The organism is Stenotrophomonas sp. YJH_SMC_79 (assembly GCF_059367995.1).
Genome location: NZ_JCAFRK010000003.1, coordinates 790701 through 904409 on the forward strand (window position 1 = coordinate 790701; position 113709 = coordinate 904409).

At 67.2% G+C, this 113709-nt stretch carries 98 protein-coding genes, 1 tRNA gene, 1 other RNA gene and 1 riboswitch (2 of these 101 running past the window's edge); of the genes, 45 read left to right on the forward strand and 55 right to left on the reverse strand.

Annotated elements, in window-relative coordinates:
- Nucleotides 1-637: the 3' portion of a ribosome small subunit-dependent GTPase A gene (rsgA, locus tag AC5P57_RS14690; protein WP_032965961.1), read on the forward strand. It extends 473 nt beyond the left edge of the window; only the last 637 of its 1110 coding nucleotides appear in the window; the start codon falls outside the window, past its left edge; its stop codon occupies nt 635-637.
- A gap of 185 nt (nt 638-822) precedes the next feature.
- Nucleotides 823-2076 (forward strand): flavohemoglobin expression-modulating QEGLA motif protein, encoded by a 1254-nt coding sequence (locus tag AC5P57_RS14695; RefSeq protein ID WP_262235338.1) that lies wholly within the window; start codon nt 823-825, stop codon nt 2074-2076.
- A 437-nt stretch (nt 2077-2513) separates the two neighbouring features.
- On the opposite strand, the gene AC5P57_RS14700 is transcribed toward AC5P57_RS14695, so the two are convergent.
- The 6 genes from AC5P57_RS14700 to AC5P57_RS14725 form a co-directional block, all read right to left on the reverse strand.
- Complete coding sequence (locus tag AC5P57_RS14700; RefSeq protein WP_262235337.1) at nt 2514-4817, reverse strand: TonB-dependent receptor; 2304 nt, start codon at nt 4815-4817, stop codon at nt 2514-2516.
- Between the two features lie 160 nt (nt 4818-4977).
- Nucleotides 4978-5520: a hypothetical protein gene (locus AC5P57_RS14705; protein WP_262235336.1), complete on the reverse strand. Its 543-nt coding sequence runs from the start codon at nt 5518-5520 to the stop codon at nt 4978-4980.
- The gene (locus AC5P57_RS14710; RefSeq protein WP_065426815.1) at nt 5495-6115 is read right to left on the reverse strand and encodes a hypothetical protein; all 621 of its coding nucleotides are present in this window, start codon (nt 6113-6115) and stop codon (nt 5495-5497) included. Before AC5P57_RS14710 ends, AC5P57_RS14705 begins: the two co-directional genes overlap by 26 nt.
- A gap of 207 nt (nt 6116-6322) precedes the next feature.
- On the reverse strand, nt 6323-7063 hold the full coding sequence (gene phbB / locus AC5P57_RS14715; protein WP_005414435.1) for an acetoacetyl-CoA reductase: 741 nt from the start codon (nt 7061-7063) through the stop codon (nt 6323-6325).
- Nucleotides 7064-7087: 24 nt separating this feature from the next.
- Nucleotides 7088-8416, reverse strand: coding sequence for a CitMHS family transporter (locus tag AC5P57_RS14720; protein WP_262235562.1), 1329 nt, complete (start codon nt 8414-8416; stop codon nt 7088-7090).
- A 75-nt stretch (nt 8417-8491) separates the two neighbouring features.
- Nucleotides 8492-9631 (reverse strand): OprO/OprP family phosphate-selective porin, encoded by a 1140-nt coding sequence (locus tag AC5P57_RS14725; protein WP_071228133.1) that lies wholly within the window; start codon nt 9629-9631, stop codon nt 8492-8494.
- A 243-nt stretch (nt 9632-9874) separates the two neighbouring features.
- Here AC5P57_RS14725 and AC5P57_RS14730 point away from each other — a divergent pair, with 243 nt between their 5' ends.
- The 4 genes from AC5P57_RS14730 to AC5P57_RS14745 are packed head-to-tail and all read left to right on the forward strand — an operon-like array spanning nt 9875 to nt 13679.
- On the forward strand, nt 9875-10564 hold the full coding sequence (locus AC5P57_RS14730; RefSeq protein WP_049426910.1) for a response regulator transcription factor: 690 nt from the start codon (nt 9875-9877) through the stop codon (nt 10562-10564).
- Nucleotides 10557-11948: a sensor histidine kinase gene (locus AC5P57_RS14735; protein ID WP_099552034.1), complete on the forward strand. Its 1392-nt coding sequence runs from the start codon at nt 10557-10559 to the stop codon at nt 11946-11948. The genes AC5P57_RS14730 and AC5P57_RS14735 overlap by 8 nt, the downstream gene beginning before the upstream one ends.
- Nucleotides 11945-13000 carry an ABC transporter substrate-binding protein gene (locus AC5P57_RS14740; RefSeq protein ID WP_142806714.1) on the forward strand — a complete coding sequence of 352 codons (1056 nt, stop codon included), beginning with the start codon at nt 11945-11947 and terminating at the stop codon, nt 12998-13000. Before AC5P57_RS14735 ends, AC5P57_RS14740 begins: the two co-directional genes overlap by 4 nt.
- A gap of 28 nt (nt 13001-13028) precedes the next feature.
- Nucleotides 13029-13679, forward strand: coding sequence for a response regulator (locus tag AC5P57_RS14745; protein WP_111204115.1), 651 nt, complete (start codon nt 13029-13031; stop codon nt 13677-13679).
- Between the two features lie 649 nt (nt 13680-14328).
- On the opposite strand, the gene AC5P57_RS14750 is transcribed toward AC5P57_RS14745, so the two are convergent.
- Together AC5P57_RS14750 and AC5P57_RS14755 are read right to left on the reverse strand one after the other, a co-directional pair.
- A complete protein-coding gene (locus tag AC5P57_RS14750) occupies nt 14329-16971 on the reverse strand; it encodes a hybrid sensor histidine kinase/response regulator (RefSeq protein ID WP_099551997.1) in 2643 nt (880 codons plus the stop codon).
- A gap of 66 nt (nt 16972-17037) precedes the next feature.
- Nucleotides 17038-18204 carry an OprO/OprP family phosphate-selective porin gene (locus AC5P57_RS14755; protein ID WP_099551996.1) on the reverse strand — a complete coding sequence of 389 codons (1167 nt, stop codon included), beginning with the start codon at nt 18202-18204 and terminating at the stop codon, nt 17038-17040.
- A 332-nt stretch (nt 18205-18536) separates the two neighbouring features.
- Here AC5P57_RS14755 and AC5P57_RS14760 point away from each other — a divergent pair, with 332 nt between their 5' ends.
- Nucleotides 18537-19880, forward strand: a complete 1344-nt coding sequence (locus tag AC5P57_RS14760) for a dicarboxylate/amino acid:cation symporter (RefSeq protein WP_099551995.1) — start codon at nt 18537-18539, stop codon at nt 19878-19880.
- Between the two features lie 230 nt (nt 19881-20110).
- Entirely contained in the window at nt 20111-22402 is a 2292-nt protein-coding gene (locus AC5P57_RS14765; RefSeq protein ID WP_005419150.1) for an NADP-dependent malic enzyme, read from the forward strand.
- A gap of 496 nt (nt 22403-22898) precedes the next feature.
- Here AC5P57_RS14765 and AC5P57_RS14770 read toward each other — a convergent pair whose 3' ends face one another.
- Nucleotides 22899-23639 carry a basic secretory protein-like protein gene (locus AC5P57_RS14770; protein WP_099551994.1) on the reverse strand — a complete coding sequence of 247 codons (741 nt, stop codon included), beginning with the start codon at nt 23637-23639 and terminating at the stop codon, nt 22899-22901.
- Entirely contained in the window at nt 23636-26980 is a 3345-nt protein-coding gene (locus AC5P57_RS14775; protein ID WP_262235334.1) for a GH92 family glycosyl hydrolase, read from the reverse strand. Before AC5P57_RS14775 ends, AC5P57_RS14770 begins: the two co-directional genes overlap by 4 nt.
- A gap of 421 nt (nt 26981-27401) precedes the next feature.
- Here AC5P57_RS14775 and AC5P57_RS14780 point away from each other — a divergent pair, with 421 nt between their 5' ends.
- From AC5P57_RS14780 to AC5P57_RS14795, 4 genes are all read left to right on the forward strand, one after another.
- Nucleotides 27402-27599, forward strand: a complete 198-nt coding sequence (locus tag AC5P57_RS14780; protein ID WP_005410967.1) for a zinc-finger domain-containing protein — start codon at nt 27402-27404, stop codon at nt 27597-27599.
- 15 nt (nt 27600-27614) lie between these two features.
- Nucleotides 27615-28730, forward strand: a complete 1116-nt coding sequence (locus AC5P57_RS14785; protein ID WP_099551991.1) for a glycosyltransferase — start codon at nt 27615-27617, stop codon at nt 28728-28730.
- Nucleotides 28711-30042 carry an O-antigen ligase family protein gene (locus AC5P57_RS14790; protein ID WP_262235332.1) on the forward strand — a complete coding sequence of 444 codons (1332 nt, stop codon included), beginning with the start codon at nt 28711-28713 and terminating at the stop codon, nt 30040-30042. Before AC5P57_RS14785 ends, AC5P57_RS14790 begins: the two co-directional genes overlap by 20 nt.
- Nucleotides 30043-30297: 255 nt before the next feature.
- Nucleotides 30298-30747 (forward strand): REP-associated tyrosine transposase, encoded by a 450-nt coding sequence (locus tag AC5P57_RS14795; protein WP_262235331.1) that lies wholly within the window; start codon nt 30298-30300, stop codon nt 30745-30747.
- 146 nt (nt 30748-30893) lie between these two features.
- On the opposite strand, the gene AC5P57_RS14800 is transcribed toward AC5P57_RS14795, so the two are convergent.
- Nucleotides 30894-31811, reverse strand: coding sequence for an LpxL/LpxP family Kdo(2)-lipid IV(A) lauroyl/palmitoleoyl acyltransferase (locus AC5P57_RS14800; RefSeq protein WP_099551988.1), 918 nt, complete (start codon nt 31809-31811; stop codon nt 30894-30896).
- A 60-nt stretch (nt 31812-31871) separates the two neighbouring features.
- On the opposite strand from AC5P57_RS14800, the gene waaA reads away from it, so the two are divergent.
- Nucleotides 31872-33170 (forward strand): lipid IV(A) 3-deoxy-D-manno-octulosonic acid transferase, encoded by a 1299-nt coding sequence (waaA, locus tag AC5P57_RS14805; protein WP_099551987.1) that lies wholly within the window; start codon nt 31872-31874, stop codon nt 33168-33170.
- 215 nt (nt 33171-33385) lie between these two features.
- Complete coding sequence (locus tag AC5P57_RS14810; protein WP_262235330.1) at nt 33386-34603, forward strand: amino acid transporter; 1218 nt, start codon at nt 33386-33388, stop codon at nt 34601-34603.
- Nucleotides 34604-34690: 87 nt separating this feature from the next.
- On the opposite strand, the gene AC5P57_RS14815 is transcribed toward AC5P57_RS14810, so the two are convergent.
- From AC5P57_RS14815 to AC5P57_RS14825, 3 genes are all read right to left on the reverse strand, one after another.
- Nucleotides 34691-36049: a TolC family outer membrane protein gene (locus AC5P57_RS14815; protein ID WP_099551985.1), complete on the reverse strand. Its 1359-nt coding sequence runs from the start codon at nt 36047-36049 to the stop codon at nt 34691-34693.
- Nucleotides 36050-36065: 16 nt separating this feature from the next.
- The gene (locus AC5P57_RS14820) at nt 36066-36713 is read right to left on the reverse strand and encodes a protein-L-isoaspartate O-methyltransferase family protein (protein WP_049398378.1); all 648 of its coding nucleotides are present in this window, start codon (nt 36711-36713) and stop codon (nt 36066-36068) included.
- 136 nt (nt 36714-36849) lie between these two features.
- Nucleotides 36850-37530 carry a TetR/AcrR family transcriptional regulator gene (locus AC5P57_RS14825; protein WP_099551984.1) on the reverse strand — a complete coding sequence of 227 codons (681 nt, stop codon included), beginning with the start codon at nt 37528-37530 and terminating at the stop codon, nt 36850-36852.
- 119 nt (nt 37531-37649) lie between these two features.
- On the opposite strand from AC5P57_RS14825, the gene AC5P57_RS14830 reads away from it, so the two are divergent.
- Both AC5P57_RS14830 and AC5P57_RS14835 read left to right on the forward strand, forming a co-directional pair.
- Nucleotides 37650-38780, forward strand: a complete 1131-nt coding sequence (locus tag AC5P57_RS14830) for an efflux RND transporter periplasmic adaptor subunit (RefSeq protein ID WP_262235329.1) — start codon at nt 37650-37652, stop codon at nt 38778-38780.
- 4 nt (nt 38781-38784) lie between these two features.
- Entirely contained in the window at nt 38785-41946 is a 3162-nt protein-coding gene (locus tag AC5P57_RS14835) for an efflux RND transporter permease subunit (protein ID WP_262235328.1), read from the forward strand.
- Between the two features lie 81 nt (nt 41947-42027).
- On the opposite strand, the gene AC5P57_RS14840 is transcribed toward AC5P57_RS14835, so the two are convergent.
- Nucleotides 42028-42933: a LysR family transcriptional regulator gene (locus AC5P57_RS14840; RefSeq protein ID WP_262235327.1), complete on the reverse strand. Its 906-nt coding sequence runs from the start codon at nt 42931-42933 to the stop codon at nt 42028-42030.
- A 117-nt stretch (nt 42934-43050) separates the two neighbouring features.
- Between AC5P57_RS14840 and AC5P57_RS14845 the strand changes: the two genes are divergently transcribed.
- Nucleotides 43051-43824: an SDR family oxidoreductase gene (locus AC5P57_RS14845; RefSeq protein WP_262235326.1), complete on the forward strand. Its 774-nt coding sequence runs from the start codon at nt 43051-43053 to the stop codon at nt 43822-43824.
- A 205-nt stretch (nt 43825-44029) separates the two neighbouring features.
- Here the strand turns inward: AC5P57_RS14845 and leuB are convergent, their stop codons facing one another.
- From leuB to ilvC, 9 genes are all read right to left on the reverse strand, one after another.
- Nucleotides 44030-45091, reverse strand: a complete 1062-nt coding sequence (gene leuB, locus AC5P57_RS14850; protein WP_099603911.1) for a 3-isopropylmalate dehydrogenase — start codon at nt 45089-45091, stop codon at nt 44030-44032.
- A complete protein-coding gene (leuD, locus tag AC5P57_RS14855) occupies nt 45081-45659 on the reverse strand; it encodes a 3-isopropylmalate dehydratase small subunit (protein WP_065200767.1) in 579 nt (192 codons plus the stop codon). The genes leuB and leuD overlap by 11 nt, the downstream gene beginning before the upstream one ends.
- Nucleotides 45659-47077, reverse strand: coding sequence for a 3-isopropylmalate dehydratase large subunit (leuC, locus tag AC5P57_RS14860; protein ID WP_099551978.1), 1419 nt, complete (start codon nt 47075-47077; stop codon nt 45659-45661). Before leuC ends, leuD begins: the two co-directional genes overlap by 1 nt.
- A gap of 60 nt (nt 47078-47137) precedes the next feature.
- Nucleotides 47138-47917, reverse strand: coding sequence for a class I SAM-dependent methyltransferase (locus tag AC5P57_RS14865; RefSeq protein WP_495219642.1), 780 nt, complete (start codon nt 47915-47917; stop codon nt 47138-47140).
- Between the two features lie 10 nt (nt 47918-47927).
- Entirely contained in the window at nt 47928-49514 is a 1587-nt protein-coding gene (locus AC5P57_RS14870) for a 2-isopropylmalate synthase (RefSeq protein WP_262235324.1), read from the reverse strand.
- A complete protein-coding gene (locus AC5P57_RS14875) occupies nt 49511-50602 on the reverse strand; it encodes a threonine dehydratase (protein ID WP_262235323.1) in 1092 nt (363 codons plus the stop codon). Before AC5P57_RS14875 ends, AC5P57_RS14870 begins: the two co-directional genes overlap by 4 nt.
- Before the next feature lie 99 nt (nt 50603-50701).
- Nucleotides 50702-50950, reverse strand: a complete 249-nt coding sequence (locus tag AC5P57_RS14880; RefSeq protein ID WP_262235322.1) for an ACT domain-containing protein — start codon at nt 50948-50950, stop codon at nt 50702-50704.
- On the reverse strand, nt 50934-52670 hold the full coding sequence (gene ilvG / locus AC5P57_RS14885; protein ID WP_099555196.1) for an acetolactate synthase 2 catalytic subunit: 1737 nt from the start codon (nt 52668-52670) through the stop codon (nt 50934-50936). Before ilvG ends, AC5P57_RS14880 begins: the two co-directional genes overlap by 17 nt.
- Before the next feature lie 37 nt (nt 52671-52707).
- Nucleotides 52708-53682 (reverse strand): ketol-acid reductoisomerase, encoded by a 975-nt coding sequence (ilvC, locus tag AC5P57_RS14890; RefSeq protein ID WP_099555194.1) that lies wholly within the window; start codon nt 53680-53682, stop codon nt 52708-52710.
- A 708-nt stretch (nt 53683-54390) separates the two neighbouring features.
- Here ilvC and ggt point away from each other — a divergent pair.
- Entirely contained in the window at nt 54391-56109 is a 1719-nt protein-coding gene (gene ggt / locus AC5P57_RS14895) for a gamma-glutamyltransferase (RefSeq protein WP_099555192.1), read from the forward strand.
- A gap of 628 nt (nt 56110-56737) precedes the next feature.
- Here ggt and AC5P57_RS14900 read toward each other — a convergent pair.
- Nucleotides 56738-58315 carry a BCCT family transporter gene (locus AC5P57_RS14900; RefSeq protein WP_099552929.1) on the reverse strand — a complete coding sequence of 526 codons (1578 nt, stop codon included), beginning with the start codon at nt 58313-58315 and terminating at the stop codon, nt 56738-56740.
- A 265-nt stretch (nt 58316-58580) separates the two neighbouring features.
- Nucleotides 58581-58682, forward strand: a riboswitch (TPP riboswitch).
- Nucleotides 58683-58764: 82 nt separating this feature from the next.
- Between AC5P57_RS14900 and thiC the strand changes: the two genes are divergently transcribed.
- From thiC to AC5P57_RS14930, 6 genes are all read left to right on the forward strand, one after another.
- Nucleotides 58765-60609, forward strand: a complete 1845-nt coding sequence (thiC, locus tag AC5P57_RS14905) for a phosphomethylpyrimidine synthase ThiC (RefSeq protein WP_099552930.1) — start codon at nt 58765-58767, stop codon at nt 60607-60609.
- 115 nt (nt 60610-60724) lie between these two features.
- Nucleotides 60725-61396 carry an ion channel gene (locus AC5P57_RS14910; protein WP_099552986.1) on the forward strand — a complete coding sequence of 224 codons (672 nt, stop codon included), beginning with the start codon at nt 60725-60727 and terminating at the stop codon, nt 61394-61396.
- A gap of 269 nt (nt 61397-61665) precedes the next feature.
- Nucleotides 61666-63996 (forward strand): winged helix-turn-helix domain-containing protein, encoded by a 2331-nt coding sequence (locus tag AC5P57_RS14915; protein WP_099552931.1) that lies wholly within the window; start codon nt 61666-61668, stop codon nt 63994-63996.
- A 114-nt stretch (nt 63997-64110) separates the two neighbouring features.
- Complete coding sequence (locus AC5P57_RS14920; protein ID WP_005410939.1) at nt 64111-65010, forward strand: helix-turn-helix transcriptional regulator; 900 nt, start codon at nt 64111-64113, stop codon at nt 65008-65010.
- A gap of 49 nt (nt 65011-65059) precedes the next feature.
- Nucleotides 65060-68023, forward strand: coding sequence for a TonB-dependent receptor plug domain-containing protein (locus AC5P57_RS14925; RefSeq protein ID WP_006390155.1), 2964 nt, complete (start codon nt 65060-65062; stop codon nt 68021-68023).
- Nucleotides 68024-68202: 179 nt separating this feature from the next.
- Nucleotides 68203-68409, forward strand: a complete 207-nt coding sequence (locus AC5P57_RS14930) for a hypothetical protein (RefSeq protein WP_012512032.1) — start codon at nt 68203-68205, stop codon at nt 68407-68409.
- Between the two features lie 56 nt (nt 68410-68465).
- On the opposite strand, the gene AC5P57_RS14935 is transcribed toward AC5P57_RS14930, so the two are convergent.
- Together AC5P57_RS14935 and ppa are read right to left on the reverse strand one after the other, a co-directional pair.
- Nucleotides 68466-69587 (reverse strand): HDOD domain-containing protein, encoded by a 1122-nt coding sequence (locus tag AC5P57_RS14935; RefSeq protein ID WP_099552932.1) that lies wholly within the window; start codon nt 69585-69587, stop codon nt 68466-68468.
- A 151-nt stretch (nt 69588-69738) separates the two neighbouring features.
- Complete coding sequence (gene ppa / locus AC5P57_RS14940; protein WP_005410935.1) at nt 69739-70275, reverse strand: inorganic diphosphatase; 537 nt, start codon at nt 70273-70275, stop codon at nt 69739-69741.
- Between the two features lie 181 nt (nt 70276-70456).
- Between ppa and AC5P57_RS14945 the strand changes: the two genes are divergently transcribed.
- The 3 genes from AC5P57_RS14945 to AC5P57_RS14955 all read left to right on the forward strand — a co-directional run bounded on the left by AC5P57_RS14945 (nt 70457) and on the right by AC5P57_RS14955 (nt 75157).
- A complete protein-coding gene (locus AC5P57_RS14945) occupies nt 70457-70957 on the forward strand; it encodes an RNA polymerase sigma factor (protein WP_014038389.1) in 501 nt (166 codons plus the stop codon).
- 104 nt (nt 70958-71061) lie between these two features.
- Complete coding sequence (locus tag AC5P57_RS14950) at nt 71062-71994, forward strand: FecR family protein (RefSeq protein WP_262235321.1); 933 nt, start codon at nt 71062-71064, stop codon at nt 71992-71994.
- 244 nt (nt 71995-72238) lie between these two features.
- A complete protein-coding gene (locus tag AC5P57_RS14955) occupies nt 72239-75157 on the forward strand; it encodes a TonB-dependent receptor domain-containing protein (protein ID WP_262235320.1) in 2919 nt (972 codons plus the stop codon).
- A 108-nt stretch (nt 75158-75265) separates the two neighbouring features.
- On the opposite strand, the gene AC5P57_RS14960 is transcribed toward AC5P57_RS14955, so the two are convergent.
- On the reverse strand, nt 75266-75523 hold the full coding sequence (locus tag AC5P57_RS14960; protein ID WP_262235319.1) for a DUF2789 domain-containing protein: 258 nt from the start codon (nt 75521-75523) through the stop codon (nt 75266-75268).
- Nucleotides 75524-75631: 108 nt separating this feature from the next.
- On the opposite strand from AC5P57_RS14960, the gene AC5P57_RS14965 reads away from it, so the two are divergent.
- From AC5P57_RS14965 to AC5P57_RS14985, 5 genes are read left to right on the forward strand one after another with little or no spacing between them, the layout of a single operon-like run.
- A complete protein-coding gene (locus AC5P57_RS14965) occupies nt 75632-76219 on the forward strand; it encodes a biliverdin-producing heme oxygenase (RefSeq protein WP_099552936.1) in 588 nt (195 codons plus the stop codon).
- 31 nt (nt 76220-76250) lie between these two features.
- On the forward strand, nt 76251-76718 hold the full coding sequence (locus AC5P57_RS14970) for a YbaN family protein (RefSeq protein ID WP_099552937.1): 468 nt from the start codon (nt 76251-76253) through the stop codon (nt 76716-76718).
- Nucleotides 76705-77433 (forward strand): tonB-system energizer ExbB, encoded by a 729-nt coding sequence (gene exbB, locus AC5P57_RS14975; RefSeq protein WP_099552938.1) that lies wholly within the window; start codon nt 76705-76707, stop codon nt 77431-77433. Before AC5P57_RS14970 ends, exbB begins: the two co-directional genes overlap by 14 nt.
- Nucleotides 77434-77442: 9 nt before the next feature.
- Nucleotides 77443-77868, forward strand: a complete 426-nt coding sequence (gene exbD, locus AC5P57_RS14980) for a TonB system transport protein ExbD (RefSeq protein WP_099552939.1) — start codon at nt 77443-77445, stop codon at nt 77866-77868.
- A complete protein-coding gene (locus AC5P57_RS14985; RefSeq protein ID WP_099552940.1) occupies nt 77865-78584 on the forward strand; it encodes an energy transducer TonB in 720 nt (239 codons plus the stop codon). Before exbD ends, AC5P57_RS14985 begins: the two co-directional genes overlap by 4 nt.
- A gap of 35 nt (nt 78585-78619) precedes the next feature.
- On the opposite strand, the gene AC5P57_RS14990 is transcribed toward AC5P57_RS14985, so the two are convergent.
- Nucleotides 78620-80647 carry a sodium-translocating pyrophosphatase gene (locus AC5P57_RS14990; protein ID WP_447385285.1) on the reverse strand — a complete coding sequence of 676 codons (2028 nt, stop codon included), beginning with the start codon at nt 80645-80647 and terminating at the stop codon, nt 78620-78622.
- A gap of 282 nt (nt 80648-80929) precedes the next feature.
- Between AC5P57_RS14990 and AC5P57_RS14995 the strand changes: the two genes are divergently transcribed.
- Nucleotides 80930-81433, forward strand: a complete 504-nt coding sequence (locus tag AC5P57_RS14995) for a hypothetical protein (RefSeq protein ID WP_099552942.1) — start codon at nt 80930-80932, stop codon at nt 81431-81433.
- 119 nt (nt 81434-81552) lie between these two features.
- Here AC5P57_RS14995 and AC5P57_RS15000 read toward each other — a convergent pair whose 3' ends face one another.
- Both AC5P57_RS15000 and AC5P57_RS15005 read right to left on the reverse strand, forming a co-directional pair.
- Entirely contained in the window at nt 81553-81942 is a 390-nt protein-coding gene (locus AC5P57_RS15000) for a DUF488 domain-containing protein (RefSeq protein ID WP_099552943.1), read from the reverse strand.
- 118 nt (nt 81943-82060) lie between these two features.
- On the reverse strand, nt 82061-83317 hold the full coding sequence (locus tag AC5P57_RS15005; protein WP_099552944.1) for a 6-phosphofructokinase: 1257 nt from the start codon (nt 83315-83317) through the stop codon (nt 82061-82063).
- Between the two features lie 136 nt (nt 83318-83453).
- On the opposite strand from AC5P57_RS15005, the gene AC5P57_RS15010 reads away from it, so the two are divergent.
- The 3 genes from AC5P57_RS15010 (at nt 83454) to AC5P57_RS15020 (ending at nt 86285) form a co-directional block, all read left to right on the forward strand.
- A complete protein-coding gene (locus tag AC5P57_RS15010) occupies nt 83454-84017 on the forward strand; it encodes an adenylate kinase (protein WP_014038375.1) in 564 nt (187 codons plus the stop codon).
- Between the two features lie 328 nt (nt 84018-84345).
- Nucleotides 84346-85710 carry a UDP-N-acetylmuramate:L-alanyl-gamma-D-glutamyl-meso-diaminopimelate ligase gene (mpl, locus tag AC5P57_RS15015; RefSeq protein WP_099552945.1) on the forward strand — a complete coding sequence of 455 codons (1365 nt, stop codon included), beginning with the start codon at nt 84346-84348 and terminating at the stop codon, nt 85708-85710.
- Nucleotides 85707-86285, forward strand: coding sequence for an LON peptidase substrate-binding domain-containing protein (locus AC5P57_RS15020; RefSeq protein WP_099552946.1), 579 nt, complete (start codon nt 85707-85709; stop codon nt 86283-86285). Before mpl ends, AC5P57_RS15020 begins: the two co-directional genes overlap by 4 nt.
- 96 nt (nt 86286-86381) lie before the next feature.
- Here the strand turns inward: AC5P57_RS15020 and AC5P57_RS15025 are convergent, their stop codons facing one another.
- Complete coding sequence (locus AC5P57_RS15025; protein WP_099603980.1) at nt 86382-88376, reverse strand: bifunctional DedA family/phosphatase PAP2 family protein; 1995 nt, start codon at nt 88374-88376, stop codon at nt 86382-86384.
- Between the two features lie 85 nt (nt 88377-88461).
- Here AC5P57_RS15025 and AC5P57_RS15030 point away from each other — a divergent pair, with 85 nt between their 5' ends.
- Together AC5P57_RS15030 and AC5P57_RS15035 are read left to right on the forward strand one after the other, a co-directional pair.
- On the forward strand, nt 88462-89124 hold the full coding sequence (locus AC5P57_RS15030) for a serine/threonine-protein kinase (protein ID WP_495219643.1): 663 nt from the start codon (nt 88462-88464) through the stop codon (nt 89122-89124).
- 14 nt (nt 89125-89138) lie between these two features.
- Nucleotides 89139-89627 (forward strand): DUF2867 domain-containing protein, encoded by a 489-nt coding sequence (locus AC5P57_RS15035; protein WP_278252902.1) that lies wholly within the window; start codon nt 89139-89141, stop codon nt 89625-89627.
- A 51-nt stretch (nt 89628-89678) separates the two neighbouring features.
- On the opposite strand, the gene AC5P57_RS15040 is transcribed toward AC5P57_RS15035, so the two are convergent.
- Complete coding sequence (locus AC5P57_RS15040; RefSeq protein WP_099552950.1) at nt 89679-90362, reverse strand: hypothetical protein; 684 nt, start codon at nt 90360-90362, stop codon at nt 89679-89681.
- A 108-nt stretch (nt 90363-90470) separates the two neighbouring features.
- Between AC5P57_RS15040 and AC5P57_RS15045 the strand changes: the two genes are divergently transcribed.
- A complete protein-coding gene (locus AC5P57_RS15045; protein ID WP_099552951.1) occupies nt 90471-91289 on the forward strand; it encodes an SDR family oxidoreductase in 819 nt (272 codons plus the stop codon).
- Nucleotides 91290-91349: 60 nt separating this feature from the next.
- On the opposite strand, the gene AC5P57_RS15050 is transcribed toward AC5P57_RS15045, so the two are convergent.
- Complete coding sequence (locus AC5P57_RS15050; RefSeq protein ID WP_099552952.1) at nt 91350-92222, reverse strand: ion transporter; 873 nt, start codon at nt 92220-92222, stop codon at nt 91350-91352.
- Nucleotides 92223-92285: 63 nt separating this feature from the next.
- Between AC5P57_RS15050 and AC5P57_RS15055 the strand changes: the two genes are divergently transcribed.
- A complete protein-coding gene (locus tag AC5P57_RS15055) occupies nt 92286-93512 on the forward strand; it encodes an acetylornithine transaminase (protein ID WP_010484016.1) in 1227 nt (408 codons plus the stop codon).
- Nucleotides 93513-93565: 53 nt separating this feature from the next.
- On the opposite strand, the gene AC5P57_RS15060 is transcribed toward AC5P57_RS15055, so the two are convergent.
- The gene (locus tag AC5P57_RS15060) at nt 93566-94168 is read right to left on the reverse strand and encodes an HAD-IA family hydrolase (RefSeq protein ID WP_099552953.1); all 603 of its coding nucleotides are present in this window, start codon (nt 94166-94168) and stop codon (nt 93566-93568) included.
- Nucleotides 94169-94290: 122 nt separating this feature from the next.
- Between AC5P57_RS15060 and azu the strand changes: the two genes are divergently transcribed.
- Nucleotides 94291-94740: an azurin gene (gene azu / locus AC5P57_RS15065; protein ID WP_075676335.1), complete on the forward strand. Its 450-nt coding sequence runs from the start codon at nt 94291-94293 to the stop codon at nt 94738-94740.
- A 70-nt stretch (nt 94741-94810) separates the two neighbouring features.
- On the opposite strand, the gene hemL is transcribed toward azu, so the two are convergent.
- Both hemL and thiE read right to left on the reverse strand, forming a co-directional pair.
- Nucleotides 94811-96100, reverse strand: a complete 1290-nt coding sequence (gene hemL / locus AC5P57_RS15070; protein ID WP_099552954.1) for a glutamate-1-semialdehyde 2,1-aminomutase — start codon at nt 96098-96100, stop codon at nt 94811-94813.
- A 16-nt stretch (nt 96101-96116) separates the two neighbouring features.
- Entirely contained in the window at nt 96117-96743 is a 627-nt protein-coding gene (thiE, locus tag AC5P57_RS15075) for a thiamine phosphate synthase (protein WP_099552955.1), read from the reverse strand.
- Nucleotides 96744-96777: 34 nt separating this feature from the next.
- Between thiE and AC5P57_RS15080 the strand changes: the two genes are divergently transcribed.
- Nucleotides 96778-97002, forward strand: a complete 225-nt coding sequence (locus tag AC5P57_RS15080) for a rubredoxin (RefSeq protein ID WP_080354805.1) — start codon at nt 96778-96780, stop codon at nt 97000-97002.
- A gap of 59 nt (nt 97003-97061) precedes the next feature.
- On the opposite strand, the gene AC5P57_RS15085 is transcribed toward AC5P57_RS15080, so the two are convergent.
- From AC5P57_RS15085 to AC5P57_RS15120, 8 genes are all read right to left on the reverse strand, one after another.
- Nucleotides 97062-97907, reverse strand: a complete 846-nt coding sequence (locus AC5P57_RS15085) for a SirB1 family protein (protein WP_005410904.1) — start codon at nt 97905-97907, stop codon at nt 97062-97064.
- Nucleotides 97908-98042: 135 nt separating this feature from the next.
- Nucleotides 98043-98489 carry a DUF192 domain-containing protein gene (locus tag AC5P57_RS15090; protein ID WP_099552956.1) on the reverse strand — a complete coding sequence of 149 codons (447 nt, stop codon included), beginning with the start codon at nt 98487-98489 and terminating at the stop codon, nt 98043-98045.
- Nucleotides 98490-98510: 21 nt separating this feature from the next.
- On the reverse strand, nt 98511-99158 hold the full coding sequence (gene rpiA / locus AC5P57_RS15095; RefSeq protein ID WP_006389802.1) for a ribose-5-phosphate isomerase RpiA: 648 nt from the start codon (nt 99156-99158) through the stop codon (nt 98511-98513).
- 22 nt (nt 99159-99180) lie between these two features.
- Complete coding sequence (locus tag AC5P57_RS15100; protein WP_495219646.1) at nt 99181-99660, reverse strand: EVE domain-containing protein; 480 nt, start codon at nt 99658-99660, stop codon at nt 99181-99183.
- Complete coding sequence (locus AC5P57_RS15105) at nt 99657-100250, reverse strand: 5-formyltetrahydrofolate cyclo-ligase (RefSeq protein WP_099552958.1); 594 nt, start codon at nt 100248-100250, stop codon at nt 99657-99659. Before AC5P57_RS15105 ends, AC5P57_RS15100 begins: the two co-directional genes overlap by 4 nt.
- 83 nt (nt 100251-100333) lie before the next feature.
- Nucleotides 100334-100519: non-coding RNA, 6S RNA (gene ssrS, locus AC5P57_RS15110), on the reverse strand.
- A 153-nt stretch (nt 100520-100672) separates the two neighbouring features.
- Complete coding sequence (locus AC5P57_RS15115; protein ID WP_005410899.1) at nt 100673-100969, reverse strand: cell division protein ZapA; 297 nt, start codon at nt 100967-100969, stop codon at nt 100673-100675.
- Complete coding sequence (locus tag AC5P57_RS15120; RefSeq protein WP_005410898.1) at nt 100966-101187, reverse strand: TIGR02449 family protein; 222 nt, start codon at nt 101185-101187, stop codon at nt 100966-100968. Before AC5P57_RS15120 ends, AC5P57_RS15115 begins: the two co-directional genes overlap by 4 nt.
- 154 nt (nt 101188-101341) lie before the next feature.
- On the opposite strand from AC5P57_RS15120, the gene AC5P57_RS15125 reads away from it, so the two are divergent.
- A complete protein-coding gene (locus tag AC5P57_RS15125) occupies nt 101342-101890 on the forward strand; it encodes a UPF0149 family protein (RefSeq protein WP_099552959.1) in 549 nt (182 codons plus the stop codon).
- Nucleotides 101891-101895: 5 nt separating this feature from the next.
- Nucleotides 101896-103218: an aminopeptidase P N-terminal domain-containing protein gene (locus AC5P57_RS15130; protein ID WP_099552987.1), complete on the forward strand. Its 1323-nt coding sequence runs from the start codon at nt 101896-101898 to the stop codon at nt 103216-103218.
- A gap of 609 nt (nt 103219-103827) precedes the next feature.
- On the opposite strand, the gene pepQ is transcribed toward AC5P57_RS15130, so the two are convergent.
- The 7 genes from pepQ to rph all read right to left on the reverse strand — a co-directional run bounded on the left by pepQ (nt 103828) and on the right by rph (nt 111075).
- Complete coding sequence (pepQ, locus tag AC5P57_RS15135; RefSeq protein ID WP_099552960.1) at nt 103828-105159, reverse strand: Xaa-Pro dipeptidase; 1332 nt, start codon at nt 105157-105159, stop codon at nt 103828-103830.
- A 75-nt stretch (nt 105160-105234) separates the two neighbouring features.
- Entirely contained in the window at nt 105235-105609 is a 375-nt protein-coding gene (locus AC5P57_RS15140) for a PilZ domain-containing protein (RefSeq protein WP_049426705.1), read from the reverse strand.
- Nucleotides 105606-107882, reverse strand: coding sequence for a DUF1631 family protein (locus tag AC5P57_RS15145; RefSeq protein WP_099552961.1), 2277 nt, complete (start codon nt 107880-107882; stop codon nt 105606-105608). The genes AC5P57_RS15140 and AC5P57_RS15145 overlap by 4 nt, the downstream gene beginning before the upstream one ends.
- A 199-nt stretch (nt 107883-108081) precedes the next feature.
- Complete coding sequence (hemW, locus tag AC5P57_RS15150; protein WP_099552962.1) at nt 108082-109314, reverse strand: radical SAM family heme chaperone HemW; 1233 nt, start codon at nt 109312-109314, stop codon at nt 108082-108084.
- Nucleotides 109315-109370: 56 nt separating this feature from the next.
- Nucleotides 109371-109967: an RdgB/HAM1 family non-canonical purine NTP pyrophosphatase gene (gene rdgB, locus AC5P57_RS15155; protein WP_005410891.1), complete on the reverse strand. Its 597-nt coding sequence runs from the start codon at nt 109965-109967 to the stop codon at nt 109371-109373.
- Nucleotides 109964-110353, reverse strand: coding sequence for a VOC family protein (locus AC5P57_RS15160; RefSeq protein WP_099552963.1), 390 nt, complete (start codon nt 110351-110353; stop codon nt 109964-109966). The genes rdgB and AC5P57_RS15160 overlap by 4 nt, the downstream gene beginning before the upstream one ends.
- Nucleotides 110350-111075, reverse strand: a complete 726-nt coding sequence (gene rph / locus AC5P57_RS15165) for a ribonuclease PH (protein ID WP_099552964.1) — start codon at nt 111073-111075, stop codon at nt 110350-110352. The genes AC5P57_RS15160 and rph overlap by 4 nt, the downstream gene beginning before the upstream one ends.
- A 124-nt stretch (nt 111076-111199) precedes the next feature.
- Here rph and AC5P57_RS15170 point away from each other — a divergent pair, with 124 nt between their 5' ends.
- Nucleotides 111200-112060 (forward strand): YicC/YloC family endoribonuclease, encoded by an 861-nt coding sequence (locus AC5P57_RS15170; RefSeq protein WP_099552965.1) that lies wholly within the window; start codon nt 111200-111202, stop codon nt 112058-112060.
- Between the two features lie 35 nt (nt 112061-112095).
- Here the strand turns inward: AC5P57_RS15170 and selD are convergent, their stop codons facing one another.
- The 3 genes from selD to selB form a co-directional block, all read right to left on the reverse strand.
- The gene (gene selD / locus AC5P57_RS15175) at nt 112096-113175 is read right to left on the reverse strand and encodes a selenide, water dikinase SelD (RefSeq protein ID WP_262235316.1); all 1080 of its coding nucleotides are present in this window, start codon (nt 113173-113175) and stop codon (nt 112096-112098) included.
- A 26-nt stretch (nt 113176-113201) separates the two neighbouring features.
- Nucleotides 113202-113297: transfer RNA gene (locus tag AC5P57_RS15180), tRNA-Sec, on the reverse strand.
- Between the two features lie 24 nt (nt 113298-113321).
- Nucleotides 113322-113709, reverse strand: partial view of a selenocysteine-specific translation elongation factor gene (selB, locus tag AC5P57_RS15185; protein ID WP_262235315.1) — the final stretch only. It continues 1544 nt past the right edge of the window; 388 of the gene's 1932 nt are visible here — the last part of the coding sequence; its start codon lies off the right edge, out of view; its stop codon occupies nt 113322-113324.

The window sequence follows — 113709 nt, forward strand, 5'->3', positions numbered from 1 at the left end:
GACCAAGGCGGACCAGACCGAGTACAGCGAAGACGCGCTGGCGGTGCTGGAAGAGCTGGAGATGCAGGGCATTGCCCTGCATGCGATCAACGGCCTGGATGCCGACAGCGTGGCGGTGCTGCAACCGTGGCTGGGCCCGGGCCGCACGGTGGTGCTGGTCGGTTCCTCCGGTGCCGGCAAGTCCACGCTGACCAACACCCTGCTGGGCGAGCAGCGGATGAAGACCAACGCGGTGCGCGCCAACGATTCGCGCGGACGCCACACCACCACGCACCGCGCGCTGATGCCGCTGCCGACCGGCGCCTGCCTGATCGACACCCCCGGCATGCGCGAGCTGAAGCCGACCGGTGAAGAGACGCTGTCCGAAGGCGGCTTCGCCGATATCGAGGCTTTGGCCGCACAGTGCCGTTTCAACGACTGCAAGCACCAGCAGGAACCGGGCTGTGCCGTACGTGCGGCGATCGACGCAGGTGAGATCGAAGAGAGCCGGCTGCTGAACTACTTCAAGCTGAAGGAAGAAGTGGCCGCCGCCGCCGCCAAGCTGGCGGTCCGCCAGGCCGAGACCGCGCAGGAGCGTGGCGGCAAGAAGGGCAAGGGCCAGCAGTTCCGCCCGGCCGGAAAGCCGCGCCGGCGCTGATCGGTATCGCGGGGTCGGATCCCATTGCACCGCAATGGGCTCTGACCCCTGCAATGAACCCGCGTCTGCCTGCTTCGGGTGGGTGCCAACCTTGGTTGGCACGAATCTGTCCAAAGCCCGCCTTCTGCGGATGCCAACCCAGATTGGCACCTACCAAAGCAAGGGCAGGGCGCTATAGTCCGCCCATGGAACCGACCGCGACGCTGGACCGTGACGTGGCCCACCATGCAGCGCTCGATGCGCGCCTGGTCGAGGCCGTGGGAGGCATCCGCCTGCTGGGCCTGACCAGCTGGCCGGCAACGCTGCAGGCGCCGTTCCTGGAAAGCGTGGCACGTGGGCAACCGGTGCTGCCGAAGGTGGATTATCCACGGCTGGACTTCGGCGAAGAACGTCGCGCGCTGGCCACGATCGCCGCCGCCTGTGATGACAGCCACCCGCTGGGCCACTACGTGCGGCAGTCGGCGCAGAGCTGGGACCTGGCCGCACAGCTGCTGGAAGGGTTGGGAACGGCTGCGGTCGATAGCTGTTCGGTGCAGCTGTTCGGCGCTCCCGAGCAGCCGCTGCCGGGCAATGGCCCAAGCACGCGCGAAGCCGCGCGCCACTTCATCCAGATTGCCGCCGAACTGGACCACGAACTGCTGGCGCCGGAAGAGCAGGTGCCGGTCTCGGCCATTGCCCTGCAGCTGCAGTTGCAGAACGACCTGGACGCCTTCTTCGAATCGCGCATCATCCAGGTGCAGCTCGACCCGGACCTGGTTTCCAAAGCGGCTGCCGGCCCGACCCGCATCCGCCTGCGCACCAGTGCGCGCTTCAGTGCCTACGACCGTGCGCAGCTGTTCCACCATGAAGCGCTGGTGCATTCGCTGACCGCATTGAACGGCCGCGAACAGCCGGTGCTGCCCAGCCTGGCATTGTCCTCGCCGCGGGTGACCGCCACCCAGGAAGGATTGGCAACGTTTGCCGAGCAGATCACCGGCAGCATCGACATCGAGCGCCTCAAACGCATCAGCCTGCGTACCGAAGCGATTGCGATGGCACGCGAAGGCGCCGATTTCATCGAGGTGTTCCGCTACTTCTGCGACGCAGGGCAGAACGCCGAAGAGAGCTTCGCTTCGGCACAGCGCGTGTTCCGTGGGGTACCGCCGAGTGGTGGCCTCGCCTTCACCAAGGACACGGTGTACCTGCGCGGGCTGGTGTCGGTGCACACCTTCTTCCGCCACATGCTGGCCGAGGATCGGCTGCAGGTCTGCCGCTGGTTGTTTGCCGGCAAGATGAGCCTGACCGATGCGATCGCGTTCGCGCCACTGTTCGAAGCGGGTGTGCTGAAGCCGCCGCGCTGGCTGCCGCACTGGGTGAGCAGGGCGAACGGCCTGGCCGGGATGCTGGCGTTCTCGCTGTTCGCCAACCGGATACGGATGGACCAGCTGGCGCCGGAATGAAATGCGCTGGCGGATTGTGGCGTATTGATTGATATCGGGGAGAGCGGGAGGCTTGCGCTGGCCAGGACACGCCGCAAGTACGTCCCTGTAGGCTCGGCCACGGCATCCATGCCGTGGACGGTCCTGTCCAGCGCAAGCCCCCCGCTCCAGACAATTTCCCGCGAGACGGCCAGCAGTCCACCAGAGGGATTGCGCTTGAAGAGCTTGAAAAGCAAAGAGCCGGGCAATGCCCGGCTCTTTGCTTTTGCTCTTGCTTTCCATTGCCTCCGCGCCGGCGCAGGGAATTGTCGAGCGAGGTGGGACGGGCCGAGGCAGGACCGTGAGGCGCATGGATGCGCCGACCGAGCCTACATGGACGTACTTGCGGCGTGTCCTGCCTCGGCCCGTCCCACCTCGCCCCGCTGCGGTACTGATGCGCCGCAGCGCCCGCTTCTGACTTAGAACTCCGCCGCCACCGTCATGAACAGCTGCCGCGGCGCGCTCGCATGGATCGCATACCGCGTGCCCTTCGGATCGGTCGGCGCAAACGAGCTCAACTGGCCGGCGTAGCGCTTGTTGGTCAGGTTGGTCGCGTTCAACGACACCCGCACGTTGCGCAGGCCCAGGCCCGGGCCGAAGTCGTAGCCCGCACCGGCGTCGAAGGTGGTCACGCCCGGTACCGACTGGTCGTTGGTGTAGGTGTAGTAGCGCTTGCCGGTGTACTTGGCACGCAGGCTGGCGAAGAAGCCATCGCGGTTCCAGCTGATCTCACTGGAGGCCATGCGCTGCGGCGTATCCACCGTGATCTTGCCGGCCACCGGAACGATGGCGCCGCCCGAGGTGTAGTCATCCTCGTAGGTGGTCTTGTTCCAGGACAGCGCGTTGTACCACTGCAGGCCGTCGATCGGCTTGAGGATGAAGGTCAGCTCCGCACCGTGGCTCTTCACCGAACCGACGTTGATGAAGCGCGTCACGCACTCCGGGCGCGTACCGACTTCGATGCTGGAACAGGGGTTCAGCGACAGCAGGCGGTTGTCGAACTTCACGTTGTAGGCCGCGATCGACGCCTGGTACTTCTCGCCGAAGGTGCGGAAGCCGGCTTCCAGGCTCTTGGACTTCTCCGGCTCAAGACCGGCGCTGGCCGCGAACGATTCCGGCGACACCTGCAACGGGCCACCGCTGCCGCCACCGACGAAGGCAGCGATGTTCTCGGCGTAGGAGGCGAACAGCTCGTTGTTGGCGTTGAGCTTGAAGCCCAGGCCCACCTGCGGCAGCACCGACTTCTTGGCGGTCAGCGTGCCCGAGGCAATGCTGGTTTCCACGCCCGGCTGGGCGGTGGCGCGCATGCGGGTGTTGGGGCTCTTGATGCCCACATCCACGGTCAGGCGCTGGTCCAGGAAGCGCATGCGGTCCTGCACGTAGAACTGGCGCGTGCGGATGTCGAAGTCCTGGTTGAACAGCAGGCGGTCCGGGTTCTTCAGGTACAGGTCGTCCAGGAACGGGCCGCTGATGTAGTAGAAGTTGCGCGACACGTTGTGGTCGTTCTGCTCGTACCACAGGCCGGCTTCCAGTTCGTGGATGCCCACCGTCCACGACAATGCGGCGGTCAGGCCATCGCGGTTGATCGTGTAGTTGGTGCTGCGGATCGAGATCGGCAGCATCTTGTCGGTGCCCGGGTAGGACGGCTGGCCCGGTGCCCACCAGTGGCCCTGGCCACGGTTGTCATGATGGTAGGCCAGCAACTTCAGGCGGCCCTGCTCACCGAGGCGCAGGTCGGCATCGACCGAGTACAGGTTGTCGTCACGCAGTGCGCGGCTCTGGTAGTAGGCATCGTCGATGCTGCGGACATTGCCGCTGTACTTGCACTTCGAAGCATTGAAGGTGCCGGGCGCGCAGTACGCGGCGGCCACGGCGCGGTCCCAGTCCGGTGCGTAGATGTTCCAGTCATAGCCCATGCCACGTGCCAGCATGTCCTTGGACAGGTAGGCGTAGTTGGCCTGGCTGGCGCGCGAGGTGGCCACGAACGCACCGAAGCGGTGGTCGCCGATATTCCACACCGCCTTGGCGTTGAACTGGCGGGTGGTCTGGTTCTGGTACGGCGCGGCCCACATGTCCTGGTCCTGGTGCACGCCGGACACATAGGCCGAGAAGCCGTTGATGTCGCCGGTGTCCACGCGCAGGTAGCCACGGCGCTGGCTGTTGTCGCCGACGGTGACGCTGGCGCGGCCACCGAATTCGGTGGACGGGTCCATCGAGAAGTACTGGATGGTGCCGCCCAGGTTGCTGGTCGAGGCCACGCCCAGCGAACCGATGCCCTGTGACAGCTCTGCACCGGCCAGGTTCTCGGCGATGATCGCGCGGGAGACGCTCAGGCCGTTGTAGTTGCCGTAGCTGTTGTCGCCCAGCGGGATGCCGTCCAGCGTGTAGCCCAGGCGGCTCTTGTCGAAGCCGCGCAGGCTGATGGTCTGCGATTCCTCGTTGGCGCCGAAGGCGTCGTTGGACTGCACCGACACGCCCGGCAGGCGGTCGAGGATCTTCTGGCCGCTGGTGCCCGGCGGCAGCACCTGCTTGTCGACGGCGGTGATGCGCTGCACCTGGCGGGTCTCGCCCTGGCCGATCACGGAGACGGTATCCAGCGTCTGCGCGCTCAGCGCGGCATCGGTGCTGGCGGTGGCACCGGCATCGGCGGCGGTGGCGGCGTGGGCGCTGGCGGCGGCGGAGAGCGCGATCGCCACGGCGATCGTCAGGTGTCGGGTCTGCATGGTGGTCCGTTGCATTGGGGGTGGTCACCGGCACGCGTGCGCGGTGCATGGCCACTATGCGAACGGAACATGAAACCTTCTTTACGAAAAGCCAACGAACGGTGCAGGGCCGTGGTGCGTGTCCTGCAACATGTTCGTCATGGCGGTATGCGGGTGGGAATCAGAAGCGCTCACCGGGCCAGCTGAATTTGAGCTGGTCCATGCAGTCACGATCATGTTCGGAGAATGAGAACCCGATCTGGATGCCGTTCACTACCGTGCCGAACACCGTCGACTCGTCCAGACTATGCCCAGACGGGACGGAAAGGACGTTGAAGTCGGGGTAGCGACGACCCATCTGCTTTCGCGAGATGCAGGCGCCGCCCAGCGACAGCGTGATGCCCTTGATGATTCGCCCCGACGCATCGGTGTAGATCTGGCCAGAAGGCCCCTTGATCCTCCCACCGACCACGAAGGGCGCCAGATCGATGGTGGCGCTGTCGCCCCGGCCCATTCTTGCTTCCGAACGCGAGCCGGCCGGAGCCAGGGGTGATAGCTGCGCGACAAGGTCAGAGCGTGACAGCTGCAAGGACCAGCGCTCCACGAGCCGCCAGGTTGCATCCGCCTCTTCCGCAGTGGCAGCGGACGTGGCTGCTGTTGCAGAACCGGCAACCAACAGGCTCAGGATCAGAAGAAGTTCAGGGACGGGCTGCGATCGCTTCATCGTAGATTCTTCCGTAGAAGTCGTTGTAGTTCTCGCCGGTGGTTGAAGTTACGTTGTTGTCGCAGAACAGCTTACCTACCTGCCGGTCCAGGTCTTCACCGCCGGCATCGGCCTGTGCGATGAGGCCAGGACCGTTGGACGCAGCTACGCCGATGTCGTAGTACCCCAGGCTGGTCACCAGAAGCTCACTGCGCGCGGTGAGGTTGTTGAGTACCGCTTTCCCCTCCATGGTGCAGAAGTGCTGGATGAACGCACCTCGGGTGCTCAAGGCGATACCTTCGAAATACAGTGCGTGTCCCACTTCATGGGCAATGGCTGCGATCCGGAAGTAATAGCCTGCAATGTCGGAGGAATCGCAGTCGAAGGACTGGATGTAGATCCGGATGGGATCGCGATTGGTATAGGACGCGGGAGCCCAGGCGAAGGTCCACTCCGGATGGCCGGTGATCTGCGCGTCGAGCGTGGGCGCGCCTGGGATCAGCCAGTCGGGGCAGCCCAGGCCCGTGATCACCCGCATAGGCGGGGGCTCCGCGCGGGTCGGTGTCGCCAGCAGCGTAGTGGCGACCACGAGAAGCGCAATCAGCAATGCACGCATGCCAACCTCCTTGATCCGCGATTCCAGCCGTTCATCCATCGGGCTCGGCGAGCGCTGGCAGGTATAGCACCGGTTCTGCCGATGTATCGGGAAGTGCGTCTCAGAAATGCAGAAACAAAAAGGGGCCGGATCACCTTCACAACTGAAGGTGATCCGGCCCCGCGCACTCCGTGGGGGAGGCGGTCCACGCGTTGCGTGGAGACGGGCTCAACCCATGTACAGGCCACCGTTGACGGCGTAGTCGGCACCGGTCACATACGAGGCTTCATCCGACGCCAGCCACGCGCACAGGCCGGCCACTTCCTCGGGGCGGCCCAGGCGGCGCACCGGCACCGAGGCGGCCAGCCGGTCCAGCACATCCGGCGGGAAGCTGCTGATCGCCTGGCTGGCGATGTAGCCCGGCGACAGCGTGTTGACGGTGACCCCGCGCGACGCAACTTCGGCAGCCAACGCACGACTGAAGCCATGCATCGCGGCCTTGGCGGTGGCGTAGTTCACCTGGCCGATCTGGCCCTTGTGGGCACTGACCGAACCGATGTTGATGATGCGGCCCCAGCCCCGCGTGGCCATGCCGTCGACCACCTGCTTGGTCAGGTTGAACAGCGCATTGAGGTTGGAGGCGATCACCGCGTTCCAGTCCTCCACCGTCATCTGCCGGAACAGCAGGTCGCGGCTGCCACCGGAGTTGTTGACCAGCACGTCCACTTCACCGACTTCGGCGCGCACCTTGGCGAACGCGGCGCTGGTCGAGGCCCAGTCGGTCGCGTTGCCTTCGGAGGCGATGAAGTCGAAGCCCTGTTCGCGCTGCTCGCGCAGCCAGTTGGCCTTGCGCGGCGAGTTCGGTGCGCAGCCGGCAACCACGGTGTGACCACTGCGGGCCAGGCTCTGGCAGATGGCAGTACCGACACTGCCCATGCCGCTGGTGACGTAAGCGATTCGAAGCGTCATTGCAGAAGGCTCCTTGGTAGAGGGTCAGGCAGCGAGCGGGTACAGGCCGAACATCAGGCTGCCGACCATCAGCAGCATGGAGATGGCGATGGCCCACTTCAGGGTGAACTTCTGGTGGTCGGCGAATTCGACCTTGGCCAGGCCCACCAGCAGGTAGGTGGACGGCACCAGCGGGCTGAGCAGGTGCACCGGCTGGCCGGCCAGCGAGGCGCGTGCCATTTCCACCGGGGTGATGCCGTAGTTGCCGGCGGCCTCGGACAGGATCGGCAGCACGCCGAAGTAGAACGCGTCGTTGGACATGAAGAAGGTGAACGGCATCGACGCCACCGCGGTGATCACCGCCAGGTACGGGCCCCACGATTCCGGAATGACGGCCAGGAAGCTGTGCGACATCGCTTCGACCATGCCGGTGTTGTTGAGGATGCCGGTGAAGATGCCTGCGGCGAAGATCAGCGACACCACCGACAGCACGTTGCCGGCATGGTTGACCACGCGGCGGCGCTGCTCGGCCAGGTTCGGGTAGTTGATCACCAGGGCGATGGCGAAGCCGACCATGAACAGCACCGGCATCGGCAGCACGCCGATGATCAGGGCGGTCATCAGTGCCACGGTCAGGGCCAGGTTCACCCACAGCAGCTTCGGGCGCTTGATGTCTTCGGCGTCTTCCACGGTCGGCAGCGGGTTGCTGTCATCGGACACGCTGTTGTCCATCCAGCTGCCGCCCTTGGGCAGGGTCACCACGCCCAGGCGACGGCGTTCCTTCAGGCCCAGGTACCAGGCCAGCAGCAGCACGCCGGCACAGGCGATCACCATCGATGGGATCAGCGGCACGAACACGTCGGCCGGGTCCACGTGCAGCGCGGTGGCCGCGCGTGCGGTCGGGCCGCCCCACGGGGTCAGGTTCATCACGCCGCCGGCAAGGATGGTCACGCAGGTCATGTTCAACGCGTTCATGCCCAGCCGCTGGTACAGCGGCAGCATTGCCGAGACGGTGATCATGTAGGTGGTCGAGCCATCACCGTCGAGCGAGATCAGCATCGCCAGCACCGCGGTGCCGAGCACGATCTTCATCGGATCGCCCTTGACGAAGCGCAGGATCACCCGCACCAGCGGATCGAACAGGCCGGCGTCGATCATCACCCCGAAGTAGAGGATGGCGAACATCAGCATCACGCCGGTGGGCGCGATCTTCTTGATGCCCTCCAGCATCATCTCGTCGATGTTGGCACCGAAGCCGCCGATCAGCGCGAACAGGATGGGGATGGTGATCAGGGCGACCAGTGGCGACAGGCGCTTGCTCATGATCAAGTACATGAACGTAATGACCATGCCAAAGCCGAGGATGCTCAGCATCATCTGCGGACTCCTTGCGAAAACAGGACGTGGGGAAGTGGAAGGGGCCCGGGCGGCATGCCCGGGGTATCAGGCCTAGAAGTCGTACTGCAGGCGGCCGGTGACCGCGCGCGTGCGGTCCACCGTGACCCCGGCGAGGCGGTCGCGGTTGCGGCTTTCGATCACGTTGAGCATGAAGCGCAGGTTGTCGCGCAGGTACCAGTTGCCACCCAGCGTCCACGCCTCGGTGCTGCCGCGGCGCAGGTCCGGCGCGCCATCGAGGTGTTGTGCGCCCCACATCTGGTCGTAGCGCAGCGCCACTTCGAAGGCACCGGCCTTGTGCCGGATGTCCTTCACCCGCGCGAAGCGGCCGGTCTTGCGGTCGTAGGCGCGGCTTTCGCCGGTCACGAACCAGCTGAGCATGCCGTAGGCGGCCATCACGTCGCCGCGCTGAGCGCCGTCATCGAAGGTGGCGCCACTGAACTCGCCCTGCCACGACAGCGGGCCGCGCACCTGCGCGTATTCCAGCGACCATTTGTTGACGTCGGTATCGCGGCCGGCGGAGAAGTCGACCAGGGTCAGGCGGCTCTCGTCGGACAGGTGGCCGGCCGGGCGCGGGCGGATGCGCAGGCCGGGCACGCCGTTGGCGCCGGGGTTGTCGTAGGCCTCGCGGGCCAGCGACAGGCCCAGGTGCAGCACGTCACCGTCGCTGGGCGAGGGCGCCCAGGTGACGCGGCCGCCGGCGGCGCGACCCTTCACCTGCCAGGCGTCGATGCTCTCCAGGCTGTAGAGGCTGGCCGCCCAGGTGAAGTCACCCGGGTTGGCCTGCCATGACGCACCCAGGCGGTACAGCGGCGCCAGCGTGGTGCCGGCGTTGCCGCGTTCCAGGAAGCTGCCGTAGTTGGAGCTGGTGCGGTCATCCAGCGAGAAGTACTGCTTGAACTGGCCGACGGTCAGCTTGCCGGCCTTGCCGAAGCTGCGTGCCAGGTACACGTCCTTGGCCTCGACGCGGTCGCCGGAGAAATCGGCTTCCAGCTTGTAGTCGACCACGAAGAACTTGCCCGACACGTCCAGCCAGGCGCGACGGATCTCGGTGTCGTCCTTGTTCGGCGTGCCGCGGTTGTCGTTGTCGAAGGTGGCGAAGTCCAGGTGCAGGCGGCCCCCGAGCGAGGCCGTGACCGGACGATCGTCTTCGGCGGCAAAGGCCGGCGCCGACAGGGCCGCCAGCGCCATCATGGCGGCAGGACGCCGCCAGGCAAACGTGAATTCCACAAACCCTCCCAGGTGCGCGCCAGGCGCGCGGCAATCGTGGGCACCGGACGGTGCGCGGCCGCAGTCTGGGTTGCCGTAGCTGTCATCGTCCTGTCAGCGATTTGTGCGGTGCAGCGTAAACAGGCGCCGCTGCGCTCGCCGGGCCATGCCCGGCGAGCGCAGCGGCGCCATGCGGTAGCATTCGTTTCCCCTCCTACCCCCGTGCCCATGCGCCTGCTGCTGGTCGAAGACAACCCGGATCTGGCCGATGCGATCATCCGCCGCATGCGCCGCAGTGGGCACGCCGTGGACTGGCAGGCCGATGGTCTGGCGGCGGCCAGCGTGCTGCGCTACCAGAGCTTCGACCTGGTGGTGCTGGATATCGGCCTGCCCAAGCTCGATGGCCTGCGCGTGCTGGCGGGCATGCGCGAGCGCGGCGACAGCACACCGGTACTGATGCTCACCGCGCGCGATGGCATTGAAGACCGCGTGCAGGCGCTGGATGTCGGCGCCGACGACTACCTGGGCAAGCCCTTTGACTTCCGCGAGTTCGAAGCGCGCTGCCGCGTGCTGCTGCGGCGTGCACGTGGCCAGGCGAGCGAGGTGGTGCAGGTCGGTGGTTTCCAGTTCGACAACGCGGCGCACCGGGTCACGCTAGACGGCGAACCGATCGAGTTGCCCAATCGTGAATACCGCCTTCTGGAGATCCTGGTCGGCCGTATGGGCCAGGTCGTGGGCAAGGACGAGATCGGCAACGGCCTGTTCGGCTTCGACGACGAAGCCGGTCCGAATGCCATCGAGCTGTACGTCGGTCGCCTGCGGAAGAAACTGGCGGGCGCACCGCTGCGCATCACCACCGTGCGCGGCGTCGGCTACCTGCTGGAAGCCAGTGATGGCAGTGCCGACGCCGATGGCTGACGCGCGTACCGCGAGTGCCGCGCCGGGCTCGCTGCGGCGCACGCTGCTGCTCTACCTTGGCGCGTTGCTGGCCGTGTTCGCGGTGGCCCTCCTGTTTGCGGCGCGCGGGTATGGCCAGCGCGCTGCAAACCGTTCCTATGACCACCTGCTGGTCTCCTCGGCGCTGTCCATTGCCGATTCGATCGCCCTGGTCGATGGCCAGTGGCAGGTTGACCTGCCCTATGCCGCGCTGGACCTGCTGGCGATGGCCCCGGAAGATCGCGTGTTCTACCGGGTGGCCGACAGTCGCGGCAACCTGATCACCGGTTATGGCGATCTGCCGCCGCCGCCGCGTCGGCCCGGCACGCAACCGCAGCTGTTTGATGCGGCGTACAGCGGCGAGACGGTGCGCTTCGTGGTGGTCGGCCGCAGTTTCGCCGCCGCCTCGGCGCAGGGGGAAGTACAGGTGCAGGTCGGCCAGACCCGGCGTGCCCGCGAAGCGGTGGCGCAGGACATGGTCAACCGTGCGCTGCTGGCGATTGGCGTTCTGTCCGGCCTGCTGCTGGCGCTGGTGGCGTTCGGCGTGCACCGCGCGTTCCGCCCGCTGGTGCGGGTGGAGCGCGAGCTGTCGCGGCGCGAGCCGTCCGACCTGAAGCCGCTGGACGCCCGCGTGCCGCGCGAGATGGACCAGATGGTGGCGGCATTGAACCGCTTCATGGAACGCCTGTCCAGCAGCAACGAGACCTTGCGCGCGTTCATGGCCGAGGCCGCCCACCAGATGCGTACGCCGTTGGCTGCCCTGCGCGCGCAGGCACAGCTGGCGCTGGATGATGACGATCCGGAAGACATGCGGCGCAGCCTGCAGGCGATCGAGCGCAATGCCACCCATATGAGCCGCCTGCTCAACCAGCTGCTCAGCGATGCCAGCGTGATCCATCGTTCGCACCTGCAGCGCTTTGCGGCGGTGGACCTGGCCGAAACCGTGCACCAGGCCTTGCATGAAGCCCTGCCGCAGGCCGGCCCGGCACCGCGCGTGCAGCTGGCGATGACCGCCGAGCCGGTGCAGGTGCACGGCGACGCGCTGCTGCTGCGCGAGGCGATCAAGAACCTGGTCGACAACGCATTGAAGTATGGCGGGGACGGCCCGTTGCAGATCGCGCTGACCGTGGAAGGCGGGCAGGCCGTGCTGACCATCGCCGACCATGGCGCCGGCATCGCGGCCGCCGATGCTGAGCGCGTCTTCGAACGCTTCGCACGTGGCGACGGTGCACCGTCTGGAGGCGCCGGGCTGGGGCTGGCCATCGTCAAGCGCGTGGTCGACAGCCACGGCGGCCGTATCGACCTGAGCAACCGCCCGCAGGGTGGGTTGATCGCCACCATCCGCCTGCCCCGGAGTACGCCATGATCCGCCTGTTCGCCGCTGCCGTTGCCCTGATGCTGGCCCTGCCGGTACTGGCCGCGCCCGGCGACGTGCGCCGTTTCCCTGCGAAGGGGGCCGTGACGGCGCAGCTGCGCATCCACGGCACCACCGATATCGAAGTATTCGCGGTGGTGATCGCCGATTACCAGCGCCTGCATCCCGGTACCGAAGTGGTGTACGAGGACATCATCACCCAGGATCTGTATGCGCGTTACCTGCATGACCGCGCCGGGCCGGCATCGCCGGACCTGCTGATCTCCAGTGGCATGGACCTGCAGACCAAGCTGGTCAACGATGGCCACGCGCTGCCGCATCGTTCGGCGCAGACCGCCGCGCTGCCGGCCTGGGCGCAGTGGCGCAACGAGGCCTTCGGCATCAGCTACGAGCCGGTGGTGATGGTCTATAACACCCGCGCGATGGCCGTGGCGAAGGTGCCGCACACGCGCCGCCAGCTGCTCGATCGCTTGCGCGCCGAAGGCGCGCCGCTGCGTGGGAGGGTTGGCACCTATGACATCGAACGCAGCAGCGTCGGCTACCTGCTGGCCACCCAGGACGCACAGCGCGGCAGTATCGCCGGTGCGTTGCTGGGTGCGCTCGGTGACAACGACGTGGTGCGCGAGGAACGCACCGGCGTACTGCTGGACAAGGTGGCCAGCGGCCAGCTGTCGCTGGTCTACAACGTGCTCGGCTCCTATGCGCAGGCACGCGTCGATGCCGGCGCGCCGCTGGCCATCGTCGAGCCTGAGGACTACACGCTGGTGGTGCTGCGTACCGCGATGATCCCGCGCACCGGCCCACACCCGGAAGAAGCCCGGCGCTTCCTCGATTACCTGCTGTCACCGCGTGGCCAGCAGGTGCTGTCGCGCGAGGCACGGCTGATGCCGATCGTGACCGGCAACGCACGTGGCGAAGATGCACCGGGCCGCAGCCGCCGCCCGATCCAGCTGGGCCCGGGCCTGCTGGTGTACCTGGACGCGCTCAAGCGCCGCCAGTTCCTCGATGCCTGGCGCAGCAGCGTGGAGCCGGCGGGGCGCTGAGGCTCCGGCCTGCACGTACAATGGCCCCATGAGCGAATACACCATCCTGATCGCCGATGACCACCCGCTGTTGCGTTCGGCGGTGGTGCAGTCCTTGCGGCAGAGCCTGCCGCTGGCGCAGGTGCGCGAGGTCGCCAGCGCCGATGCGCTTGCCGCCGCGCTCGACGCGCATCCGGATGTGGACCTGGTGCTGCTCGACCTGACCATGCCCGGCGCGCACGGTTTTTCCGCGCTGCTGCACGTGCGCGGCTCGCATCCGGACATTCCGGTGGTGATTCTCTCCTCCAATGACCACCCGCGGGTGATCCGTCGTGCCCAGCAGTTTGGCGCCGCTGGCTTCATCCCGAAGTCGGCCCCGGCCGAGACCATCGGCGAGGCGGTGCAGGCGGTGCTCGATGGTGGCCTGTGGTTCCCGGCGATGGCCGCCGAACGCTCCGAGGCCGACGCACTGCTGGCCAGCCGCCTGGCCCAGCTGACCCCGCAGCAGTTCCGCGTGCTGCTGTGCCTGGCCGATGGCTTGCTCAACAAGCAGATCGCCTACACGCTGGGGTTGGCCGAGAACACGGTGAAGGTACATGTCACTGCGATCCTGAAGAAGCTCGAATGCCACAGCCGCACACAGGCAGCGGTACTGGTGAAGGCGCTGGAGCCTGAGGGCGACGCCGGCATCGGGTTGTAGTTTCCAGCCAACGGCGCAGCCCCTCGTGGGTGGTGTCTGGTTGGTCGTGGAAAGCTGGATTGCTGAGGGCTGGCCGGGTGGGTGGGGAGTGCGGGGATGCCGTAAACCCGTCCTTGGGGGCTTGGCCGCGGCATCCATGCCGCGGACACCCCGCACTCCCCACCCACCCGGCCGCTGACAGATTCCGGGTGTTCCTCACCCACGGAAGAGAAAAGAAGATCAAAAGCAAAGGCAGCCTGACAGGCCGCTTTTTGTAGAGCCGAGCCCACGCTCGGCTGCTCTGCGGCCGGTCCGCCAAGCCGAGCATGGGCTCGGCTCTATACGAGCAAGCGCAGCGCGCGACCCGCTTTTGATCTTATTTTCTTCTCCGTGGGTGCAGGCCACCGAAATCTGTCGGAGGCCGGTCGGGTTGGGTGCGCGGGGGTGTCAGCCGCATGGGCCCGAGGCATGCCTCGGGCGGGTTGGGCAGGACGCCCAACCCGGGTCTTGCCGTGTGCGCAGGACAGCGCACACGAGCAAGCGGCTGCCAAGCCTCCAGGGACGGATTCACGGCGTCCCTCGCGCACCCAACCCGACCGGCCCACCCACGGCTTCTGCTTTCCACGACCAACCAGACACCACCCACGAGGGGCTGCGCCGTTGGCTGGAATCACCCGCGATGCCGGATCAACAACTGACTCATCAGTGCCCGCAGCGCCGGCGGCTTCACCGGCTTGGCCATCATCCCCCAGCCGCGTTCGGTGGCCATCTCGCGCAAGCCCGCATCGCGCTCGGCGGTGACCAGCACCACAGGTGGGCGCGCCTGCCACAACTCGGCCAGCGTCTCGTACAGCACCGGACCATGGTGATCGCCCATGCGCACATCCAGCAGCACCAGCTCCGGCACGGTCGTGGTGCAGGCCAACAGCAACGCGGCCTGTGGGCCATCGGCCAGCATCACCTCGCAGCCCCAGCGTTCCAGCAGCGCGCGGCTGGCCGCGCAGACGTGCGGATCGTCGTCGATCACCCACACCCGGCGCCCGCGCAGCGGGTTGTCCGCCGCCGGTTCCTGCACCAGCACCGGCACAGGAGCAGTAGCGGGAATCGCGCTGGCTTCGCCGAACGGCACGCCCACCGCGAACACGCTGCCCTGGCCCAGCTGCGAGCGCAGGCGGATCGGGTGGCCGAGCAGCCGGCCGATGCGGTCGACGATCGCCAGGCCAAGGCCGGCGCCACGTTGCTGGCCGTCGTGCAGGCGGCGGAATTCCTCGAAAATCTCGCCCTGCAGCGCATCGGGAATGCCGGGGCCCTGGTCGTGCACTTCGATCCACAGCAGGCCTCCGCGGCGGCGGCAGCCGAGCAGCACGCGGCCACGTTCGCTGTAGCGCAGTGCGTTGGACAGGAAGTTCTGCAGGATGCGCCGCAGCAGCGCTTCATCGCTGACCACCACCGCAGCGGTATCGACCCAGTCGACCACCAGCCCGCGTGACTGTGCGGCGATGCCGAACTCGCGCGCCAGCGTCTGCAGCAGCGGGCCCAGCCGGAACGCCTGCACACGGGTCGGCAGGCTGCCCGATTCCAGGCGCGCGATATCCAGCAGGCTGTTGAGGATCGCGTCCTGCGCGGCCAGTGCAGCGTCGATGTGGTCGCTGGTCTGCTGCTGTGCCGGGTCGCTCAGCTTGCCGCGCAGTACCGAGACGAACATGCGCGCCGCATTGAGTGGCTGCAGCAGGTCGTGCACGGCCGAGGCAACGAAGCGGGTCTTGTAGCGGTTGGCCTGCTCGGCCTCGCGGCGGGCTTCGTCCAGGTCGCGGGTGCGTTCGGCGATGCGGTGTTCCAGCGCGTCGGCCAGCGAGCGTAGTTCGCGTGCCGCGTTCTTGTAGCTGGTGATGTCGGCATAGCTGGTGACGAAGCCGCCATCGGGCAGGGGATTGCCACGGATTTCCAGCACCGTGCCGTCGTCCTTCTCGCTCTCACGCATGTGCGGGCGGCCGCTGCGCAGGTGGTTCAGGCGGCGCTCGATGGCCTCGTCCACCGGGCCGGGACCGAGCAGGCCACGGCGTGCGTTGAAGCGGAACAGTTCCTCGATCGGCCGACCCACGCGGACCAGGTCCAGCGGGAAACGGAACAGCTCCAGGTAGCGCGAATTCCACGCGACCAGGCGCAGTTCCCGGTCAATCACCACCACGCCCTGCGGCAGGTGTTCGAGGCTGCGGCTGAGGCCGCTGTCGGCGTCGGTGGCGGCCTGCAGCAGGCCATCCTGTGCGGTGCGCAGTTCCTGGGCATGCTGCTTGAGCAGGGTTTCCAGTTCGCGGCGGCTGCGCAGGCGGTGCTTGGCTAGGCGCCGGCGCTGCTGCACGAACAGCACCAGGAAGCCTAGTGCCAGCCACGCGGCACCGCCGGTGAGTGCGGCCGCGCGACCCGCAGATGTGGCTGCACTGGCATCGTGCAGCAGATGCAGGTTCCAGCCTTCGGCAGGCAGCGCCAGGCTCTGCCACAGCATCGGCTGCGGCAACGCCGGGTCCAGCAGGCGCACCATGCGGCCGCCGTCGGCCAGCACGTCCTCGGTACGCGCACGCAGTGGCTGCAGCGCGCGGTCGGCGTACTGCCGGGCATCGAGCATCTCGCGGCGCTCGTCGGCGCCCAACGGGCGCAGCAGGCGGTAGCGCCAGTTGTCTCGGTTGGCCAGGAACACCACGTCGTGGTCGTCACTGGCCAGCACCACATCCGGGCTGCTCAGCCATTCCTGTTCCAGCGCCGACAGCTCGACCTTGATCACCACCACGCCCAGCCGCTGGCCACCTTCCTCGATGGCCTGCGACAGGTAATAGCCGGGCACGCCGGTGGTCATGCCGATGCCGTAGAAGCGACCACGGCCCTTGGCCAGCGCCTGCCGGTAATACGGGCGGTAGCTGTAGTTCTCGCCGACATTGGTGGTCGGCTGGTCCCAGTTGCTGGCCGCGACCGCCACACCGTCGTGGCCGACCAGGGTCAGGGTCGAGGCACGGGTGACTTCATTGGCGCGTTGCAGCTTGAGGTTCAGCCGCTGCCGTTCGGTGGGCGAGGGTGGCACACGCAGCGCGTGCAGAAGATCCGGATCCAGCGCCAGTACCTGCGGCAACGTGCCGAAGCGGTCGATGCGCTGCTGCAGGCCCTGGCCATGCAACTGCAGCTGGCGTTGTACCTGGCTGCTTTCCTCGCCCAAGGCGCGCCGCCAGGCGTAGTGGCCGGCGGCGACCGCACACAGCACGGTGCCACCGACCATCACCAGGATGGTCAGCAACAGCATCCGGTGGCGGCTGAGCCAGTACATGGCGGCAGTCTACGCAGGGCCGGCGGGCGTGGTGTACACGCCCGCCGGGATCTGACGTGGAAGGGGTCAGAAGTGCATCTGCGCGCGCAGTTCGAAGATCTCCGGCGTGCTGTGCACACCGCGACGGCTGGCGTCGACCTTGACGTAGTTGGCCTGGAACTTGAAGTGGCTGGTCAGGTACCAGTTCGCACCCAGGGTGAGGTCGTGCTGGCGGCCGCCGAGGATGCTGCCATCGTCGAGGTCCATGCGGCTGTAACGGGCCACCAGTTCCACCGCGCCGTAGTCGTGCGCGGGCTTGATGTTGGCCACGGCACCGGCGTTGTATGGGCGCGATTCGCCGGTCAGCACCCAGCTGGCCATCGCGTACTGGCCGCTGCCGGTGTAATCCGGCAGGCCCTTGCGGGTGACGGTGGCCTGCAGGGCTTCGGCCTGCAGCGAGAACGGCCCGCGGATCCAGATGCCTTCCAGGCCGGTACGGCGGATCTGGTCAGCGGTGACCAGCGCGCCGGAGTCGACGTAGCGGATGTCGGTCAGGCCGGCTTCCGGGCGTGCGCGCAGGCGTGCGCTGGCCTCGTGGTGCACGTCACGGCCATCGCTGTAGCCGCGCGGATTTTCCTGCGAATAGGCCAGGCCCAGGTGGATCACGTCACCCGGCGCCTTTACCGGAGTCCACACCGCACGCACGGCCTGGGTGGTGCCGGGGTTGTCACCCTGCAGGTCCTTGCCGCCATAGGCGCCGGCCTGCAGCAGGTACTGCGGGCGCTCCAGCACCCATTCCACACCCGTGCGGCGGCCGGCGTAGAAGGCCTGCACGGGCAGCGCGGTTTCCAGGAAGCTGCCCGCGCGCGACGAGGTGTTGGCGTCCAGGCCGACCGGGGTCTTCATGTAGCCGAAGCGGAAGCGGCCGATGTCGCGGCCGAAGAAAGCCTTGCTCTCGAAGCGCACGAATACGTCCAGCCAGGTGTCGGACTGGAAGTCGTAGTAGACCATCGCGTCGTAGACGCCCTTCTTCTTCAGCGTCGCGCCGAACTCCTTGCGGCGCACGGCGTCGTCGTCCTCAAGGCCGCTGCCCGAGGAGAAATCGTTGTAGTCGTAGGCGATGTTGGCGGTAGCGGCCAACTCGGTGCCGTCGCCGAATGCGTACTTGGTCGGCCAGTTGTCGAAATCGGCAGCCGAAGCGAAGGCGGGAAGCACGGCCAGCGACAGGGCCAGCAAGGTGGGAATCGGGCGCATGTTGGGTGCGGCTCTCTCAGATTGCGTGTGGACAGGACAACAACGGCCGCAAGGGCCGGAACTTTCGCAATGACGCGCCCAGCCGTTCAGCTCGGGCCACCGGCCTCCCCGTGATCGGGCGGTGCGGCGCCAGTGTAGGCACCACGGCCACCTGAACCGGGGGGCTAGTACCAATAGGTTATCTGCGCCGGCGTGCCCGGCGCGTACAAAGGCGTCCATTGGTCGCACCCCCTGCGCGTGCAGCACAGGGCCTGCGAGCAGTTTCCACGGTAACGGTTCCCGCGCTGTCCCGGGGCCGTACGTGCCTGAAAACGCCCCTTCCGGAGTCCGCCATGCACATCCCGACCGCAGCCCCGGTGCCTGCAAAGCCGTTGCCGATCTATCGCCAGCTGTATTTCCAGGTGATCGTGGCGATCGTCCTGGGCGCCATCCTCGGCCACTACGAACCGCTGATCGGCGAGAAGATGAAGCCGCTCGGCGATGCCTTCATCAACCTGGTGAAGATGATCATCGCGCCGGTGATCTTCCTGACCATCGTCACCGGCATCGCCGGCATGACCCACCTGCGCACGGTGGGCCGCGTGTTTGCCAAGGCGATGGCGTACTTCCTGTTCTTCTCCACGCTGGCGCTGATCGTCGGCATGATCGTGGCGCACGTGGTGCAGCCCGGCGCCGGCATGAACATCAACCCGGCCGAGCTGGACCAGACCGCGGTGCACAGCTACGTCGAGAAGTCGCACGACCTGACCCTGGTCGGCTTCCTGATGGACATCATTCCGAAGACGCTGGTGAGCGCCTTCGTCGACGGCAACATCCTGCAGGTGCTGTTCATCGCGGTGCTGTTCGGCATCGCGCTGGCATCGGTGGGCGAGAAGGGCAAGCCGATCCTGAACTTCCTGGAGGCGCTGGTCGCCCCGGTGTTCAAGCTGGTGCACATCCTGATGAAGGCCGCCCCGATCGGTGCCTTCGGCGCGATCGCCTTCACCATCGGCAAGTACGGTGTCGGTTCGCTGGTCAACCTGGCCTGGCTGGTGGGCTCGTTCTACCTCACCGCGTTCCTGTTCGTGGCGGTGATCCTGGGCCTGGTCTGCCGACTGTGTGGCTTCTCGGTGTTCAAGCTGGCGCGCTACCTGAAGGCTGAGCTGCTGCTGGTGCTGGGCACGTCCTCGTCGGAGTCGGCGCTGCCGTCGCTGATGGAGAAGATGGAACGCGCCGGCTGCAGCAAGTCGGTGGTGGGCCTGGTGGTCCCGACCGGCTACTCGTTCAACCTGGACGGCACCAACATCTACATGACCCTGGCGGCACTGTTCATTGCCCAGGCCACCAACACCGAACTGACCCTGGGCCACCAGATCGCCCTGCTGCTGGTCGCCATGCTCAGCTCCAAGGGCGCGGCTGGCGTCACCGGCGCAGGCTTCATCACCCTGGCCGCCACCCTGGCCGTGGTGCCGGAGGTACCGGTGGCCGGCATGGCACTGATCCTGGGCGTGGACCGCTTCATGAGCGAATGCCGCTCGCTGACCAACTTCATCGGCAATGCGGTGGCCACCGTGGTGGTCTCGCGCTGGGAAGGCGCGCTGGACCGCAATCGCCTGCAGCTGGCGCTGGACGGCCGCGAAAGCGAACTGCCTCCGCCGGTGGACGTGCTGCCCGAGGCGCTGCCGGCCAAGGGCTGATCCAGGTGTGTGGTACCGCGGGGCCGATCACGATGGTGGTACGGCCCCGCGGCGTTTCAGGGCGTCCCATGGCTGTCATCGGGGGCGCCGATGCTGGTATCCCGATACCGTCGCATACGGCACGGAATTGTGCGGTCGCAGCATGCCTGCGACAGGATAGCGACAGGTCCAGACGCTCCAACGGGGGTATCATCCCCTGTCCCTTCTGCCCATTCATGTAACCCACATCGATGTCCAACGAAGATTTCAAACAGGCCGCCCTCGATTACCACCGGATGTCTCCGCCCGGCAAGATCAAGGTTTCCGCTACCAAGCCCATGCTGACCCAGCGCGACCTGTCGCTGGCGTATTCGCCGGGCGTGGCGTACGCCTGTGAAGCGATCAAGGCCGACCCGCAGCAGGCCAGCGAGCTGACCGCACGCGGCAACCTGGTGGCGGTGATCTCCAACGGCACCGCGGTGCTGGGCCTGGGCAACATCGGCGCACTGGCCGGCAAGCCGGTGATGGAAGGCAAGGGCGTGCTGTTCCAGAAGTTCGCCGGCATCGATGTGTTCGACATCGAAGTGGATGAGACCGACCCGGACAAGCTGGTCGACATCATCGCCTCGCTGGAGCCGACCTTCGGCGGCATCAACCTGGAAGACATCAAGGCCCCGGAGTGCTTCGTCGTCGAGCGCAAGCTGCGCGAGCGCATGAAGATCCCGGTGTTCCATGACGACCAGCACGGCACGGCGATCATCGTCGGCGCAGCGGTGCTCAACGCCATGGCGATCACCGGCAAGAAGATCGAAGAGGTGAAGCTGGCGACCACGGGCATGGGCGCGGCCGGTATTTCCTGTGTGAACATGCTGGTGCAGCTGGGCCTGAAGCCGGAGAACATCCTGGCCTTCGACCGCGAGGGCGTGATCCACACCGGTCGTACCGACCTGGATCCGGAAAAGCAGCGCTATGCGCGCGATACGGACAAGCGCACCCTGGCCGAGATCGTCGACGGCGCGGACATCTTCCTGGGCCTGTCGGCCCCGGGCATCCTGACCGCCGACATGGTCAAGACCATGGCGCCGGATCCGGTGATCTTCGCGCTGGCCAACCCGACCCCGGAAATCATGCCGGAGGTGGCGCGCGCCGCCCGTCCGGACGCGATCATCGGCACCGGCCGTTCGGACTACCCGAACCAGGTCAACAACGTGCTGTGCTTCCCGTACCTGTTCCGTGGTGCGCTGGACGTGGGCGCGACCGCGATCAACGAGGAAATGAAGATCGCCTGCGTGCGCGCCATCGCCGCGCTGGCGCGCCGTGCCGCCACCGACATGGGCTCGGCCTACGGCGGCGAGACCCCGAGCTTCGGCCGTGAATACCTGATCCCGCGCCCGTTCGACCGCCGCCTGCTGGTGGAGCTGTCGGCCGCCGTGGCCCAGGCCGCGATGGACTCGGGCGTGGCCTCGCGCCCGATCGAGGACATGGGCGCCTACCGCGACAAGCTGGCCCAGTTCGTCTACCGCACCAGCCTGATGATGAAGCCGGTCTACGACCGCGCGCGCAGCGACAAGCAACGCGTGGTGTACGCCGAAGGCGAAGAAGAAGTGGTGCTGCAGGCCGTGCAGAACGTGGTCGATGACGGCCTGGCGCACCCGATCCTGATCGGCCGCCCGGAAGTGATCGAGTCGCGCATCGAGCGCCTGGGCCTGCGCCTGAAGATCGGCGAGAACGTTGAAGTCACCAACATCAACGACGACCCGCGCTTCAACGAGTACTGGCAGTACTACCACGGCCTGACCGGCCGTCGTGGCGTGACCGTGGCCGCGGCGAAGAACCTGATGCGTTCGCGCCCGACCCTGATCGCGGCGGTGATGGTGGCCCGTGGCGAAGCTGATGCGATGCTGACCGGCATTGTCGGCCGCTTCCACAAGAAGCTGGGCTACGTGCGCAGCGTGCTGCCGCTGGAGCCGAAGGTCACCTCGACCTCGGCGATGACCGGCGTGATCAACCAGCAGGGCGTGTTCTTCTTCGTGGACACCCACGTGCAGGAAGACCCGACCGCCGAGCAGCTGTGCGAAGCGACCCTGCAGGCGGCCTACCGCATGAAGCTGTTCGGCATCGAGCCGAAGGTGGCCCTGCTGTCGCACTCCAACTTCGGCAGCCACGATTCCAAGGACGCGCTGAAGATGCGCCAGGTGCGCGAGTTGCTGCTCAAGCGCAACCCGCGTCTGAACGTGGATGGCGAAATGCAGGGCGACACCGCATGGGATGAAGCGCTGCGCCAGAAGCTGCTGCCGGGCTCGACCCTGCAGGGCCGCGCCAACCTGTTCGTGCTGCCGAACCTGGAAGCGGCCAACATCGCCTACAACCTGGTGCGCGTGTTCACCGATGGCGTGGCGATCGGCCCGATCCTGATGGGCGTGAACAAGCCGGTGCATATCCTGACCACCAGCGCGACCTCGCGCAGGATCCTGAACATGACCGCCATTGCGGCGGTGGATGCGCAGATCCGCAAGCAGCTGGAAGCGGAAAAGAAGGCATAAGCCTTCTTTCCAGCGACAGCTGCAGAAACGCGCCCCACGGGGCGCGTTTCTGTTTCCGCGCAGCGGAAACGGGTAGTGCCGGCCGCTGGCCGGCAACCCCAGTCATGTCCAGATACACACGGCGGCCGGCTCTACCGCCGGCCTGTGCCACACGCGCTACGCAACCCGGTCATGTCCCTGCAACGCCGTTGCGGCCCAATACGCCCACGCGGCCTGGCCGTGGGAAGGGACCGGACCGGCCTTCCCACCCTGGGCCCGACCAACTTTCCATGGGTGAGGGTGTCATGCGCAATCGAGTGACGCGGCGGTACTTCCAGCAGCTGTTCGCGCTCTACGCCGGCTTCGTGCGGTCGCGCTGAGGCGTAGAAGGCAGCGAGCTAGAGTCGACCGTTGGTCGACTATCGCGCGAAGCGCGGGGCTTTCGGTAGCTGTACGAACGTCAGTCGACCAACAGTCGACTCTACCCAGTCGCCCCAATACCCAGTTGACCACCCCGTCAGTGCCGCTTGCCACGCCTCGCCGGCGGCGGCGGTGCATCCGAACGTGGCTTGGCGTACTGTGTCCACAGTGCCGGCAATGCCTTGCCGGTGTGCTTCTGCCACAGCGCTGGCGTATAGCGGCCCTCGCGCAGGGCCTTGTCCAGCGCCAGCACCAGGCCGGGATGCTCGGCCTCGGCCCACTTCAGGAACGCACCGGTCACCCGGTAGCCGCTGTCGACGTTCTGGCCCTTCTCGACCTTGACCGGCAATGCCCAGCCGGCGGCGGTGTTGTCCATGCCGTAGCGGTCGCGCGCGTAGTCGGCGATGCCTTCCACCAGCCAGCCCGGCACCCGTGCATCGCCGTAGCCGGGATAGCCCTGCACGATGTGCATCGCCTCATGGGTGACCAGGTCGATGTCGTTCGGGTGTTGCGCCAGCCAACCTGGATTGATGGTGATCGTCGCTGCCTGGTCCTTGTCGCCGACGAAGGCGATGCCGGTGTAGGCCGGATCGATCACAATGCGCACCATCGACGGCGCGGCCGGATGGAAGTCCGCGCGTTCGCGCAGGTAGGCGAAGAAGAACGTATCGATCACGCGCTTGCGCTGCGGCGCGGCCAGCGCGCCACGCGCGTCCTGGTAATTCAGCGTCACGCCGTCGCGGGTCAGCTGCGTATCGAACGCCTGGGTCTGGCCGAAACTTGAGAAGGACAGGGCAACAAGGGCCAGAGGCAGAAGACGGAAGCGCATGCCGCTCATTGTACGGTGCCGGCCGCCAGCAGTTCGATCTCCGCCAGCGGCAGTCGTGCCGGTGCCGCCAGGCGCAGGCGGTACTCGCTGTAGCGACCGGGTTTGGCGATGCGGAACGGACGGGTCTGCCGGGCGGATTCGAAGTCTTCGCCGCTGCGCTGGTCGAGCACGGCCCAGCTGCCGCTGCCGTTGCGCGCCTCCAGCGTCCACTCCCCGCCCTGGATACGGCCGTCCCCGCTGGTCAGCGTGTACATCGTCGGGGTGCCCTCGGCCAGGCCGGTCAGCGCGATGGTTGCGCCGCCTCCCAGGCCCACCGTCGTGCCGGCGTCGTCATCAACCAGCGCGGGCAGGGCACGGCCATCGGCCAGCGCTGCCTTCGCGCCGCTGCCGAGCAGGTCGTGCAGCAGCTGCGGGCGCTGGCCGCGCGCGGTCAACGAGCGCGGCACATCATCCACGCCACTGCCCCAGCGCGAGGGACGGGGCCCCATCACGAAGTCGAGGGTCGCGCCCTTGGCGATCAGCTCGTGCGGCACCCAGGTCTTCGTCCACGGCGTACCGTTGATCTTCAGCGACTGCACGTAGACGTTCTCACGCGAGTTGTTGGCCGCATTCACGGTCAGCACGGCACCGCCCTGCAGTTCCACGCGCGCATGTTCGAAGGCCGGTGAACCGATCACGTACTCCGGTGCGCCCATGCGCAGCGGGTACAGGCCCAGCGAGGCCAGCACGTACCAGGCCGAGGTCTCGCCGTTGTCCTCGTCACCGGGATAGCCCTGGCCGATCTCACTGCCCACATACAGCCGCGACAGGATCTCGCGTACGTGCTGCTGGGTCTTCCATGGCTGCCCGGCGTACAGGTACATCCACGGGATGTGGTGCGCCGGCTGGTTGCTGTGCGCGTACATGCCCATGCGCACATCGCGTGCTTCGGTCATTTCATGGATGGTGCCGCCGTAGGAACCGGCCAGTGCCGGGTCCGCGGTTTCCGGCGTGGCGAAGAAGGTATCCAGCTTCGCCGCCAGCTTTTCGCGGCCACCGTACAGCGCCGCCAGGCCCTCGCCATCGTGGGCGGCGGTGAAGGCGAAAGTCCAGCCATTGGATTCGGTGTAGTCGTGGCCCCACACACGCGGGTCGTAGGCCTTGGCGTCCACGCGCCAGCGACCATCGGCGCGACGGCCCTGGAAGAAGCCGGCGACCGGATCGAACATCGTCGCGTAACTGGCGGCGCGATGGCGGAAGTAGTCGGCCTCGGTGCTGTAGCGCTCGCGTGCGGCCGGCGTGGCCGCGCGCTTGGCCAGCGCATCGGCCATGTTGGCGATGCCGAAGTCATTGAGTGCGCCTTCCATCGTCCACGACATGCCTTCGTGCACGTCGGCGCTGGCATAGCCACGGAAGGTCGAACGGTCCATGCCCTTGCGGCCGACGTGGCGGTCGGGCGGTACCACGGTCGCATTCTTCAGCGCGGCCGCGTAGGCCTCTGCCGGATCGAAGCCGCCGATGCCTTTCAGCCATGCATCTGCAAATGCCACGTCCGAGCTGGTACCGACCATCAGGTCAGCGTAACCCGGCGACGACCAGCGCGCGATCCAGCCGCCAGCGCGGTACTGCTCGATGAAGCCCTGCACCATCTGCCCGGCATCGTCGGGCGTGAACAGCGCATAGGCCGGCCAGGTGGTGCGGAAGGTGTCCCAGAAGCCATTGTTGACGAACACTTTGCCGTCGCGCACGGCGGCAAAGGTGCGGGTCGCGCTGCCATCGGTGTTGTCATCGCTGGCGCTGGCCTGGTTGGCGTAACGCCAGTCGGGTATGGCCGCGCTGCCCACGTTCTCGTGGCCGGAGTTGGGGTACAGGTACAGCCGGTACAGGCTGGAGTACAACGTGGTCTTCTGATCGTCGCTGGCATCGCCGATGTCGAAGCGGGCCAGGCGTGCGTCCCATGCATCCTGCGCACGGCCGGCCACGCTTTCCAGCGTGTCGGCCGCAGCGATTTCCAGTGCCAGGTTGTGCCGCGCCTGCTCCACCGAGATCAGCGAGGTCGCGATGCGCATGGTCACCCGCCGGTCGCTGCCTGCATCGAACTTGATGTAACCGGTCGGGCGGCCGGTGTTGAGGCGCCCACTGCCGCGCCACGGCTTGTCGAAGCTGGCCACCACGTACATGCGGCTGGCACCGTTGGACAGGCCGCTGCGCGTATCGGTATAGCCGGACAGCGTCTGCGTGGCCGCATCCAGGCTCAGGCCGCCACGTGCATCGACGTTGTCGAACAGCAGGTTGGCGTCGCCGCCCTCCGGGAAGTCGAAGCGGAACAGCGCGGCATGGTCGGTCGGCGCGATCGATGCCGCGACGCCGTTGTCGAAGCGCACATCGTAGCGATACGGGCGGGCGCTCTCGTAGCTGCGGTCGAACGACAGCGCGCGCTTGCGGCGGTCGGCCTCCGGCACACCACGGCTGGCCGAGGGCATCACCTGGAAGGTCTGGCGGTCGCCCATCCACGGGCTGGGCTGGTGGCTCAACGCAAGCGCCTGCAGCTGCGGGCGGTTCTGTGCGTCGTTCTGTTCGTTCCAGCGGTAAAGCCAGTTCAGTGCGCCGGCATCGGTCACCGGGGTCCAGAAATTGAAGCCGTGCGGCACCGCCGTGGCCGGGAAATTGTTGCCGCGCGAGAAGGTGCCGTTGGCCTGGGTGCCACGGGTGGTCAGCACCCAGTCGGAGACGCGCTGCGGCTGTGGTCGCGGCTGAGCATCCAGGCGCACGTCGTCGATCCAGCCGGACACCGGCGCACCGTCGGCACTGGCCACCTCCAGTTCGATCGTCACCACGCGGCGGCCCTTCAGCGCGGGCACGTCGCCCAGTCGCACCGCCTTGCGTGCCCACTGCTGCGGATACAGCGTCTTCGACTCGCCCTGTGCGCGTGCGCCAAGGGCCACGCCGTGCTGGTCACGTGCCGCACCGGCCGAAACGCGGCTGCCATCGTCCAGCCGCAGATCCAGTGAGACATAGGTCGAGGCCACGCTGTCCTTGCCGACGATTTCCGGCAGCACCAGCCACGACAGCGTGGTGTCGGCCTCGATCGGCAGGTCGGTCTTGAACAGTTCGCGCCGCGCGCTGCCGCCTTCGCTGCTGTAGCGCAGTGCATGCAGGCCGCTGTAGCCCGCATTGCGCTTGGCGGCGTAAGGCGCCGCGGGGCCGTTGCCGATCGTGACCTGCAGTGCACCTGCGGCCTGCGAAGGGGCGGGTTCGCCGGGCTCGAACGAGGTCTGCAGTCCCTGTGCCAGCACCGGCATCGCAGTAGTCGCACAGGCCAGGGCCAGGGCGAGTGGAAGCAGGGCGCGGCGTGGATCGGACAGGGTCATGCAGGAGTCTCCCGGAAGGGCAGGCGGCGGGCAGAACCCGCATCGGCGGACACCACGGGCAGCATCGCTCCGCCCGCCGCGATGGCAGTGGAAGAGGCGATGCTGGTCCGGTGGGGGCGGGCCATGCGATCGGGTCGGATTGGGGCAGGCCGGTTCACGACCTGGCCCGATCCTGCAACAGCCGTGGCAACCTGACAAGTGCCATTTAGTTCGATCCAAATGCGGGAAATATCGCGGTCGGCAGGATTCCGGTACAAACCCGCACGGGCGACCGGGGCTTCCACGCAGGCAGACCGCCCCGGGTGCCATGCAACACCACGCGGAATCGGCCCGCGGCGCCCAAAGACCTGTTGCGGCGCCATGTCAGGGCAGCCCGGATGCTAGAATCACAGGCCTCGCAACCCGTTCATCGACATCCGCCATGAGCCATACCGCCACCGCGCCCGCCAACGCCGAGAAGCGCTACACCGTGCACCGCAGCGATCTTCCGCTGAGCTGCCCGACCCCGGAAATGGCGCTGTGGAACTCGCATCCGCGCGTGTACCTGCCGATCGAAGACGAGCCCAACGGCGAAGCGCAGTGCCCGTACTGCGGTTCCGTGTTCGTGCTGGCCGACTAAGCGGTCGCCCCCTCGATGCGCCGATTGACCGTGGTGCAGTTGCTGCCGGCGCTGCACTCCGGTGGTGTCGAGCGCTCGACCCTGGAAATCGCTGCGGCCCTGGTGGCCGCCGGCCATCGCGCGCTGGTGGTTTCCGCCGGTGGCCGCCTGGTGCAGCCGCTGCTCGATAGCGGTGCCGAGCACCTCACCCTGGACATCGGCCGCAAGTCGCTGCTGACCCTGCGCCATCTGCCGACCCTGCGCCGCTTGTTCGCCGAGGTTGGCGCGGACATCGTGCATGCCCGCTCGCGCCTGCCGGCATGGCTGGGCCTGTACGCGATCCGCGCCCTGCCTGCCACGCAGCGCCCGCACTGGGTGACCACCGTGCACGGGCTGAATTCGCCCAGCCGCTACAGCGCAGTGATGACCAGCGGCGAACGCGTGATCTGCGTGTCCAACACCGTGCGCGATTACGTGCAGCGGCACTACCCGACCGTGCCCGAACAGGCGCTGCAGGTGATTCCGCGAGGCGTCGATGTGGCCCAGTTCCCGCGCGTGGCGCGTGCCGATCGCCGTCCGCGGTTGGCGCTTGCGGCAGATTACCCGTGGCTGGCGCAGGTTGAAGGCCCATTGCTGCTGTTGCCGGGGCGGGGCACCCGCCTGAAGGGCCATGCCCACGCATTGCAGCTGCTGGCGGATGTGCGCGCCGCTGGCGTGCCGGCACAGTTGTGGATGCTGGGTACCGATGAACCCGGCCGTGAAGCCTACGTGGCCGACCTGCGCCGGCAGGCGGCCGCGCTCGGCGTGGCCGGGGTCGTGCACATCAGCACACCGACCGCGCGCATCGCCCAGGCCTACGCGGCCAGCGACCTGGTGCTGCAGCTGTCGGACAAGCCCGAAGCGTTCGGCCGCACCGTGGTCGAGGCGCTGTCGGTGGGCCGCCCGGTGCTGGGCTGGGACCATGGTGGCGTCGGTGAGCTGCTTCGGCAGCTGCAACCCGCAGGTGCCGTGCCGCTCGGCGACGCGCGCGCATTGGGTGAACGTGCGCTGGCCCTGCTGGCCCAGCCCCCGTCCTTGCCGACCCGCATCCCGTTTACCCTGCAGGCCATGCAGCGCGATACCCTCCGCCTCTATGCCGACCTCGCCGGCTGACCCTGCCGTAATCGCGCGTGACGACCGCGCCGGACGCTGGGCGCCCTGGTGGGTGCTGGCGTACGTGGCGATGTGGCCGTTGCCGGGCATCGCCGAAACCGTGTTGGGCCTGGGCGCGCTGTACGCCGCGGCGCGCATGGTGATGCGCCGCCTGCAACGCCGCCCGCATCTGTTGAGCACGGCGGCCTGGGCACTGACGTCGATCCTGTTCCTCGGGTACTGGCTGCCGCAGGCATTTTCCGCATTCGATGCGATCGATCCGGCGGCCTCGTGGACCAAAGCTGCTGCGGGCCTGCGCTATCTGCCCTTCATGTGGCTGGTGGCGATCGCGGTGGCCACGCCGGAGCGGCGGCGGCTGACCTTCGCAGGGCTGGCGCTGATCACCGGCGCATGGACCCTGGATGCGCTGGTGCAGGCCGTGGCCGGCACCAGCCCATGGTTCTGGTCACTGGAACACCTGAAGCTGGCGGTCAGTGGCCACGCGCTGTGCCCGGCCGATGAGGCCGCACTGGCCGACCGCCTCAGCGGCGCACTGGGACCGTGCAACCTGAAGTTCGGCCAGGTGCTGGCCAGCCTGTCGCCGTTCCTGCTGCTGCCTGTCGCGCGGCGCTTTGGCAATGTGGGCTGGCTGCTGGCTGCCGCAGCGCTGGGCAGCGTGTTGCTGCTGGCCGGTTCGCGCGCCTCGTGGATCACCTTCGCGCTGGTGCTGGCCTACAGCGGCGTGCGCCAGTTCGGCTGGAAACGGCTGGCCGCGCTGGCGCTGGTGGCGGTGCTCGGCGCCGGCGCGCTGACCGCCAGCGTGCCGCAGCTGCGCGAGCGCTTCGCGCGTACGGCCATGGCCCTGGATGGGGGCGAGCGTGGTGTCGACGAGGCCCTGTCGGGGCGCGCGCGGATCTGGGAAGCTGCCGCCTGCATGATTGAAGAGCACCCGATCAATGGCGTGGGTGCGCGTGGTTTCCGCGACGCTTATCCCGCTTGCGTGGCGGAGGATGGGCCGGCGGTGTGGGGCAATGCCCCGGCGTTGCATGCCCACCAGATCGTGCTGGAAATCCTCGCAGAGACCGGAGTGATTGGCCTGTTGCTGTGGCTGGCGGCCGTGGCCCAGGCCTGGCGTGCATGGCGCTACGCGCCGGCGATTGCCCGCGAACGCGCGCGTCCGGCGATGCTGGCGCTGGCGGTGACCGTGTTCCCGCTGAACACCCATCTGGCGTTCTATTCGGCCTTCTGGGGTGGCCTGACCGTATTGCTGGCCGCGCTGTTCGCCGGCAGCCTGCTGGCCCGGGATGCGGACGACACGCCGACGGTGGTGTGATCGTCCATCCACGCATGGCGTGGCTCTACTGCACGTACCGAACAAACGTCCCCATGGTGGATCCACGCCATGGCGTGCATGGGGCGGTCACCGAACGAACGTCGCCGTAGTAGATCCACGCCATGCGTGGATGGGGCGGTCACCGAACGAACGTCGCCGTAGTAGATCCACGCCATGCGTGGATGGGGCTTTACCGACGCAAACACGCGCCAACCTCCACTAGTCGTGCCTCCGTGTGTATCGCAGGCTGAGGCCATGGCCAGCCCAAGACTCCGCTACGGTCGTTACTCCTGCACCGGTAACGTCTATTCATTGACTACGGTAACCCTCGATCGTGAACCCTTCTTTGCCGATGCTTCCAACGTAGCGATTCTGTTTGATGCGCTGCGCTTCGTAGAGCGCAGGGGCTTCAGCCACAGTCTCGCCTGGGTGGTGATGCCCGACCATCTACACTGGCTGATGGAACTGCGCAGTGGAACCTTGGCCGAGTGCATGTCCCTTCTGAAGTCACGCAGCAGCAGGCTGCTGAACCGGCGGCTGGAGCGGCAGGGCGCGCTGTGGCAGCACGGCTATCACGACCATGCAGTGAGGACCGACGAATCACTTCACGAGAAGGCGATGTACATCCTGGCCAATCCGGTCCGTGCGGGCTTGGCGTGCGTGGTGGGGGAGTACCCGTACGCCTGGTGCCGCTGGCGGTTGTGAATCCCGGCACGGGATCGAAGAGCATCCACGCATGGCGTGGATCTACTTCAGAATGTCCCGCGCCATTAAATCCACGTCATACGCGGATGAAGCCGCACAGGGCAGTAAATCCACGCCAAGCGTGGATGAAGCCATCCCGCCCACCGTTACTTGTAAAAATCGCTCCGCCCGCCCGGTTGGCGCTTGAATCGGCGATGGATCCACAGGTACTGGTCGGGCGCTTCGCGCACCATCTCTTCGATGGCCTGGTTGACCCGCGTGGTATCGGCTTCCACGTCCTCGCTGGGGAAATTCTCCAGCGGCGCGCCGATCTTCAGGAAGTACGTCCCGCCTTCGCGGCGATGGAAATACGGGATCACTGCGCAGCCGGTCATCCGCGCCAGCTGGTGGGTAGCGGTGATGGTCGAGGCGGTATGGCCGAAGAACGGTACGAACACGGTGTCCTTGCCGCGCATGTCCTGGTCAGGTGCATACCAGAGGAAGCCCCCCTTTTTCAGGTGGCGCACGGTAGCGCGGATATCCTCATTGGCGAACATGGCCTTGGCATAGCGCAGGCGGCCGAACTTCACCGCCCACTCGTACACCGGGTTCTTGTGCTTGCGGTACATGCCTGAGAGATCAACGTAGTCGCACAGCAGGCGCCCACACATTTCCAGGGTCATGAAGTGGCCGGACACCAGCAGCACGCCACGACCTTCCGCCTGCATCTGCCGCAGATGTTCCAGTCCTTCGATCTGCACCTGCGGGCGGATGCTGTCGATGCTTCCCCACCAGGCGCGGATGCACTCGAACACACCCACGCCCAGGGCATCGAAACTGTCGCGCACCAAGCGCTGGCGCCAGGCCTCGTCCTTCTCGGGGAAGCACAGCTGCAGGTTGACCTCGGCGGCGCGGCGACGGCTGCCCAGCAGGCGCCAGGTGATCCAGCCGACGCCCCGGCCCAGCGCACGCTGCAGCATCCACGGCAGGCGGGCGATGGCGAAGGCGCCCAGCATGGCGGCGAACATCGGCCAGTTGCGGGGATCGCGCAGCGACGGGCGGACGGCGGTGGTGGCATCGGACATTGGGCCATTCTACCAAGGCGGCCGCGTGTCTTTCCCGGGGGGCTCCCGTATCCTTGCCGAATGCGTAAAGACCCTGTCGAATGGATCCTGCGCGGCCTGTACTCGGTCGTGCTCTACATCCTGCTGCCGATCACCGTGTACCACCTGGTCTGGCGCGGCTTCCGGGTACGTGAATACTTCCGGCGCTGGGACGAGCGCTATGCCTCCTATCCGCAGCCCACCGGCCAACCGCGGGTCTGGCTGCACGCGGTCTCGGTGGGCGAAGTCAATGCCGCTGCGCCGCTGGTGAACGCGCTGCGCAAGGAGCGCCCGGACATCCGCTGGGTCATCACCACCATCACCCCGACCGGCTCCGAACGCGTGCGTGCGCTGTGGGGCGATGCACTGGACCACGTCTACCTGCCGTATGACGTGCCCGGCAGCGTCAACCGCTTCCTCGGCCACTTCCAGCCCAGCCTGGCGCTGATCCTGGAAACCGAACTGTGGCCGAACATGCTGTTCGGCTGCCGTGACCGTGGCATTCCGGTCTACATCCTCAACGCGCGCCTTTCGGCACGTTCGCTGCGGGGCTACCGGCTGCTGGCGGCGTTGATCCGCCGCGCGCTGCGCACGGTCACCTGCGTGGCCGCGCAGTCGCAGGACGATGCCGAGCGTTTCGTGCAGCTGGGCGCCGCGCCGGAGCAGGTGCAGGCGCTGGGCAACCTGAAGTTCGACATCACTACGCCGGACGTGCAGGGCTTCGTCGAGCAGTTCCATGCCCGCGTGCCGGCCCGGCGGCCGGTGTGGATCGCCGCCAGTACCCATGATGGTGAAGAACAGGCGGTGATCGATCTGCACCGGCGCCTGCGCCAGCAGCACCCCGACCTGTTGCTGCTGTGGGCGCCGCGGCATCCCGAGCGCTTCCCGAAGGTGGAGGCACTGGCGCGGGAGCAGGGCTGGAACGTGGCAACCCGGCGCGCGAAGCAGTGGCCGGAGGTTGAAACCGATGTGTTCGTCATCGATACCCTGGGCGAGCTGATGCCGTTCTATGCCTGCGCGCAGGTGGCGTTTGTCGGTGGCAGCCTGCAGCCGATCGGTGGCCACAACCTGCTGGAGCCGGCGGCGATGGGCACCGCTGCGGTGACAGGCCCGCACCTGCACAACTTCTCGGAAATTTCCCGGCGCATGCGCGAGGCCGGCGCGCTGTTGATCGGCGAAGACGTGCAGGCGGTCGGCGAACTGCTGCAGCACCTGCTCGAAGACCCGCAGGCACGCGAGGACATGGCGCGGGCAGGCTGCACGCTGATCAGCAATGGACGCGGTGCCCTGCAGCGTACGCTGGCGCTGGTCGGACCGCACCTGCCGCCACCCTGCCGCTGAGTTCGAGGGGCCGGCGCGCGCGACGCGACTGTCGTGAAAGACCGCGTCAATTCTGCTTAGCGACCAGGAACCTGTCGTAGCGGGACCGGAGCTTCCTTGCCAACGTGCCTGCCGTCACATCGTGGTGCGCAGGGCGCGTATTCCGATACCGCCTCCCGGAACAGGGTGTCAGTCTGCTGTCGACCGCGCTTGGGCGGATATCAAGGGAACTTGCGATGGACAGCGACAGCAGCCCCGACGACATCGATGAGCCCGGGTACGGCGATCGCCTTGTGGTGGTGGCACTGACCTTGCTGCTGGGAGGCAGCGTGGTCGCGCTGGTTGGCCAGCACACTGCAGCCCAGGCAGGCCCGGCCATCGTCCTGAGCCTGCTGCTGGCCGCGCTGGGCACGGGGCCGCTGCTGTACTGCCTGCACGCCCTGAACCAGCAATGGCCCGCCGATGGCCTGCATGGCGTGTTGCGGGACCGTTGGGGAGGCGTACCGGCCGTTCTGCTCGGTAGCGCGCTGCTGCTGGAACTGGTGGTGACTGCCGCGGGCGTGGCGCAGTCCATCGCCAGCCATCTGCATGCGCTGCTGGCCGGTTGTGGAATCGAGACCGGCAACGGGATGCCGGATCAACTGATGGCTGCTGCCAGCCTGCTGCTGCTTGCCGTGGTCGGATTGCTGCGGCCACACCGTGTGGTGCTGGTTGCCTGCGTGCTGCTGACGGTGAAGATCGGCATCGGCCTGCTGTTGCTGGTGCTTGCAGCCCGCCATGTGCACTACGCGTACTGGATTCCATGGCTGCCGCCGGCAACGGCACCCTATCGCTTCGGGATCGGCGGTGTACTGGCGGCGAGCGTGCCGCTGTTCGGTGTGTTCGCCACCGTTGGCCTGGCGCTGGGATTTCCTGGCATCGGCAGGCAGGCCAGGGCACGGCCGCCGCTGCTGCTGGCGTGCGTGCTGCTGGCCATGGTGCTGCTGATCGTACTGGCCGCGTTGCAGGCTGGCCTGGTTGAATTTCCGGCCTTGGCCAGCACGCGCCCTCTGTCGGTGGCGCTGCAGCATCACCCTCAGCTGGACTGGATGATGCCCTTGCTGCCGCTTGCGGGAGTGGCCGGGTTGGCGGCGCTCGTTCTGGTGTTGCTGATGTTGGCTGCGCGGCTGGCGATACAGCTGTGGCCGACGGCAGGTGACGAATCCCAGGGCTTCCGGGAGAGGCTGGTGCCGGTCGTCGTCGTCCTGTCGGCGGCACTGCTGGCGCTGTGGGCGCCAATGGGCAGCCTGCCGGTATTGCCTGGCCCGGCAAGCCTGTTGATGATGGGGGCCGTGTGCCTGGCCGTGCTGCGCGGAGGGGCACCACGATCACGCGCCCTGCCGGTGCTGGCGCCCGTCGCCATCGCCCTGTGTCTGCTGGCCGCCGTCGAACGGATGCGGGTCTGGCCCGGCTGACGGTCGGTGGATGCATGCTTCCGTAGCGCGACCAACAAAAAAAGCCACCCTCGCGGGTGGCTTCTTCGTGACCGGCAGGCTGACGACTCAGTGCGTGGTCGTTGCCGGGTTGCCCGCGTCCTGGGTCAGCAGGCGGTTCACGTCCTGCAGTTCGGCCACGTCCAGCGCACCCAGCGACTGGCTCAGCAGCAGGCGGTTCTGCAGGAAGGTGTAGCGGGCCTGGGCGTAGTCCAGCTGCGCCGAGAACAGGATGCGCTGGTTCTGGATCACATCCAGCACGGTACGGGTACCGACTTCCAGGCCAACCTGTGACGCGTCGTACGCACTCTGCGCCGAGACCACCGCCAGGCGGCGGGCTTCCACTTCGCTGATGCCCTGCACCAGGGTCTGGTAGGCATTGCGGGTGTTCCGGTCCAGGGCACGCTTCTGCTGCTCGTAGCCGTCCTGGGCGATGTCACGCTGGGCCAGCGCCTGGCGCACGTTGGACTGGGTGGCACCGCCAGCGAAGATCGGCACGCTCAGGGTCAGGCCGATGCTGTTGGTGCGCGCGTCCGGCGACAGCGAGCCGGCACCGGTGCTGTCACCCCAGGTGGCGCTCTTGCCCCAGCTGCCGCCCAGCGACAGGGTGGGGTAGTGGCCGCCACGGGCGGCCTGCACACCGGCTTCGGCGGCACTGACCTTCAGTTCCTGGGCCTTCAGCGCGGGGTTGCCGGTCGTGGCCTGGTGCACCAGCTCGTCGATGTTGCCGCGGTTGGCCGGCACTTCCGGGCGGAAGTCCGCCGGCAGGCCACGCAGGTTGACCACCGGCTGGCCGGTCAGTTCGGTCAGTGCCTGGTAGTTGTCGGCCAGGGTGTTCTGCGCAACGATGGTGTTGGCGCGCGCCTGGTCGTACTGGGCGCGGGCTTCGTGCACGTCGGTGATCGGCGCCAGGCCCACTTCTAGGCGCTTGTCGGCGAAGTCGAACTGCTTCTTCGCGGCCGCTTCATTGGTCTGTGCAGCGTTCAGCGATTCGATCGCCACCAGCACGTTGAAGTAGGCCGCCGAGGTGCGCACGATCAGGCTGTCATTGGCCGAATCGAGGGTGAAGTCCGCCGCCTTGCTCAGCTCACGCTGCGAGCGCAGGTTGTTGATCTGGGTCCAGTTGAACAGCGTCTGGCTGCCCTCGATCGTGTAGTTGCGGCGCTTGCTGGTGACCGTGCCGGAATTGGCATCATGGTCCGCCTCGGCGCGGGTGCGGTTGAGCGTGGCCTGGCCGTTGATCTGCGGCAGCAGGGCGGCACGCGCCTGCACGGCGCCTTCCTTGTCGACCAGCCGGGTCGATTCGGCGGCGGACAGCTGCGGATCGCCGTTGCGCGCCATCTCGTAGACCTGCAGCAGGTCGGCGGCATGGGCGGACAACGGCAGCAGGGCAGTGGCCAGCGCAACAGCGAGGGATCGGCGGATCATTGCGGCTTCCTTGGACTCAGAGGTGGAACTGGGGTGCCGGGGCGGCACCGCGCAGGTAATCGATATCGGTCTCGAACAGGGACTCGGTGCTGCCGTCGGCCTTGACCAGCAGGGCCTCCATCGCCGGCGAGCGGCCGTGGATCACGAACAGGCGACCACCCGGACGCAGCCACGAAGCGAACTGTGACGGCACCACGTCGACGGCACCAGTGACACAGATCACGTCAAAGCGGCGTTCGGTCTGCCAGGACAGGGCGTCAGCCACTTCCACGCGGACGTTGGTGCCCAGGCCGGAAGCGTCCAGGCGGGCACGCGCGGCGGCGGCCAGTTCCGGATCGATCTCCAGGCTCAGCACGTCGCGCGCCAGCGCGCCGATGCAGGCGGCCAGGAAGCCGCTGCCGGTGCCGATTTCCAGCACTTCGTCACCCGGCTGCAGATCCAGTGCCTGCAGGGTACGGCCCTCGATGACCGGCTTCATCATCTTCTGGCCATGGCCGATCGGCAGTTCGACGTCGGCGTAGGCCAGTGCCCGGTGTGCATCGGCGACAAAGGCCTCGCGCGGCAGGCGGGCCAGGACGTCGAGCACCTTGATGTCCAGCACGTCCCAGGGACGGATCTGCTGTTCCACCATCAGTTCGCGGGCGTGGGCGTAATCAATCGTCATGAGGTTCAAATCCAGCGCAGTGGGCCGGCCATTTTACCGGTGCCGGAGGCCGGCGGCGCGCCCAGAGCATCAGCTGCCGGGTGGCCGGGGTCGCAGTGCCGGAAGTCATCGCGACCTCCGGTTCGTTCAGTTTTGGTTATTCAGCCGTTTCGGCCCCTCGCGGCGCATAGGCGCGCAGGAAGAAGTCGATGCTGGCGGTCACATGGGCAAGAGGGTCGCACTCCACCGGTGACAGTGGCATGCCGCACATCATATGCATGTGCACCTCGCCCTTCACCAGGGTCAGGAACTGCTGGCCGGCCAGGTAATAGTCGGGGATGTGCAGCTCGCCGCGTTCGCCGCGCGCGCGCAGGAAATCGGCCAGGGCCTCGCAGGTGCGTTCCGGACCGGCCTGCCAGAACAGCTCGCGCAGGCGTTCGTCGGTCTCCGGCGCCATCATCATGCGCTGGATCGAGATCGCCGCATCGGAGGTGATCAGCTCGAAGAAGGCCAGGCCGATGCCGATCAGCTGGTCGCGCAGCGGGCCGTCCGCGTCGGCCACGAACAGGGCATCGGGCAGCATTTCAATGCATTTTGACTGCACGGCCTCGGAGAACAGGGTTTCCTTGTCGCCGAAGTGGCTGTACACGGTCAGTTTCGAGACGCCGGCCTGGGCGGCAATGGCGTCCATGCTCACGCCGGTATAGCCCTGTTCGATGAACAGTACCTTGGCTGCTTCAAGGATCGCCGCGCGCTTGCCGAGGTCCTTGGGACGCCCGGGTCCGGCGGCCTTGGCAGCGGGCTTGGCCGACGGCTTGCGGGAAGTGGGAGAACTCATCGCGACAATACTAGACCAAGCGGTTCGATATTTATACTATACCGGCCGGTTTATTAAATTGGGCCGGCAGTCGCGGCTCCCCCCTTAGTTGCAACCCTGCGTTTTCAGGACGTTGACCGATGAAGATCGTGCGCTGGATGGGCGGTATGGTGTGGGTGGCTGCGCTGGCAGCCTGTTCGGGACAGGAACAGGCGCCACAGGCGGCCGTACCGGTACTGGTGGTTCACCCTGGCGAACAGGCCGGGCAGGCCCCGGCGGCGTTCCCGGGCACGGTGCGTGCCCGCCAGGAAAGCCCGCTGTCGTTCCGCGTCGGTGGCAACCTGGTCAAGCGCCATGTCGATGCCGGTCAGCGGGTGAAGAAGGGCGACGTGCTGGCCGAACTGGATGCAGCCGACTTCGCACTGCAGGCCCGCGCTTCGCAGGCGCAGCTGGCCGCGGCGGAAGCCGACCTGGTGCGTGCCCGCGACGACCTCAAGCGCTACCAGGTGCTGGCCGACCAGCAACTGGTCAGCCGTTCGCAGCTGGACCAGCAGTCCGCCGCCTTCAAGGCGGCGCAGGGCCAGGCCAACGCCGCCCGCGCCAACCTCGATGTGCTGCGCAACCAGGCCGACTACGCGCAGCTGCGCGCACCGGCTGACGGCGTGATCGCCAGCCGCGAGGCCGAGGCCGGGCAGGTGGTGTCCGCCGGACAGACCATCTTCAACCTGGCCGCTGACGGTGGCCGCGAAGTGCTGATCGACCTGCCTGAAGCCACCATCCGCGACTACGCGGTCGGCCAGCCGGTCGAGGTGGAACTGTGGAACCGCCCTGGCCAGCGCCTGCCGGGCACGATCCGCGAGATCGCAGCCGCCGCCGATCCGCAGGCACGCACCTATGCCACCCGCGTCAGCCTGGCCGCCGATGCGCTGGCCGATGTCGAACTGGGCCAGAGCGCACGCGTCTACAGCAGTGCCGGCCGCCACGGCACCCTGCAGCTGCCGCTGGGCGCGCTGCAGCGTGGTGCCAACGGTGCCGCCAGCGTGTGGGTGGTCGATCCGGCCAACAGTACGCTGAAGGCTGCGTCGGTCACCACCGGTACCTATGGCAGCGAATCGGTGCCGGTGCTGTCGGGCGTCGGTGCCGGTGACTGGGTGGTTGCCGCCGGTGGCCATCTGCTGCGCGCCGGCCAGCCGGTGATCGCGGTGGACCGGCAGAACCGCCCGGTGCTGAAGCCGGCCGCGCCGGCCGCTGCCGCCAAGGCCAAGGAGTAAGCCGGTGCGCCGCTTCAATCTTTCCGAGTGGGCGCTGGCCAATCGCCCGCTGGTGCTGTTTGCGATGCTCGCCTTCGCCCTGATCGGCGCATGGTCGTACAAGCATCTGGGTCAGTCCGAGGACCCGCCGTTCACCTTCAAGGCGATGGTGGTGCGTACGCTGTGGCCGGGCGCAACCGCCGAGCAGGTCTCGCGGCAGGTGACCGAGCCGCTCGAGAAGGCGCTGATGAACACCGGCGAGTACGAGTTCATCCGCTCGTACTCGCGGCCGGGCGAGTCGCAGATCATCTTCATGGCGCGCGACAGCCTGCGGTCCAAGCAGATCCCCGACCTCTGGTACCAGGTGCGCAAGCGTGTGGGCGACATTCGCCCGACGCTGCCGCGCGAAATCGTCGGTCCGTTCTTCAACGACGAGTTCGGTGACACCTACGGCAACATCTATGCGTTGACCGGCAAGGGCTTCGACTATGCGGTGATGCGTGATTACGCCGACCGCATCCAGCTGGAACTGCAGCGCGTGCCCGACGTCGGCAAGATCGACCTGGTCGGCCTGCAGGACGAGAAGGTGTGGATCGAACTGTCCAACACGCGCCTGGCCACGCTGGGGGTGTCGATGCAGCAGGTGCAGCAGGCGCTGGCCGACCAGAACGCGGTGACCGGCACCAGCTTCTTCGAGACCGCCACCGATCGCGTGCAGCTGCGCGTGACCGGCCAGTTCAATGATATCGAAGCGATCCGCCAGTTCCCGATCCGCGCCGGTGACCGCACCGTGCACCTGGGCGACATCGCCGAGGTCAAGCGCGGTTTCGCCGATCCGGCGTCGCCGAAGATGCGCTTCATGGGCGAAGAGGCGATCGGCCTGGCTGTTGCCATGAAGGACGGCGGTGACATCCTCAAGCTGGGCGCCAACCTGGATGCCGAGTTCGAGCGCCTGCAGAAGACCCTGCCGGCGGGGATGCAGCTGCGCAAGGTGTCCGATCAGCCTCAGTCGGTGGAGGAATCGGTCGGCGAGTTCGTGCAGGTGCTGACCGAGGCAGTGGTGATCGTGCTGCTGGTCAGCTTCTTCTCGCTGGGCCTGCGCACCGGCCTGGTGGTGGGCGTGACCATCCCGCTGGTGCTGGCGATGACCTTCTTCGTCATGCACTACTTCGACATCGGCCTGCACAAGATTTCGCTGGGCGCGCTGGTGCTGGCGCTGGGCCTGCTGGTGGACGATGCGATCATCGCGGTGGAGATGATGGCCACCAAGATGGAGCAGGGTTACGACCGCCTGCGTGCGGCCAGCTTCGCCTGGGAGTCGACTGCGTTCCCGATGTTGACCGGTACGCTGATTACTGCGGCCGGCTTCCTGCCGATCGCCACGGCGGCATCGAGCACCGGTGAATACACCCGTTCGCTGTTCCAGGTGGTGACCATCGCACTGGTGGTGTCGTGGATCGCGGCGGTGCTGTTCATTCCGTACCTGGGCGACAAGATGCTGCCGGACCTGTTCAATCCGCAGCCGCCGAAGCCGGGCAGCCTGTCCGCGCGCTGGCACGCCAAGCGCCAGCAGTGGGCCGACCGTTATCCGGCGCTGGCCAACCTGATCGCGCCGCCGCAGCACGGGCATGACCACGATCCGTACCAGCGCCCGTTCTACCGCAGCTTCCGTCGCTTCCTCGATGGCTGCCTGCGCCACCGCTGGTGGGTAATTGCCGCGACCATCGCCCTGTTCGTGTTCTCGCTGATGATGTTCCGCTTCGTGCCGCAGCAGTTCTTCCCGGATTCGACCCGACCGGAACTGATGGTGGACATCGAGCTGGCCGAGGGCGCGTCGCTGCGCTCGACCCAGGCCCAGGCCGAGAAGCTGGAGAAGCTGCTGTCCAGCCGCGAGGGCATCGCCAACTACGTGTCCTACGTGGGCACCGGTTCGCCGCGCTTCTACCTGCCGCTGGACCAGCAGCTGCCGGCGACCAACTTCGCCCAGTTCGTGGTGCTGGCCAAGGACATCAAATCGCGCGAAAGCACCCGTGACTGGCTGCTGCACGAAGTGATTCCGAAGTTCCCGGACGTGCAGATGCGCGTGACCCGCCTGGAGAACGGCCCGCCGGTCGGCTATCCGGTGCAGATGCGCATCTCCGGCGAGCACATCGAGAAGGTGCAGGCGATCGCGCGCCAGGTCGAGGCCAAAGTGCGCGGGAACCCGCACGTGATGAACGTCAACCTGGACTGGAGCGAGCCGAGCAAGGTGGTGCGGCTGGTGATCGACCAGGAGCGCGCCCGCGCGCTGGGCGTGAGCAGTGCCCAGGTCAGTCAGTTCCTGTCCAGTTCGCTGGCCGGGCAGTCGGTGAGCGTGTACCGCGAGGGTAACCGTCAGATCGAGATGCTGCTGCGTGGCCCGGCCGACGAGCGCAACCAGCTGGAGCTGCTGTCCAGCCTGTCGATGCCGACCGCCAATGGTGGCAGCATCACGCTGTCGCAGGTGGCGACGATGGAGTATGGCTTCGAGGACGGCATCATCTGGCACCGCAACCGCCTGCCAACCGTGACGGTGCGTGCCGACATCAGCGATGGCATGCAGCCGCTGGACGTGGTGCATCAGATCCTGCCGACGCTGGACGGCATCCGTGCCGAGCTGCCGAACGGTTACCTGCTGGAAACAGGCGGTACCGTGGAGGATTCGGCACGTGGCCAGAACTCGATCAAGGCCGGCATGCCGCTGTTCCTGGTGGTGGTGGCCACGCTGCTGATGCTGCAGCTGCGCAGCTTCTCGCGTGCGGCGATGGTGCTGGTGACCGCGCCGCTGGGCATCATCGGTGCGACCCTGTTCCTGCTGCTGTTCCGCGCGCCGTTCGGCTTCGTGGCGCTGCTGGGCACGATTGCACTAGCGGGCATGATCATGCGCAACTCGGTGATCCTGATCGACCAGATCCAGCAGGACATCGATGCCGGGCATGACCGCTGGCACTCGATCATCGATGCGACGGTGCGCCGCTTCCGCCCGATCGTTCTGACCGCGCTGGCGGCGGTGCTGGCGATGATTCCGCTGTCGCGCAGCGCGTTCTATGGCTCGATGGCGATCTCGATCATGGGCGGCCTGATCGTGGGTACGGTGCTGACGCTGGTGTTCCTGCCGGCGCTGTACGCGGCGTGGTTCCGGGTGAAGCCGGATGAATCCGGGGCGTGATGCCCCGGGTTCTGCGGCCACCGCCCTGGTAGGTGCCAACCTTGGTTGGCACTGCGGCATGCATCCACGCATGGCGTGGATCTACTGCAGCTGCAGGCCGCTCCGCAGCACCGGCAGCAGCCATTCGATGAACACCTGCACGCGTTGTGCGCGGTGTTGCCGGTGCGGCTGCAGCAGGGTCACCGGCAACGGCTGCGCTACATGCTGCGGCATCACCTCCACCAATGCGCCTGACTGCAGTTCGGCCTGCACGTCGTAGCGCGGAATCTGCAAAAGCCCCAGCCCGGCCACACAGCACGCGATCGACGCCTCGGCGCTGTTCACCCGCACCCAGCCGGGTATCGGCAATGTGCGCAGCTGCGTGCCCTCCTGCCACTCCCACGGTTCAACCCGCGCCGTGGTCGGCGAGGCGTAGTTCACTGCGCGGTGCTGCTGCAGGTCGGCAGGCTGCTGCGGAGTGCCGTGTTCACGCAGGTACGCCGGCGCGGCGACGTTGACGAAGTCGAGCTGGCCCAGCGTGCGCGCCACCAGGCTGGAATCGCCCAGCTGGCCGACCCGCAACACCGCATCGCAACCGTCTTCGATCAGGTTCACCGCGCGGTCGGTCATGCCAAGGTCGACTTCCACCTGCGGATACTGCGCGAAGAACCCAGGCAGCGCCGGAGCGATGATGCGACGGCCGATGCGGCTGGGTACATCGATCTTCAGCAGGCCCATCGGCTGCGCGTCGTCCTGGCGGAACAGGGTTTCGGCGTCTTCGACTTCGGCGATCAGGCGCAGGCAGCGGGCATGGAACACGTCGCCATCATGGGTGGTGGACACCCGGCGGGTCGAGCGCTGCAGCAGACGGGTGCCAAGCCGCTGTTCCAGCTCCGCGATCGCCGCCGAGACGGTGGAGCGGGGCAGGCCGAGCTGGTCGGCGGCGCGGGTGAAGCTGGCGCACTCCACGACCCGGGTGAAGATGCGGAAGCGATCGATCCGGTCCATTGTTCGCTTGCTCTGGAAAGTTAAGTCAATGTGGCGGGCTTTATCCGCGTTTTCTGCACGATATCGTCGTCAGGGCAGGGTTGCCACCCCGGGCAGCCCTCTCCAGAGACCGAAGCCATGACCGACCATTCCCTCAAGGGCAAGACCGTGCTGATCGCCGGTGGCGCCAAGAACCTGGGTGGGCTGATTGCCCGCGACTTCGCCAGCCAGGGCGCCAAAGCCATCGTCGTCCACTACAACAGCGCCGCCACCCAGGCCGACGCAGAAGCGACCGTCGCCGCGGTGCAGGCCGCGGGCAGCAAGGCCGTTGCCCTGCAGGGCGACCTGACGTCGGCCGCAGCGATGGAGCGCTTGTTCGCCGATGCCGTGGCAGCGGTCGGCCGTCCCGACATCGCCATCAACACGGTGGGCAAGGTACTGAAGAAGCCGCTGCTGGAGATCAGCGAAGCGGAGTACGACGAGATGAGCGCGGTCAACGCCAAGGCGGCGTTCTTCTTCCTCAAGGAAGCCGGCCGCCACGTCAACGACGGCGGCCGCATCTGCACCCTGGTCACCTCACTGCTGGGCGCGTTCACGCCGTTCTATTCCAGCTATGCCGGCACCAAGGCGCCGGTCGAGCATTTCACCCGCGCGGCATCGAAGGAGTTCGGTGAACGCGGCATCTCGGTGACTGCGATCGGGCCCGGCCCGATGGACACGCCGTTCTTCTATCCGGCCGAGAGTGCCGACGCGCAGGCGTATCACAAGACTGCGGCCGCGCTGTCCGCGTTCACCCGCACGGGCTTGACCGACATCGCCGACATCGTGCCGTGGATCCGCTTCCTGGTCACCGATGGTTGGTGGATGACCGGGCAGACCATTCTGGTCAATGGTGGGTACACCACCAAATAATCCAGCCACGCGTGGCGTAGCTCTACTGCGGTGGTGGGTGCCAACCCTGGTTGGCACGGATGGCTGCATCCACGCATGGCGTGGATCTACCGCGCGAGATTCGAACGATCCACGCATGGCGTGGATCTACAGTAGAGCCACCCCATGGGTGGCTGCGCGCAATGTCCGAAGGAAAGGCCGCCACGCATGGCGTGGCGCTATCGGATCAGTTGAGTTTGGCCAGCACCGCGTCGGTGGCGGCGGCGGTGCTGACGGCCTGGCCCTTGGCCGCGAGGTCGGCGGTGAACACCCCGTCATCCAGCACCGCATGCACAGCGGCTTCCACCGCGGCGGCCTCGTCTTCCAGGCCCAGCGAATGGCGCAGCAGCATGGCGGCGCTGAAGATCGTCGCGTAGGGGTTGGCGATGCCCTTGCCGGCGATGTCCGGGGCCGAACCGTGGATCGGCTCGTAGATGCCGACCGCGCCGGGTTCGCCCAGCGAGGCCGATGGCAGCAGGCCCAGCGAGCCGGCCAGCATCGAGGCTTCATCGGTGAGGATGTCGCCGAACATGTTCTCGGTCACGATCACATCGTACTCGCGCGGCTTGGCCAGCAGGTGCATGGCCATCGAATCAACCAGCTGATGCTCCAGCGCAACGTCCGGGAACTCCTCGCGGCCGATGCGCGCGGCCACGTCACGCCACAGGCGCGAGGTCTCCAGCACGTTGGCCTTGTCCACCGAGGTGACCTTGCCGCGGCGCTGCTGGGCCAGGCGGAAGGCACTGCGCAGCACGCGCTCGATCTCGGCCACGGTGTAGCGGCACAGGTCGCTGGCGCTGTCGGCGTCGCGGGTCTTGTCGCCGAAGTAGATGCCGCCGGTCAGTTCGCGCACCACCACGAAGTCCACGCCCTGCAGCAGCTCGGCCTTGATCGGCGAAGCGTGCAGTGCGGCTTCATGGGTACGCACCGGACGCAGGTTGGCGTACAGGCCCAGCGCCTTGCGGATCGCCAGCAGGCCCTGTTCCGGGCGCACCTTGGCATTGGGGTCGGACCACTTCGGGCCGCCAACCGCGCCCAGCAGTACGGCGTTGGCGGCCTGGCAGGCGGTCAACGTGGTGGTGGGCAGCGGATCGCCATGACGGTCGATGGCGACGCCACCAATGTCGTGCTCGCTGAAGGTGAAGGTGTGGTTGAAGCGTTCGGCGACGGCCTTCAGGACGGCCACTGCCGCGGCGGCCACTTCCGGGCCGATGCCATCACCGGGCAGGACAACAATTTCAGCGTGCATGCTCACTCTCGTAACGTTCGATTTCAGGGACACGGCCCAACAGATACCCCAACTGGTCGACACCTTCCAGCAGGCAGGTCTGCGAGAAGCCATCCAGCGGGAAGGAATAGACGCGGCCGTCCGGAGTTCGCAGTTCGCGCGTAGCCACGTCGATGGTCAGCTCGTCGTCCGGGCGTTGCATCAGCGCCTGTACGTCAGCCTCGTCCAGCACGATCGGCAGCAGGCCGTTCTTCAGCGAGTTGCCGCGGAAGATGTCGGCGATCTCGCTGCTGACGATGGCGCGCAGGCCCAGATCGGTCAGCGCCCACGGCGCATGTTCGCGCGAGGAGCCGCAGCCGAAGTTGCGGCCTGCCAGCAGGATGCTGCGGCCGGCGTTGTGCGGCTGGTTGAAGGCGAAGTCGGCCACCGGCGAACCGTCGGCCTGCCAGCGCCAGTCATTGAACGCGTTGCGGCCCAGGCCGGCGCGCTCGGTGGTGGACAGGAACCGCGCCGGGATGATCTGGTCGGTGTCGATGTTGGTCTGGCGCAGCACCACGCTGGCCGAGGTCAGGGTACGGAAACCGGCCATCACGCCACCTCCTGTGCGAACAGTTCGCGGGTATCGGCAACGTGCCCGTTCACGGCGGCCCACGCGGCGCTCATCGGCGAGGCCAGCAACGTGCGCGAACCGGGGCCCTGGCGGCCTTCAAAATTGCGGTTGCTGGTGCTGACGGCCAGCTGGCCGGGTGCAACCAGGTCACCGTTCATGGCGATGCACATCGAGCAGCCCGGCTCGCGCCACTCGGCACCGGCCGCGCGCACGATCTCGTGGATGCCTTCGGCCTCGGCCTCGCGCTTGACGATCTCCGAGCCCGGCACCACCAGCATGCGCACCCGCTCGGCGACGCGACGACCGCGCAGTACCTGCGCCACTTCGCGCATGTCGCTCAGGCGGCCGTTGGTGCACGAGCCGACGAACACCACGTCCACCGGGGTACCGGCCAGCGCTTTGCCCGACTGGAAGTGCATGTAGTCCAGGCCCTTCTGTGCGGCCGCATCGTTGGCTGCGGGGATCGGCGCATCCACCGCGATGGCGGTACCCGGATGCGTGCCCCAGGTCAGGGTCGGGCGGATGTCGGCGGCGTCGATGTGCACTTCGCTGTCGAAGCGTGCGCCGTCATCGCTGCGCAGCTGCTGCCAGCGTGCGACGGCGGCGTCGAAGTCGGCGCCCTTGGGGCCACGCGGCGTACGGGCAACGAAGTCGAAGGTGACCTGGTCCGGCGCCACCATGCCGGCACGTGCGCCGGCTTCGATCGACATGTTGCACAGGGTCATGCGCTGTTCCATGGTCATCGCTTCGATGGTGCTGCCACGGAACTCGATGACGTGGCCGGTGCCACCGTTGACGCCGATCACGCCGATGATGTGCAGCACCACGTCCTTGGCGCCGACGCCAGGCGCCAGCAGACCATCAACGGTGATCGCGAATGTCTTCGCCTTGCGCTGCAGCAGGCACTGCGTGGCCAGCACGTGGCCGACTTCGCTGGTGCCGATGCCGAAGGCCAGCGAACCGAACGCACCGTGGGTGGAGGTATGGCTGTCGCCGCAGACGATGGTCATGCCCGGCTGTGTGAAGCCCTGTTCCGGCGCGATCACGTGGACGATGCCGCGGTTGTCCGAAGCCATGTCGAACAGCTCGATGCCGTGCTCGGCGCAGTTGCGTGCCAGCGTGGCGACCTGTGCCTCGGAGGCGGCGCTGGCATAGGGCAGCGTGCCGTCGGCTGCGGCCGGCAGGGTCGGCGTGGAGTGATCCATCGTCGCCTTGGTGCGGTCCGGGCGGCGCGGCGACAGACCGCGTTCGCGCAGCTCGGTGAACGCCTGCGGCGAGGTCACCTCATGGATCAGGTGCAGGTCGATGTACAGCACGGCGGGCGCGCTGTCGGATTCGGGAACCACCACATGGGCGTCCCACAGTTTGTCGTACAGGGTGCGGGGTGCAGAAGTCATGCGTATGCCTGGCAGAAGTACGAAGGTGCGGACATCAGGAAAGATAGCGAAAAGGTCATGTCAGCGACGGCGGGCGAGGACCCGCAGGCGCACGTAGTCGGCCAGCGGCTGACCGGCGGCGTTGTGCGGCAGATCGGCCAGCAGTGCAGCGGCGGCCTCGCGCACGGTGGCGCGGGCCTCGCTGGGCAGGTCATCCAGCAGCGGCACGGCGAATACCCGCAGCCAGCCGGCCACACCGGTCGGCAGTGCGGTCGGGCGCGGCGTGCACTCGATCAGCTGCACATGGAAGCCATGCTGGCGCAGGCGGTCGGCGTAGGCATCGGCCGTCGGGAAATACCATTGGAACGTGCTGGCGCCGTGGCCATGGGCCACGCGTGCGGCCTGCACCGCGGCGATGATCGTGGCCACGTTGCCATGGCCACCGAACTCGGCGACGAAGCGGCCACCGGGGCGCAGGGCACGGCGCACGCCTTCCAGCACGCGGTCCGGAGTCGTCATCCAATGCAATGCCGCATTGCTGAACACCGCATCGAACGTGCTGTCGAACGACAGCGCGTGGCCGTCCATCACCTGCGCGTCGACACCGCGCGCACGGGCGGCGATCACCAGTTCCGGCGAGGCATCCACACCGTGGATGCGCGCACCGCTCAGGGCCAGCTCGGTGCTGAGTACGCCATCGCCACAACCCAGGTCGAGGATGCGCTCACCGGCGCGCGGATCGAGCAGGCGCGCCACCGCGCCGCCGAGCAGCGGCACGAAGCCGGCATCGATCGCATAGTCCTGGGCGTTCCACTGCTGGCCAGCGGCGCTGGCCGGGGTGGGGGTGTCGAAGGCGCTCATGGCAGGTTCCTCAGGCGGTGGCGGGGGTGGGAACGTCGGTGCTGCTGTGGGCGGCGGCCTGGCGCTGGCGCAGCAGGCGGTTGGCGACATCCAGCCAGGCCAGCGCGGACGCTTCGATGATGTCCTTGCTGGTGCCGGTGCCGTCGTACTCCACGCCCTCGTGGCGCACGCTCAGGTTGGCTTCGCCACGTGCATCGGCGCCGATGCCGACGCTGTGCACGTGGTAGCTGTCCAGCATCAGCTGCACGCCGGTGGCGGCCGACAGCGCGCCGAACAGCGCATCGACCGGGCCGTCGCCCTGCGCGGTCTCGGCCACGCGGTTGCCGTCCGGATCGGACAGTTCGACCAGCGCGTTGGCGCGGCTGCCAACATCACTGATGGTCATCGACGCCAGGCGGTAGCCCTGTGCGTTGGAGCCGCCCTGCATCAGCGTCTGCAGGTCGGCATCGGTGACCACGCGCTGCTGCTCGCACAGGCCCTTGAACTGCTCGAACACCAGCTTCAGTTCGTCTTCGTCCAGCCAGAAGCCCAGCGCACGCAGGCGCGCTTCAACAGCGGCGCGGCCACTGTGGCGGCCCAGCACCATCTGCGAATCTTCCCAGCCCACGTCGTCCGGACGCATGATTTCGTAGGTGCCGCGGTGGCGCAGCATGCCGTGCTGGTGGATGCCCGATTCATGGGCGAAGGCATTGGCGCCGACGATCGCCTTGTTGCGCTGTACCGGCATGCCGACCAGGCGCTGCAGCAGCTGCGAGGTGCCGACGATGCGCGGAGTGTTGATCGCGGTGTCCTGCTCGTAGAAGGCCTGGCGCACCTTCAGCACCATGGTGATTTCTTCCAGCGAGCAGTTGCCGGCGCGTTCACCGATGCCGTTGATGGTGCACTCGACCTGGCGCGCGCCGCCTTCGATGGCGGCCAGCGAGTTGGCCACGGCCAGGCCCAGGTCGTTGTGGCAGTGCGCGCTGAAGATCACGTTGGCGGCATTGGGCACGTCGGCGACGCCGGCGATGACCTGCTGGAACATCGCGCGGATTTCCTCCGGCGTGGTGAAGCCGACGGTATCGGGCAGGTTGATGGTGGTGGCGCCAGCGGCGATCGCCACGCGCGATACTTCGATCAGGTAATCCAGCTCGGTGCGGGTGGCATCCTCGGCCGAGAATTCGACATCGTCGATGTAGGAACGGGCCAGCGCTACGTGCTTGCGTACCGACTCCAGGACCTGCTCGCGGGTCATCCGCAGCTTGTGCTCGCGGTGCAGCGGGCTGGTCGACAGGAACACGTGCAGACGCGGGTTGACCGCGGCTTCCAGAGCGCGTGCGGAAGTTTCGATGTCGGCCTGCAGGCAGCGTGACAGCACCGCCAGGCTCAGGCTCGGGCGGCGCAGTTCGCGGCCGATCAGTGCCATCGCCTCGCGGTCGGACTGCGAGCTGGCCGGGAAGCCGGTCTCGATGATGTCCACGCCCAGTTCGTCCAGCGCACGCGCCATCACCAGCTTCTGCGGCGGGCTCATGCTGCAGCCGGGGGACTGCTCGCCGTCACGCAGGGTGGTGTCGAAGATGCGGATGCGCGGGGTGGTAATTCGTTCGATGGTGGTCACAGGGAAATCTCCTCGACAGCGGGCGTTGCGGCTTGCAGGTGGGAAGGGGAAGAGGTGGGGGAGGGCGGCGCGCTGGCCTTGGCGGGCGAGCGGGGTGTTTCGCTGCGCCTTCGCCGTGGCTTGCGCGGCGGGCGCGGTCGGATGTCGGTCAGCAGGCCGGCCAGGACGCCGGCATCGATGTTTCCACCGGAGACCACCGCGCACTTGCGGCGGCCCGCGACGCGGCGGCCAGCAGCCAGCGCCAGCGCACCGGCGCCCTCGGCGATGATGTGTTCTTCCAGTGCCAGCCGGACCAGGGTTTCGCGCAGTTCGGCTTCGCGCACGATCACCACATCGTCCAGCAGCGAGGTGCACAGGCGGCGGGTCAGGAAGCCGGGAATCTTCACCCGCACGCCGTCGGCCAGCGAGGCGACGGGGGCGATCTCGCGCACGTCGCCGCGGATCGCGCGTGCCATCGAATCAACGCCTTCCACCTGCGCGCCGACTACGCGTACGCCCTGTGATTTCAGTGCCAGTGCAACGCCGGAGGCCAGGCCGCCGCCACCGATCGGCACGATCACCACGTCCGGCGCGTGCGCGGCCAGCTCGATGCCGACCGTGCCCTGGCCGGCAATCACATCGGCATCGTCGAACGCGGACAGGAAGCGGTAGCCATGGCGTTGCGCCAGTTCGACCGCGAAGGCGTAGGCCTCGTCATAGCTGGTGCCGTGCTGGCGCACGGTCGCGCCCCAATGGGCGACGCCGGCGATCTTGGTGGCCGGGGCACCGTGCGGCATCACGGTGATCGCGGGCACGTCCAGGCGATAGGCCGCCCACGCCACGCCCTGGGCATGGTTGCCGGCCGAAGCGCAGATCACTGGCCGGGTGTCACCGCGCTCACGACCGGCCAACAGCGCGTTCAATGCGCCGCGTACCTTGTAGGAACCGGTGCGCTGCAGGTTCTCCAGCTTCAGCCAGGTGCCGAAGCGCTCGGCATGGTGCAGCGGGGTGGGCGGCAGGAAGCGGCGCAGGCGGGCCTGCGCAGCCAGGACGTCGGCGACGCTTACGTCGCCGACATCGCTTTCCTTGCCGGCATCAGCGGCCGGCATGGGCCACCAGCGGGTTGCCGGCATGCGCCGGGCGCGGGCACGGGCGACGAAGAAGACGCCTCCGTGCCGGCACCGTGGTCGCTACGGTACGGGTGTTCATCATGCAGCTCCTTCCACGGGCGTCAGCTGTACCGACACGCAGTCGTAGATCTTCTCGATCTGCCGGCACAGCGTTTCCGCCGGGCGCTGGCCATCCACCACCAGCTGCAGGTGCCAGCGACCGTCATCGGCGGCCACCGGCGCGCCGTTGATCGCGCGCGGTGCGAAGCCACGACGCTCGGCCATGCCGATCACGCGCAGCAGCGCGCCTTCGGCCGGGTGCAGCACCAGGTCAAGCCGGTATTGCATTGGGGGTCTCCTGGCGGGCATGGGCGGGGTTGCTTTCCAGCATCGTGCTGTTGGCAGTGTTCGGCGGCACCAGCGGCCACACGTTGGCGCGTGCATCGATGGCCACGTGCAGCAGCGCCGGGCCCGGTTCGGCCAGCAGCGCGGCCAGGCCGCCTTCCACGTCGTCGCGGTTGTCGATGCGGGTGGCGGCGATGCCGAACACCTGCGCCAGTGCCACGAAGTCCGGGTTGTCGGACAGATCGATCTCGCTGTAGCGCTCGGCGAAGAACAGCTCCTGCCACTGCCGCACCATGCCCAGCGAACTGTTGTCCAGCAGCACGATCTTCACCGGCAGGCGGCAGCGGGCGATGGTGGCCAGCTCCTGCACGTTCATCATGAAGCTGCCGTCGCCGGACACCAGCACCACCGTGCGCTCCGGGCAGGCGAACTGCGCGCCCATCGCTGCCGGCAAGCCGAAGCCCATGGTGCCCAGCGCGCCACTGGTCAGGTGGTTGCGGGGGTGGTTGAAGCGGCAATGCTGCGCCACCCACATCTGGTGCTGGCCGACATCGCAGGCGATCACCGCATCGGCCGGGGCCAGCTCGCTCAGGCGCTTCAGCAGCGCCGGTGCGTAGATGTGCTGGCCTGGTGCGTCGTAGCGGGCGGCGAAGCGATCGCGGTGCTGCGCACAGCGCTTGCGCCATGCGTCCTGGTGGGCCTTGGGGGAGGGGAAGGCCGCACGCAGGGCGCGGATGGCGTGACCGACATTGCCGGGCACGGCGACATCGGCACTGCGCAGCTTGGAGATCTCGTACGCGTCCGCATCGATGTGGACGACGCGGGCGAACGGTGCGAACTCGGCCAGCTTGCCGGTGGCACGGTCATCGAAACGCGCACCCAGCACCAGCAGCAGGTCACTTTCCTGCACCGCCATGTTGGCCGCGCGGGTGCCGTGCATGCCCAGCATGCCCAGCGACTGCGGATGACTGGCCGGCAGTGCACCCAGGCCGCGCAGGGTCATCACGGTGGGAATCGCGCTGGCTTCGACGAAGTCGCGCAGGTCCTGCACGGCGTCACCCAGCGCGATGCCGCCACCGGCGTAGACCACCGGCTTCTCGGCTGCCGCCAGCGCGGCGATGGCCTCGGCGATGGCCGCGTCGGCCGGCGCCGGCGGCGGTTCGATGCTGCTCGGCACATGCACCGGCAGATGGCTGGCATCGGCCAGCTGCACGTCCTTGGGCAGGTCGATCAGCACCGGGCCGGGGCGGCCTTCGCGGGCAATACGGAAGGCATCGGCCACCACGCGCGGCAGGTCATCGACGCTGCGCACCAGCCAGCTGTGCTTGACGATCGGCATCGTCAGGCCGAACACATCCAGCTCCTGGAAGGCATCGGTGCCCAGCAGCGACGTGCCGACCTGGCCGGTGATGCAGACCATCGGCACCGAATCCAGCATCGCGTCGGCGATGCCGGTGACCAGGTTCGAAGCGCCCGGGCCGGAGGTGGCCACGCAGACGCCGACCTGGCCGCTGGCGCGGGCGAAGCCATTGGCAGCCAACGCCGCACCCTGCTCATGGCGTACCAGAATGTGCTTCAGCGACGAGTCCACCAGCGCGTCGTAGAACGGCATGATGGTGCCGCCGGGATAGCCGAACAGCGTGCGGACGCCCTCGGCCTCCAGCGCCTGGGTCAGCCAGCGCGCGCCGTTGGGCGGCGTGCTGCGGTGTGTGGGAGAGTTCATGGGGGAACCTTGCAGAGCGGGTGGGGGTGCCGCGTTGTTACGCGGCTTGACCTTGCAACCAGACCATCTTGGCGCGCAGTTCCTTGCCTACCTTCTCGATCGGGTGTTCCAGGTCGGCCTGCTTGAACCTGTTGTAGTTCGGCAGGCCCGCTTCGTACTCGGCCACCCAGTTCTTGGTGAAGGTGCCGTCCTGGATGTCCTTCAGCACTTCCTTCATGCGCGCCTTGGTGCCGGCATCGATCACGCGCGGGCCGCTGACGTAGTCACCGTACTGCGCGGTCTCGGAGATGAACTCCAACATGCGCGAGATGCCGCCTTCATAGAACAGGTCGACGATCAGCTTCAGCTCGTGCAGTACTTCGTAGTAGGCGATCTCCGGCTGGTATCCGGCTTCCACCAGGGTCTCGAAACCGGCCTGCACCAGCGCCGAGGCACCGCCGCACAGCACGGCCTGCTCGCCGAACAGATCGGTCTCGGTCTCTTCCTTGAAGGTGGTCTGGATCAGGTTGGCGCGGGCACCGCCCAGGCCACCGGCATAGGCCAGCGCGTACTCGGCAGCCTTGCCGCTCTTGTCCTGGTACACGGCCCAGATGCACGGCACGCCACGGCCGATCTCGTACTCGCGGCGCACCAGCGCACCCGGGCCCTTGGGCGCGACCAGCACCACGTCCAGGTCTTCGCGCGGCTTGATCATGTCGAAGTGCACGTTCAGGCCGTGCGCGAACAACAGCACCGCCCCCTGTTTCATGTTTGCAGCCAGCACGTCGTCGTAGAGCTTCTTCTGCACCATGTCCGGGGTCAGCACGGCGACCAGGTCTGCATCCTTTACTGCATCGGCCGGCGCTTTCACGGTGAAGCCGTCGGCCTGTGCCTTGACCTCGGTCGGGCCGCCCGGACGCAGGCCTACCACCACGTCGAAGCCGGATTCGCGCAGGTTCAGTGCGTGGGCGCGGCCCTGGCTGCCGTAGCCGATGACGGCGATCTTGGTCTGGGGCAGGTCGTTGGTGCTCATGGGGGAGGTTCCTTGCGGTGGGAAGAAAAAAGAACGGCCGGTCGTCGAGGTGACGTGCCGGCCGGTCAGGGGAAAGCGGTGGGGGAGGTGCCATGCATCGCACGCGAACATCCGCCACGAGGCGTCGCGGTGGTGTGGGTCCGGGTTTTGAAGTTGGCGGTGTGCATGGTGGTTGCGTCTGAAACCAGGTCCTGAAATGAAAAAACCCGCACCGGGGCGGGTGCGGGTTTTTGATGAGTTCCGGTGTGTTTGTTGCTTACACGCTGGCTCGTCCCGCACCTGTTGGTTGGGTAATAAGTACGAGCACAAGAATCGAACGCAGCGAGGCGGCGCCGGTGTCGGCGGCTTCAATGTGGGTTCGCGGTGGCGTGTTGTGATGCAACATGTGATCGAGAGAAACACAGCCATTTCGGCGGTGTCAACCCTGGCGACGGATTTTTTATCGGTTTCCGCTGCATCCAGCGCAATCGCTTGCGGCACAAGGATGGTTGCCGCTGAAAGTGTTTTGGTGAACCGGAATTCAGTCTTTTCGGTGGGTCTTTTGCGCGGGAATGAGGGGCTGTTGTGTCCGCGCTCGCAGGAATCTGTCGACAGCCGCCCCCCGCCCGCTCCCGCCGGGATCTCAAGGCGCCCATGACCTCTGCCCGATACCGCGTGAAGGCCACAGCGGTGAAGATCGGGGAACCACCCTTCCATCGGAACCCGACCGTGTCCCGACGCCTTGCCCGTTCCCTGCTTGCCGCCGCCGTGCTGGCCACCGTGCCCGCGCTGTCCCTTGCCGCCGACCGCATCACCGGCCATACCTTCGCTACCCGTTCGGAGGTGATCGCTCCACATGCGATGGCCGCTACCTCGCAGCCACTGGCCACCCAGATAGCGCTGGACGTGATGAAGAGTGGTGGTTCGGCGGTGGACGCGGCCATTGCCGCCAACGCCGCGCTCGGTCTGATGGAGCCCACTGGCAACGGCATCGGCGGCGACCTGTTCGCCATCGTCTGGGACCCAAAGACACAGAAGCTCTATGGCTACAACGGCTCGGGCCGCTCGCCGAAATCGCTCACCCTGGCCGAGTTCCAGCGCCGTGGTCTGAAGGAGATCCCAGCCACCGGCCCGCTGCCGGTCTCCGTGCCAGGCGCGGTCGATGGCTGGTTCGCCCTGCATGATCGCTTCGGCCGCAAGCCGATGGCCGACAACCTGGCGCCGGCCATCCGCTACGCACGCGAGGGCCACCCGGTGGCCGAAGTGATCGCCTACTACTGGGACCGCTCGGTGCCGAAGCTGTCGCAGTACCCGGGCTTCAAGGAGCAGTTCACGATCAACGGCCACGCCCCGCGCAAGGGCGAGATGTGGAAGAACCCGAACCTGGCCAGCACCCTGCAGAAGATCGCCGACGGCGGCCGTGATGCTTTCTACAAGGGCGAGATCGCCCACACCATCGGCGACTACTTCAAGGCCAACGGCGGCTACCTGAGTTACCAGGACCTGGCCGACCACCGCGGTGAATGGGTCGAGCCGGTCAGCAGCAACTACCGTGGCTACGACGTGTGGGAACTGCCGCCGAACAGCCAGGGCATTGCCGCGCTGCAGATCCTCAACGTGCTGGAAGGCTACGACTTCTCGAAAATCCCGTTCGGTTCACCGGAGCATGTACACCTGTTCGTTGAAGCGAAGAAGCTGGCCTTCGCCGACCGCGCACGCTTCTACGCCGACATGGCGTTCCAGCCGGCGCCGGTGCAGAAGCTGATCTCCAAGGAGTACGCCGCGCAGCGCCGCGCGCTGATCTCGATGGACAAGGCGTTGAAGGAAGTGCAGCCGGGCACGCCGAAGCAGCTGGAAGAGGGCGACACGATCTACATGACCGTGGCCGACGCCGACGGCATGATGGTGTCGCTGATCCAGTCCAACTACCGCGGCATGGGTAGCGGCATGGCGCCGCCCGGGCTGGGCTTCATCCTGCAGGATCGTGGCGAGATGTTCGTGCTGCAGAAGAACCATCCCAACGGCTACGCGCCGGGCAAGCGCCCGTTCCAGACCATCATTCCGGCCTTCATCACCAAGGGCGGCAAGCCGTATGCCAGCTTCGGCGTGATGGGGGGCGCGATGCAGCCGCAGGGCCACGCGCAGATCGTGATGAACCTGGTGGACTTCGGGATGAACCTGCAGGAAGCCGGCGATGCACCGCGCATCCAGCATGAAGGCTCAACCGAACCGACCGGCCAGGCCACGGCGATGACCGACGGTGGTGAAGTGAATCTGGAAACCGGCTTCCCGTACGAGACGGTGCGCGCGCTGATGCGCAAGGGGCATCGCATCGTGTTTGCCGACGGCCCGTATGGCGGCTACCAGGCAATCATGCGTGATCCTGAGACCGGGGTGTATTACGGTGCTTCGGAGAGTCGCAAGGATGGGCAGGCAGCGGGGTATTGAGGTTTCCCGGCCACCGGGCTGAGCCCCCTCTGCGGTGATGGCAGTGATATGAGGCTTGGCCGGGCGGGTGGGCTGGTCGGGGGACGCCGTGAATCCGTCCCTGCAGGCTTGGCAGCCGCTTGCTCGTGTGCGCTGTCCTGCGCACACGGCAAGACCGGGGTTGGGCGTCCTGCCCAACCCGCCCGAGGCATGCCTCGGGCCCATGCGGCTGACACCCCCGCCCAGCCCACCCGCCCGGCCCCTGACAGTTTCCGTGGCCGCCACCGCAGGAAAAGAAAAAAGAAGAGCAAGAGCAAAGGCAACGGCAACAGTCGCGGGCTTTGGGGTGGGGTCGGATCCGTTTTCCGCAGGAAAACGGATCCGACCCCTTCTTGTTTTTCGATACACCTCATCCACGCATGGCGTGGATCTACTGCCGTCACCGGGAAATTGTCGGAGGCGGGGAGGGGACAGCTGGCGGGACCGTCCACGGCATGGATGCCGTGGCCGAGCCTACAGGGATGTACTTGCGGCGTGTCCCGCCAGCTGTCCCCTCCCCGCCAAACCAGCAGCAACCCAGAGCCGCTCCTGCTTCGGCCGTTGCCGTTGCATTGAGCAGGTGCAGGGCTGCAAGCCCTGCAAAACAAACTCAACCCTGATCCTGCGCCCGCGCCGCCTCCACCTGCGTCTCCTCCTGCGCCGCCATCTCGCGCGCGATCCACGCATCGATCATGTGCCGCTGGCGCTGCGCCTGACGTCGCTCACGCGTGTACTCCTGGTCCAGAACCCGGTACAGCGACACCATCACCAGCACCATCAGCAACGCGAACGGCAATGCTGCGATCGTGATCATGCCCTGCAGCGCGTCCAGTCCACCGGCCAGCAGCAACGCCGCTGCGATCAACGCCACCGCAATGCCCCAGGCCAGCTTGCGCTTCAGCGGTGGGTCGCCGGCCTCGTCGGTGGACATGCTGGCCAGCACCAGTACCGCCGAATCGGCCGAGGTTACGAAGAAGATCATCAGCAGTACCAGCGCGATGCACGACAGCAACAGCGGTAGCGGCATGCTGTCGAACAGTGTGAACAGCACCGTCTCGTAGCCATTGCCCAGCGCCTGCACCAGATCGGCATGGCCGAAGATCTGTGCCCACAGCGCGGTGCCGCCGAACACCGCGAACCAGAAGAAGCCCAGCAGCGTCGGCGCGAGCACTACGCCGATCACGAATTCGCGCACGCTGCGGCCACGCGAGATGCGCGCGATGAACGATCCCACGAACGGTGCCCACGAGATCCACCAGGCCCAGTAGAAGATCGTCCAGTCCGCCACCCAGGTGCTACCCGAAAAAGGCGACATGCGCAGGCTCATCGTCACCAGCTGGTTGAGGTAGGAGCCCAGCGTGGTGGTGAACGTATCGAAGATGAAGCCGGTCGGCCCAAGCACCAGCAGGATGGCTGCCAGCAACGCAGCCAATGCCAGGTTGAAGTTGGACAGCCATTTCACCCCGCGTTCCACGCCACTGGCGGTGGAGGCCATGTACAGCACGAAGGCGACGGCAATGATGGTCATCTGCACCGCGACGGTGGCCTGCACGCTGAAGACGCGTTCGATACCTGCCGCGATCTGGATGGTGCCGAAGCCGAGCGTGGTGGCGACACCAATCGCCGTGGCAACTACGGCAGCGATGTTGACTACCCGACCGATCCAGCCGCGATGGTGACGGCCGATGATCGGTTGCAGCATGTCGCTGACCAGGCCGCGCCCGTTGCGGTTGAACTGGAACCAGGCCATCGCCAGGCCGATCAGCGCATAGATCGCCCACGGATGCAGGCCCCAGTGGAAGAATGCATAGCGCATCGAGGCGCGCGCGGCGTCCATGCTTTGCGGCGCCAGGCCCTCGGGCGGCTTGCTGAAATGCGAGATCGGTTCGGCCGCACCCCAGAACACCAGGCCGATGCCCATGCCGGCAGCGAACAGCATCGACATCCAGCTGGCGCGGGAGAATTCCGGCTCGGCATCTTCACCACCGATGCGCAGGTTGCCGAAGCGACCGAATGCCAAGTACATCAGGAAAGTCAGCGCCAGGAACACGACCAGAAGATAGAGCCAGCCGACACTGCGGACGACATCGGCGAGTACCGACTGCACCACCGTATTGAAGGGGCCCGGTGCAACACCGGCAAGCAGCACCAGAAGCAGAACCAGTGCGATGGAAACGCGAAACACCATGAAGGAGCTTCTCCGATCAAGGGATTGAGGGGAGCGAGCAGAGCTTGCTGCGAGGGGCCGGCGACATGCAGCACAGACCGGGCAGGAGCCGCGAAGGCGGCGAGATAAGCATCGTTCGCGACGACACGATGCGCGTGCACGTTACTGAACGCGATGTCACGGTTCTGTTAACGAATAGCGATTGGGGTCAGATCCGCTTTCCGCAGGAAAGTGGATCTGACCCCGGGAGCAACTCCGGAGGCGGGCGGTCTATGCTCTAATGCACACCAAGAAGCGGGGGTACCGCGGCCATGTGGCCACGGTTGAGACAGTCCCTTGGAACCTGATCCGGCTCATACCGGCGTAGGGAAGCTTTGCAGTGCAGCCATGCCCGGACTCCGCCCAAGGACCGTCCGGGCGCGGCAGCAGTGCGCCGCCGCTTCGTCCCTGACCTTCCTGGACGATGCCCGATGAACGCACAGCTCTCCGCCCTGCAGCAACAGGCCCAGCAACTCTCCGAATCCGTGACCCGGCCCATTCCCGGCTCGCGCAAGATCCACGTGCCCGGTTCGCGTCCGGATCTGCAGGTGCCGATGCGCGAGATCGCGTTGACCCGCACGCCGACGCTGTTCGGTGGCGAAGAGAATGCACCGGTCACGGTCTATGACACATCAGGTCCGTACACCGATCCGGAGGTGCGCATCGATCTGTCCGCCGGTTTGCCGGAGCTGCGTCGCGGTTGGGTGGAGGAACGTGGCGATACCGAGCAGCTCGAAGGACTGAGCTCTTCGTTCGGCCGCGATCGCGAGCATGACCCGAAGCTCGATGCGGTGCGCTTCCCCGCGCGCAGCCTGCCACGCCGTGCGCGTGCAGGTGCCAACGTCACCCAGATGCATTACGCGCGCCGCGGCATCATCACGCCGGAAATGGAATTCGTCGCCATCCGCGAGAACCAGCGGCTGGACGCGATCCGCGATGCCGGCCTGCTGCAGCAGCACCCGGGCGAGGCGTTCGGCGCGTCGATCCAGAACATCATCACCCCGGAGTTCGTGCGCGACGAAATCGCCCGTGGCCGTGCGGTGCTGCCCAACAACATCAACCACCCGGAAAGCGAGCCGATGATCATCGGCCGCAATTTCCTGACCAAGATCAACGCCAACATCGGCAATAGCGCCGTCTCTTCGGGCATTGCCGAGGAAGTGGAGAAGCTGGTGTGGGCGATCCGCTGGGGCGGTGACACGGTGATGGACCTGTCCACCGGCAAGCACATCCACGAAACCCGCGAGTGGATCATCCGCAACTCGCCGGTGGCGATCGGCACCGTGCCGATCTACCAGGCGCTGGAAAAGGTCGACGGCCGTGCCGAGGCGCTCACCTGGGAGATCTTCCGCGACACGCTGATCGAGCAGGCCGAGCAGGGCGTGGACTACTTCACCATTCATGCCGGCGTGCTGTTGCGCTATGTGCCGCTCACTGCCAAGCGTGTTACCGGCATCGTCAGCCGTGGTGGCTCGATCATGGCCAAGTGGTGCCTGGCGCACCACAAGGAGAATTTCCTCTACACGCATTTCGAAGACATCTGCGAGATCATGAAGGCCTACGACGTGACCTTCTCGCTGGGTGACGGCCTGCGCCCGGGCTGCATCGCCGATGCCAACGACGCCGCGCAGTTCGGTGAGCTGGAAACGCTGGGTGAGCTGACGAAGATTGCCTGGAAGCACGATGTGCAGACCATGATCGAAGGCCCCGGCCATGTGCCGATGCAGCTGATCAAGGAGAACATGGACAAGCAGCTGCGTGAGTGCGGCGAAGCGCCGTTCTATACGCTGGGCCCGCTGACCACCGACATCGCACCCGGCTACGACCACATCACCAGTGCGATCGGCGCGGCAATGATCGGCTGGTTCGGTACGGCCATGCTCTGCTACGTGACGCCGAAGGAGCACCTCGGCCTGCCCAACCGCCAGGACGTGCGCGACGGCATCATGGCCTATCGCATCGCCGCGCATGCAGCCGACCTGGCCAAAGGCCATCCGGGCGCGCAGGTGCGTGACAACGCGCTGAGCAAGGCGCGCTTCGAGTTCCGCTGGGAAGACCAGTTCCATCTCGGCCTGGATCCGGAGAAGGCCAAGGAATTCCACGACGAGACGCTGCCGAAGGACGCGCACAAGCTGGCCCATTTCTGCTCGATGTGCGGCCCGCACTTCTGTTCGATGAAGATCACCCAGGACGTACGTGACTACGCAGAGGCCGGCATGAAGGAGAAGTCGCAGGAGTTCCGTGCTGCCGGTGCCGAGGTCTACCGCCAGGGATGATGCTGCACCGGTAGCGCCGGGCCATGCCTGGACGGCGCCGCGGTCCAGGAGAACCGCCGGGCGTGGCACGGCGCGACCCGTTATGCTCCGGCCACTGCCCAGCGGAAAGGACGCCATGCCTGTTGCCTTGACCACCCGCTGGCTGGCAATCGCCCGCCGCCACCCCTCGGCATGGCTGCTGGGGGCCCAGCTGCTGGCGGTCCTGCTGTATCCCGCGCTGGATGACACCGCCGCTGGCCGGGCGGCGCTGGGCATGTTCGGCATGGCGGTGCTCGGCCTGGCGCTGTGGGTGGTCCAGCGCAGCCCGTTGGGAACCTGGCTGGCATTGCTGCTGGCCATTCCCTCGGTGGTGTTCTCGCTGGCTGGGGCGCTTCTGGACCGCAGCGCGCTGCTGACCACGGCACAGCTGCTGGAAAGCCTGCTGTACTTCTATACGGCGGGGGCATTGATCGCCTACATGCTGCAGGACCATCGAGTGACCCGCGACGAGCTGTTCGCGGCCGGGGCAACCTTCACCCTGCTGGCCTGGGCGTTCGCCTTTGCGTTCGCGGTGTGCCAGCAGTGGTATCCAGGCAGTTTCCAGGGTACGACCGCGGGCCCCGAGCGCAGTTGGATGGAGCTGCTTTATCTGAGCTTCAGCTTGTTGTCCGGTGTTGGATTGAGCGACGTCGTGCCGCTGCACCCGCAGGCACGGGCCCTGGTGATGCTCGAACAGTTCGCAGGCGTCATGTATATCGGCCTGGTGGTGTCGCGTCTGGTCGGATTGACCATGCTTCGGCGCATGTGAAAATGAACGCCAGATAAAAATTTCGCGCCCAAAAGGGCGCGAATAGTGATGCAGATTATGTGAATGCGTCGGCGAGAGAGAGCCTGAGTGTCGACCCCGTCATAGGCGGGGTAACCGGCTTAGGCTAATATCCGGGGGCGTTATTGTTTTTGCGGTATGCGCCGATGCTTTGTGCGGAATCTGGCTTTTCGATGACCCTGTCCAGGGACGGTGGGGACGGTATTGCTGGTGAGCCCTGCCCAGGTCCCGTCCCTACTGTATAGCGGAAAATGAACAGCAGCGAACTCACGCCCATCGAGGCCGACCGCGTGCAGGTCGGCGACTGCGTCATTACCTTGTCCTCGCGTGAGGTCGAGGTCGAAGGCGCGCGCCGTCCGCGGCGGCTGACGCCGAAAGCGCTGGGCGTGCTGCGCGTGTTGATGCGGCAGCCGGGGCGCGTGGTTACCCGTGAAGAGCTGTTTGCCGAGGTCTGGCCCGATACGTTGCCGACCAATGACGTGCTGACCCAGGCCGTCACCCAGCTGCGCAAGGCGTTCGCCAACGACGACGACAACAGCCAGGCCTACATCGAGACCATCGCCAAGAGCGGTTATCGGCTGCTGGTGCCGGTGCAGGCGCTGGACGACTTCGAGCCGGTGGCGGAAGTGGAAGCGGTAGCCGTTGCGGACGTGATGCCGTCGCCGGACGGTACCGGCACGATTCCGGCGATGGCCGTGCCGGCAGCGCCTTCACGCCGGCGCGGCTGGCGCCAGCTGCGCCGCCAGCTGTTGTGGGTGCTGGGTGTGATGATGCTGGCCGCGCTGCTGGTCATGGCCACATTGCTGCTCCGGCGTGGGCCGGAGCCGAGCTCACCGGTGGATGCCGCGGTCGAGAACGGCGTGCGGGTGATCGGCAGCCCGCAGCGTCCCTACCGCTTGATCACCGCCACCAGTGGTTTTGAAACCTATCCCACGCTTTCGCCGGATGGCTCCCAGGTTGCCTACGAAGGCGCCAACGAGGACGGCGCCGGTGGTGGCGCGATCAAGGTGCAGACCTCGGGCAATGCGCCGGCCCGGCAGCTGGCGCTGCCGCCGAAGGGAGCCAGTGACCGCTTCCCGAGCTGGTCACCGGACGGGCGCGAGATCGCTTTTGCCCGCTTTGGAGCCGACGGCGGTTGCCAGGTGCTGATCGCCAGCGCGACCGGCGGCGGTGTGCGCCAGGCGACCCGCTGCGACGGAACCGAACTGCTCAGCTTCGACTGGACTCCGGATGGCCGCGGCCTGGTCTTTGGCAGCATGGTGGGCCGCTATGCCCATCGCGGCATCCGTGTGCTCGACCTGGCCAGCGGCCAGTGGCGGGCGTTGGACTATGCGGTCGACCAGGATGATTTTGACTACGCGCCACGCTACTCGCCCGACGGCAAGTGGCTGGTGTTCGTGCGCAATCCGCAGATGGGCGACCTGTGGCGGATGCCGGCCGGGGGCGGCGAGCTGGAGCAGTTGACCAACGAATCGGCCGAACAGCGTGGCTGGGCCTGGCTGGGCGATGGTCGCAGCATCGTGTTCGGCCGGCGCGTGGACAGCGAGGTGCGGCTGTACTACCTGGACGTCGAGCGCCGCACCCTGCGTGATGCCGGCCTCGACGACGCACAATGGCCTGCGGTGTCACGCCACGGCGACGTGCTGGCCTTCGTTCACCGCCGTGCCCAGTTCGGCGTGTTCAAGGTGCCGATGGCCGGCGGCAGCGCCGAGCGGCTGTTCGCGTCCAGCGGGCGTGACGGGCAGCCGATGGCGGCGCCCGACGGTCGCCAGCTGGTCTTCACATCCGATCGTTCCGGCAGTTTCGCGCTGTGGTGGGCGGACATGCAGCGGCCCGATTCACTGCGGCCGATCGAGGGCCTGCGTCCGGAGGGGCGGCAGGCGCCGGACTGGTCGGCCGACAGCCGCCAGTTGCTGGTGGTCGGGCGTGATGAGCATGGGCGCACCGTGGTCTACGAGATCGCGCCGCGCGACGAGCACCTGCAACCGTTGCCGGTTCCGGTCGATCAGCCCCTGCAGGCCCTGTACGGGGCAACCCCGGAACAGTTGCTGGTGGTCGAGCGCGATGCAGAGCAGCGCACCCGATTGAGCCTGTTCGATCGCAGCGTAACCCCCTGGCGCCGCCTGGCCAGCATCGATGGCGTCTCCCAGGCACGTTTCGATCGGGGTGATGGCCGCGTGCTGTTCACACGCCTGGCGTCCGGCGGTTTGTGGTCGGTGGATGCGGCACTGTCCCCGGCCAGCGTGCAGCAGGTCAGTGAAGACCGGCCCAGCCGATGGCGCTATCGCACCTGGACGGTGGCAGGCACCGGTGGCATCGGGTATCTCGGCAATTCGACCGCGTGCGGTACGACCTTGATCCATATCCAGGCCGGGACCGAAGCCCCCGAGCGCTGCCTGGACCGGCAGCGGCTCAGCGCGGGCAACGGCATCAGTGCCAGCGCCGATGGCCGGGATCTGTACGTCGCCCTGGCGGTCAGCGATGGCGCTGACATCGGCGTCATGCAGCTGCCCCGGTCGGCGCCAGCCCTGTTCCCGGCATTTCTCAAGTCGTTGATCCTTAAGAAAAATATCTCTTCGTGATTTCTTCGTGGAGTTCTCGCCGCGAATTCGTGGCGATCTCGGCGGATTTTCCTGACGGGCTGACACCTGATTAGGCAAAACGGAAGCCTGTATCAGGCAAACCCGTGGTGCCCCATGCGTCAACTCTCGCTGGCCGATCGTGGCCAAACCGTCTCCCTCGACAAGGCGCTCGATGATCTCGCGCCGACCTGCATGGGCGTGGCCCGGCTCGGCAGCCTGCAGACGGCAGGGTCAAGCTTCACGGTCTGGCTGCAGGTCCGGGGCAGCTCCTGGGTGGAAGCCAAGGAAGGGCGTTTCCGCCTGCGCCATGGCGAGTGGATCGCCTTCGAGAAGGAGTCGCGCCCGCTGGTGCAGGCCGGCCGTAACGGACTGTGCGTGGGCCTCAGCCTGAATGCGGAGGCGATGCGGGTGCTGTCCGAGATGGCCGATTGCGGCCTGTATGCCGGTCGTGGTCGCATGAGCCGCGGCGACGCCCGCGTTGCCCTGCGCCTGTGGCGCGATGCGCTCGACAGCGGCCTGCCCGCGCAGGCGCTGCGGCCGCTGCTGTTGCATCTGGCCGGCCTGCAGCGTGACCTAGCCGACAACGTACAGCGCTGCCCCGGTCGCTCACGCAGCCGCAAGCGCCAGGTGTTCGGCCGCATGCAGCGTGCCCGCCTCTATCTGGAGGGCAACAGCCACAGGGTGGTGCGGATCGGCGAACTCGCCGAACTGACCAACTTCTCCAGCTGGTACCTCTCCAAGACCTTCCAGAGCCTTTATGAAGAGAGCCCCCAGTCGCTTTCGGCACGGTTGCGCCTGGAGCGGGCCGCCGATCTGCTGCGCGACACCGACATGATGGTGGGCGAGGTCGCCGCAGCCAGCGGATTCGACAACTGCTGCAGCTTCGCCCGGGCCTTCCGTGCCCGTTATGGGCAGTCTGCTTCCCGGTTCAGGGAAAACGGCGGCTTGCTCCCGCCACACTCTGCAAAGTCTACGGTTGGGTCGCGCAAATACAGCATCGCAACGCAATCGTAACGTGCTGGAGCGTTTTAACACGCTACTAACACGTACCTTGGAGAGATTGATGAACGTTCGCACCCCTGCCGTGCGGCTGGGCCTGCTGCCCGCCGGCATCGCGCTGGCGCTGGCACCGGCATTTGCTTCCGCACAGGAAGCCAGTGCCCCGACCACCCTTGATCGCCTGGAAGTCACCGGCTCCCGCATCCGCTCGGTGGATGTGGAAACCTCCCAGCCGGTCCTCACCGTAAGCCATGAGGACATCCAGCGTTCGGGCCTGGTCAGCGTCGGCGACCTGCTGCAGAACCTGTCCGTGGCAGGCACCCAGACCTTCAGCAAGGCGGCCGTGCTGGCGTCCAACCCGGAACAGGGCGGCCAGTACGTCAGCCTGTACAACCTGGGTGAGCAGCGCACGCTGGTGCTGGTCAACGGCAAGCGCTGGAGCACCAGCCTGGCCGGCTTCACCGACATGTCGACCATCCCGACCTCGCTGATCGAGCGCATTGAAGTCCTGAAGGACGGCGCCTCGGCGATCTACGGTTCCGACGCCATCTCCGGCGTGGTCAACATCATCCTGCGCAAGAACTTCGACGGCGCCGAGGCCAGTGCCTATTACGGCCAGAACAGCCACGGCGACGGTTCCAAGACCCAGTACAGCCTGACCCTGGGTGCCACCGGCGAGCGCTCCTCGATCGTGTTCGGCGCGAACTACATCAAGGAAGATCCGGTGTGGGCCAAGGATCGTGGCCTGACCCAGTACTCCTATGGCCAGGGCCACAAGGAAGACGGTCTGAGCCCGGCGGGCCCGTGGGGCCGCTTCACCGATCCGCGTGCCGAAGGCACCGCCGGTGCTGGTGAATACAACAAGGCTGGCAAGTGGGTCCCGAACACCTGGGTGGTCAACCACACCGGTTCGTGGGACACCCCGGTCGGCGTTGGCCAGCCGTCGAACAACTTCAACAACTACCACCTGATTGGTCTGGACGACTACTACAACGCCTCGCAGCAGATGATGCTGAACCAGGGCGCTGAGTCGAAGACCATGTTCACCTCGGCCAGCTACGACATCAACGACAACCTGCGTCTGAAGTCGACGGCGATGTACTCCGAGCGTGACTCCAAGCGCCAGATCGCCGGCTACCCGCTGACCGGCACCTCGCAGCCGCAGTTCCCGGTGGCGATCAGCAAGGACAGCATCTACAACCCGCTGGGCAACTGGGCCAACCCGGGCGCCGGCGTTGACATCGGTGGCTGGGGCCGTCGTATCTTCGAACTGCCGCGCATCACCCAGAACAACGTCAAGTCGCTGCACTTCGACGCGGCCCTGGAAGGCAACTTCGACTTCAACAACCGTCCGTTCGACTGGGATGTGGGCATCAACTACAACCAGTTCGATGTGACCCAGACCAGCTCGGGCAACATCAACCTGCTGGCACTGAAGAACGCCCTCGGCCCGTCGTTCATCAACGCCAACGGCGTCGCCCAGTGCGGCACCGCTGCCAACCCGATCGCGCTGGGCACCAGCCCGGGCAGCTGCGTCCCGTTCGACCTGCTGGGCGGCGCCAGCGCCGCGACCCCGGATGCGCTGAAGTACATCAACACCCTGCTGAACTCGACCGGCCAGAGCAAGAGCAAGCAGTACTTCGCCAACATCACCGGTTCGCTGTTCGACATGCCGGGCAATGCGGGCGAGTTCGCCTTCGCTGCCGGTTACGAGCATCGTGAAGTGTCGGGCTACGACCACCCGGACGCGCTGTCCTCCTCGGGTTACACCACCGAGCTGGCCGCCCAGCCGACCGAAGGCAAGTACAAGACCAACGAGTTCTACCTGGAACTGATGGTGCCGCTGCTGCGTGACCTGCCGGGTGCCAAGGAGCTGTCGCTGGATATCGCCAGCCGCTACTCGGACTACGACAAGTTCGGCAACACGGTCAACAGCAAGTTCAGCGTGACCTGGAAGCCGATCGACGACCTGCTGGTGCGTGCGACCTACGGCGAGGGCTTCCGTGCCCCGACCCTGGACGACACCTTCGGCGGTGGTTCGCAGACCTTCGACAAGTTCACCGATCCGTGTGATGCCGTGTTCGGCCAGCGCAGCAACCCGGCCGTTGCCGCCCGTTGCGGTGCTGAAGGCCTGGCGTCCGACTTCCGTCAGACCGACGCTGCTGGTCGTCCGATCAGTGCCCGTGACACCCAGGGCAACAACCCGTTCAACTCGGGCGTGGGCAACGACAAGCTGCAGCCGGAAACCAGCAAGACCCGCACCGCGGGCCTGGTGTGGAGCCCGAGCTTCGTCAGCGGCCTGAACGTCTCGCTGGACTGGTACAAGATCACCGTGGACAACGTGATCACCGCGCTGTCGGCGAACTACGTGCTGAACCAGTGCTACCAGAACGGTGTGCAGGCCTTCTGTGACCAGTACAGCCGTGGCGACGTTGCCAATGGCCAGCAGGTCACCGGCCTGAGCCGCGGCAATGCCAACCTGGGTTCGCTGGAAACCGAAGGCTACAACTTCGGCGTCCGCTACCGTATGCCGGAATACAGCTTCGGTACCCTGTCGTTCAACCTGGACACCAACTACCTGACCAGCTTCCGTCAGCAGGCCACCAAGGGCGCTGCATGGGATGACTACGCAGGCTACTGGAACTACCCGCGTGTCCGCGGCACCCTGGCAACCACCTGGACCAAGGGCGACCTGTCGGCCACCTGGACCATGCGTTACTACGGCGGCTTCCGCGACTTCTGCTACGACCAGGAAAATGGCCTGGAGTGCAACCAGCCGGATTACTACACCGAGAACGGTGGCTGGACCGGCGGCCTGGGTGCCAACAAGAAGGGCGCGATCGTCTATCACGACATCTCGGCCACCTGGCAGGCTCCGTGGAACGGCAGCGTGACCGTCGGTGCCCGCAACGTGTTCGGCAAGACCCCGCCGATCACCTACGCGGTGACCAACGCCAGCGCCGTGCAGCTGGACCCGATGCTGGATTACGACCGCTTCCTGTTCATCCAGTACAACCAGCGCTTCTGATCCATCGAAGCCTGAAGGCAATACGAGGAGGGCGGGCCGCAAGGCCCGCCCTCTTTGCGTTTGGCAGGGCCGGGTCGGGAAACTCTGAATCGGGCGGTTCAGCGACAGAGGTCACGCTTGTCGCAACTGGACCGCTGGTACGTTCACAGAGGTCCATTCCGGACCAAGGAGAGCGCGAAATGAAGAACGCGATGCCACGGATGTTCGCTGCGGCGGTTCTCGCCGTCCTGAGCCTGGCCGGCAGTGTGTCGGCCGGTCCGCTGGTGTGTGCCAATGGCCGCTATTGCGCGGAGGTGCGCAGCAACTGCATCAAGGCCGGTGAGGATGCGGCGTACTGCCAGTTCCTGTTCGAGCGCTGCGTGTACGACCACTGCGCGCAGCCCTGATGCAACGAAGGCGCGTCCCTGCGGGCGCGCCTTCATCGCATGCATTGCCGGTGTGATCAGGCTTCGCTGGGCGTGAGCCCCATCAGGCTGTTGGCATGCTCGCGCCACTGCGGCAGTTTGTTGAGCACGCCCGCGCGCTGCAGGTAGTCCTCGTCCACCGGATCGCCATTGACCAGCGCCAGGGCCACGTGCACGGCGCCGGTCACCCAGAAGCTGCGCGTGTTCGCACGCTGCGGCTGCAGGTGGAACGCCACCGCCTCGATGATCGGCATCGGCAGGCCCCACAGGCCCAGCAGGTAGGCGCCGGCTTCGGCATGGCCCGGGCGGGCATCTCCGGCCAGCGACGGCTCGGTGCGTTCGTTGCGTACGCCGGGCAGCAGCAGGCCGATGTCGGCCAGCAGTGCCGCGGTTGCGCCCAGTTCGGCACTGGATTCGGGCAGCAGGCGTGCGGCCAGCCGCGAGGCGAGCAGGGCGCGCTGCTGCAGCGAGTTGCGTTCGGCGGTCGACAGCGTCGGTGCCGAGAACACTTCGCTGGCCAGGACCAGGTCGCGCAGTGTTGCCAGGCCCAATCGGGTCACCGCGGTGCGCAGGTCGGCGATGGTGCGACCCTGGCTGAAGAACGCCGAATTCGACAACTGCAGCACCTTGGCGGCGATGGCAGGATCGGCGGCCACCAGCTTGGCGACGTCGGCGCTGTCGGCATCGTCGTCATGCTCCAGCGCCTGGGTCAGGCTCAGGTACAGGTGCGGCGGCGACGGCAGTTTCTCGATGCGGCCGATGGCATCGCGCAGGCGCGGGCTGTCCAGCACTTCGCGCAGCTCTTCCAGGCTGGTCAGCGCTTCCAGCAGCACCTCCGGTGCCAGCGGCAACGGCAGGAAACGGTGGGCAACACCAATGAGGCGCGCCGGTGGTGGCCGGTTGCCATGCTGGGCGTCCACCAGCGCGATGCGGATGGTTTCCGGACGCAGCGTCCGGATCTGCCCCAGCAGCGTGGTGGCATTGAGGTCCGGCAGCTGCGGGCAGACAATCACCGCGTCCACGCCCTGCGTGGCCACCGCGGTCATCGCGGTCTGGCCATCGGTGGCGGTCAGCGGCTGCCAGTCTTCCCCAAGATCGGCAATGAATTCGGTCAGCTCAGCCGGCAGGCTGGCTGCATCCCCTACAAGCAGAATACGCACGACACATTCCCCTGGCTGTCTCGACGGTGGATGTCGATGACGTGTGAAGTGACGCAATTTACCTAATACCACGGCAAGAGTGATGTGCCGTCATCATGAAACGTGACCCGCATCGCTCCGGCAGGGCATGCCGGAGCGATCCGGTTCAGGCTCAGGCCTTGCTGTCGAGATGGCGCTGGTGCGCCTCGATCAGAATCTGCTTGGCCTCAGCGGCGCCGCCCCAACCGTCGAGCTTGACCCACTTGCCCTTCTCCAGGTCCTTGTAGTGCTCGAAGAAGTGGCCGATGCGCTCCAGCCAGTGGCTGGACACCTGGGCGATGTCTTCGACGTGGGCGTAGCCACTGAAGATCTTCGACACCGGCACGGCCAGGATCTTCTCGTCGCTGCCCGCTTCATCGCTCATCTTCAGCACGCCGACCGGACGGCAGCGCACGACCGAGCCCGGCACCAGCGGCAGCGGCAGCACCACCAGCACGTCGGCCGGATCGCCGTCGCCACACAGGGTGCTCGGCACGTAGCCGTAATTGCACGGGTAACGCATCGGGGTGGACAGGATGCGGTCGACGAAGATCGCGCCGGTTTCCTTGTCCACTTCGTACTTCACCGGCTCCGAGTCCTTCGGAATCTCGATGATGACGTTGATTTCTTCCGGCGGGTTCTTGCCGGGCGAGACGAGTTCCAGACCCATGGTCGTGCTCCAGGTGGGGGATATAGACGGATAGCCCCCCATTTTATGCCTTTGCCGGGCGCTGTGCAGGGGAGGGGGCTGACCGCAGGGCGAGGCAGGGGTTCATGGATGCGAACGTGACTGATTCTCATTAACGGAGTAGCATGCGCGGCGCCTTCCGCCTGTCGTCCCGGTTCCGCGCATGTCCTCCAATGCTGCCTCCCTCACTGAACTGCTGATCCGCGAGCGCCCTGCGCTGCTGCGTCGGGTACAGCGCATCCTTGGGGGCGACAACGGCGCCGAGGACGTGATCCAGGCCGTGTGGTTCAAGGCCCGCGGGGTTGACGACAGCCAGGCCATCGACAACCCGCGCGCCTATCTGTACCGGCTGGCCGCCAACCTGGCCACCGACCACGGCCGCGAATCGACCCGGCGCAACCGCCTGCTGGCTGACCATTACCTGTGGGGACCGGACGAGGTGATCTCGACCGAGGAACAGGCGATGGCCCAGGACGAGCTGCAGCGGGTGCTCGACGCGGCGGGACACCTGCCGGAGCCGACCCGCACCATCTTCCGGCTCAACCGCCTGCAGGGCCTGACCCAGGCCGAGATCGCACGCCGCCTGGGCGTGTCGGTGACCACCGTCGAGAACCACGTGCGCACCGCGTTGCAACGCCTGGCCTGGGCGCGCAGCGGCCGATGATCGCCCCGGCTTGGGGCTGGCCCGCGCTGAAACGTCTTGATCACTGGACCGTAGATGCGGTCTAGTTCCCCCGCCCGCGCTTGAATGCGCCTGTCTGCCAGCCGATGAGCCCGCCGAACATGCTGCCCGCCGCCAATGACGATGCCCTGGCCGAACAGGCCCGGGGCTGGATCGCGTGGCTGGCCGCAGGCGATATCAGCGATGTGCGCATGGATGAGTTCGAACACTGGCTGCAACAGCCTGGGCACCGCCGCGCCTTCGAGCACGAGCGCGCGCTGTGGCGCAGTGTCGGGCCGCGGCCGCAGTCTGCGCGCACCAAGCGACGGCGTCCGAAGCGGTTGCGATGGGCAATGGCCGCTGCGGCAGCACTGGTGATGCTGGTGGCATGGCCGGAAGCCTGGCTGCGCCTGCGGGCCGATCACCGTAGTACGCATGTGGTGCAGGACGTACGGCTGCCCGATGGCAGCCGGGCGGTGCTGGATGCGGACAGCGCGATCGCCGTGCGGTTCGATGCGGATGCACGCCAGATCGAGCTGCTGCGCGGGCGCGCCTGGTTCGAGGTCAGCCCGGATGCTCAGCGGGGTTTCAGCGTGCGCGCGGGCAATGGCGTGGTCGAGGATATCTCGACCGCGTTCTCCGTCGCACGCGACAGCGACCAGGTGGAAACCGAGGTCGGACAGGGCAGGGTGCGCGTGGCCAGCCCGGTTGACGGTGGCTGGACGTACCTGCAGGCGGGCCAGCGTGCCCACTATGGCGAACACAGTGGCGTGACGCGCCTGCGGGATGTGGCCGCCGACAGCGTCGGCGCGTGGCGGCAGGGCGAACTGCTGCTGGAGCAGGCCAGTGTTGCCGATGCCGTGCGGTGGGTGGGGCGTTACCGCGCCGGCCCGACCTTCGTGCGCGGCGATCTGTCGCGGCTGCCGGCGGTCAGTGCGGCGCTGCGCATCGATCGCCCGGAACAGGCACTGGACGCGCTGGCGGCAACCGCAGGCCTTCAGGTCACCCGCCTGCCGCTCGGCGTCGCCATCGTCCAGTAGATCCACGCCATGCGTGGATGATCATTGCGGCGATCCCGATGTGCCGGCCAACGGTCGACACCCACCGCTACAACCAGGCGGCCAACGATCGGCAACTGCCGCGACTGGAAATCCACCTTGGGACTGTCGCGCGCCCAACCGTCTTACCCCGCGAACGTACCCGCCGCCGCCACGTACGTCGCCGTGTCCGCCTGTGTTGCGGATGACGCCGCGCCTGCGGCACCGATTACCTGACAGGTTCCCCATGTTCGACTCCCACCGCCCGGGCCGCGCGCTGCGCCCGTCCCGCCTGTGCATCGCCCTGCTGGCCGCCGGCCTGGCCGGCGCCGCCCCGTCCGTGCTGGCACAGAGCGCCACCGGCAACCACGCCGCCGTGCAGCGCTTCGACATTCCGGCACAGCCGCTGGACGAAGCGCTGCGCAGCTTCATGCGCCAGTCCGGCGTACAGGTCGTGTACCCGGCCACCCTCGCCCAGGGAGTAACCTCGCGCGCAGTCAACGGCAGCCTGTCGGCCAACGAGGCGCTGCAGCTGCTGCTGCAGGGCAGCGGGCTGGCGATGCGCCGGGTCAGTGCCGACGCGGTCACCCTGGAAGCGGCAACGCCGGTACAGGCAGACGGCGGCGTGATCGTCACCGATACGCTCAGCGTGGCCGGCGACCGTGTCGACGGCGGCGCAGGCAGCGACGAAGCGCGACTGCTCGACAGCTATCGCAGCGCGGGATCCACTACGACGCTCAACCGCACGCAGCTGGAGCGTTTCCGCGGCACCTCCAACGGCGACATCGTCAAGGGCGTGGCCGGTGTCACCGCCGGTGACCCGCGCGTGGGCAATGGGTTCGACGTCAACATCCGTGGTATCCAGGGCCAGGGCCGCGTGCCGGTGATCATCGATGGTGGCCAGTCCAGCATGGATACCTACCGTGGTTATGCCGGCCAGTCGCAGCGCACCTACCTCGATCCGGACCTGATCTCCAGCCTGACCATCACCAAGGGTCCGAGCCTGCAGGCCAATGCGTCCGGTGGCATCGGCGGCGTGGTCGAGATGGAGACGCTGAAGATCGGTGACGTGCTGCGCGAGGGGCGCGACTTCGGCGTGCGCGTGCGTGGCGGCCTGGCCAATGCCAGCGCCAACAACCTGCCGGCTTACAGTGCCGCGCCGCGCACCGATCGCAACGCCACCGGCAGCCAGTTCTTCAACGTGGCCGGCGCCGGTCACTGGGACCGCTTCGACCTGGTTGCCGCCTATGCCTACCGCGATAATGGCAACTACTTCTCCGGCAAGCACGGCTATGATGATTTCCCGCAGACCCGTCGTACGCTGGCACCGCTGAATCCGCCGCGCACTGAGGTGTTCAATACCTCGTCGCGTTCGAAGTCGGCGCTGCTCAAGGGCACCTGGCGCATCGATGACGCGCAGACGCTGGAAGCCGGCTACCGCCGCTATGAAGGCACCGCCGGCGAGATCATGGCCTCGCAGATCATCCGCGTCGAACGGGACCGCATTCCGCAATGGGATCCGGGCCACGTCGACATGGACAGCTACACCCTGCGCTATCGTTTCAATCCGGACAGCGAGCTGATCGACCTGCGCGTCAATGCTGCGTACACCGATACCGACAGCGTGATGTACAACAGCCTGACCGGCATCACCCCGTGGTACTTCGACCGCCGCACCGAGTGGTATGACGCCCCGAGCTTCAGCGGCGACCCCGGTTACAAGGATGCGTATCGCAACCCGCTGCGGCAGAAGCGCCTGAACCTGGATGCCAGCAACACGTCCAGGTTCGACACCCGTGCCGGCGCGTTCACGCTGGACTACGGCCTGTCCTACAGCGATGAAGACATTGCACCGGGCAGCTCCGGCCCGGTCATGCACGATGACCTGGTCAACAACCGCTTCCTGCGCAATGCCGAGCGCAAGGAATACAGTGCCGTGGCGTCGCTGAAGTGGCAGCCCGACGAACACTGGGAGCTGCTGGCCGGTGGCCGCTGGAACCGGGTGGATGTGCACGACCGCAACCGCCTGGCCACGCCGGATGCCTACGAGGTGCAGGGCCAGTACCGCTATACCGAGCTGCTCAACGGCAACCCGGCGCTGCCGTCGTGGCGAGCCAAGCGCATCGCGCTGCTGAACTGGTATCCGGACGCCAACGGCAATTTCACCCAGGCCTCGCTGCTGGCGTCGCCGTACAAGAAGGGCACGGTGGGCGACATCGCGGGCTGGAACTTCTACGACGCCGGCAAGCCGCAGGATCTGGAAGTGCCGGTCAGCTGGACCTGGTCGCAGCCGATCCGCCGTCGCGACACCGCGTTCTCGCCGACCGCCAGCGTCGCCTACCGCTTCAGCGAAGACACCATGGTCTACGTGAAGTACGCCGAAGGCACCAAGCTGCCGAGCCTGTTCGAGACCACGCTGGGCCTGTTCACCGCCGCCAAGCCGGTGGGCGAGCTGAAGCCGGAGCGCGCGCGCAGCTGGGAAATCGGTGCCAGCACCATCCGCTACGACCTGTTCACTGCCGGTGACCGCCTGGCGCTGAAGCTGGCGTACTTCGATACCCGCATCGACGACCTGATTACCCGTGACTACCGCACGCTGTCGGCGGGCCTGATCCGTAACGTCGACCAGTTCAAGGTCTCGGGCATGGAGTTCCAGTCCAGCTATGACAGCGGCAAGGTGTTCGCCGATCTGTCCGCGCACTACTACTTCAAGGCCAAGACCTGCGCGCCGGACATCGCCGCCGAGCGTCGCGCCTATGGTGCACAGCGCAGGAACGGCGAGCTGGCCAACACGCCCGACTGCGTGGACGGCGGCTTCGAGGGCTCGTACACCAATACCCAGAACCCACCGCGCTACATGGTCAACCTGACCCTGGGCTCGCGCCTGTTCGACGAGCGCCTGACCTTCGGCACCCGCGTGGTCCACAACGCCGGCCCGATCAGCAAGCTGGACAAGGACTGGAACGTGGGCCTGTCGGCGATCCAGCAGCTGTACCGGCCAACCACGCTGGTGGATCTCTTTGCCAGCTGGAGCTTCAACGACCAGTGGTCGGTGGAAGCGGGCGTGGACAACTTGACCGATCGCTACTATCTGGATCCGCTCGCCCTGGGCGTGATGCCGGCCCCGGGCCGCACCGCGCGCCTGGCGTTGACCTGGAAGTACTGATCGCGCATCCACGCGTGGCGTGGTTCTACCGGACAACGGGTAGCGCCGGGTCACGCCCGGCGGATCGCGCAGATGAAACGACAGCGCCGGGCCATGCCCGGCGTCTGTTTACAGCCCGGTCGAAGCCTTCACCGCATCTTCGTGCAGCGACTCGTTCAGCTCGTCCACCACGGTGCTCCATGCCGCATCGGCCTGCAGCGATTCAGACAGGAACTGGCGCTGGGCATCGTTCCAGTAGGGCGCCTCGACCACTTCGATATCGGTGGCCAGCTGGTGCTCGCGGATGAAGCGGGCGATGCCCTCGGCGCTGGCGTCCAGGCCCAGCTGCAGGAACAGGTTGGTCATGCGCGGTTCGGTGGTGATCATCGTCGGTTCCGGGTGGAAAAAGGGGATGGCCCATTATCGGTGCACACGGGCTTGGGGAAAGCCCCGTGGCAGACGTCTACAGCAGGACGACCCCCTTGGCATTCCCCCATGAACGCACACATCGCTCCCGAAGACAGCCGCAGCCTGCGGCTCAAGGCCGCTACCCGCGACAGCCACGGTGCCCTGGACAAGCGCATCATGGCCGGCGATATCTTCGCCGACCGCAGCAATTTCGCCCGTTTCCTGCGCGTGCAGTATCGCTTCCACCGCAGCATCGATGCGCTGTATGCCAACCCTGCGCTGGACGCACTGCTGCCCGATCTCGGTGAGCGCCGGCGCCTTGGACAGGTCGCACGCGACCTGCAGGACCTGGAGCAGACCCTGCCAGGCGCGGACATCGACGCGCTGCCCTCGGACCTGGCACTGCCGGCTGCGTTGGGTTGGCTGTACGTGGCTGAAGGCTCCAACCTGGGCGGCACCATTCTGTACAAGATGGCTGCCAAGCTCGGCCTGGACCGTGATTTCGGCGCCCGCCACCTGGCCGCGCATCCGGATGGCGCGGCGCGCCACTGGCGTGAGTTCACCGCTGCGCTGGACGCGGTACCGCTGAGTACCGAGCAGGAGCAGCAGGTGATCGATGCGGCCGACGCCGCGTTCCGCAGCGTGCACGGCCACGTCGAAGTGGAATTCGCCTGATGCACGGCGCGCGCCTACAGGTGCAGCGCTGATGCGCTGGCTCTGGTTCGCGCTGGGTTGGCTGATGGTCGGCCTGGGGGTGATCGGCGCGTTGTTGCCGGTGATGCCGACCACCATCTTCCTGATCCTGGCCGTGGGCTGCTTCGCGCGCAGCTCACCGAAGTTCGAGCAGCGCCTGCTGGCGCATCCGCGCTATGGCCCGTCGCTGCGGTTGTGGCGTGAGCAGGGTGCGGTGTCGCGCAAGGGCAAGGCGTTCGCCAGTGCCGGCATGGCGGTGGGCTTCGCGCTGTTCTGCTGGGGCGCGCATCCGTCGTGGCGCCTGCTGTTGGGCGTGGGCCTGTTCTTCGCGGTCAGCGCCGGCTATGTGCTCAGCCGTCCGGCTCCGCGCATGGAGCCCACGCCACTGGTGGAAGTGGACGACGCCAATGATCCGCGCGCGGCCCGTCGTCGCGCAGCGCCCCCTGATGCTGATGGAAACCGAGACGATGCTGCCTGCTGACCTGGCCCCTGTGGCCGCCCCCGCATTGACCCCGTGGGGCATGTACCTGGCCGCCGACGTGGTGGTGAAAGCCGTGATGATCGCGCTGGCACTGGCGTCGCTGGCCACCTGGACCGTGCTGCTGGCCAAGGGCTGGGAGCTGGCCCGACAGGCCCGGCAGCTGCGTGCGGCGCGCGCGCTGTTGCTGCAGTCCGCACAGTTGCCGGCGCAGAGCGAAGAGGCAAGCCTGCAGCAGGGCACCGCACGGGCGATGCTGGACGCCGCACGCACCGAACTGCGGCTGTCGCAGGCGTTGGACAGCGGCGAGGGCATCAAGGAGCGCGTGGCCTCCCGCCTTGACCGCATCGAACTGGAAACCGCACGCGTTCAGCGGCGCGGTATCGGCGTGCTCGCCAGCATCGGTGCGGTGGCGCCGTTCGTCGGGCTGTTCGGCACGGTGTGGGGCATCATGAACAGCTTCATTGGCATTGCCCACAGCAACACCACCAACCTGGCGGTGGTCGCACCCGGCATCGCCGAGGCCTTGCTGGCCACCGCGCTCGGCCTGGTCGCGGCGATTCCGGCGGTACTGGTCTACAACCACTTCAGCCGCGTGCTGGCTGGCCTGCGGGGGCTGCTCGGCGATCTGTCGGCGGCCGTGCAGCAGCTGGTCTCGCGCGATCTTGATCGTGCCGTGCCGCGTACCGCAGCGGCACCGCTGCGTGCGGTGCACTGAGGCGTAACGATGGCGATCAGGACCGCGTCCGACCGCGACGATGCGCCCGAAGAAGCGCACGAGATCAATGTCACGCCTTTCATCGACGTGATGCTGGTGCTGCTGATCATCTTCATGGTGGCCGCACCGTTGGCCACCGTATCAGTGCCAGTGCAGCTACCGGCCAGCAGCGCCAGCGCTACGCCGCCGGAACAGGCACCGGTGTATGTGACCGTGCAGGCCGATCTGTCGCTGCGCGTTGGCGAACAGTCCGTGGCGCGCGACGGACTGGCCGCTGCATTGCAGGCCGCCACCCGCAGTGACACCGCGCAGCGTATCTTCCTGCGCGCCGATGCCCGTGTGCCCTACGGCGAACTGATGGCCACGCTGGATGCATTGCGTGCGGCGGGTTACCTGAAGGTGGCGCTGGTCGGCCTGGAGCAGGGCGCACGATGAGTGGACTGCGGCGCTGGGCGACCAGCCTGGCGATCGTGCTGCTGGTGCACGCGCTGTTGATCGGCGCGGCCTGCTGGTGGGCGACGCGCGCACCGGTGCTGGCTGCGACGGCGCCGCCGGCCGCGCTGATGCTGGAACTTGCGCCGATGGCACAGGCACCGCCGGTGCCGCCGCGCGAGGTCGCCACCGGTCCGCTGCAGCAGCAACAGCAGCGGCAGGCGCCGAAGCCGGCCCTGCGCGAGCAACCGAAGGCGCCGGTGCAGCCGCAGGGTGACCTGCCACCGCCGCGTACACCGGAGCCGACGCCCTCGCCGGACACCGCCGACGCCAATGTCGCGCAGACCAGCGCACCGCCGCAGGTGGCCGCCGACGCGGCCGCGCGCTACACCGCACCGCAGACCACGGCGGGTGAGCGCAGTCGTGCCGAGGCAACCTGGGAAGGACGCCTGCTCGGGCATCTGCAGAAGCATCGGCGCTATCCGCGCCAGGCCGAGCGGCTGCGCCAGCAGGGCGTGGTCTACGTGCGCTTCGCAGTAGCCCGCGATGGCACGGTCTCGGGTTTGAAACTGGGCCGCAGCAGTGGCTTCGCGCTGCTCGACCAGGAGACGCTGGATACCGTGCAGCGTGCCAGCCCGGTCCCGGCGCCGCCGGCCGAAGTGGCCGGCGACCCGGTGGAAGTGATGGTGCCGGTGTCGTTCTTCCTGCGCGGGCGGTGACCGGGCCAGGCCCGTCATCCACGCATGGCGTGGATCTACAGCAGCGGCACCAGCAGCAGCGCCACGATGTTGATGATCTTGATCAGCGGATTGATCGCTGGGCCGGCGGTGTCCTTGTACGGGTCACCGACGGTATCGCCGGTCACCGCGGCCTTGTGCGCCTCGCTGCCCTTGCCGCCGAAGTGGCCGTCCTCGATGTACTTCTTGGCGTTGTCCCAGGCACCGCCGCCGGTGGTCATCGAGATGGCCACGAACAGGCCGGTCACGATGGTGCCGATCAGCAGCCCGCCGAGCGCGCGTGGCCCCAGCAGCAGACCGACCACCACCGGCACGGCGACCGGCAGCAGCGAAGGCACGATCATTTCGCGGATCGCCGAGCGGGTCAGCATGTCCACCGCCTTGTCGTACTGCGGCTTCCCTGTGCCTTGCATGATGCCGGGGATCTCGCGCAACTGGCGACGCACTTCTTCCACCACCGCACCGGCGGCGCGGCCGACCGCTTCCATCGCCATCGCACCGAACAGGTAGGGAATCAGGCCGCCGATCAGCAGGCCGATGATCACCGTGTGGTCACTGAGGTCGAAGCGGAATTCCTGGCCGGGGTTGGCGGCCTGCAGGTTGTGGGTGTAGTCGGCAAACAGCACCAGCGCCGCCAGCGCCGCCGAGCCGATCGCATAGCCCTTGGTCACCGCCTTGGTGGTGTTGCCCACCGCATCCAGTGGATCGGTGATGTCGCGGATCTCCGAGGGCAGCTCGGCCATTTCGGCGATGCCGCCGGCGTTGTCGGTGATCGGTCCATAGGCATCCAGGGCGACGATCATGCCGGCCATCGACAGCATCGCGGTGGCGGCGATGGCGATGCCGTACAGGCCGCCCAGCGCGAACGCCCCCCAGATCGCCGCACACACCGCCACCACCGGCAGCGCGGTGGATTTCATCGAGATGCCGAGGCCGGCGATGATGTTGGTGCCGTGGCCGGTGGTCGACGCCTGCGCCACGTGCTGCACCGGCTTGTACTGGGTGCCGGTGTAGTACTCGGTGATCCACACGATCAGGCCGGTCAGCACCAGGCCGATCAAGGCGCAGCCATACAGCGCCATCGGCCCGTGCACGTTGTCGGACATCAACCCGGTGGTGATCGGGTAGAAGGCAATGGCGGCCAGCACGCCGGAGACGATCACGCCCTTGTACAGCGCGCCCATGATCGAGCCGCCTGGCTTCACCTTGACGAACAGCGCACCGATGATCGAGGCGATGATCGAAACGCCGCCCAGCACCAGCGGATACAGCACGGCGTTGGCGCCTGCCTCGGCCAGCATCAGGCTGCCCAGCAGCATGGTGGCGATGACGGTGACTGCATAGGTCTCGAACAGGTCGGCGGCCATGCCGGCGCAGTCGCCGACGTTGTCACCGACGTTGTCGGCGATCACCGCCGGATTGCGCGGATCGTCTTCGGGAATGCCGGCTTCCACCTTGCCGACCAGATCGGCGCCGACGTCGGCACCCTTGGTGAAGATGCCGCCGCCCAACCGCGCGAAGATCGAGATCAGCGAGGAGCCGAAGGCCAGGCCGACCAGCGCGTGCAGCGCCTGTTCCATCGGCAGGCCCATCCGCAGCAGCAATGCGTAGTAACCGGCCACACCCAGCAGGCCCAGGCCGACCACCAGCATGCCGGTGATGGCGCCGCCGCGGAAGGCGACGTCCATTGCGGCGCTGATGCCGTGGCGTGCAGCTTCGGCAGTGCGTACGTTGGCGCGTACCGACACGTTCATGCCGATGTAGCCGGCCGCGCCGGACAGCACCGCGCCGACCGCGAAGCCGATCGCGGTGTACCAGCTGAGGAACACACCGACCAGCACGAACAGCACCACACCGGCCACGCCGATGGTCAGGTACTGGCGGTTGAGATAGGCACGCGCACCTTCCTGGATCGCGGTGGCGATCGCGATCATGCGTTCATTGCCGGTGGGTTGGCGCAGGATCCAGCGCGCCGAGACGATTCCGAACAGGATCGCGAGAATGGCGCAGCCCAGCGCCAATGACAGCCCGTGACGTTCCAGCATTAGACCCCTCCGCAGAATGGATGTAGGCATCCAGTGGCGATGAACGGCACCACGAGGGGGACGACGGGCTGCAGCCTGGAACCAACCCGTACCGACCTTGGTGGTCGTCCGACGTATGGCGGTGTTCAGCATTCCCTGGTACCCGCAGTATGCGTGCACCCGCGGCTGGATGGTAGCGCCGGGCCGCGCCCGCCGAGTGCCGCGGCTGCTCGACCCACGCGCCTTTGCACCCCGTTAAGCCAATCTCTGCAAGCCTGCGCGCAGTCCTGAAGGAGATTCCCCATGCGCTTGTCCCTGTTGATGCTCGCCGCCCTGGCCCCGGCGCTGCCGGCCTTCGCGGCGGAAACCCCCGAACTGCAGCGTGCCGTGGGTGCACCTCAGGCAGTAGGCGCGGTGCATACGCTGCGGCAGATCCCCGAGGCCTGTGCGCGCCTGGAAGGTGCATTCACCGGGCAGGCGGCCGAGCCGTATCGCTTCTCTGCGGTGCGTACGAGCGAACAATGCCAGCCGCGCGCGCGCTTCGTCGACTACGCCAAGGCGCAGCCAAGTGCCGGCAAGGGCTGGAAGCTCAATGATGTGATCCGCGTGCCCAGTGCTGCGTGCCCGGCACAGCAGGCGGTGGTGCGCGTGTGGCGGCTGCCGTCGAGCAACAAGGTCGAGCTGGACGGGCAGGGCCAGTCGCGCATCTACCTGGAAGAGGCGAAGAAGCAGGCCGCTGCCGGCCAGATTCCGCAGGTGACCATGTTCGCCGCGCAGTTGCAGATGGAAGGCAAGGCCTGCAATTGAGGCCGTCCAGCAGCGCGCATCCACGCATGGCGTGGATCTACTTCGCTGCGCATCGGTAGTGCCGGACCATGCCCGGCGGGCAACCTGGTAGTGCCGGCCGCTGGCCGACTCCCCTGCAATCACTCCGCCAGCGTCGCCCCACGCGCCACCAGCAGCTCGCGCAGGGCCTTGCGGTGGCAGTGCGCCTCATCCTCGCAATAGCACCCCACGCTGATGTCACTGTGCTGCGACATCGCAGCCAGCAGGTCCAGCGCGTGGGCGGCATCGGGCGCCTTCATCTCGGTCGTGTAGTGGCGGAAGAATGAATTCCAGTCGGCGGCCGTTCTCGCCTCGTGCGCCTGCTTCACCAGTGCCGCGCTGGGCGACAGTGTCGGGAACCAGACGTCATACCAGTCCTGCCGGGCGAACTCGGTGCGCGGCACACCGCGCGGTGGTCGCCGCACGGTACCGATGCGCAGGCCCTCGCCGGGAGCGCGCGGCGTACCCAGTCGAACAACACGCAGTGCCATGATGCTCCTCCACAAAAAGGGGACGGAGGGGATTAAGTCGTATCCGACCCACTACTGACGCTGTTGGAGATGACGGAGGGGCGTATGCGACTTAATCCCCTCCGTCCCTTTTTCCGGGTCAGCCCTCGAAGCGTGGCAGCTTCTGCTTCACCGCCACGTTCTTCAGCGTGACGTATTTCGGCAGGCCGTCGGCGCCGTAGGGCAGCGGCGCTTCACCCTTGATCAGCGGCGACAGGTAGGCGCGCGCCTTGGCGGTGATGCCGAAGCCATCGCGGCGGATGAAGCCGGCCGGCATCTTCTTCTCGTGGTTGGCGATCTTCGACAGCGGCGCCGCTTCGATCTTCCAGCGGTACGGTGCGTCGCTGCTGCGCACGATCACCGGCATCACGCCGTTCTGGCCCTTCAGCGCCAGCTGCACGGCAGCCTTGCCGACCGCCTGCGCCTGCTCCCAGTCGGTCTTGCTGGCCAGGTGGCGGGCCGAGCGCTGCAGGTAGTCGGGCAGTGCCCAGTGCACCTTCAGGCCCAGCTGGTCCTTGACCCGTCCGGCCAGGTGCGCGGCCACGCCACCCAGCTGCGAGTGGCCGAACGAGTCCTTGCCGCCGCCGGCGTCGGCAACGAAGCGGCCATCGGCGGTGGCGATGCCTTCCGACGCCACCACTACGCAGTAGCCGACGCGCTCGACCACCGCCTTCACCTTGGCCAGGAACGCGGCCTCGTCGTAGGCGCGCTCGGGCAGCAGGATGATGTGCGGCGCTTCGTCATCACCGTTGCCAGCCAGGCCAGCGGCGGCGGCCAGCCAGCCGGCGTGGCGGCCCATCGCCTCGTAGATGAAGACGCGGGTGGAGGTTTCGGCCATCGCCGCCACGTCCAGTGCTGCCTCGCGCACCGACACCGCGGTGTACTTGGCCGCCGAGCCGAAGCCGGGGCAGGTGTCGGTCACCGCCAGGTCGTTGTCGATGGTCTTGGGCACGCCGATGCAGGTCAGGTCGTAGCCGGAGGCCTTGGCCAGCTGCGAGACCTTCAGCGCGGTATCGGCCGAGTCGTTGCCGCCGTTGTAGAGGAACCAGCGCACGTCGTGGGCACGCAGCACTTCCAGCAGGCGGTCGTAGCGGGCACGGTCGGCGTCCAGCGATTTCAGCTTGACCCGGCACGAGCCGAAGGCGCCGCCCGGGGTATGGGCGAGGGCGCGGATCGCCGCAGCGCTCTCCTTGCTGGTGTCGATCAGCTCTTCGCGCAGCGCGCCGAGGATGCCGTTGCGCGCGGCCAGGACCTTGATGCCCTTGGCCCGGGCCTGCTCGATCACCGCCGCCGCCGTGGCGTTGATGACTGCGGTGACACCACCGGATTGGGCGTAGAGGAGAGTACCGTTGCGCATGCGTCTACCTGCTCGGGGGAAAGGACATTGCAGGGACATTACCCGGATGCGGTAAAGTGGCGCTATTGCGGTGCAGCGATACCGGTCCGTCCGGGACGCGAACCTTCTTTGTTTTCAACACGTTGGAGTCAGGTCAATGCGATTGGTTCTGTTGGGACCGCCCGGTTCGGGCAAGGGGACACAGGCGACGCGCCTGAAGGAAAAGCTGGGGATCGCCCACATTTCGACCGGTGACATGCTGCGCGCGGAAATCGCCGCGGGCACGGAGCTGGGCAAGCAGGCCAAGACGGTGATGGATGCCGGCAACCTGGTGTCGGACGACATCCTGCTGGGCATGCTGGAGTCGCGCCTGACCCAGGCCGATGTCGCCAAGGGCTTCATCCTCGATGGCTACCCGCGCAATGTGGCCCAGGCCAACGCGATGGACGGCCTGCTGGCCAAGATCGGCCAGCCGCTGGATGCCGTGGTGCAGCTGGACGTGGCCACCGAGCTGCTGGTCGACCGCATCGCCGGTCGCGCCAAGGAGCAGGGTCGTGCCGACGACAATCCGGAAGCGGTGCGCCAGCGCCTGCAGGTCTACAACGACCAGACCGCCCCGGTGGTCGACTTCTACGCTGGCCGTGGCACCCTGGCCCGCGTCGACGGCGTCGGTGAACTGGACGAGATCGAAGCCCGCATCCTGGCGGCGATCAAGGCCTGATCCGGTGGGGCCGGCCTGCTGCCGGCCCTTCAGGCGCAAAAAACACAGGCCTGGTCCGCGAGGATCAGGCCTGTGTCGTTTCATAGGCGCCAGCAGAGGGCTTGCTCAGGGCCCCGCAGCATGAGCTCCCTTGGGGATGGCCTCTTGGGGAGTAGGACCGGTTCGGGTACTGCGGCTGGCAGTTCGAATTGTGTCCGGGTTCACAGAACATCGCTATCGGGAATTCCCTGACAGAAGATTGGAGTTTTCTCACATCCGGTGTAGGACTTGTCTTACCCGGGGGCGGACATTGGCCCTATACAGCCGTCATCGGTCACAATCCCCGGTCATGAGCAGCGTACATATCCTTGCAATCGCCGGCACCTTCATGGGCGGCGTGGCCGCCCTGGCGCGGGAACTCGGCCATACGGTCAGTGGCAGCGACCAGGCCATCTACCCGCCGATGTCGACCCAGCTGGAACAGCTGGGCATCACCCTGGACCAGGGCTATCGCGCCGACAGCGTGCCGGCCGGAACCGATGAAGTGGTGATCGGCAACGCGCTCTCGCGCGGCAATGCGGCCGTGGAGGCCGTGCTCGACGCCGGCCAGCGCTACATTTCGGGTGCGCAGTGGCTGTCCGAACAGGTACTGCCGGGCCGCGACACCCTGGCCGTGGCCGGTACCCATGGCAAGACCACCACCACCACCATCCTCACCTGGCTGCTGGAAAGCGCCGGGCGCTCGCCGGGCTTCCTGATCGGCGGCGTGGCCGAGGATTTCGGCGTTTCCGCGCGCCTGGGCCAGGGCCGCGAATTCGTGGTCGAGGCCGATGAGTACGACACCGCCTTCTTCGACAAGCGCAGCAAGTTCGTGCACTACCGGCCGCTGGTGGCCATCCTCAACAACCTTGAATACGACCACGCCGACATTTTCCCGGACGTGGCCGCGATCCAGCGCCAGTTCCACCATCTGGTGCGCACCGTGCCGGCGCGTGGCCGCCTGATCGTCAACGGCGAGGATCAGCACCTGGCCGAGGTGCTGGCGATGGGCTGCTGGACCCCGGTCGAGCGCTTCGGTTTCGACCCGTCCCTGGAATGGCATGCGGAACTGCTGGCTGCCGATGGCAGCGCGTTCCGTGTGCACCATCGCGGGCAGGCGCTGGGCGATGTGCAGTGGTCATTGCTTGGCCGTCACAACGTGCTCAACGGCCTGGCCGCGCTGGCCGCTGCACATGCAGTGGGCGTGGCGCCGTCCGAGGTGATCCCGGCGCTGGCGCGCTTCCGCAGCGTCAAGCGCCGCATGGAAGTGATCGGCAGCCACGACGGCATCACCGTCTACGACGATTTCGCCCATCATCCGACCGCGATTGCCACCACGCTGGAAGGCCTGCGTGCCAAGGTGGGCGATGCGCGCATCGTGGTTGCAATGGAGCCGCGCAGCAATTCGATGCGTCTGGGCGCCCATGCGCAGGCGCTGGCGCCCTCGCTGGCGCTGGCCGACGAAGTGGTGTTCCTGCACCGCCCGGAACTGGCCTGGGATGCCGCCGCTGTGATCGCCGCGGTGCGTGGTGAAGCGCACGCGGTGCCGGATACCGCCGCGCTGCTGGCGCAGCTGCAGGCCAGCGCGCGCAGCGGCGACCACGTGGTGTTCATGTCCAATGGTGGCTTCGACGGCGCACCGCGCCGCTTCCTTGCCGCGCTGCAGGCCCGATGAGCAGCGATACGATACTGCCACTGTTTCCGCTGCACACCACGCTGGTGCCGGGTGCAGCGGTGGGCCTGCGCGTGTTCGAGCGGCGCTACCTTGATCTGGTGCGCGACAGCGGCCGTAGTGGCGAAGGCTTTGGTGTCTGCCTGATCCTCGACGGCCAGGAAGTGGGGGCACCGGCAACACCGGCGGCCTACGGCGTGCAGGTGCGCATCGAAGACTTCGATGTCGGCGCCGACGGCGTGCTGCAGCTGCGCCTGCGCGGCACCCGCCGCTTCCATGTCGAGCGCACCCGCGTGCGCGACAATGGCCTGGTGGTGGCCGATGTGCGCTGGTGCGAGGAAGACCCCGATGACGAACTGCGGCCGCAGCATGCACTGCTGGCCACGGTGCTGGGGCACATCATCGAGCAGGCCGGTGAGGCCTATGCGCCGGCCAATCCGGCGCTGCTGGACCAGGCCAGCTGGGTCGGCTGGCGGCTGGCCGAGCTGCTGCCGCTGAGCGAGCAGCAACGTTTGCAGCTGCTGCAGCTGGATGACCCGCACCAGCGGTTGCAGCAGTTGCTGGGCTGGATGCCGTAGAAGCCATCCACGCATGGCGTGGATCTACACCGCCGGGCATGGCCCGGCGCTACCCGTCCGCGTTCCGGTAGCGCCGGGCCATGCCCGGCGGATCCATCACGGCTGCGTCTTCAACCGAAGCACCGGCAGCCCGGTTTCGCTGTGCACGTCCTCGCGTTGCGGCAGGTCCTGCACGGCGTCCTTCACCGCGTTCAATGCCGGGTCGACACCGCGCAGCGGGTGCCACATGCCGATCCATTCGAAGTGGCGCTCGTAACGCAGGGTCTGTGCACTGCCCAGCCACAGCGGCGTGTTGCCCGGCTGCAGCTGTGCCGGTGCCGGCCACAGGCGCAGCACATAGCGCTCATCCGGCTTCGCACCCTGGCGCACCATCAGCAGCGCCTCCACGCGCGTTTCCAGCGTGGCCGGCAGCACCGGCAGTTCGTCGGCGCCGGTGTTCTTGTCCAGCATCAGCAGCGCCTGCTGCCAGCCGGCCTGTTCCTGCCGCTTCCAGCCGCGCGCTTCCAGCTGCGCCTGCAGCGGCGCCAGCGGTCCCGCCACCTGCACGTCCAGCGGCCAGCGCTGGTCGTCGTCGAACTCGTTGCGGCGCGCCGGCAGCGTCACCCAGTCGTGCTGCCACCAGGCCTGCATGTCCATCGCCTGCGGGGCCGGCAGGGTCGGTTCGAAGCGTTCCAGCTTCACCGGGATGTTACGTGGCGCATAGCACATGGCCGCCACGGCGAAGACGCCGTAGAACAGCCAGGCCACCGGCTTCACCCAGAACGAGCGGTTGAAGCGGCGGCGGTAGGCGATGCCCAGCACCAGCAGCCAGAACGTGCCGAACAGCATGCCGCCGATCACATCGCTCAGCCAATGCGCGCCCAGGTACAGGCGCGAGAAGCCGATCAGGCTGACCACGATGCCCGAGACCAGGTACGGCCAGACGCGGGTGCGGCCGGGCATCTCGCGTGCGATCAGCACCGCGAAGAAGCCGAAGGTGATGGTGGCCATGGTCACCGAAACCGACGGGAAGCCGAAGCCACTGCTGGCATCGACAGGCCGCACCACATCCACGGTGGCGCCGAGCAGCATGGTCAACGCCAGGCCGAAGGCCAGGGCTGCCAACCAGTGCGCGGCGGCCATCCAGCGCCGGCGCCAGATCAGGTAGCCCATCGCCGCGGCCGTGGCCGGCAACAGCACCTGCCAGGCGCCGAGCGAGGCCAGGGCCGCCATCGGGTAGTCGGCCAGAGGATTACGCAGCGCCAGCATGGCCTGGTGCACCAGCAGGTCGATGGCCAGCGGCTCACCGTGTGCGACTACCACGGTCAGCAGCGCGAACCAGCCCCAGCCCAGCAAGAGCAGCATCAACGCCAGCATCGCCAGCGGCACCGATTCGCGGCGCTTCGGGTCCAGCACGCCGACGGTGTAGCGGCCCAGCGTCGGGTGGCGGTTGGACCAGTCCAGCAGGCGTGCCAGCCAGTTGTCCATGCGCGCGGCCGACCAGCGGTAGCCGTACAGCACGATGGCCCAGACCAGGCCAAGGATCACCGCGAGCAGGCCGACCACCACCACCAGTCGACCGGCCACGGCAGCCACCGCGTCATACGCTTCGCCGAGGATCCAGCCGGGGGCCAGGAACAGCACTGCCCAGGAAATGCTGGCGATGCCGCTGGCCTGCACGTAGCGGCTGGCGGGCATCTTCATCATGCCGGCGATGGCCGGCACGAATGGGCGGATCGCGCCAACGTAGCGCGCCACCAGGATGCTCTTGAATGCATTGCGGCGGAACAGGTTCTCGCCACGGTCGAGCAGCTGCGGATAGCGGCTGAACGGCCAGATGCCGCGCAGTCGATCGCCCCAGCGACGGCCGATCCAGTAGCTGATGCCATCGCCGGCAAACGCACCCAATGCCGCAGCCGCCACCGCGTACGGCCCGGAGATCTGGCCCAGGCCAATGAACACGCCCACCGCGAACAGCAGCGGCAGGGCCGGCACGATGGCGCCGAGAATGATCACCGCATCGCAGAAGGCGATGAGGAAGATAACGGCACCCGCCAGCACGGGGTGAGCGGCAATCCACGCGAGGGTGGCGTCGATCCATGAAGAGTCCATTGCCCGATTATAGGGGCGTGAAGGTGACTGGTTCCCAGCCGCTTCGTGACCGTTTGCAACCGGCGCCATCGCCTAGAATGGGGGCATGCCGCATATGCCAGACGCTCCCCACCATGCTTTGAAGGCCGACAGTTTCGGTCAGATCCTTCTGGTTGAAGGGCCCGACGGCCCGTTCGTACGCCGCGATCTGGGCGCCACGCCGCTGTGGCTGCGGTTGCCCGCGTGGTGGCTTGCACGTCGCGAGGCGCGCGCGCTGCGCCATATCCATGGCATGGCCGATGTGCCGCAGCTGCTGGCCTGGGATGGCCGCCACCTCGACCGCAGCTTCATGGCCGGCGATGCCATGTACCAGCGTCCGCCGCGCGGCGACCTGGCCTGGTTCCGTTCCGCACGGCGCCTGCTGCAGCAGCTGCACCGCCGTGGCGTGGCCCACAACGATCTGGCCAAGGAGGCCAACTGGCTGGTCACCGAGGATGGCCGCCCGGCGCTGATCGACTTCCAGCTGGCGGTGATCGGCAACCCGCGCTCTCGCTGGATGCGGCTGCTGGCCCGCGAGGACCTGCGCCACCTGCTCAAGCACAAGCGCATGTACTGCCGTGAATCGCTCACTCCGGTGGAAAAGCGCGTGCTCAAGCGTACCTCGTGGGTGCGCGAGCTGTGGTTCGCCACCGGCAAGCCGGTCTACCGCTTCATCACCCGCCGCATCCTGCACTGGGAAGACAACGAGGGGCAGGGACCGAAGCCGTGAGTGCATCGCAGGTGATGAGCGCCCCGCCCAGCGCGGGTAGCGTGCTGCTTGCTCAGCTGCCCGGTGCGGAGTTCGTGCACGCCTGCCAGGCCACCACCCGGCGCGACGGGCGTACCGCACTGCAGGCCTACCGCGACATGGCGGCGACCATTCCCGGCTGGTTCGATGGCCTGATGGCACTGCGCAACCACGGCATGCGCCTGCTGGGCATGAAACATCTGGGTTCGTTGCGGGCGGTGCAGGACACTGTCGATCCGGCTCCCGGCCAGCGGCTGGGCATCTTCACCCTGCAGTCGCTGGATGACGATGCCATCGTGCTGGAAGACGATGATCGCCACCTGCGCGTACAGCTTGCCCTGCAATGGCAGGGCGACGTGCTGGAAGTGGCGACGGTGGTGCACACGCACAACGCGTTCGGGCGCCTCTACATGCTGCCGGTCGCGCCCGTGCACAGGTTGATCGTGCCGCATCTGCTGCAGAAGCAGGTGCAGGCGTACCGGTGACGCGACACTGCGTCCGCCGGGCGTGGCCCGGCGACACGCGGTGTTTCCGGGCTACGGCGTTGCCGGTACCACCTGCTGGCCGATGAAGTTGCGCTTGGCATCGAAGTCATAGGCGATCTGCAGCTGGCCCACGTCCGGGCAGGCGTGGCAGTCGCGCAGCGGTGTGCGGTACAGCAGGCGTATGCCGCCACCCTCCAGCGGTGTCGCTCCGGCCGACTGCGCAGGCGCGAACGGCGTGGCCTGCGGATTGGCTTTCAGCAGCTCCTGCACGACCGGGTCGGCACGCAGCGTGTCGTCCAGCTGCACGGCGTCCACATCGATGCGCTTGCCGCCGGCGTCGACCAGGCGGGTGCCTTCGTTCGTGTTGGCGCGGAAGGGATACTCGACCGTGGCAATGCCCAGCCCCTCGTTCTCATGCCAAGCGGTGACATACGCCAGTTCCCCGGCGCTGGACAGTTGCTCGGCGGCGGTGATCGCCTCGGCGCTTGCTCCCCCCGCACGCATCGCATCGCGCAGGCAGTCGCGGGTGGCGGCAGTCTCGCCCTGGCGGCATGCGTTCAGATCGCCATCCCAGACCACGGCTTCGCTCCAGCGCATCTTTCCGTCGGCGGCGGCCTTCTCCGCGCTGGGCGCGTCACCGGCGGGCGGCTCCTTGCCGGGTTCCGGCGAACGGCCCTGGCAGGCAGTCAGCAGAACAAGCCCCAGGGCAGGCAGCAACAGGCGGGAACGGCGCATGGCGTGGACCTCGTGCGTTGTCTGGAGGCCCGAGTATCGTCAAGGCCGGGTGAACTCCGCGTCGGCGCGGCATACTAGCGGCTCATTGCATACGCTGGAGTGTGGAACGTGGGCAGTCTGCAGGGCAAAACCCTTTTCATCACCGGTGCCTCGCGTGGCATCGGCCTGGCCATCGCACTGCGTGCTGCGCGCGACGGCGCCAACGTGGCCATCGCGGCCAAGTCGTCGGTGCCGAATCCGAAGCTGCCGGGCACCATCCACAGCGCTGCCGAGGCGGTAACGGCGGCCGGCGGCCAGGGCCTGGCGCTGAAGTGTGACATCCGCGAGGAAGAGCAGGTACAGGCCGCAGTTGCCGCCACGGTCGATACCTTCGGTGGCATCGACATCCTGATCAACAACGCCAGCGCGATCTGGTTGCGCGGCACGCTGGATACGCCGATGAAGCGTTTCGACCTGATGCAGCAGGTCAACTCACGCGGCAGCTTCCTGTGCGCGCAGGCCTGCCTGCCGTACCTGCTGCAGGCGCCGAACCCGCACATCCTCACCCTGGCACCACCACCGAGCCTGGAGCCGAAGTGGTGGGCACCGCACACCGGCTACACGCTGGCAAAGATGGGCATGAGCTTCGTCACCCTGGGCCTGGCTGCGGAGTTCGGTCCGCAGGGCGTGGCGGTGAACGCCCTGTGGCCGCGCACGGTGATCGCCACCGATGCGATCAACATGATTCCGGGCGTGGATGCGGCCGGTTGCCGCACGCCACAGATCATGGCCGACGCCGCGCATGCGGTGCTGGTGCGCGAAGCGGCCGGCTTCCATGGCCAGTTCCTGATCGATGATGAAGTGCTGGCGCAGGCCGGCGTCACCGATCTTTCGGGCTACGCGGTGGATCCGTCGCGGCCGTTGCTGCCGGACCTGTTCCTGGATTGAGGCGCGGGCATCCACGTGTGACCGCCCACGGGTAGCGCCGGGCCATGCCCGGCGAACCCCTCAATGGTTGAACGCATCCGGCAGTTCGCCGCCGCACTTGCGGCAGTGCCGTGCATCCGGCTCGTGGCCTTCCAGCCCGCAATGCGGGCAGCCGCGCGCATCACGGCGCGCGGCCAGCTCGGCTTCGCGCATGGTGCTGGCCAGTTCGGCGGTGTAGATGCCGGTGGGCACGGCGATGATGCTGTAGCCGATCAGGATCAGTACCGAGGTGACGAAGCGGCCGAGCACGGTCTGCGGCACGATGTCGCCGAAGCCGACCGTGGCCATGGTCACCACCGCCCAGTACATGCTGGCCGGGATATTGGTGAAGCCGTGTTCGGGGCCCTCGATCACGTACATCAGCGCACCGGCGATGATGGTGATGGTGATCACCGTGAACAGGAACACCAGCACCTTGCGCCGGCTGCGCCACAGCGACGTCATCAGGACGCCGCTTTCCTCGATGTAGCGGGTCAGCTTGAGGATGCGGAACACGCGCAGGATGCGCAGCGCGCGCACCACCAGCAGGCTCTGCGCGCCGGGGATGAACAACGACAGGTAGGCGGGCAGGATCGACAGCAGGTCGATGATGCCCCAGATGCTCACCGCGTAACGCAGCGGGCGCTTGACCACCGCCAGCCGCAACAGGTACTCGGCGGTGAAGATGATCGTGAAGCCCCATTCCAGGATGTACAGGCCGGTGGACCATTCGGCATGCAGGTGCTGCACGCTGTCGATCATCACCACCAGGATGCTGGCGACGATCGCCACCACCAGGAGCAGGTCGAAATTGCGCGAGGGTCGCGAGTCGTGGCGGTAGATGATGTCGAACCACCGACGGCGCCAGCCGGTCTCGGTGGCGGGGTTCAGCTGGGGGGCGGAAAACGGTCGCATGGGCGCATTGTGCCGCAGGGGTTCCGGCGCGAGAATGGGGATTCCTGAACCCTGCCGACTGCCATGACCGCCGCTACCGATCCGCTGATCTCCCTTTCGCACTATTACCTGCCGGTCTACAAGCCCCGCCAGGTGGTACTGGAGCGAGGCCAGGGCGCCCGCGTGTGGGACAGCCAGGGCCGTGAGTTCATCGACCTGGCCGCCGGCATCGCCGTGTGCGGGCTGGGCCACAACGATCCGGACCTGGTGGCCGCGCTGGTCGAGCAGGCCGGCAAGCTCTGGCACACCAGCAACGTGTTCTACAGCGCGCCGCCGCTGCACCTGGCCGAGGAGCTGGTGAAGGCCAGCCGCTTCGCCGAGCGCGTGTTCCTGTGCAACTCCGGCGCCGAAGCCAACGAAGTGGCGATCAAGATGGTCCGCAAGTGGGCCTCCAGCCAAGGGCGCCCGGCCGACAAGCGGGTGATCATCACCTTCCGTGGCAGCTTCCATGGCCGCACCATGGGTGCGGTGACCGCCACTGCCCAGCCGAAGTACCAGGAAGGCTACGAGCCGCTGCCCGGTGGCTTCCGCTACATCGATTTCAACGATGAGGTGCAGCTGGAAACCGCCATGGCCGCCGGCGACGTCGCCGCGGTGATGCTGGAGCCGATCCAGGGCGAGGGCGGCGTGATGCCGGCCAAGTCCGGTTTCCTCAAGCGCGTGCGTGAGCTGTGCGACCAGCACAACGCGCTGCTGGTGCTGGATGAGATCCAGGCCGGCATGGGCCGCACCGGCACCCTGTTCGCGCATTGGCAGGACGACGTGGTGCCGGACATGGTCACCCTGGCCAAGGCACTCGGCGGCGGCTTCCCGATCGGCGCGATGCTGGCCGGCCCGAAGGTGGCCGAGACCATGCAGTTCGGCGCGCATGGCACCACCTTCGGCGGCAACCCGCTGGCTGCTGCGGTGGCCCGCGTGGCACTGCGCAAGCTGGCCTCGGCGGAGATCGCCGCCAATGTCAGCCGCCAGTCGAAGGCGCTGCGCGATGGCTTCGCGCGCATCAACGAAGAATTCGGCGTGTTCAGCGACGTGCGTGGCCGTGGCCTGATGCTGGGCGCAGTGCTGAGCAAGGACTTTGCCGGCCAGGCTGGCGCGATCCTCGACCACGCTGCCGAGCAGGGCCTGCTGACCTTGCAGGCCGGCCCGGACGTGCTGCGTTTCGTGCCGTCGTTGAACATCACCGACGAAGAAGTGGCCGAAGGCCTCAAGCGCCTGCGTGCGGCGATTGCTGCGTTCATCGCAGCGCGCTGAAGCCATGGCAGTGGGGTCGGATCCCTCTCCTGCGGAGAGGGCTCTGACCCCGATCAGCTCACCGCGTAACGCTTCAACACCTTGCCCAGTCCACGGCCATCGCGCACGGTTTCCGCATGCAGGCCGGCGGCGCGTGCACCGCGCACGTTGGCGAACAGGTCATCGACGAACAGCGTGTGCGCAGGCGCTGCATCGAGCATCTCCAGCGTGCGCAGGAACACCTCCGGTGCCGGTTTGCGCAGGCCGAAATCGGCGCTGCAGAACACGCGACCCAGCAGGGCAGGGAACAGCTCCGGCAGCAGGGCAGGCAAGGCCTGCTTCATCAGTGCGCCATTGTTGGTCAGCACCGCCATCGGCAGCTGCAGGGCCTGCAGCCGTTGCAATACGGCTGGCTGCGGATGGCTGGCGGCCCGTCGCGCCGCGGTCCATGTAGCCACATCGACAGTCGTGCCCAGCAGCTCCCCCAATCGCGCCAGATAGGCCGGGCCATCCAGCGCGCCATTGTCATGCGCGGCTTCCAGCCCGCTGTCGTACAGCGCAGCCTGCACGGCCTGCGTCGGAACCCCCAGCGCCCGCGCCAGGTGCAGCACACGCTGCGCGCGCTGGTACTGCACCAGCACGCCATCCACATCCAGCAGCAACAGATCGATCCGCATCGGCCGAGCATGCCATCGTGGCCGATGTGCGGAAACCCTGGAGTACGCGTGCGACAGACGGTCGCAGACACGGCTGCAGGTGCCTGCCTAGAATGGCGCTTGAACCTGCAGGAGACGCAACGATGAAGGCTTGGATGGTGGCAGTGGGACTGGGCGCGCTGATGCTGGCGCCGTCGGCGATGGCACGGGTGTGCGCGGTGAGCATCGACAGCACCGACCAGATGAGCTTCAGCAGCCGCGAGATCAAGGTCGCCGCCGACTGCTCCGCCGTGGACCTGACCCTGCGTCACACCGGCAAGCTGGCCGCCACTGCCATGGGCCACAACTGGGTGCTGACCCGCACCGCCGATTACCAGCCGGTGGCGATGGCGGGCATGCGCATGACCCTGGCCGACAGCTACCTGCCGAAGGCTGACAAGCGCGTGCTGGCACACACCAAGGTGATCGGCGGTGGCGAGACCACGCGCGTGCGCTTCTCCACCCAGGGCCTGCAGAAGGGCGGCGACTACACCTTCTTCTGCTCGTTCCCTGGCCACTTCGCGATGATGAAGGGCAAGTTCGTCTTCGGTTGAAAAAAGGGGACGGAGGGGATTAAGTCGTTTGTGCACAAACGACTTAATCCCCTCCGTCCCCTTTTTGCGATCAGCCCTTGGCGGCCTTGAACGCCACGCGGGCGGCGGCCAGCGTCGCTTCGATCACCGCATCGTCGTGCGCGCTGGACAGGAAGCCGGCCTCGTACGCCGACGGTGCCAGGAACACGCCCTGGTCCAGCATGGCGTGGAAGAAGCGGTTGAATGCCGGGATGTCGCAGGCGGTGGCCTGCGCATAGGTCTCCACCTTCTCACTGGTGAAGAACAGCCCGAACATCGCACCCACGCAGGTGGTGGTCACGGCCACGCCGGCGTCGGCGGCGGCCGCTTCCAGGCCGGCGCACAAGCGCGCGGTGCGCTCGGCGAGGTCGGCATGGAAACCCGGCTGCTGGATCAGCTCCAGCATTGCCAGGCCGGCGGCCATCGCCACCGGATTGCCGCTCAGCGTGCCGGCCTGGTAGATCGGGCCGGCCGGTGCGATCTGCTGCATCAGCTCGCGGCGACCGCCGTAGGCACCCACCGGCATGCCGCCGCCGATGATCTTGCCGAAGGTGGTCAGGTCCGGGGTGATGCCGTAGTGCGCCTGTGCACCACCGAGGGCGACGCGGAAGCCGGTCATCACTTCGTCGAAGATCAGCAGCGCGCCATGCTTCGTGCACAGTTCGCGCAGATGCTGCAGATAACCGTCGCGCGGCGGAATGCAGTTGGCGTTGCCGACCACCGGTTCGATGATCAGGCCGGCGATGTCGTCACCCTGCTGCTCGAACAGCGCAGTGGCGGCTTCGAAGTCGTTGTAGGGCAGGGTCAGGGTCAGTTCGCTCAGGCCGGCGGGCACGCCCGGCGAGGTCGGTACGCCCAGGGTCAGCATGCCGCTGCCTGCCTTGACCAGGAACGAGTCACCGTGGCCGTGGTAGCAGCCCTCGAACTTGACGATGCGGTTGCGGCCGGTCGCACCGCGGGCCAGGCGGATCGCGGACAGCGTGGCCTCGGTGCCGGAGTTGACCATGCGCACCATCTCGCACGACGGCACCAGGCGGGTGATGGTTTCGGCCATGGTCACTTCCGCCGCGCACGGCGCACCGAACGACAGGCCATTGTCGATCGCCTTCTTCACCGCCTGGCGCACCGCCGTGTGGTTGTGGCCGACGATCATCGGGCCCCACGAACCGACGTAATCGATATAGCGGTTGCCGTCGACGTCGTACAGGTAGGCGCCGTCGGCGCGCTCGACGAAGAACGGTTCGCCGCCAACCGACTTGAACGCACGTACCGGCGAATTGACGCCGCCCGGCAGCAGCTGCTGGGCACGGGAGAACAGGGCGTGGGACTGGTCGTGGTTCATGGGGCTTTCCTGGGCATTACGCGAACTGGGCGAGGTAGGCGCGCTGGGTCGCGACCGGGTCTGGTGCGGCATAGATACCGCTGACCACGGCCACCAGATCGGCGCCGGCGTCGATGATGGGACCGACATTGTCCGGCGTCAGCCCGCCGATCGCCACCCGCGGCACGCCCAGTGCGGCGCTTTGCCGCAGCAGGTCGGTATGGGCGCGGCTGGTGGTGATCTTGGTGGTGGTCGGGAAGAACGCGCCGAAGGCCACATAGCTGGCGCCGGCCGCCACGGCCTTCTCGGCATTGGCCAGCTGGTCGTAGCAGGAGGCGCCGATGATGGCCTCGGTACCGAGCAGGGCGCGCGCGCTGGGGATGTCACCGTCGGTGCCGCCCAGGTGCACGCCGGCTGCGCCCACCGCATGGGCCAGCGCGGGGGCATCGTTGATGATCAGCGGTACGCCGTAGTGTGCGCACAGCGCCTGCAGCGCGATCGCCTGCTCCTGCCGCAGTGCATCGCTGGCGGTCTTGTTGCGGTACTGCAGCCAGGTGGCGCCGGCGGCCAGCAGCGGCGCGGTACGGGCCAGCAGGCGTGCGGTATCGGGCTCATCCGGGGTGATCAGGTAGACGCCGCGGGGCGCCGGGGAAGCAGAAGTCATCGATGGCTACCGGTGCGTGGGCCGCAATGGGACAATGGCGGCCCGTGAATCCAGCCCCGATTATCCGATGAGCGACGCCACCCCCACCACCCTGCGAACCTGGATGTGCGTGGTCTGCGGCTTTCTTTACAGCGAAGCGGAAGGCTTGCCGGAAGAGGGTATTGAGCCCGGGACGCGCTGGGAGGACATTCCCGAGACCTGGACCTGCCCCGACTGTGGCGTGACCAAGGCCGATTTCGAGATGGTCGAGGTCGATTGATTGGTGGGCCACCCGGCCCATCCGGTGGGTGTGGACCGTTGGTCCACACACCCACACCCTCAATGCAGCCGCGGTACCGGCCCGCCGAGGTCGATCAGCTTCTCACGCAGCCACTGCGCATCGCTGGCTTCCGGGTTGCGCTTCAGATACTGCCCTAGGTCGTGACGGGCACCGGCCAGGTACTCCAGCTGCAGGTACGCAAGGCCGCGGTCGCGCAGGGCGTCGTCCTGTTCGGGTGCCAGCTTCAACAGGCGGTCGGCGCTGCGCGCGGCACGGTCCCATTCACCGGCTTCGGCGTAGACACCATGCAGGTTGCGCAGCATGCGCATGAGGATGGCGCGTGCCGGGGCCGGGTCGAGGATCTGCGCCAGCACCTGGTCGTCGGGCATCTGCCCACCCAGGTGTGACTTGGCCCGCTCGCGCAGTTCGTCCACGTCCAACGGGCGGCCACCGTTGAACGGGTCCATCACCAGCACGCCGTCGTCCACTGGCAGGCGCACCAGGAAGTGGCCGGGGAAGGACACGCCATCCAGCGGGATCCCCAGCCGGCGCGCGACTTCCATCTGCACCAGCGCCAACGAGATCGGGTTGCCCAGGCGGCGCTCGAACACCTGGTTGAGGTAGCTGTTGCGCGGGTCGTAATACTCGTCGTGGTCGCCGCTGTAGCCCAGCTCGTCGAACAGGTGGCGGTTGATCGCCGCCATCTTCAATGGGCTGTTGTCGATGCTCTCCACTTCCGAGCGGAGGTGGTCCACATGGCTCTGGATCAGCGCGTCGTAGGTGGACGGCTGCAGATCGGGGTATTCATCGCGCGCGATCAGCAGCGCGGTCGGCAACAAGGGCAGCGCCTCGTCTTCGAGGTCGGCCAGTGCATCCCAGTCGGGGAGTGTGATCCGGTCCTGCATGACCACAGACTGGCGTCATTCGCAGGCGGTTTCAAGCAGTGTCGCGTGAAAAATTCAGGGGTCAGATCCCTTTCGCCTGCGAAAGGGATCTGACCCCGGTCGGGTTGGATTGCCGGCCAGCGGCCGGCACTACCCCTATTTTTCGATGCCCGGGCCGAAGGTCAGCGCGGTGCCGTCCTTCAGCTTGAGCTTCTCGGCCTGGCCTGCATTGAGCTCCAGCACGTACCGGGCCGGACCACCGCTGGGATACGGCGGGCACATGTCGCCGGCCGAGCACGGCGGAACGTCGCGCTGCTGGCTGACCAGCCTGCGCTCGCTGTCGAAGTACAGGATGTCCAGCGCGATCCTGGTGTTCTTCATCCAGTACGCCTGCATTTCCTCGCGGTCGTGGATGAACAGCATGCCGTGGTCGGCGGCCATCTGGTCGCGGAACATCAACCCGCGCGCGCGGGTTTCATCGTTGGTGGCCAGCTCGACCTGGTAGCGGGCGCCATCCAGTTCGACCCAGTGGCGGGCCGCATCGGTGGCGCAGCCGGCCAGGGCCAGCAGCGGGAGCATCAGCAGCGAACGCAACAGCGACATCGTCAGGATCCTTCGAAAGGGTCAGAGCACGACCGGCGGCTCGCCACCGACGATCACCACATCGGCACGGCGGCGCGCGAACAGGCCGACGCAGACCACGCCCGGCAGCTGGTTGAGCTCGCGCTCCAGCTTTTCCGGATCGGTGATCTGCAGGTTGTGGATGTCCAGGATCTGGTTGCCGTTGTCGGTGACCACGCCTTCGCGCCAGGTCGGCTGGCCGCCGGTCATGTCGCGGATCTGGCGGGCGACCAGGCTGCGTGCCATCGGGATCACTTCCACCGGCAGCGGGAATTTGCCCAGCACCGGCACCTGCTTGCTCGGGTCGACGATGCAGATGAAGCGCTCGCTGGCCTCGGCGATGATCTTCTCGCGGGTCAGCGCGGCGCCGCCGCCCTTGATCAGGCACTTGTTGGCGTCGCACTCATCGGCGCCGTCCACGTACAGCGACAGGTTGCCGCTGTGGTTCAGCTCGATCACTTCGATGCCGTGCTGCTTCAGGCGTGCGGTGCTCTGCTCGGAGCTGGACACGGCGCCCTTGATGCGGTGCTGGATGCGGGCCAGGGCATCGATGAAATAGGCCACGGTGGAACCGGTGCCGACACCGACGATCATGCCGTCTTCAACGTACTCGATGGCTTTCTCGGCGGCCAGGCGCTTGGCTTCGGACATGGGAGAACTCTCAGGCAGGGAATCAGGATTTCTTTTCCAGCGACAGCAGCAGCTTCCACTGCGCGGCGGTCACCGGGAACACCGACAGGCGGTTGCCCTTGGCAACCAGCGGGAAGCCCTCGCCGAGTTCTTCGGCGTGCAGCTTGATCTCGTCCAGCGCGATCACCTGCTTGAGCTTGCGGTCGAAGCCCACGTCCACCAGCATCCAGCGCGGGTTCTCGCGCGTGCTCTTGGGGTCGTGGTAGTCGGATGTCGGGTCGAACTGGGTGTCGTCGGGGTAGGCCGGGCTGGCCACGGTGGCCAGGCCAACGATGCCCGGCACCTTGGTATTGGAATGGTAGAACAGGATGCCGTCACCCACCTGCATGCCATCGCGCATGAAATTGCGCGCCCGGTAGTTGCGCACCCCGTTCCAGGGTTCGACCTTGACCTTGGCCAGGTCATCGATGGAGAAGGCGTCCGGTTCGGACTTCATCAGCCAGTAGCGCTTGCGGGCGGTCATGCGTTCACGGGGGCAGCGGAGGGGAACAAGGTGCCGTCTTCGGTGCAGATCGCATCCACCGGCACGTCCCACGACGCCACCGGCAAGGACTCGACCTGCTGCACCGCGAACGCAGCACCGACCAGCCAGGGCGGCGCCGGCCGGTCGTGGCGGAAGGCGAAGCTGCGATCATACCAGCCGCCCCCCATGCCCAGCCGCCGGCACTGCGTGTCGAAACCCACCAGCGGGGTCACCACCAGCGCCATCTGCGCCGGTTCCAGGGTGTCTTCCAGCGCCACGTCCGGCTCGGGAATGCCGTAGCGGTTGCTGGTCAGCGGCTGCCCGGGCCGCCACGGTGCGAAGCGCAGCACGTCGTCGGCCAGCACCGGCAGGCAGTAGGTGAGTCCTTCGGGCAGCTGCAGCTGCCAGCGGTGCAGGGCGATTTCGCCATCCAGCGCCCAGTAGCCGGCCACGGCGCCTTCGCGCGGGGCGAACGGCAGGGTCAGCAGGGCATCGGCAAGCGATTCGGCGGCGGCGATGCGCTCAGCGGCGGAAAGGTCGCGGCGGCGTTGCCGCAGGTCGTGGCGCAGGGCCTGGCGCGGGTCGGTCATGGCAGCGTGCGGCAAGGATCAGCCGTCATTGTGCCGGAAAGAACAAGGGCGACGCCCGAAGACGCCGCCCTTGCTGGAATATTGCATTCTCCGCAATGTCGATGCATGCGAAACGACCTTGAACCCGGGGGCTCAAGTGGGAACGCTGGAGAACCATCGGGCTTCCCGCTACAAGGCGGACCTGCACTCCCGGCGCTGTCGCGCTCCCGGTGTCGTTCTTAAGGGACAAGGCGAATGTTTGCACATGCCGTCGAGTACCGCAGAGAACGCGTGGCCATTATAGCCAGCGCGCAGGATCTGGATAGGCCGTTCGTCGGCAACAGTCCGTGCCAATTCAGATACGCGAAAAGGGGACGGAGGGAATCAAGGCGTTTCCAGCACGGAAGGGGCGAATGCGCCTTGATTCCCTCCGTCCCCTTTTTCTATGGGGTGCCGTCGATCGCGCGGTCCAGGCGCCGGTTCAGGTCGGCCAGCGTCTGCTGCAGCGCCACGGCCTGGCGGGCGTTCTCGTCGCGCAGCAGCTGCAGTTCGTGGGCCAGGTTCAGCGCGGCCAGCACGGCGACGCGGTCGACGGCGGCCATGCGGTTGCTGCCACGGATCTCGCGCATGCGCGCATCCAGCAGGCGCGCGGCGGCCATCAGGCTGTCGCGTTCGTCGCCGCCGACGCCCACCGTGTATTCACGATCGAGGATGCGGACACTGACCGGTTCGGCGCTCATGTGTGCTGCTCCAGGGATTTGAGCCGGCTGATCATTGCTTCCACCCGCGAGCGTGCCTGCTCATTCTTGGCCAGCAGCGTCGAGCGCTCGGCCACCAGCTGTTCCTGCTGGTGGCGCAGGCTGCGGTTCTCCTCGGCCAGGCGCTGGTTGCGTTCAAGCAACGCTTCCACGCGGGCGGCGAAGTCCTGCAGCTGGGCAAGGGGATCGGCGGGTTCCATGCGGGCACGATAGGCAAGCCGGGTAAGGGCGGTCAAGCGTTGTCGCAGCAAGGCTGGACGGCTGCGGAGAGGATGCCGTCGGGTTGCTACACTACCGAGTCTCACGGGCGCGCGCGTGCGCGTCCCGGGTTTCCTTATCCGAACGAGCCGCACGATGACCGAACTTCCCTCCGTCGACGACGTTACCCGCGCCAGCCACGAACTGGGCCTGGGCGCCACCGCTGCCGAGCTTCATGGCGCGCTGTGCGGCTGGCTGGCCGCTGGCGGCGCCGCCGGCAACGACTGGCCGGCGCGCGTGCTGGCCGACGACAACCTGCCGCCGGTGGCCGACGACAGCGTGCTGGCGCAGCTGCTGCAGGTCACCATCAAGCAGCTGGAAGACCGCGACTTCGCCTTCGAACTGCTGCTGACCGACACCGACGACGTGTCCGCGCAGGCCGACGCCATGTTCAGCTGGACCCGCTCGTTCCTGGGCGGCTTCGGCCTGGGCAGCGGCGGCCGCCGCCCGGCCCTGTCCGAGGAAGGCGAAGAAGCGCTGACCGACATGGCCAGCCTGGCCCGCGCCTCCAGCGACGATTTCGAGGCCGGTGGCGATGATGATGATGAAGCCCTGTCGGAGATCGAGGAATTCATCCGCGTGGCGGTGCTGCTGCTGCACGGCGACGTGGTGCTGGCCTCGCGCCATCGGCAGCGCCTGAACTGATGGACATCAAGCAGCGCACCGGCATTGCGGCCGGCGAGTACAAGCGTCGCCGCCGCCAGCTGATGGACATGGCCGGCGAGGACGCGATCCTGGTGCTGCCGGCCGCGGCCGAGAAGGTGCGCAGCCTCGATACCCATTATCCGTTCCGGCAGGATTCGGACTTCCAGTACCTCAGCGGCTTCCCGGAGCCGGAAGCGGTGCTGGTGCTGATCCCGGGCCGCCGCCACGGCGAGGCCATCCTGTTCTGCCGCGAGCGGGATGCCGAACGCGAGGCCTGGGACGGCAGCCGTGCCGGCCAGGAAGGCGCGGTAGCGCAGTTCGGCATGGACGATGCCTACCCCATCGACGATCTGGACGACATCCTGCCGGGCCTGCTGGAAGGGCGCTCGCGCGTCTACTACCACTTCGGCCGCGATGCCGACTTCGACCTGAAACTGATCGGCTGGGTCAACCGCGTGCGTTCGCAGGTGCGCCATGGTGCGCAGCCACCGCATGAGTTCCTGGAACTGGGCCACCTGCTGCACGAGCAGCGCCTGTTCAAGTCCGGCGCGGAAGTCGCGTTGATGCACCGCGCCGCACAGATCAGCGTGCGTGCGCACCTGGCCGCGATGCATGCAGCGAAGGCGGGCATCCACGAGTACGAACTGCAGGCCGAGCTGGAGCGCGTGTTCCGCGCCAACGATGCCGTGCCAGCGTACTGCAGCATCGTCGGCGCCGGCCGCAACGGCTGCATCCTGCATTACCGCGACAACAACGCGCGTTCGCGCGATGGCGAGCTGGTGCTGATCGATGCCGGTGCCGAGTTCCGCGGCTACGCCAGCGACATCACCCGCACCTTCCCGGTGAATGGCCGCTTCAGCGCCGAGCAGCGTGCGCTGCACGATCTGGTTGGCGACGCGCAGGCCGCTGCACTGGCCCAGGCCAGGCCGGGCGTGCCGTACGAGGCCGGTCACCTCGCGGCGGTGCAGACCCTGACCGAGGGCCTGCTGCGCCTGGGCCTGCTGAAGGGCACGCTGGAAAAGAACCTGGCCGAGGGCCTGTACCAGCGCTTCTACCGGCACAAGACCGGGCACTGGATCGGGCTGGACGTGCATGACGTGGGCGACTATCGCCTGGCGGGCGATTCGCGCCTGCTGGAGCCGGGCATGGCGTTCACCATCGAGCCGGGGCTGTACATCGCGGTGGACGACACGACGGTGGAACCGCGCTGGCGCGGTATCGGCATCCGTACCGAGGATGATGTGCTGATCACCGACGATGGGCATCGGGTGCTGACCGAAGGCCTGGCGCGCAGCGCCGACGAGATCGAAGCGGTGATGGCGGGGTAAGGGGGTTCGGCAGGGCTTGCAGCCCTGCACCTGCTTCAAGCCAGGGCAACAGCAACAGCGGGCATTCCGTGGGATGGCGGGGCACTGTGGGTTTGCGGGGACGCCGTAAACCCCCAGTCCGGCCCAGCCGCTGGCGGCTGTGCGTTCGGGCGCTTGCGAAGCAGTGCTTCGCAAGCAAAGCGCCCTCACCCATGGGGGCTTGGTCGCGGCATCCAAGCCGCTCACACCCCGCAAACCCACAGTGCCCAGCCTTCGACAGGTTCACGCGGCTGTTGGTGGGTGCCGACCGTTGGTCGGCACATCTGTGAGATATCGAATGAATCATCCACGCATGGCGTGGATCTACTGGCAATTGCGGCTGTTGGTAGGTGTCGACCTTGGTCGACACAGAGCGAGCGCAGCGAGCGACCCGCTTTTGATTTTCTTTTTCTTTTCCGTGGTTGGACGCGCGCAGGAAACTGTCAAAGGCCGGGCGGGGTGGGTTTGCAGGACCGTTGGCGCCATGGATGGCGCCATCGAGCCCCCATGGATGGGTTTACGGCGTGTCCTGCAAACCCACCCCGCCCGGCAAACCGCGGCTTCTGAATTCAGCGGCCAACCACGAGGGGCTCAGCCGTTCGCCGCAGCAAACTCCGGCCGCGTCAGGTTGTCAGCCTCGCCATCAGTGCACAGCACTTCGTCTTCGATGCGGATGCCGCCATACGGGCGGAAGAAGTCCACGCGGTCCCAGTTGATCGCATCGCCATGGCCGGCATCCTTCACTTCGTTCAGCAGCATGTCGATGAAGTACAGGCCCGGCTCGATGGTCACCACCATGCCCGGTTCCAGCACGCGGGTCAGGCGCAGGTACGGGTGGCCGGCCGGGCGCTCGATGCGGCCGCCTTCGTCGCTGGCCGCGAAGCCGGCCACGTCGTGCACCTGCAGACCGATCAGGTGGCCGATGCCGTGCGGGAAGAACGCGGCGCTGACGCCGGTTTCCAGCGCGGTCTGCGGCGAGACCTTGATGACGCCGAAGTCCTTCAGAACGCCCATCAGCGACAGGTGCGCATCCACGTGCAGCTGCTTGTAGTCGAAGCCCGGGCGTACTGCGGCGCACATCTGCTGCTGGGCGGCATCGACGGCGGCGATCATCGCGGCGAATTCGTCGTGGCCGTGCGCAGCGTACGTGCGGGTGATGTCGCTGGCGTAGCCGTGCGCGCTGGCGCCGGCATCGATCAGGAAGCTGCGCAGCGGCTGCGGTGCCTTGCGGCCCAGCTCGGTGTAATGCAGCACGGCGGCATGTTCGTTCAGGGCCACGATGTTGCCGTAGGGCAGTTCGTTGGCATCCTGGCCGACGGCCTGGCAGTACGCCATGTGGATGCTGAATTCGTCGGCGCCATTGCGGAACGCGGCTTCGGCGGCGCGGTGGCCGCGCACGCCCAGCACCTGCGCCTGGCGCATCAGTGCGATTTCATACGGTGTCTTGCTGCCGCGGTGCCATTCCAGGTAGTTCACCACCGGCGCCGGGTTGTTCGGCACGTAGTTGCCCAGCGCGCTCTGCGGCTCGCCGAGGATGGCGCAGCGCGACGGGTCGGCCGGCAGCAGGGCCAGCGCCTCTTCGGGCTTGCGGATGATGTGGATGTCGAAGTGCTCCACCCACCAGCCGCTGGGCGCGTCCGGCACCACGTGCCAGTAATCGAAGGGCTGGTGGAAGATCACCGCCGGGCGCTTGCCCGGGGTGAACACGATCCAGCTGTTGGGCACGCGGGTGAGCGGCAGCCACGCCTTGAACTGAGGATTTACCGCGTACGGGTAGTCCCGATCGTCGAACACCTGGTAATGCAGGGTGCCGCTGGGCACCACCAGGTGGTCGAAGCCGCCGCGGGCCAGCGCCTGTTCGGCGCGTCGGCACAGCACGGCCAGGTGGTCGGAATACAGGACGCCGGGGTCTTGCTGGATCATTGCGGTGGCTCGACACGGAAAACGGCCCTAGATTCTGCCGCATACCGCAAGAAACCGCTGTGCTGGAACCGGCACTCAGGCCGTCGAAACCGGCCCCTCGTCGCTGTCCTCACCCACCCACTGCCGCAGCAGCTGCCGATGTTCGCGTGACAGGGTAAGGAAGCGGAAGCCGGTCCAGCTCTGCCCAGGGGCGTGCGCAGGCTCGCTCCACAGCAGGTGCACGCCCACGTCGATGGCCTCCTGACGGCCGTCGCCCATCGGCAATGGGAAACGCAGCTGGTACAGCGCGTCCTCGCGCAATGGCGTGCTGGCCAGCATCAGCATGCCGGTTTCGGACACGTTGCCAAGGCGACCCACCACGCAGTCGCGCATCTGGTCGGTGACCGGTACCAGGTCCGAGACCTGCCGGCGTGGTGCGCGACGGGTGTCCTGGGGCGGTTGGGTGTTCATGCGGATGTCTCCCCGGCGTGGCCGTCGGCCAGTGCGCGCAGTGCGTCGAGGCTGGCCTGCCAGGCGCGATCAACCAGTCGCCCCTTGTCTTCGGTGACCAGCTGCGCGCGGCCCGCGCTGAGCTGCCGGGCCAGCGTATCCAGGTCGGTATCGGCGATCTTCTGTCCGCGCGGATTGACGAACAGGGCATGGCCGGTCAGCAGGCTGTACCAGGACAGGCGCTGGCGGCGCAGCGTGCCATCGCCATTGTCGATGTCGAACCAGCTGCCGAACGGCAGCGCGGACAGCTGCTGGTAAGCGGCTTCCTCGGCGGCGTTGCGCGGGCTGGACGGTGCCGTGGTGGTGGGCCCGGCCTGTTCTCCCAGCCGTGCGCGCGCCTTCAGGCGCGCACTGAGTTCGGTACGCGAGGTGCTGTCATCCTCGCCGCCGGGCGTGGCCAGCCTGCGCGCGACCGCAGCGGCTTCCTCGGCGTGGTAGCCCACCTGCACCAGCGCGGCTTCCACATCGGCGGCCAGTGCGGCATCGGTGCCACCGGGGGCATCCACGGCCTGCGCGGTCACCGCTGCAATGCGCTGGGTCTGTTGCAGGCGTTCCTGCCATTGCGGTGAATCATCGCCGTGGCGCAGGCGGGTCAGGGTGAGGGCATCGGCCCATGCCTGGCGCAGCAGCGTCTGCACGAAGCGTGGCGGTGCCTGCGCATCACAGCACTGGTCGATCTGTGCATTGGCCTGGCGCCGGGCCAGTTCCAGGCGTTCCTTGCCGCGCGCGGCTTCGACGTGGCGGCGTTCGGCCAGCTCGGCGCGATGAACCGCCGCACGCTGGTGCTGCTGCACGTCCTCGCTGGCGGTGGCGAAGGCTTCCGGGGTACGGACGTCCTGGCCCAGCAGGCCCTGCACGCTCTGCGCCATGCGCTGCAGCAGCTGCGGATCGACATCATCATCGCCCAGCCAGCTGGCGCCGGCTTCGGCGACCTGGTTTAGCAGTTCGCGGGCGGGGTGCTCGTCACGCACGAAGAAGCCGGGATCAGCCATGGCGGCGCGCGCCAGTGGCACCTGCAGGCGTGCCAGCAGGGCCGCCGGCACCGGGTCTGGGCGTTGTTGCTGCTGCACCTGCTGCATCAGCAGGCGCAGCAGGTCGAGGTTGTCACGGTCATGGCTGCCGAGCTGTGCCTGTGCGCCATGTTCGCTGCGGAGCTGGGCGACAACGGCCGCCTGCAGATCGGCAACGCCGGTGGCGGCGCTGGACTGGGCCTGCAGTCGCGCGAGTACGGCATCCACGGCGGCGCTGGGCACGGCGACGCTCTGCGCGGGCGCTGCGCTGGCCTGCCGGGCCTGCTGCAGCAGTTCGTGCAGGGCGCTGCCGGCGGAAGTGGTCAGCCCAGGGATGGCCGAGCCGACGGTACCACTGTCGCTGACCGCATCCTGCAGCAGGTTCGACCACGAGCCGGAGGGGGCCGGCCCGTTCCAGCCGGTCAGCGGCGCTGCGGTACGTTTGGCGGGCTGCGTCGCGCGGCCACCACCCACCGACTGGGTGATGATGCGCCGCGTGCTCGCCGAACGTGCCAGGTAAGGGGTGTAGACCAGCCCGGGCAGGACGCCCTGCTGGGACAGCAGGGCATTGGCGCGGTCGAGTACATCGCCCAGGCGCTCCAGCACCTGGCGTTCGAAGCTGCGGTACAGCGCCAGCTGCACTTCGGTGCTGAGACTGTCCTGTTCGGCCAGCCTGCGCACCATTGCACACAAGGACTGCGGTGCAAGGGGCAGGGCGTCGGTCTCGAATGCCGGCGCAGCGGCGAGTACGCCCAACCGCTGGCCCAGCAGGTTCAGCGAGTTGGTTGAACGCAGGGTTTCGCGCCGCACCATCTCGGTCAGCAGCAGATCGCGGTCGACATCGTGTTCGGCGACCAGGGACAGGCCCAGCATGCCGGGCAGCGGTGGTGGCGTGGAAAGCGCCGGCGGCGCCGCCGCAGGGTCACGCAGGCGTGACAGGGATTCGGCGACTGCATCGAGCATGCGATCGGGGAAATGGCCGGCGAAGGCATGCAGCTGGCCGCGCTGGGCCATCAGGTCCGCCTGCTGCATGGGATTGCGCGCGCGATCCGCGTCGTGCAGCAGCGCTTGTTCCAGCGCTTCAACGGTCAGGATCAGAGGCGCGGCCAGGGTCTGCCGGCAGAGGCCGATCAACGCGCCCAGCAGTTCGCGTACCCGCGGCGGCAGGTCGGCCGCAGCCAGGCGGGCCTTGTCGGCAGGGGTTGGGGAAAAGACAGCTGACATCTGCGAGCGGTACCCGGATTCCCGCGGATCGATCTGGTGAATCTACCGTGTCGGCCGATGTCGGCGCTACTTTAGGCTGAACGTGAAATGCATCTGCAGGGCATGGCCCCGATGCGCGGTAGTGCCGGCCGCTGGCCGGCAACGCGATCCGCACCGGATTGCCGGCCAGCGGCCGGCACTACCCCTTGCGGCGGAAGGCTTATTCCTCCAGGAACAGGCTCACCACGTCGTTGGTGAAGCGGCGGCCCAGCTCGGTCGGCTGCACATGGCCATCCGCCAGCTGCAGCCAGCCGCGCTGGACGGCCTCGGCCAAGGGGGCGTCCAGCATGCTGCGCGGCAGCCCGGTACGCGACTCGAAATCGCGCAGGCTGAAACCTTCGTGCAGGCGCAGCAGGTTCAGCATGTACTCGAACGGCAGGCGTTCGGCTGCGATCACGTCGTCGCCACCGAACGAGGCCGGAGTGCCGGCGCTGTCCAGGTAGGCCTGCGGGTGCTTCAGCTTCCAGCGGCGCAGCACGTGTTCCTCGGCGCCCGAGCTGATCTTGCCGTGCGCGCCGGCACCGATGCCCAGGTAATCGCCGAAACGCCAGTAGTTCAGGTTGTGCGCGCTCTGCCGGCCGGGGCGCGCATAGGCGCTGACTTCGTACTGGCCGAAACCGGCCTGCGCCAGCAGGGCCTGGCAGTGTTCCTGCATGTCCCAGGCGTTGTCTTCATCGGGAATGCCCTGCGGCGGCCGCGCGAAGAACACCGTGTTCGGTTCCAGGGTCAGCTGGTAGTGCGAGATGTGCGCCGGCTGCAGCGCGAATGCACGTTCCAGGTCGGCCTCGGCACCGGCCAGAGTCTGTTCCGGCAGCGCGTACATCAGGTCGATGTTGAAGTTGTCGTAACCCGCGTCCTGCGCCATCTTCACCGCGCGCTCGGCTTCGCCACTGTCGTGGATGCGGCCCAGGCGCTTGAGCATCGCGTCGTCGAAGCTCTGGATGCCGAAGCTGAGGCGGTTCACGCCGGCCGCGCGATAGCGGTCGAAGCGGCCATGCTCGGCGGTGCCCGGGTTGGTTTCCAGGGTGATCTCGGCATTGGGCGCGAAACGCAGGCGCGCGCTGGCCTGCTGCAGGAAGCGGTCGATCGCTTCCGGCGGGAACAGGCTGGGCGTCCCGCCACCGAAGAACACGCTGTGCACCACCCGGCCCCAGACCAGCGGCAGGTCCTGGTCCAGGTCGCGCAGCAGTGCATCGATGTAGGCATCGAACGGCAGCTCGCCCTTGGCCTGGTGCGAATTGAAATCGCAGTACGGGCATTTGCGCACGCACCACGGCAGGTGCACGTACAACGACAGCGGTGGCGGCACCAGCCGCGGCGGGCTGTCGTGGTCGGCGGAGCAGGCTTCGCCGGGCAGGTGGTTGCAGTGGTCGTGGTCGTGGGCGTGCGGCATGGGCTTCTTCGGTAATGCCGGCCGCTGGCCGGCTTCCCTGGTTCGATCGGGTGGCGTCAGTACAGCGTCGCCAGCTGCTGCTTGAGCTGCTGCAGGGCAATGGCACGGTGGCTGATGGCGTTCTTCAGCGCCGGCTCCATTTCCGCGGCGGTCAGGCCGTGGGTGGTGTCCAGGAATACCGGGTTGTAGCCGAAACCATTGGTGCCACGCAGTTCGCGGATGATCTGTCCTTCCCAGCGGCCTTCACAGATCAGCGGCTGCGGGTCAGTGGCGTGGCGCAGCAGCACGATCACCGCATAGAAGCGGGCGCTGCGCTGGCCATCGGGAATGTCGGCCATCGCGTCCAGCAGCTTGGCATTGTTGGCCGCAGCATTGGTCGGATGGCCGGCGTAGCGCGCGCTGTACAGGCCGGGCGCGCCGCCAAGCGCATCAACGATCAGGCCCGAATCATCGGCCAGCGCCGGCAGGCCGGTCGCCTCGCAGGCCGCGCGTGCCTTCAGCAGCGCGTTCTCGACGAAGGTCAGGCCGGTCTCTTCCACGTCGCCCAGGCCCAGCTCGGCGGCCGAGGTGATCTGCAGCGGCAGATCGGCAAGGATCTCCTGCATCTCCACCAGCTTGCCGGCGTTGTGGCTGGCCAGTACCAGTTTCTTCATTGGCGGGGCTCCAGCAGGTCCCAGGTGTTGCCATACAGGTCGCGGAACACCGCGACCGTTGCATAGGGTTCTTCGCGTGGCGCTTCCAGGAACTCGACGCCGGCGGCCAGCATCGCCGCGTGGTCGCGGTGGAAGTCGTCGGTGTTGAGGAAGAAGCCGACGCGGCCACCGGTCTGGTTGCCGATACGGCTGCGCTGTTCCTCGTCGCTGGCGCGGGCCAGCAGCAGGGCGGCAGCGCTGCCATCGGTCGGCCCGACCACCACCCAGCGCTTGTGGCCCTGGTCGATGTCCTCCAACAGTGCGAAGCCGAGCTTACCGGTGTACCAGGCAATGGCTTCGTCATAGTCGGCCACCACCAGGGTGGTCAGGGCGATGCGGCGGTTCATGCCGACAGCGCCGCCTGCTGTGCGGCCAGCAGTTCGCTCACGCCCTTTTCGGCCAGGCCCAGCAGCGCGTCCAGCTCATCGCGACGGAAGGCGTGGCCTTCGGCGGTGCCCTGCAGCTCGATGAAGCCACCACCGTCGTTCATCACCACGTTCATGTCAGTGTCGCAGTCGCTGTCTTCGGCGTAGTCCAGGTCCAGTACCGGCGTGCCGCGGTACACGCCCACAGACACAGCGGCCACCGCGCCAAGGATCGGGTTGCGCTTGATGTCGCCACGCTTCATCAGCACGTTCACCGCATCGACCAGGGCCACGTAGGCGCCGGTGATGGCAGCGGTGCGGGTGCCGCCGTCGGCCTGCAGCACGTCGCAGTCGAGGGTGATGGTGCGCTCGCCCAGCGCGTTGCGGTCCACGCACGCGCGCAGGCTGCGGCCGATCAGGCGCTGGATCTCCAGTGTGCGGCCACCCTGCTTGCCACGGGCCGCTTCACGGTCGCTGCGGGTGTGGGTGGCGCGCGGCAGCATGCCGTACTCGGCGGTGACCCAACCCTCACCCTTGCCGCGCAGGAAGCCCGGCACGCGGTTCTCGACGCTGGCGGTGCACAGCACACGGGTTTCACCGAAGCACACCAGCACCGAACCTTCGGCGTGGCGGGTGAAGCCGCGTTGGATGACGACCGGGCGGAGCTGGTCGGGCTGGCGGCCGCTGGGGCGGGAATCGGACATGGTGCGGGTTCCGTAATGGCGAGGGAGTACGCCGCCACGCCCGCGGCCTTCACGGGGCGGGCAAGGGGGCTCTGGTGAGGGCGCTAGGGTACCATTCCCCCTTTGCACGCCCCGGACACAATCCATGATTCGAAGCATGACCGCCTACGCCGGCGGCGAGCGGGTCACCCCGTGGGGCACGCTGGGCTGCGAGCTGCGCTCGGTCAACCACCGCTTTCTGGAGGTCGGCACCCGCCTGCCCGAGGAACTGCGGGCGCTGGAACCGCAGCTGCGCGAGCGCATTGCCGTGCGCCTGAGCCGCGGCAAGCTGGATCTGGTGCTGCGCCTGCGTGCGCCGGAAGCGGCGGCCAACCTGCAGGTGGACGAGGCCCTGCTGGGCCAGCTGGGCCGCCTGGCGCACCGCCTGACCTCCGATTTCCCCAATCTGCAGGTCAGCTTCACCGACCTGCTGCAGCTGCCGGGCGTGACCCGTGGCGAGGCCACCGACGCCGCCGCCCTGCAGGTCGAGGCACTGGCCCTGCTGGACCAGGTGCTGGATGGCTTCGTCGAGGCCCGTGAGCGCGAAGGCGGCAAGTTGTCCGCGGCCATCAGCGAGCGCGTGGACGGCATCGAACGCATCGCCACCGAAGTCCGGACGCTGATTCCGGCCATTCGCGACGGTCAGCGCGCCAAGCTGGCCGCACGCCTGGCTGACCTGCCGCACCCGGTCGACCCGGGTCGTGCCGAGCAGGAACTGGTGTTGTGGCTGCAGAAGCTGGACGTGGATGAAGAACTGGACCGTCTTGGCAGCCACATCGTCGAGATCCGCCGCGTGCTCAAGCAGCGCGAGCCGGTCGGCCGCCGCCTGGACTTCCTGCTGCAGGAGTTCAACCGCGAAGCCAATACGCTGGGCTCGAAGTCGGTGGACAGCCGCACGTCCAATGCCGCGGTGGAGCTGAAGGTGCTGATCGACCAGATCCGCGAACAGGTGCAGAACATCGAGTGATGTTGCAGGGGGCGCCTTCGGGCGCCCTCATCGTTTCAGCGCACGCTGACGCCCGGCGTCGCGTCGTTCAGCCGCCCCACCACCGTGGCCTGGGTAAAGCCCGCATCGCGGAAACAGGCCAGCACCGCCTCCACCGCTTCCGGGGCACAGGACACCAGCAGGCCGCCGCTGGTCTGCGGGTCGGTCAGCAGTGGCTGCCAGTGCACCGGCAACCCATCGGTGAAGCGCACCTCGGCACCATACGAGGACCAGTTGCGGTGGGAGGCACCGGTCACGCAGCCGCGCTGCAAAAGTTCCAGGGCCTGAGGCAGCAGCGGCACCCGTGCGCTCTCCACTTCGGCGGCAACGCCACTGGCGCGGCACACTTCCAGCAGGTGGCCGAGCAGGCCGAAGCCGGTGACGTCGGTCATCGCATGCACGCCGTCCAGCGTGGCCAAGGGCACGCCCACGGTGTTCAGGCGGGTGGTTGAATCCAGCATCTGCTGGTAGCCGTCGGCATCCAGCACTTCCTTCTTCAATGCCGACGAATACACGCCTACGCCTAATGGCTTGCCCAGCACCAGCACGTCGCCGGCGCGGGCATCGGCATTGCGCTTGAGCTGCTGCGGGTCGAGAACGCCGATCGCGGCAAGGCCATAGATCGGTTCCACCGAATCGATGCTGTGGCCACCGGCCACCACGATGCCTGCATCCGCGCAGGCACGCTCGCCGCCCTGCAGGATGCGGCGGATGGTGTCCTGCGGCAGCGTGTTGATCGGCATGCCGACGATGGCCAGCGCGAACAATGGCCGGGCGCCCATCGCGTACAGGTCCGACAACGCGTTGGTGGCGGCGATGCGGCCGAAGTCGAACGGATCGTCGACAATCGGCATGAAAAAATCAGTGGTGGCGACGATGGCCTGGTGATCATCGAGGCGGTACACCGCGGCGTCGTCGCTGGTCTCGCGGCCGACCAGCAGCTCAGCCGGTGCCGGAAGCGCTGGCACGCCGCGCAGCAGTTCGCTCAGCACACCCGGCGCGATCTTGCAGCCGCAGCCGCCGCCATGCGCGAGAGACGTCAGTCGTTGCGGGGCATCGGCCGTTGAAGGAGCGGGGGACTGCGCGTGCGTGGCCATGCCGACATCTCCTGCGGAAACACGAATGGCGGAAGGCAGCAGGAGTCGAACCTACCAGGGAACGATCGACGCCCCCTACTGGGTTTGAAGCCCAGCCGCATGCCCGGATGCGCATGCCTTCCGAAAGTACGGCGGTGCCGGTGGGCTCAGTCGCGGGCTGCGTTCCACTGCAGGTCGCCACGCGGCCGATGCTGGTCACCGACGCGTCGAGTGTAGCCAACGCGATTGAAGAACTCCAAGATCTGGATGCTGCGTTTGCGGCCCAGGCCGATGGCATCGCGAAAGGCCGCCGCATCCACCGTGCCGCTGGCCTGTGACAGCTGCGCGACGATCGCGGCCAGCTCGGCAATGCGGGCCGGTGCATAGAACAGGTCTGGTACCACCTGGAACAGTTCACCGCGCGCCGCGGCGCGACGCAGGACGGCTCGGACCTCGTCTTCGGCCAGTCCGATGTCGGTGGCCAGAGTGCGCACCCACGGTGGATCGAAGCCACCGGCGTGCAGCTGCGGCAGCACGCGTTCCAGCAGCAGGCGT

Bases quoted from the DNA above. Each gene is read 5' to 3' on its own strand.
- AC5P57_RS14695 (WP_262235338.1), top strand. From the start codon at position 823: ATGGAACCGACCGCGACGCTGGACCGTGACGTGGCCCACCATGCAGCG.
- AC5P57_RS14700 (WP_262235337.1), bottom strand. From the start codon at position 4,817: ATGCAGACCCGACACCTGACGATCGCCGTGGCGATCGCGCTCTCCGCC.
- AC5P57_RS14705 (WP_262235336.1), bottom strand. From the start codon at position 5,520: ATGAAGCGATCGCAGCCCGTCCCTGAACTTCTTCTGATCCTGAGCCTG.
- AC5P57_RS14710 (WP_065426815.1), bottom strand. From the start codon at position 6,115: ATGCGTGCATTGCTGATTGCGCTTCTCGTGGTCGCCACTACGCTGCTG.
- phbB (WP_005414435.1), bottom strand. From the start codon at position 7,063: ATGACGCTTCGAATCGCTTACGTCACCAGCGGCATGGGCAGTGTCGGT.
- AC5P57_RS14720 (WP_262235562.1), bottom strand. From the start codon at position 8,416: ATGCTGAGCATCCTCGGCTTTGGCATGGTCATTACGTTCATGTACTTG.
- AC5P57_RS14725 (WP_071228133.1), bottom strand. From the start codon at position 9,631: ATGATGGCGCTGGCGGCCCTGTCGGCGCCGGCCTTTGCCGCCGAAGAC.
- AC5P57_RS14730 (WP_049426910.1), top strand. From the start codon at position 9,875: ATGCGCCTGCTGCTGGTCGAAGACAACCCGGATCTGGCCGATGCGATC.
- AC5P57_RS14735 (WP_099552034.1), top strand. From the start codon at position 10,557: ATGGCTGACGCGCGTACCGCGAGTGCCGCGCCGGGCTCGCTGCGGCGC.
- AC5P57_RS14740 (WP_142806714.1), top strand. From the start codon at position 11,945: ATGATCCGCCTGTTCGCCGCTGCCGTTGCCCTGATGCTGGCCCTGCCG.
- AC5P57_RS14745 (WP_111204115.1), top strand. From the start codon at position 13,029: ATGAGCGAATACACCATCCTGATCGCCGATGACCACCCGCTGTTGCGT.
- AC5P57_RS14750 (WP_099551997.1), bottom strand. From the start codon at position 16,971: ATGTACTGGCTCAGCCGCCACCGGATGCTGTTGCTGACCATCCTGGTG.
- AC5P57_RS14755 (WP_099551996.1), bottom strand. From the start codon at position 18,204: ATGCGCCCGATTCCCACCTTGCTGGCCCTGTCGCTGGCCGTGCTTCCC.
- AC5P57_RS14760 (WP_099551995.1), top strand. From the start codon at position 18,537: ATGCACATCCCGACCGCAGCCCCGGTGCCTGCAAAGCCGTTGCCGATC.
- AC5P57_RS14765 (WP_005419150.1), top strand. From the start codon at position 20,111: ATGTCCAACGAAGATTTCAAACAGGCCGCCCTCGATTACCACCGGATG.
- AC5P57_RS14770 (WP_099551994.1), bottom strand. From the start codon at position 23,639: ATGAGCGGCATGCGCTTCCGTCTTCTGCCTCTGGCCCTTGTTGCCCTG.
- AC5P57_RS14775 (WP_262235334.1), bottom strand. From the start codon at position 26,980: ATGACCCTGTCCGATCCACGCCGCGCCCTGCTTCCACTCGCCCTGGCC.
- AC5P57_RS14780 (WP_005410967.1), top strand. From the start codon at position 27,402: ATGAGCCATACCGCCACCGCGCCCGCCAACGCCGAGAAGCGCTACACC.
- AC5P57_RS14785 (WP_099551991.1), top strand. From the start codon at position 27,615: ATGCGCCGATTGACCGTGGTGCAGTTGCTGCCGGCGCTGCACTCCGGT.
- AC5P57_RS14790 (WP_262235332.1), top strand. From the start codon at position 28,711: ATGCCGACCTCGCCGGCTGACCCTGCCGTAATCGCGCGTGACGACCGC.
- AC5P57_RS14795 (WP_262235331.1), top strand. From the start codon at position 30,298: ATGGCCAGCCCAAGACTCCGCTACGGTCGTTACTCCTGCACCGGTAAC.
- AC5P57_RS14800 (WP_099551988.1), bottom strand. From the start codon at position 31,811: ATGTCCGATGCCACCACCGCCGTCCGCCCGTCGCTGCGCGATCCCCGC.
- waaA (WP_099551987.1), top strand. From the start codon at position 31,872: ATGCGTAAAGACCCTGTCGAATGGATCCTGCGCGGCCTGTACTCGGTC.
- AC5P57_RS14810 (WP_262235330.1), top strand. From the start codon at position 33,386: ATGGACAGCGACAGCAGCCCCGACGACATCGATGAGCCCGGGTACGGC.
- AC5P57_RS14815 (WP_099551985.1), bottom strand. From the start codon at position 36,049: ATGATCCGCCGATCCCTCGCTGTTGCGCTGGCCACTGCCCTGCTGCCG.
- AC5P57_RS14820 (WP_049398378.1), bottom strand. From the start codon at position 36,713: ATGACGATTGATTACGCCCACGCCCGCGAACTGATGGTGGAACAGCAG.
- AC5P57_RS14825 (WP_099551984.1), bottom strand. From the start codon at position 37,530: ATGAGTTCTCCCACTTCCCGCAAGCCGTCGGCCAAGCCCGCTGCCAAG.
- AC5P57_RS14830 (WP_262235329.1), top strand. From the start codon at position 37,650: ATGAAGATCGTGCGCTGGATGGGCGGTATGGTGTGGGTGGCTGCGCTG.
- AC5P57_RS14840 (WP_262235327.1), bottom strand. From the start codon at position 42,933: ATGGACCGGATCGATCGCTTCCGCATCTTCACCCGGGTCGTGGAGTGC.
- AC5P57_RS14845 (WP_262235326.1), top strand. From the start codon at position 43,051: ATGACCGACCATTCCCTCAAGGGCAAGACCGTGCTGATCGCCGGTGGC.
- leuB (WP_099603911.1), bottom strand. From the start codon at position 45,091: ATGCACGCTGAAATTGTTGTCCTGCCCGGTGATGGCATCGGCCCGGAA.
- leuD (WP_065200767.1), bottom strand. From the start codon at position 45,659: ATGGCCGGTTTCCGTACCCTGACCTCGGCCAGCGTGGTGCTGCGCCAG.
- leuC (WP_099551978.1), bottom strand. From the start codon at position 47,077: ATGACTTCTGCACCCCGCACCCTGTACGACAAACTGTGGGACGCCCAT.
- AC5P57_RS14865 (WP_495219642.1), bottom strand. From the start codon at position 47,917: ATGAGCGCCTTCGACACCCCCACCCCGGCCAGCGCCGCTGGCCAGCAG.
- AC5P57_RS14875 (WP_262235323.1), bottom strand. From the start codon at position 50,602: ATGCCGGCCGCTGATGCCGGCAAGGAAAGCGATGTCGGCGACGTAAGC.
- AC5P57_RS14880 (WP_262235322.1), bottom strand. From the start codon at position 50,950: ATGCAATACCGGCTTGACCTGGTGCTGCACCCGGCCGAAGGCGCGCTG.
- ilvG (WP_099555196.1), bottom strand. From the start codon at position 52,670: ATGAACTCTCCCACACACCGCAGCACGCCGCCCAACGGCGCGCGCTGG.
- ilvC (WP_099555194.1), bottom strand. From the start codon at position 53,682: ATGAGCACCAACGACCTGCCCCAGACCAAGATCGCCGTCATCGGCTAC.
- AC5P57_RS14900 (WP_099552929.1), bottom strand. From the start codon at position 58,315: ATGGTGTTTCGCGTTTCCATCGCACTGGTTCTGCTTCTGGTGCTGCTT.
- thiC (WP_099552930.1), top strand. From the start codon at position 58,765: ATGAACGCACAGCTCTCCGCCCTGCAGCAACAGGCCCAGCAACTCTCC.
- AC5P57_RS14910 (WP_099552986.1), top strand. From the start codon at position 60,725: ATGCCTGTTGCCTTGACCACCCGCTGGCTGGCAATCGCCCGCCGCCAC.
- AC5P57_RS14915 (WP_099552931.1), top strand. From the start codon at position 61,666: ATGAACAGCAGCGAACTCACGCCCATCGAGGCCGACCGCGTGCAGGTC.
- AC5P57_RS14920 (WP_005410939.1), top strand. From the start codon at position 64,111: ATGCGTCAACTCTCGCTGGCCGATCGTGGCCAAACCGTCTCCCTCGAC.
- AC5P57_RS14925 (WP_006390155.1), top strand. From the start codon at position 65,060: ATGAACGTTCGCACCCCTGCCGTGCGGCTGGGCCTGCTGCCCGCCGGC.
- AC5P57_RS14930 (WP_012512032.1), top strand. From the start codon at position 68,203: ATGAAGAACGCGATGCCACGGATGTTCGCTGCGGCGGTTCTCGCCGTC.
- ppa (WP_005410935.1), bottom strand. From the start codon at position 70,275: ATGGGTCTGGAACTCGTCTCGCCCGGCAAGAACCCGCCGGAAGAAATC.
- AC5P57_RS14945 (WP_014038389.1), top strand. From the start codon at position 70,457: ATGTCCTCCAATGCTGCCTCCCTCACTGAACTGCTGATCCGCGAGCGC.
- AC5P57_RS14950 (WP_262235321.1), top strand. From the start codon at position 71,062: ATGAGCCCGCCGAACATGCTGCCCGCCGCCAATGACGATGCCCTGGCC.
- AC5P57_RS14955 (WP_262235320.1), top strand. From the start codon at position 72,239: ATGTTCGACTCCCACCGCCCGGGCCGCGCGCTGCGCCCGTCCCGCCTG.
- AC5P57_RS14960 (WP_262235319.1), bottom strand. From the start codon at position 75,523: ATGATCACCACCGAACCGCGCATGACCAACCTGTTCCTGCAGCTGGGC.
- AC5P57_RS14965 (WP_099552936.1), top strand. From the start codon at position 75,632: ATGAACGCACACATCGCTCCCGAAGACAGCCGCAGCCTGCGGCTCAAG.
- AC5P57_RS14970 (WP_099552937.1), top strand. From the start codon at position 76,251: ATGCGCTGGCTCTGGTTCGCGCTGGGTTGGCTGATGGTCGGCCTGGGG.
- exbB (WP_099552938.1), top strand. From the start codon at position 76,705: ATGCTGCCTGCTGACCTGGCCCCTGTGGCCGCCCCCGCATTGACCCCG.
- exbD (WP_099552939.1), top strand. From the start codon at position 77,443: ATGGCGATCAGGACCGCGTCCGACCGCGACGATGCGCCCGAAGAAGCG.
- AC5P57_RS14985 (WP_099552940.1), top strand. From the start codon at position 77,865: ATGAGTGGACTGCGGCGCTGGGCGACCAGCCTGGCGATCGTGCTGCTG.
- AC5P57_RS14990 (WP_447385285.1), bottom strand. From the start codon at position 80,647: ATGCTGGAACGTCACGGGCTGTCATTGGCGCTGGGCTGCGCCATTCTC.
- AC5P57_RS14995 (WP_099552942.1), top strand. From the start codon at position 80,930: ATGCGCTTGTCCCTGTTGATGCTCGCCGCCCTGGCCCCGGCGCTGCCG.
- AC5P57_RS15000 (WP_099552943.1), bottom strand. From the start codon at position 81,942: ATGGCACTGCGTGTTGTTCGACTGGGTACGCCGCGCGCTCCCGGCGAG.
- AC5P57_RS15005 (WP_099552944.1), bottom strand. From the start codon at position 83,317: ATGCGCAACGGTACTCTCCTCTACGCCCAATCCGGTGGTGTCACCGCA.
- AC5P57_RS15010 (WP_014038375.1), top strand. From the start codon at position 83,454: ATGCGATTGGTTCTGTTGGGACCGCCCGGTTCGGGCAAGGGGACACAG.
- mpl (WP_099552945.1), top strand. From the start codon at position 84,346: ATGAGCAGCGTACATATCCTTGCAATCGCCGGCACCTTCATGGGCGGC.
- AC5P57_RS15020 (WP_099552946.1), top strand. From the start codon at position 85,707: ATGAGCAGCGATACGATACTGCCACTGTTTCCGCTGCACACCACGCTG.
- AC5P57_RS15025 (WP_099603980.1), bottom strand. From the start codon at position 88,376: ATGGACTCTTCATGGATCGACGCCACCCTCGCGTGGATTGCCGCTCAC.
- AC5P57_RS15030 (WP_495219643.1), top strand. From the start codon at position 88,462: ATGCCGCATATGCCAGACGCTCCCCACCATGCTTTGAAGGCCGACAGT.
- AC5P57_RS15035 (WP_278252902.1), top strand. From the start codon at position 89,139: ATGAGCGCCCCGCCCAGCGCGGGTAGCGTGCTGCTTGCTCAGCTGCCC.
- AC5P57_RS15040 (WP_099552950.1), bottom strand. From the start codon at position 90,362: ATGCGCCGTTCCCGCCTGTTGCTGCCTGCCCTGGGGCTTGTTCTGCTG.
- AC5P57_RS15050 (WP_099552952.1), bottom strand. From the start codon at position 92,222: ATGCGACCGTTTTCCGCCCCCCAGCTGAACCCCGCCACCGAGACCGGC.
- AC5P57_RS15055 (WP_010484016.1), top strand. From the start codon at position 92,286: ATGACCGCCGCTACCGATCCGCTGATCTCCCTTTCGCACTATTACCTG.
- AC5P57_RS15060 (WP_099552953.1), bottom strand. From the start codon at position 94,168: ATGCGGATCGATCTGTTGCTGCTGGATGTGGATGGCGTGCTGGTGCAG.
- azu (WP_075676335.1), top strand. From the start codon at position 94,291: ATGAAGGCTTGGATGGTGGCAGTGGGACTGGGCGCGCTGATGCTGGCG.
- hemL (WP_099552954.1), bottom strand. From the start codon at position 96,100: ATGAACCACGACCAGTCCCACGCCCTGTTCTCCCGTGCCCAGCAGCTG.
- thiE (WP_099552955.1), bottom strand. From the start codon at position 96,743: ATGACTTCTGCTTCCCCGGCGCCCCGCGGCGTCTACCTGATCACCCCG.
- AC5P57_RS15080 (WP_080354805.1), top strand. From the start codon at position 96,778: ATGGCGGCCCGTGAATCCAGCCCCGATTATCCGATGAGCGACGCCACC.
- AC5P57_RS15085 (WP_005410904.1), bottom strand. From the start codon at position 97,907: ATGCAGGACCGGATCACACTCCCCGACTGGGATGCACTGGCCGACCTC.
- AC5P57_RS15090 (WP_099552956.1), bottom strand. From the start codon at position 98,489: ATGTCGCTGTTGCGTTCGCTGCTGATGCTCCCGCTGCTGGCCCTGGCC.
- rpiA (WP_006389802.1), bottom strand. From the start codon at position 99,158: ATGTCCGAAGCCAAGCGCCTGGCCGCCGAGAAAGCCATCGAGTACGTT.
- AC5P57_RS15100 (WP_495219646.1), bottom strand. From the start codon at position 99,660: ATGACCGCCCGCAAGCGCTACTGGCTGATGAAGTCCGAACCGGACGCC.
- AC5P57_RS15105 (WP_099552958.1), bottom strand. From the start codon at position 100,250: ATGACCGACCCGCGCCAGGCCCTGCGCCACGACCTGCGGCAACGCCGC.
- AC5P57_RS15115 (WP_005410899.1), bottom strand. From the start codon at position 100,969: ATGAGCGCCGAACCGGTCAGTGTCCGCATCCTCGATCGTGAATACACG.
- AC5P57_RS15120 (WP_005410898.1), bottom strand. From the start codon at position 101,187: ATGGAACCCGCCGATCCCCTTGCCCAGCTGCAGGACTTCGCCGCCCGC.
- AC5P57_RS15125 (WP_099552959.1), top strand. From the start codon at position 101,342: ATGACCGAACTTCCCTCCGTCGACGACGTTACCCGCGCCAGCCACGAA.
- pepQ (WP_099552960.1), bottom strand. From the start codon at position 105,159: ATGATCCAGCAAGACCCCGGCGTCCTGTATTCCGACCACCTGGCCGTG.
- AC5P57_RS15140 (WP_049426705.1), bottom strand. From the start codon at position 105,609: ATGAACACCCAACCGCCCCAGGACACCCGTCGCGCACCACGCCGGCAG.
- AC5P57_RS15145 (WP_099552961.1), bottom strand. From the start codon at position 107,882: ATGTCAGCTGTCTTTTCCCCAACCCCTGCCGACAAGGCCCGCCTGGCT.
- hemW (WP_099552962.1), bottom strand. From the start codon at position 109,314: ATGCCGCACGCCCACGACCACGACCACTGCAACCACCTGCCCGGCGAA.
- rdgB (WP_005410891.1), bottom strand. From the start codon at position 109,967: ATGAAGAAACTGGTACTGGCCAGCCACAACGCCGGCAAGCTGGTGGAG.
- AC5P57_RS15160 (WP_099552963.1), bottom strand. From the start codon at position 110,353: ATGAACCGCCGCATCGCCCTGACCACCCTGGTGGTGGCCGACTATGAC.
- rph (WP_099552964.1), bottom strand. From the start codon at position 111,075: ATGTCCGATTCCCGCCCCAGCGGCCGCCAGCCCGACCAGCTCCGCCCG.
- AC5P57_RS15170 (WP_099552965.1), top strand. From the start codon at position 111,200: ATGATTCGAAGCATGACCGCCTACGCCGGCGGCGAGCGGGTCACCCCG.
- selD (WP_262235316.1), bottom strand. From the start codon at position 113,175: ATGGCCACGCACGCGCAGTCCCCCGCTCCTTCAACGGCCGATGCCCCG.